Source organism: Kitasatospora sp. MMS16-BH015 (assembly GCF_002943525.1).
Lineage (GTDB): Bacteria > Actinomycetota > Actinomycetes > Streptomycetales > Streptomycetaceae > Kitasatospora.
On sequence record NZ_CP025394.1, the window covers coordinates 8,540,470 to 8,654,850 of the forward strand.

The following is a 114,381-nucleotide window of genomic DNA, read 5'->3' on the forward strand; positions in this document are numbered from 1 at the left end:
CCGCGCCCCGCCCCGCGAGCGTCAGCTTCCCCCAGTGGGGGCGGCCGCCCAGCGGCAGCAGGGCCCGTTCCACCGCGCCGAGTACCGGAGTGACCGCGGCGAGGTCGGGCTTCCAGGTGAAGTGGAACGCCACCGAGGCGCGGCCGTAGGAGGGGCTGAGCCAGCGGTCGTCGGCGGCGACGGTGCGCACCTCGGAGATGTGCAGGACGGGTGCCAACCGCGGCCCGAGCGCGCGTAGTTCCGCGACGGCCGGCCCGGCCGCCGCGCGGGGGAGCAGGAACTCGGACTGGAGCTCCGCACCGCTGCTGGGGGTGAACTCGGGGCGGAAGTGCGGCAGTCGCTCGTGCCAGGGGCCGGGCGCGCCCAGCTGGGGTGTGCAGTTGACGGTCGGCATGCCCGGCACCGGGTGCTGCGGGCCGTCGGCCGGCCGCGCGCCGGGGACGGCCGTGGCGGGGCTGCCGTCGACGAGCTGCTTGACCCAGACCCGGCCGGTGTCCGAACCCCAGTCGGTGAACAGGCTGACGCTGTAGCCGGCGGCGTGGATCTCGTCCAGGTGGGTCCGGTAGTCGGCGAGCGCGAGGCCGAGATGGACGTACTGCCGGAGGTCGAAGGTGGGCACCACGTCCAGGGTGAGCGCGGTGACGATGCCCAGGGCACCCAGGTGCACCACCGCGCCGGGGTGGGTGTGCGTGCTCGACTCGCCGTCCGCGCCGACGATCTCCAGCGAGCGGACGGCGGCCGAGAGCGAGCCGCGGCCGTCGCCCGAGCCGTGCGTGCCGGTCGCGGTGGCGCCGGCCACCGTGATGTGCGGCAGCGAGGCGAGGTTCTCCAGCGCCAGGCCCGCCGACTGGAGGGCGACCGCCAGCTCCGCGTAGCGGGTGGCGGCGGAGACGGTGACCGTGCGGGCGTCCGGTGCGATGTCGATCCGGGTGGGCAGCGCGTCCAGCAGGACCAGGTCGCCGTCGGTGTCGGCCACCGCGCTGAAGGAGTGGCCGCTGCCCAGGGCCCGGATCCGGTCGCTGCGGCGGACCAGCTCCCGCAACTCGCCGAGGGTGCGGGGCCGGTGGACGGCGCGGGCGCCGAAGGCGAGGTTGCCCGCCCAGTTGGTCGACGGGCCGGTGGTGGTCATCGGTGCACGCCCAGGGGTCGGGTGGAGGTCCTATTCATCATGCCGGGCAACAAATTAGTGTTCTGGGGTCGGTGCGACAAGGGGGGAGGCAGTTGCTCCGAAAGTTTCGACCGAAGGTCAGGCGGAGCGCCTCCGGGAAGGTGCCTTGGCGGATCACGCTTACGTAACCCTCACGTCCGGGGGTTGACCCGCAACATGCCCGCAACCTAGCGTCCGGCGAACAGGGATTTCGACAATCAGATCGAAACTTTCAGGGGATTCTGATGAAGAGAAGCTCTTTCGCTGTTGCCCTCGGCCTGACCGCCGCCATGCTGGGGATGACGGCCTGCAGCAGCGGTTCCTCCGCCGCCGGCGGCGACTCCGGCACGATCCACGTGCTGGTCTACGGGGACGCCAGCAACAAGGTGGAGAAGCAGCTGGTCGAGACCTTCAACAAGACCTCGAAGGTCAAGGCCGTGCTGGACACCATCCCCGGCGCGGACTACCAGGCCAAGCTGAACACCATCATCAACACCGGCCAGGCGCCGGACGTCTTCTTCAACTGGGGCGGCGGCAGCATCCAGCCCTACGTCAAGTCCGGTCTGCTGCTCCCGCTGGACGACATGATCGCCGCCGACCCGGGGTTGAAGAGCAACTTCCTGCCCTCGGTGTTCAACACCGCGGTGATCGACGGCAAGTCCTACGGCATCCCGATGCGCGGCACCCAGCCCGTGCTGCTGTTCGAGAACAAGAAGGTGCTCGCCGCCGCCGGCCTGAGCACTCCGAAGACCTGGGACGACCTGCTGGCCGCCGTCCAGGTGCTCAAGGGCAAGGGCATCACCCCGTTCGCCCTCGGCGGCGGCGACCAGTGGCCGACCCTGATGTGGTACGAGTACGTCTTCGACCGGGTGGCCGGCCCCGAGCTGTTCCAGAAGGCGCTCTCCGGCGACAAGACCGCCTGGGAGAGCCCAGACGCCAAGAAGGCCCTGGGCATGCTCAAGCAGCTGGTCGACGCGGGTGCGTTCGGCTCGAACTTCGACTCCGTCAAGTTCACCGACGGCGGCTCCCCGGCGCTGCTGGCCAAGGGCAAGGCGGCCTTCGAGTTGATGGGCTCCTGGGAGTACGCCACCCAGCAGGACGCCAGCCCCGACTTCGCCAAGAACGACCTCGGGTACGGCGGCTTCCCCGCCGTGGCCGGCGGCAAGGGCGACCCGGCCGACGTGGTCGGCAACACCAACAACTTCTACTCGGTGCTGAAGAAGACCAAGCACCCGGAGGCGGCGGCGGCCTTCCTGAAGCTGATGTACTCCGACGAGTTCGTGAAGGCGCAGCTGGCGATCGGCAACCTGCCGACCACCACCAACACCGAGCCGCTGCTCGCCACCGCGGCCAGCCCCGACTACTCGAAGTACCAGTACGACCTGGTCAAGGCCGCCCCGTCCTTCCAGCTCTCCTGGGACCAGGCGTACCCGCCGGCCGCCAACACGCCGATCCACACCGCCGTCCAGCAGTTCTTCAACGGCAAGCTCGACGCGGACGGCTTCGCCAAGGCCATGCAGGCCCTGCCCACCTCCTGAGACGGATCGCGATGAGTGCCTTCTCCTTCGTGTCCGCATCCGGCCGCCGCTCGCGGGCGACGCGCCCGGGCGGCGTCGGGGTGACCCGCCCGGGCCTGGCCTGGGCGGTGCCCGCGACCGTGTTCTTCCTGCTGTTCGCCCTGGTGCCGCTGGTCCTGGTGGCGGTGCTCTCCTTCACCAGCTGGAACGGTGTCGACGCCCCCCGGTTCAACGGCCTCGCCAACTGGACCAAGCTGCTGCACGACCCGGTGATGACGCAGAGCGTCTGGCTGACCCTGGTGCTGACCGTGGCCGGGGTGGTCGTGCAGACGCCGGTGAGCATCCTGCTGGGCGTGTGGGCGGCCGGCCACCAGCGCAACCGCGCCGTGCTGTCCGCGATCTTCTTCATCCCGCTGCTGCTCTCCGCGACCGCGATCTCGGTGGTCTGGCGTGCCATCCTCGACCCCAACTTCGGGGTGCCCTCCCAGCTGGGCTGGCTGTTCGGCGACGGCAACCTGATGGGCAGTCAGAGCGGCGCCCTGGCGGTGCTGACCTTCGTCGGCCTCTGGCAGTGGACGCCCATGCACGCGCTGCTCTACCAGGGCGGCGCCCGGGCCATCCCGCCGGTGCTCTACCAGGCCGCGTCGATCGACGGCGCGGGCCGGGCGAGGCAGTTCTTCCACATCACCCTGCCGCAGCTGCGCAACACCATGATCACCTCGGTGATCCTGATGCTGGTCGGCGGCCTGACCACCTTCGACACCATCCTCATCCTCACCCAGGGCGGCCCCGGCACCGACACCACCAACAGTGCCTTCTACATGTACCAACAGGCCTTCAAGAGCTTCGACTTCGGCGCGGGCTCGGCCATCGCCCTGGTCCTGGTCGTGGTCGCCACCCTGATCTCGCTGGCCGTCGTGCGCCTGTCCGGCTACGACAAGATGCGCAGCACCACGGAGGGGCTCTGATGCGACGCCGTCCCAACTACCTCGCCGGGCTCGGCTCGCTGGTCTGGCTCGCCCTGGTCGGCTTCCCGCTGTACGTCCTGCTGATCTCGACCTTCCGGACCAGGGCCAACTACTCGACCGAGGGCCCGCTCAGCTTCCCCTCGCGGCTGACCCTGCAGAACTACCTGGACGACTTCTCGGGCGGCTTCGGCCAGGACTTCCTGAACACCCTCCTGGTCACCGTGAGCGTGGTCGCGATCGTCCTGCTGGTGGTGCCGCCGCTCGCCTACGCGATCGTGCGCGCCCGGGGCCGGACCATCAGCACGGTGTTCCGGATCTTCCTGCTGGGGCTGGCGATCCCGGCGCAGGCCGTGATCGTGCCGATGTTCTACGTGATCAGCAAGGCCGGCCTGTACGACAACCTGCTGGGTGTCATCCTGCCCACCGCCGCGTTCTGCCTGCCGGTGTGCACCCTGGTGCTCACCGGCGCCATGCGCGACATCACCGGCGAGCTCTACGAGGCCATGGCGATGGACGGCGCCACCCCGTGGCGAGTGTTCTGGCAGCTGGTGCTGCCGCTCTCCAAGGGGGGTCTGTCCTCCGTCGTGGTCTTCGCCGCGCTCCAGGCGTGGAACGGCTTCCTCTTCCCGCTGATCCTCACTCAGTCGGAGAGCGCCAAGGTGATCACCCTCGGCCTGTACAACTTCCAGACCGAGCACGGCGTGGACGTGCCCGGCCTGCTCAGCGCCGTGGTGCTGTCGATGCTCCCCATCTTCATCGTCTACCTGTTCGCCCGACGCGCCCTGGTCCAGGGGCTGATGGGCGTCGGAGGAAAGTGAGCGCTCACATGCGCAGAGAAGTGAGCGCTCACATGAGCGCTGACGCCCAGGTCGTCCTGCACCCCGGCCCGACCGCCCCCTGGTGCGACCCCACGCTCAGCCCCGAGCAGCGCGCCGACGCGCTGATCGCCGAGATGAGCCTGCCGGAGAAGCTGGGCCAGCTGGTCGGCGTCTGGGTCGGCGCCTCCGAGGAGGGCGGCGACGTGGCCCCCCACCAGCACGACATGGAGGAGCCGCCCGACCTCGACGAGCTGCTGCCCACCGGGCTGGGCCAGCTGACCCGGCCCTTCGGCACGGTGCCGGTCGACCCCGCCCTCGGTGCCCTCTCGCTGGCCCGCAGCCAGCAGCGGATCGCCGCCGCCAACCGGTTCGGCATCCCCGCCCTTGCCCACGAGGAGTGCCTGGCCGGCTTCGCGGCCTGGGGCGCCACCGCCTACCCCGTGCCGCTCTCCTGGGGCGCCACCTTCGACCCGGACCTGATCCGGCGGATGGCCGAGGCCATCGGCCGGGACATGCGCGCGGTCGGCGTCCACCAGGGCCTGGCCCCCGTCCTGGACGTGGTCCGCGACGCCCGCTGGGGCCGGGTGGAGGAGACCATCGGCGAAGACCCCTACCTGGTCGGCACGGTGGCCACCGCCTACGTCCAGGGCCTGGAGTCCGCCGGCATCGTCGCCACGCTCAAGCACTTCGCCGGCTACTCCGCCTCCCGGGCCGGTCGCAACCTCGCCCCGGTCGGCATGGGCGCCCGCGAGCGCGCCGACGTGATCCTGCCGCCCTTCGAGATGGCGGTCCGCGAGGGCCGCCCCCGTTCGGTCATGCACGCCTACACCGACACCGACGGCATCCCGTCGGCCGCCGACGAGGCGCTGCTGACCGGTCTGCTGCGCGGCACCTGGGGCTTCGAAGGCACGCTGGTGGCCGACTACTTCGGCATCGCCTTCCTCAAGCTGCTGCACGGCGTGGCCGGAGACTGGGCCGAGGCCGCGGGCCTCGCGCTGGCGGCCGGCGTGGACGTGGAGCTGCCGACGGTGAAGACCTTCGGCGAGCCCCTGCGCCGAGCCGTGGAGGACGGGACGGTGCCCGAGGCGCTGGTCGACCGCGCGCTGCGCCGAGTCCTGGTGCAGAAGGCCCAGCTCGGCCTGCTGGACCCGGAATGGGAGGCCGTCCCGGCGGCGCTGGCCGGCCGCCCGCTCGACGACCCGCGGGCACTGCGCGGCTCGGTCGACCTGGACCGGCCGGAGAACCGCGCCCTGGCCCGGGAGATCGCCGAGCAGGCCGTGGTGCTGCTGCGCAACGACGGCACCCTGCCGCTGCGCGGCCCCCGCCGGATCGCGCTGATCGGCCCCAACGCCGACACCCCGACCGCGGTGCTCGGCTGCTACTCCTTCCCCGTCCACGTCGGCAGCCAGCACTCGGAGGCGCCGCTCGGCATCGAACTGCCCACGCTGCGGCAGGCGTTGGCGGCCGAGTTCCCCTACAGCGAGATCCGGACCGTCGCCGGGGTGAGCGTGGACGGGCCCGACACCAGCGGCATCGCCGACGCCGTCGAGGTGGCCCGGCAGGCCGATGTGGTGATCGTCGCCCTCGGCGACCGGGCCGGCCTGTTCGGGCGCGGTACCAGCGGTGAGGGCTGCGATGTGGAGTCGCTCGAACTACCCGGGCTGCAGGGCAAGTTGCTCGACGCCCTGCTGGACACCGGCAAGCCGGTGGTCCCGGTGCTGCTGGCCGGCCGGCCCTACGCCCTGGGGCGCGCGGTGACGGAGGCAGCGGCGCTGGTGCAGACCTTCTTCCCCGGCGAGGCCGGGACGGAGGCCGTCGCCGCCGTGCTCAGCGGCCGGATCAACCCCTCGGGCCGGCTGCCCGTCAGCATCCCGGCCCGGCCGGGCGTGCAGCCCTCCACCTACCTCGCCGCCCGGCTGGCCGGCCCGAGTGAGGTGTCCAGCACCGACCCCACCCCCGCGTTCGGCTTCGGCCACGGACTCGGGTACACCACCTTCGCCTGGACCGACCTCGCGGTGGAGCAGCCCGAGGCCGACACCGACGGGGCGGTCGAACTCTCCTTCACCCTGGCCAACACCGGCGAGCGCAGCGGTAGCGAGACCGTCCAGCTCTACCTGCACGACCCCGTAGCGAGCGTGGTCCAGCCGGTGCAGAGGTTGATCGGGTACCGGCGGATCACCCTCGACGCGGGCGAGCGGACCCGCGTCCGGGTCGGCGTCCCGGCCGACCTCGCCTCCTTCACCGGACGCGACGGCCGCCGGATCGTCGAGCCGGGCGAGCTGGAACTGCGCCTCGCCGCCTCCAGCGCAGACCCGCGGCTCACCGCCACCGTCCGACTGACCGGCGCGGTGCGGGTGGTGGACCACACCCGGCGGCTGCACGCGGAGATCCGGCGCGGCTGACGGCCCCGCCTTCCGGAGGGGACGGCGGCCGGGCGAGGCGGGCGAGCCGGAGGGGGTGGTGCCGGTACGAGAGGGGTGAGCCGGAGGGGGTGGTGCCGGGGCGAGGCAGGCCGGCCGGGCCGCAGGCACGACGGGGGTGAGCCGGAAGGGGTGGTGCCGGGGCGAGGCAGGCCGGCCGGCCGGGCCCGCGGGCACGGCGGGGTGCCGGACAGCGCGGGGCGGCCCGGCACCCCCGTCCGGACTGGCCGATCTCTGTCGTCCGGAGCGGTCCCTGCCCTGGGTTGGTCGCGTAGTGTGGTGGGCAGTCGAGGAGGGGGTCGGGTGTGGGTGGCGACAGTGTCGGGGCGGAGCAGCGTCTGCCGGTGATGGCGGATGTGGCGAAGCTGGCGGGGGTGTCGCATCAGACGGTGTCGCGGGTGTTGAACGGTGCTCCGCATGTGCGAGTGGAGACGCGGGAGCGGGTGTTGGCGGCGATCCGGGAGCTGGACTACCGGCCGAATTCGGCGGCTCGTGCGTTGGTGACGCGGCGTTCGCAGACGTTGGGTGTGGTGAGTTTCGACTCGACGTTGTACGGGCCGGCGTCGATGCTGGACGGGATCGAGCGGGCGGCGCGCAGTGCGGGGTACTTCGTGAGTGTGACGAGTCTGCGGTCGCTGGACGGGCGTTCGGTGCAGGAGGCGGTGGACCGGTTGCGTGACCAGGGGGTGGACGGGGTGGTGGTGATCGCGCCGCAGACCTCCGCGGTGAGCGCGGTGGGGCGGCTGTCCACCTCGGTGCCGGTGGTCGCGGTCGGCTCGGGTGACCAGACCCGGGTGCCGATGGTGTCGGTGGGCAATCTGGCCGGCGCGCAGACGGCCACCCGGTACCTGCTCGACCTGGGCCACCGCACCGTCCACCACCTGGCCGGGCCGGCCAACTGGCTGGAGAGCCAGGACCGCGAACAGGGCTGGCGCCAGACCCTGCAAGCGGCCGGCGCACCCGTGCCGGCGGTGGAACGCGGCGACTGGAGCGCCCGCTCCGGCTACCAGGCCGGCCTGCGCATCGCCGAACAGGCCGCCGTCACCGCCGTCTTCTGCGCCAACGACCACATGGCCCTGGGCCTGCTGCGCGCCCTCCACGAGGCCGGCCGCCCCGTCCCCGACGACATCAGCGTCACCGGCTTCGACGACATCCCCGAAGCCGCCTACTTCATCCCACCCCTCACCACAGTCCGCCAGGACTTCCCCGAACTCGGCCGCCGCGCCCTCGAACTCCTCGTCGAACAACTCGAAAACCAACCCACCCCCCACACCCAACTCCACCTCACCCCCGAAATGGTGCTACGCCGTAGTGTGGGACCCGCCAAACGCCCCTGAGCCTGTTGGCGCGTTGACCTGCCGATCAGTTGCCGTGTGGAACCCGGCACCTGTTGACACCGTGCATGTGAGCGCTAACAATACTACTTAGCCTGCCGCTGACATGGTCGACTCTGCCCCAGGAAAACCGTTGGCGGCAGGCCACTTCGCAGGTCATCTCGCGCCAGGACGCACCAGGACGAACTCGCTGATCGGCCAGGGGGCGTTCAAGGGGGATGCGGGGGCGGTGGGTCTGAGTGGAGCCCACCGCCCCCGTTCTCGTTTCGCGGCGACCTGACCGACGCGAATCGGGTAGGCCTGCTCGGGTCCCCAGCCTCAAGATCCGAACCGCACGAGGTGTTCCAGGTAGTTGCCGCCCGTGTGGGAAGCCCGGCAGTGCGCAGTCCGTGGCCGATCCACCGCTGCGCGCCTGACGCCGGGGTCGTCCGGCCCGGGTGGCTCCGCCGTCACGGGCGCGGCGACCGGGCTCGCGGCGGCGGGCCGGGCGGCGGCCGCCCGGCCTGGCGGCTCACCTCCCGAACGGTGGCTCGGCGCTCCCGGCTGGTCAGCCGAGAGCGATCGAGTCGCCGGAGACCGTCACCTTGGTCTCCGGCAGCGGCTCGGTGGCCGGGCCCTTGGCCACGCTGCCGTCGCTGATCTTGAACTTGCTGCCGTGGCACGGGGGCAGTTGATCGTCCCGTCGGCCACCTCCTGGACCGCGCAGCCTCGGTGGGTGCAGAGCGCCGAGAACGCCTTGAACTGGCCCGGGACGGGCTGCGTCACCACGACCTTCTGCTCCTTGAGGACCACACCGCCGCCCACGGGGACGTCCGCGGCCTTGAGCAGGGGGGCTCCGCCGCCGGCCGGTGACTGGCTCGCTGCGGGCGAGTCGCTCGCCGTCGGGGCAGGCTTGGCGGAGGCCGGGGGAGTGCCCCCGCCTGCTGCGGATGCGGAGTCGTCGGCGGCGGGCGCCTTCGCCGCCGACGATCCGCCACCGCTTGAGCAGGCCACCAGGGCGACCGCCAGGCCGGTGCCGCCGGCGATCGCCACTGCCGCGCGGCGGGAGGGGTGTCCTGTCGAGCTGGAGCCTTCAGCCACTGGGTGTTCCTGTTCGGTGCAGAGTGCCGGCGCCACGGGTCCGTGGTCGACCGGGGAGCGCGGTGCCCGCGTCTTACCGGTCGTACGTGCGTCGGCGGCCCTGTGTTCAATGCGGCGGAAGGAATGTGAGCGCTAACTCGCCGCCCCCGGCCGTCAGAGGAAACGCCAGAGGTGGTCGGAGGTGCCGTTGTCGTCCCACAGGACGATCTGGGCGCCCTGGGAGGTGGCGGCTCCGGAGACGCCGAGGACGCGGCCGCTGACGGCGGACTGGATGCGGAAGGTGTCTCCGCCGCCGTGGCGCAGGCGCCACCGGTGGTCCGCGGTGCCGTCGTCCGCCCACTGGACGATCCGGGTGCCGTTGGCCGTGCCGCCGCCCTCGGCGGCGAGGACCTTGCCGCTGTTGGAGTTCCTGAGCCGCAGGTACCCTCCGGCCTCGGCCGTCGCGGTCCACAGGTGGTCCGCGGTGCCGTTGTCGGCCCACTGGATCACCTGGGCCCCGTCGGCGGTGGACATGGTCAGCACGCCGAGCAGCAGCCCGCTGCCCACGTTCTGGATGCGCCGGGTGCCGCTCGGGACGAACCACCACCGGCTGGTCGGCGCACTGGTCTCCGGGGCCTGCACGGCGAAGGCGCCCTGGGCGGTGGAGCCGCCGGCGATGCCCAGGAGTTTGCCGCTGTTGACGTTCTGCAGTCCGTGCGAGCCGTCGGCTGCCTCGACCACCGTCCACCGGTGGTCGGCGGTGCCGTTGTCGGCCCACTGGAGCACGGTGGCGCCGTCGGCGGTGGACATGCCCTGCACGCCCAGGACCTTGCCGCTGTTGCCGTTGCGCAGGCGCAGCGCGGTGCCGTCGACCACCAGCCCCCAGTCGTGGTCGGCCGTGCCGCTGTCGCCCCACTGGAGGGCGGGCCCGCCGTCCGCGGTGGACATGTTCTGGACGCCGAGCACGAGCCCGCTGCCTGCGTTGAGCAGGCGGAATCCGGTCGTGCCCTTGGTGTTCCAGTAGACGGAGTAGTTGAAGCCCTGCGCGTCGTGGAACGGGCCGAGGTTGACGGACGATCCGTTGGCGGTCGCGGTGAAGGCGAGGCCGGTGGTGCCGGTGCGGGTGACCGACGCCGGGTCGAGGACCGGGAGCGAGGACAGGGCGGTGGTGCCGTAGTTGCCGCAGAGGACGACCGGGCCGTAGGTGACCGCGGCGACGTCCGGGTTGTCGTTGGCGGCCCGGAGCGTGATGCGCATGGGCAGTTTGACGGTCACCGTGTCGCCGGAGGCCCAGGCACGGGTGAGGGTGGCGTAACTGCCGGGCGTGGTGGCGATGTTCTGCACCGCGCCGTTGACGCTCACCGTGGCGCCGGAGGTCCAGGCCGGGATGCGGATGCGCATCGACCAGGTGTCGCCCGCGCTGCCGGTGACGGTCAGCGTGGTGGTGTCCTCGGCGGGGTACGCGGTGGTCTGGGTGACCGTCAGGCCGCGCTCGGCCCAGGTGAGGACGGTGGGTACGAAGAGGTTCACGATCAGGGTGGTGCCGTCGCGGAAGTAGACCGAGTCCGCCAGCTTGGTGTTGGACTCCATGCCGGTGCCCTGGCAGCACCAGAAGCTGTCGTAGTCGGTGCTCCAGGTGCCGCCGCCCCAGGCCGGTCCCACGCCCCGCCGGCCGCCGGCCTTCAGCGGGGTGAAGTAGGTGACGTGCCCGTGCGGGTCGGCCGGGTTCTGCGCGCCGACCACGTGGTTGAGCTGGGCGCGCTCGTAGAAGTCGAAGTACGCGGCGTTGGTGGGGTCCAACTGCCAGAGCTCGCGCGTGAGTTTGAGCATGTTGTACGAGTTGCAGAGCTCGCAGTTGTCGTTGGTCAGCTGGGAGGCGATCGCGTCGGGGGCGCGGAAGTGCTCGGCCTGGCTGTTGCCGCCGATGGCGTAGCTGTGCCTGCCGGTGGTGATCGTCCAGGCGTTGGCGGCGATGTCGTGGTAGCGGGTCGTCCCGGTGGCCCGGTACTCCCGGACGGCGCCGATCCACTTGGGCACCTGGGTATTGGCGTGCAGGCCGTTCAGCTGGTCCTGGCCGGCGGCCAGCGGGTCGAACACCGCGGCGTGGTCGAAGCGTTGGGCCACGGTCAGCCACCGGGCGTCCCCGGTCTGCAGGTGGAGGTCGGCCAGGACCTCGTTCATGCCGCCGAACTCGGTGCCCAGGACCGCTTGCTGCTGGCTCTGGGTGAGCCGGCCGGTCCGCTGGTCGACCCAGCCGGCCAGGGCCAGCAGGACGTCGCGGGCCTGGGTGCTGCCCAGGAGGCGCCACACGTCCAGCAGGCCGGCCATGGTCTTGTGGACGCAGTAGTAGGGGACGTTGCCGTTCTTGAGCGAGCCGGACTCGAGCTGGGCGAAGTCGGACTCCGGGAAGCCCGAGAGGTACCCGGGGGAGAACCCGGGGACGGCGTTGTTGGCCTGGCACTTGGCCAGCTCCGCCACCAGGTAGACGGCCTTGTCACGGCAGACGGTGTCGCCCGTTGCGGCGTAGGCCTGCGCCCAGGCGCTGAGGAAGTGCCCCTGCACGTGGGTGCGGAACGGGAACGACGGGGCGTCCCAACCGCCGGTCGCGGTGGCGGCGTTGGTGGAGAGGCGGTGGTTCGCGCGGAAGTTGTACAGCAGACGGTCCGCGTCGACGAAGCGCAGGTACGCCACGGTGCGGTCCTGGTTGTCGCGCAGTCGGCCGGCGGTGAGCCGGACCTGGCCGAGATCGAACGGCTGGGTCGATGAGCCGACGGCTCCGACCGCTCCGGCGGCACCGACTGCTTCGGCGGCCGCCGGAGCTAGGCCGATTCCGACGGCGGGTGCGAGGGCGAGCACGCCGGTCGCCTTGAGCAGACCGCGGCGGTTCAGGGCAGGGGAGGGCATCGCGGGATCTGGTCCTTCCGGGTGGGGGAGGAATCACAGCCGTGTTAGCGCTAACAAGACTGGTCGGACGAATGCGAGCCGACGGGTGGGTGGTGATGCCACGTTTATAGCCCCGGCATCCGAACCCCGTCCAGAGGGACGGCGGGGTGACGGAACAACAGGGCGGCGCTGCCGGTGCGGTCGGCGCGACGGGTGCGCGGGCGACTCCGCGAAAGTCGGTGCAGGCGTCTTGACGTGCCAGGTCTGCCAGGTATTGACTCCGCTCACACCCGGAAGCTCGACCTCCCCGCAGGAGGCGCCGCCCTCGAGGCGGATTGTTAACGCTAACATCGCCGACCCCGGGTGACCACCCACCCCATCCCGAGGAGATCCTCATGCTCGAACGACGTCTCGGCCGCAGGCCGCTGTCCGTGGTGCTCACCGCCGCGGCCGCGGCGGCGGTGGCAGTCGCGCCGATGCTCGTCGCCGCCCCGGCGCAGGCCGCCAGCACCGGCGCCCTGCGCGGCACGGGTTCGGGCCGGTGTCTCGACGTGCCCAACGCCGCTCAGACCGACGGCACCTTCCTGCAGATCTGGGACTGCTCGGGCGGGACCAACCAGCAGTGGACCGCGACGGACAGCGGCCAGCTGACCGTCTACGGCAACAAGTGCCTGGACGTCCCGGGCCATGCCACCACGGCCGGGACCAAGGTGGAGATCTGGTCCTGCACCGGCGGCGCCAACCAGCAGTGGAAGGTGAACGCCGACGGCACGGTCACCGGCGTGGAGTCCGGGCTCTGCCTGGACGTATCGGGCGCCGGCACGGCCAACGGCACGGCGGTGCAGCTCTGGAACTGCACCGGCGCGTCCAACCAGAAGTGGACCGGCCTCTCCGCCGGCAGCGGCGGCTCCTGCGCGCTGCCGTCGACCTACCGGTGGAGCTCGACGGGCGCCCTGGCGCAGCCGGCCAACGGTTGGGCCGCGCTGAAGGACTTCACCGACACCGTCTACAACGGCAAGCACGTGGTCTACGCGACCTACTCGGACGGCTCGTCCTGGCACTCGATGGGGTTCTCGCCCTTCTCGAACTGGTCGGACATGGGCTCGGCCGCCCAGATCGCCATGCCCTCGTCCGCGGTCGCGCCCCAACTGTTCTACTTCGCACCCAAGAACACCTGGGTGCTGGCCTCGCTCGGGTGGGGCACCGCCTGGCCCTTCACCTACCGCACCTCCAGCGACCCGACGAACCCCAACGGCTGGTCCGCCCCGCAGGCGCTGTTCACCGGCAGTCTCCCCAGCGGCACCGGCTCCCCGATCGACCCGACCCTCATCGCCGACGACCAGAACATGTACCTGTTCTTCGCCGGCGACAACGGCAGTATCTACAAGTCGACCATCCCGATCGGCAACTTCCCGGGCAGCTTCGGCTCCTCCTACACCACCGTCATGACCGACACCGTCAAGAACCTCTTCGAGGCCCCGCAGGTCTACAAGGTCCAGGGCCAGAACCAGTACCTCATGATCGTCGAGGCGCGCGGAGCGAGTGAGAACCGCTACTTCCGCTCCTTCACCGCCTCCAGCCTCAACGGTCCGTGGACCGCGCAGGCCGCCACCGAGGCCAACCCCTTCGCCGGCAAGGCCAACAGCGGCGCCACCTGGACCAACGACATCAGCCATGGCGACCTCGTCCGCAACAACCCCGACCAGACCATGACCGTCGATGCCTGCAACCTGCAGATGCTCTACCAGGGCCTGTCGCCCAACGTCCCGTCAGGCACCTCGTACATCCAGCTGCCGTACCGGCCGGGGCTGCTCACCCTGCAGCACTGACCCACCGCCGGGAGACCGGTGAACAGGTGCCGGTGACGGGGGACACGTACGCCCCGGGCGCCGAGGCTGAGCCCGGCGCCCGGGGCGAGCGCGTTGCACCGGGGCAAGCCGGTCCACCCCTGCCGGGCGCCTGCCACGGCTGCGGGCGCGGAGGGCACGGAGGACGCGGACGGTACCGACCGACTGGCGCCTTCGCCGTACGCCTTCGCCGTATGCGGACGCAGCGGCCGACCGGCGCTCGGGCGCTCGGGCGCTGCCGAGTTCGTGGCCGGTGACCGCGCGGGAGCGGTCACGCTGGGTGGCGCGGGCCTCGGCCCTCCGGCGTACGGAGAGGTGTTCCGTACGCCGGAGGGCCGAGAGGAGGAGTGGCTGACCGGTCAGCGGGCGCCGAGGAGGTGCTCCAGGGCGAGCTGGTCGAGCTGTTCGAAGGCCATGCCGCGGCGGGCGGCGGCTTCGACGTCGTACTCCTCGAAGGCGGTGCGGTCGGCGAGCAGGCCGGCCAGGCCGTCCTCGGCGGTGGGGAGGGCGAGGTCGGGCAGGCGGGAGGCGGCGAGGGCGGCCTGCACCTCGGGGTCGGACCGGAAGGCGCGGGCGCGCTCGGCGAGCAGCAGGTAGTTGCGCATGCAGCCGGCGGCCGAGGCCCAGACCCCGTCGAAGTCCTCGGTGCGCGGCGGCTTGAAGTCGAAGTGCTTGGGGCCCTGGTAGCCGGCCGACTCGAGGAGGTCGACCAGCCAGAACGCCTGGCGCAGGTCGCCCGCGCCGAAGCGCAGGTCCTGGTCGTACTTGATGCCGGACTGGCCGTTGAGGTCGATGTGGAAGAGCTTGTCGTGCCAGAGCGCCTGGGCGATGCCGTGCGGGAAGTTGAGCCCGGCCATCTGCTCGTGGCCGACCTCGGGGTTGAGGCCGACCCGGTCGGGGCGCTCCAGCTCGTTGATGAAGGCGAGTGCGTGGCCGACGGTGGGGAGCAGGATGTCGCCGCGCGGCTCGTTCGGCTTGGGCTCGATGGCGAAGCGCAGGTCGTAGCCCTGCTGCTCGACGTACTCGCCGAGCAGGTCGAAGGCCTCCTTGAGCCGGTCGAGTGCGGTGCGCACGTCCTTGGCCGCGCCGGACTCGGCGCCCTCGCGCCCGCCCCAGGCGACGTAGACCTGGGCGCCGAGCTCGGCGGCGAGGTCGATGTTGCGGATGGTCTTGCGGAGCGCGTAGCGGCGGACGTCCCGGTCGTTGGCGGTGAAGGCGCCGTCCTTGAAGACCGGGTGGGTGAACAGGTTGGTGGTGGCCATCGGGACCTTCAGCCCGGCGGCGTCCAGCGCGGTGCGGAAGCGCTTGACGGCCTGCTCACGGGTGGTGTCGGCCGCCCCGAAGGGGATCAGGTCGTCATCGTGGAAGGTCACGCCGTAGGCGCCGAGCTCGGCCAGGCGCTGCACGGCGTCGACCGCGTCGAGGGCGGGGCGGGTGGCGTCGCCGAAGGGGTCCCGCCCCTGCCAACCGACGGTCCACAGACCGAAGGTGAACTTGTCGGCCGGGGTGGGGGAGAGGGTGTCGTCGGGCATGGTGCGGCTCCGAATCGGTCCGAGGGGCGTCTGCGTGGCGGATGAGCGCAAACATGGTTTGTAATGGCGAACAACAAATTAGTATGCCGGAACGCCAGAAGGAACCCCATGGGAGGCAACACATGCCGGAGCAACGCGTCGTGATCGGCGTGGACAGCTCGACGCAGTCCACCAAGGCCCTCGCCGTCGACCTCGACACCGGCGCCGTGCTGGGCCGGGGCCGGGCCCCGCACACCGTCAGCGGTGGCGCCGGCCGGGAGAGCGACCCCGGGCAGTGGTGGGCCGCGTTCGGGCAGGCCGTGGCCGCCACCGGCTGGGCCGACCGCGCCGCCGCCGTCTCGATCGGCGGCCAGCAGCACGGGCTGGTCACGCTCGACGCCGCCGGTGCGCCGGTGCGCCCCGCCCTGCTGTGGAACGACGTCCGGTCCGCCCCGCAGGCCGCCGAGCTGCGGGCCGAGTTCGGCGCCGAGGAGCTGGCCCGGCGCACCGGCAGCGTCCCGACCGCCGCCTTCACCGCCGCCAAGTGGGCCTGGCTGCGCGCCAACGAGCCCGCCGCGGCCGAGCGGACCGCCGCTGTCCGGCTCCCGCACGACTTCCTGACCGAGCGGCTGACAGGCGAGGCCGTCACCGACCGGGGCGACGCCTCCGGCACGGGCTGGTGGGGCCCGGCGGGCTACGACCACGCCGTCCTCGACCGGATCGGGCTCGACCCGGCCGTGCTGCCGCAGGTGCTCGCGCCCGGCGCGCGGGCCGGGACGGTCCGGGAGGGGCTGCCGCTGCGCGCGGGCGCCCTGGTGGCCACCGGCACCGGCGACAACATGGCCGCCGCCCTGGGCCTCGGCCTGCTCCCCGGGCAGCCGGTGCTCAGCCTCGGCACCTCCGGCACGGTCTACGCCGTCGGCCGCACCCGGCCCACCGACCCGAGCGGCACCGTGGCCGGCTTCGCCGACGCGCTCGGCGACTGGCTCCCGCTGGCCTGCACGCTCAACTGCACCCTGGCGGTGGACCGTTTCGCCGCCCTCCTCGGCCGCGACCGGGAGGAGGTCGAGGCCGGCGGCAGCGCCGTGGTCCTGCCCTACCTGGACGGCGAGCGCACCCCGGACCGGCCGGCCGCCTCCGGTCTGGTGCACGGCCTGCGCCAGGACACCACCCCCGGCCAAGTCCTCCAAGCGGCCTACGACGGCGCCGCCCACGCCCTGCTCGCCGCGCTGGACGGTGTGCTGCGCGCGGGCGGCGCGGACCCGGCGGGCGAGGAGCCGCTGCTGCTGATCGGTGGCGGCGCCCGGGGCCGGGCCTGGCAGCAGACCGTCCTGCGGCTCTCGGGCCGGGCCGTCCAGGTGCCCGAGGCGGAGGAGTTGGTGGCCCTCGGCGCCGCCGCCCAGGCCGCCGCGCTGCTCACCGGTGAGCCGGCCGACACGGTCGCGCGCCGCTGGCGGACGGCGGAGGGGCCGGTGCTCGAGGCGGTGAAGCGGGACGAGGAGGCGCTGGAGCGGATCGGGGATACGCTGCGTCGGGCCGGGGCCTTGCAGGGAGACCCCGAGCAGTAGCGGACAGGGGTAGTGGTGGGCAGCAGCGGTGCGACGGGCGGGCCGGCCTCGCAGCAGGACATGCGGCGGCAGAACCTCGCGGTCGTGCTCGGCGCGGTGGCCCGGCACGCCCCGCTGTCGCGGGCGGACGTGGCCGGGCGGGTCGGGCTCACCAGGGCGGCCGTCTCCTCGCTGGTGGACGAGCTGATCGCCCGTGGGGCGCTGACCGAGGCGGCGGCCACGGCCACCGGGCGGGTGGGGCGGCCCGGGCGTGCGCTGGCGGTGAGCGGGCACGGGCCGGCCGGGCTCGGGCTGGAGATCGGGGTCACGCACCTCGGTGCGTGCGTGGTGGACCTGCGCGGTGAGCCCCGGGTCTGGCTCCGGGTGGAGCAGGCCAACGCGGGCCGCCCCGCCGGGCAGGTGCTCGCCGAGGCCGCCGCGCTGGCCGCCGAGGCGCAGGCCGAGGCCGAGGCGCTCGGCCTGCGGATCGAGGGCCGGGTGCTGGCCGTGCCCGGGGTGGTGCCCAACGGGGTGGGCGGGCTGGTGGAGCGTGCGCCCAACCTCGGCTGGCGCGGCGTCAGGATCGCCGAGCACTGGCCCGACCCGGCCGCCGCTCCCGAACCGGAGAACGAGGCCAATCTCGGCGCGCTGGCCGAGTTCTGGCACGCCGAACCGGTGGAGACCTTCGTGCACGTCTCCGCCGAGGCCGGCATCGGCGCCGCCCTGGTGATCGAAGGGCGGCTGTTCCGGGGTGCCCGGGGCTTCGCCGGTGAGCTCGGGCACGTCCCCGTCCACCCGGACGGCCCCGACTGCGCCTGCGGGGCCCGGGGCTGCCTGGAGCAGTACGCGGGCGAGCAGGCCGTGCTGCGCGAGGCCGGCCTGGCGCAGCACGGTACGGGCGACCCGGTCGCGCTGCTGGCCGAGCGGGCGGGCGCCGGGCACGAGCCCACCCTGCGGGCCCTGGCACGCGCGGGCCACGCGCTCGGCCTCGCCCTCGCCTCCGCCGTGGAGCTGATCGACCCGGACGGCCTCGTGCTCGGCGGCGCCTACGCCGAACTCGCCGACTGGCTGCTGCCGTCCGTCCGCGCCGAACTGGCCGCCCGGGTCACCGTCCGGCCCTGGGCCCCGGAGGCGCTGCGCCCGTCCGAGCTCGGCCGGCGCGGCCCGCTGCTCGGCGCGGCACTGACCACGGTGCGGCGGATCATCGCCGACCCCACCCTGCTGGCCGCCGACTGACCGTCAGCGGGGCGAGGTCGGTGCGACCGCGCTGTCGCCGACGGTGCGTCAGGCCGGTCGTGGTCGAGGACCAGCATCCCGGGGAGCCATGGGATGAATGCAGTGGAGATGGGCGCCGCCGTTCCGGGTGTTTGTGAAGACAGGGACCAAATCCCTTGTGAAGGCTACCGGTTCGCCTGTGGGGTGTGGTTGGCTTTGCCGGGTGATCCCATGTCTAGGGAGCGGTCTGGCCGAACAGGCGGCGCTGGATCTCCCGTCGGTAGTCCTCCAGGGTCCGGTCGAGGTGGACGGCCGTGGCGGCCGCCGCCTCGTCCGGGCGGCCGTCGCGGATGGCCCGGAAGATCGCCTCGTGCTCCTCGACGGCGGCCTGGGCGCCCTCGCCGAGCATGTCGTGGATGCCGATGGCGCTGGACTGGCGCTGGAGCCGGCGGGCGTCGCGCACGGCGCTGAGCAGGAAGGTGTTGTGCGAGGCGGTGGCCACGGCGGTGTGGAAGTCCTCGTCGCCCTGGTTGAACACCTCGACCTGGCCGTGCACCACTCCGTGCCGGCACTGCTGCATGGCGAGCTCGATGGTGCGCAGCTCCGCCGGGGTGGCCCGGGTGGCCGCCAGGCTGGCTGCGGCCGTCTCCTGGACCTTGCGGAAGTCGAACAGCATCAGGACGTGGTCGAGGTCGACCGGTCGGAAGAAGCCGCCCCAGCGGCTGGTGATCAGCATGCCCTCGTCGTCGGCGACGAACAGGCCGCGCCCCTTGTGCGCCCGGACCCGGCCGAGTGCGGAGAGGATCTTGACGGCCTCCCGCACCACCGCCCGGCTGGTGTCGAGCGTCTTGGCCAGGTCGACCTCGGTGGGCAGCCGGTCGCCCGGGGCCAGGCGGGCCGCGGCGATGTACTCGAGGATCTGCTCCGACACGATCTCGTACCCGGGGCGGTAGTCCTTCCGTTCCCCGCCCGTGGTGGCCTGCACGGGTAGGGCCGGTCCGGCCGCGGGTGTGTCGTTCATCTGTCCTGCCTCCGGGATGCCTGGCGGGTGGGGTCGCTGGTCGCTGTGGAGCCGGCTCATCGTAGCGCAGGGGTTGATGAGTCGTACTCATTCCGGGTCGGCTTGCCAAGCAGACTTGGAGAACAAAAAGGAACAGAGTGCAGGATTTGCCGTGAAACAAGGGGGATTGAGTCTGCGCAGACCCTTGACGACCGTGTCGATAGGGCGGCTAATTTATCCCCGAAGGCGGCAACGGAACGGCCGCATCCCCCACCTCCCGACCAGTTCGGGCCTCTGTAGTGGAGTCGCTCATGAGCGTCGACAAGAGACGACCGGTGCTGTTGGCCGCCTGCGCGGCCGCCCTGGCCATGACCGTGGCCGCCTGCGGCAGTGGTGCTCCGGCCAAGGCGGGCGGGGCGCTGACGGTCTGGGTGGACGCGACCCGGGTGGCCGCCGCGAAGCAGTACCAGGCGCTGCACCCGGAGGTGAAGCTGGACATCGTCAGCTACGACGGCGACGCCAACGGGTCGAACTACCTCCAGACCAAGGTCCAGCTCTTCAACCGCACCGGCAAGGGCTGGCCCGACGTGGTCTTCAGCTCGCAGAACAACGAGGCCACCTGGGCGGTGGACGCCGGCTTCGCGGCCCCGCTCGACAAGGGCCTGGTCCCGGCCGACACCCTGGCCGGGTTCGCCAAGGGCGCCAACGACGTCTGCACCGTGGACGGCACCCTCTACTGCCTGCGCAACGACCTCTCGCAGGCGGTGCTCTGGTACAACGAGCCGCTGATGAAGCAGTTCGGCTACACCGTCCCGAAGACCTGGGAGGAGTACCAGAAGCTCGGGGAGAAGGTGGCCGCCGAGCACCCCGGCTACCTGGTGGGCGACGCCGGTGACTCCTACACTCCCGAGATCTACCTCTGGGCGAGCAAGTGCGAGGCCAACCACATCACCGGCCCCAAGGCCGTCACGGTGAACACCGGCGGCGAGGGCTGCACCAGGATGGCCGCCCTCATGGACGGGCTGATCAAGAACAGGTCGATGTCCGTCAGCGGCGTCTTCAGCACCGACTTCGGCAAGAACCAGGCCGCCAAGGTGCTGCTCATGCCCGGCCCGGCCTGGTACGGCGGGGCGGTGTTCCGGGACACCCTCAAGACCGCGCCGAAGACGATCGGCGTCGCTCCGATACCCCAGTGGCAGGGCGACACCGCGCCCGCCACCGGCAACGTCGGCGGCGGCACCTGGCTGCTCTCCAAGCACTCCGCCCACCAGAAGGCCGCCACCGACTTCCTGACCTGGGTCACCACTGACAACGCGTACCAGGGCGAGAAGGCCCCCGGCTTCCCGGCCTACGCGCCCGCCGCCGAGAACTGGCTGAAGGCGCAGGCCGCCGCCGGCTACCTGGTGGGCGACCTCGGCGCCCTCAAGGACGCCTCCTCGCAGGTGTGGCCCGGCTGGGGCTCGGGCCAGTTCAGCCAGGAGAGCGTCTGGGCCGCCACCGTCAAGCCCGGCCTGACGCAGGGCCAGAGCATCGCCTCCCTGCTGCCCGCCTGGCAGGACTCGATCGTCAAGCACGCCGAGTCGTTCGGCTACAAGGTCTCCTCGTGACCGCGACCGCCTCCCCGGTCGACCCCGGCCGGCGCCGCGGTGGCGCTGGCCGGAGCCGGGCCGGCCTGGCCTTCGTGGCCGCCTACACGCTGCTGCTGGTCGCCTTCGGCGCCGTGCCGACCTGCTACGCGATCTGGTTCGCCTTCACCGACGCGGGCGGCGGCTTCACCGGCTTCGCCAACTTCGTCACCACGGCACGGGACTTCCGGTTCGCCGACTCGGTCGGCCACGTGGCCCTCTACCTGGTGTGCTGGCTGCTCTCGCTGGTGGTGTTCGTGGTGGGCCTGGCCCTGATGCTGCACCGCCTCTCCTCGGGGCCGGTCAGCCGGACACTGCGCTTCCTCTACTACATCCCCGGGGCGCTGGCCGGCGCCGCGAGCGTGCTGGTCTGGCTGTTCATGCTCGACCCGACGGTGAGCCCGGTCAGTGCGCTGCTCGGGGCCCTCGGCTTCGACACCTTCGGCCAGGTCATCGCCCCGGGCAACCTGCCGGTGCTGTTCACCGCCATCGCGTTCTGGACGGGCGCGGGCGGCTGGATCGTGGTGATGTACGGCGCGCTCGACAACATCCCGCAGGACGTCATGGAGGCCGCGCGGATCGACGGCGCGGGCGCCTGGCAGACCGCCTGGCACGTGCAGATCCCGATGCTGCGCAAGTGGATCGTCTACATGGTGATCCTGGCCTTCGCGGGCGGCGCCCAGCTCTTCGTCGAGCCGCAGCTGCTCTCGCTCGCCAGCGTGGGCGTGGCCGGGCGCGACTACTCGCTCAACCAGCTGACCTACGACTTCGCCTTCCAGCTGAACAACGTCAACGGCGCGGCCGCGGTCTCCATGGAGCTCCTGGTGGTCAGCCTGTCGGCCGCCGGTCTCTTCGTCGCACGGTCGGGGTTCTTCGATGCCGATTGAGACTCTCGCCCGCCGGGCGCCCCAGCGGCTGCTGACCGGCGCCGTCCTCGCCGCCTTCGCGGTGTTCTTCGTGCTGCCGGTGCTCTGGCTCGTCCTCGCGGCGACCAAGACCGACCAGCAGCTGGTGCACGACCAGCCGCTCTCCTTCGGCTCCTGGCAGGCGCTGGCGGACAACTGGCACGCGCTGACCGCCTTCCAGGACGGTGCGATCCTGCAGTGGCTCGGCAACTCGGCCGTCTACGCGGCGATCTCGCTGGTCATCACCCTCTGCGTGTCGGTCCCGGCCGGCTACGCGCTGGCGATGACCGAGTTCCGCGGCCGGCGGGCCCTGCTGGTCGCCACCCTGGTGGTGATGCTGATGCCGAGCGCCACGCTGGTGGTGCCGCTGTTCCTGGAGCTCAACGCGGCGAGCCTGATCGGCACCATGTGGTCGATCATCCTGCCGTACGCGTTCTACCCGTTCGGGGTGTACCTCACGTACATCTACTTCAGCACCGCCGTGCCCAAGGACCTGCTGGCGGCGGCGCGGATGGACGGCTGCTCCGAGTTCGGTGTGTTCCGCCACCTCGCCCTGCCGCTGGCCACCCCGGTCGTCGCGCTGGTCGGCTTCTTCAGCTTCGTCGCCAACTGGACCAACTACTTCCTGCCCTACGTGATGCTCCCCGAGAGCGACCAACTGCCCGTCCAGGTGGGTGTCGGCAACCTGCTCAGCAGCGTGCCGCAGTTCAACCCGGCCGCCGGCGACCTCGCGGTCGAGCGCCCGCAGCTCGCCCTCGCCACGCTCGTGGCCATCACCCCGGTGCTGGTCGTCTTCCTCTTCGCCCAGCGCTTCCTGGTCAGCGGGATGCTCGCCGGCGCCACCAAGGAATGACGCCCCCTCGATTGGAGACCCGCCGCATGACCACCAGCCCCACCGACCCCGTACCGCCCGAGATCCGGGCCGGGGTGCCGCTGCTCGAACCGCCCGGCTGGGCGGTGGCGCAGCGGGCGCTGTTCGACCTGCTCGACCACGGCTGGCGCAGGTTCGCCCGGGACTTCACCGGCCCCGACGGCCGGCTGAACTACACCGGCCGGCTGACCACCCGGGACGGTGTGGACGACTTCTACGAGGTGTTCTTCAACTGGCCCCAGCTCTACCTGCTCGGCGGCGCCGACGACCTGCTGGCCGCCAGTGCGAAGCACTGGGAGGGCGTGACCGAACACCTCACCGAGCTGGGCATGCTCAAGGACGAGTACGAGCGCGGCTACGACTGGTTCCACCAGGGCGAGAGCCTGCTGCTGCTCTACTTCCTCTGCATGGCCGACCCCGAGCGCTGGTCGGAGCGCGCCCTGCGGTTCGCCGAGCTGTACGTCGACCCGGCGCACGGCAACTACGACCCCACGGCCCGCATCGTCACCCGCCCGCACAACGGCAGCGACCCCGACCGGCAGGGCCTGTCCGACGGCGAGGTCTACCCGTGGCTGCCGAAGGAGGCGGCGACGTACGGCTACCCGCTCGAATGGCTCCCCGAGGCGCAGGACGGCCCGTACCCGCTGGACTCGGACCCGCGGCTCGGCGCGCAGATGCGCGAGCGGATGGGCGTCGGCGACACCGCGGTCAACCTCGCGGTGGCCGGCCTGGTGCTCAACGCGTGGATCCTCTCCGGCGAGCAGCGCTACCGCGACTGGATCGCCGAGTACGTCGGCGCCTGGCGCGAGCGCACCGAGGCGAACGGCGGCGTCCTCCCGGACAACGTGGGCCCGGACGGCGTGGTCGGCAGCCGGCTCGAAGGCCGCTGGTACGGCGGCCACTACGGCTGGTCCTGGCCGCACGGCTGGCACAGCGTGGGCCACGCGGCCTGCGTGGCGGCCCTCGCCGCGGCGGTCTCCACCGGGGAGGACGACTACCTCTCGATGGTCGGGACCACGCTCGACGAGATGATCTCCCGGGCCAAGGTGATGCCGCATGCCGAGGCGGACTCCAGCCTGCCGTCCAAGTGGGCGGTCGAACTCGCCGGGGACTTCGACAAGCCGACGCTGCACCTGCCGTTCCGGCACGACGACTCGGGCTGGTTCGACTACAACCCCGTCACCCTGCCGGTGCCGATCGCGCTCTGGCACCACAGCGCCTCCGAGCAGGACCGCGCCCGGATCGAGAGGCTGCGCGAGGCGGACCCGCTCGACTGGAGCACCGTGCGCCCGTTCCGGGCCAAGGAGGAGTCCGGGCACGAGAAGGCCTGGTTCGCCTTCCTGGCCGGCGACGACCCCGGCTACCCCGAGCGGATCCTCGCCGCCGCGCAGGCGCAGGTGCGCCACCGGCTGCGGCGGATCGACCGCTACCGCGACCTGGACGTGGCCGAGGCCGACATCCACGTGTGGCAGCAGTGCAACCCGGTGGCCACCGAGGCCCTGGTCCAGCTGACCTGGGGCGGCCCCCAGGTGCTCTACAACGGCAGCATCCAGCAGGCCCGGCTGCGCTACCACGACGCCCAGGCCCGCCGTGCGGGGCTGCCGCAGGACGTGGCGGCCCTGGTCACCTCCATCGACCCCGAGGCGACCACCGTCGAACTGGTCAACCTCTCGCCCTCGGCGGAGCGCACGGTGATCGTCCAGGCGGGCGCCCTGGCCGAGCACACCATCACCTCCGTCCGGTACACGACCTGTACGGACGAGGGCTGGATCGGTGACATGTACGACTACGGTCACACCGAGCCGGTGGTCGGGGAGGCGGAAGCGGCCTACGAGGGCGCCTTCCTGACGGTCCGTCTGCCCGCGTCCACCCGGATCCGGCTGACGCTGCGGCTCGAACTCCGCACCCGCACGCCCAGTTACCGCTCGCCCTTCGGCGGCCTGAACGAGGAGTCGGCATGAAGCGCTTCGCCCAGAGCATCAGGCTGCGACCCGAGCACCGCGAGAAGTACCTCGAACTCCACTCCGCCGTCTGGCCGGGGGTCGAGGCGGCCCTGCACCGGGCGCGGATCCGCAACTACAGCATCTACCTCCACGGTGACGTGCTCTTCGCCTACTTCGAGTACCACGGCGAGGACTTCGAGGCCGACCTGGCCGTGCTGGAGGCCGACCCCGAGACCCAGGAGTGGTGGACGCACACCGACCCCTGCCAGGAGCCCTGGCCCGACCGGGGCGACTCCCGCCAGTGGACGGAGCTCACCGAGGTCTGGCACCTCGGCGAGCCCGGGGGCGGCGCGTGAGCGCCGCCGGGCTGATCGACGCCCACCACCACCTGTGGGACCTCGAGCAGCGCCCGCAGGCCTGGCTCGAGGAGCCCGGCCTGGCACCGATCCACCGCACCTTCACCCCGGACGACCTGCGCGCCACCGCCACCCAGGAGGTGGCGGGCCGCCGGCTGCACGGCACGGTGGTCGTGCAGTGCATCCCGGACGTGCCCGAGACCGAGGACCTGCTCGCGCTCGCCGCACGGGAGCCGCTGATCGCCGCCGTGGTCGGCTGGGCGGACCTCACCGACCCCGCGGTCGGTGAGGTGCTCGACCGGCTGCTCGCCTGGCCGGGCGGCGGGTACCTGCGCGCGGTGCGCCACCTGGTGCAGGGCGAGTCGGACCCCGCATGGCTGCAACACCCGGAGGTGGAACGGGGGTTGGCGGCGCTGCAGCAGCGCGGTCTGGGCTACGACGTGCTCATCCGCGAGCACCAGCTCGACCAGGCCGTGCGGCTCGCCGAGCGCTTCCCCGGCCTGCCCCAGGTGCTCGACCACGCGGGCAAGCCGGACATCGCCGGCGGCGCCCTGGGGGAGTGGGAGAGCGGGCTGCGCCGACTGGCCGGGCACCCCCAGGTGGTCTGCAAGGTCTCCGGGCTGATCACCGAGGCCGACCACCGGAGCTGGACCACCGCCGACCTCCGGCCCGTCTGGGACGTCCTGCTGAGCGCCTTCGGCCCCGAGCGCCTGATGTTCGGCTCGGACTGGCCGGTGGCGAACCTCGCGGGCGGCTGGAACCGCTGGGCCGCCACCGTGGACGAACTGCTCGCCGGGCTCTCCGCCGACGAGACCTCGGCGATCCTCGCGGGCACCGCGACCGCCTTCTACCGCCTCACCCGTGCCGAAGAGACCCTGGAGTCACGATGACGCTCGCTGTTCGTTACACAGCCGCCCGGACGCTGGACACGGCCCCGGCCGTGACGGTGGAGCCCGGCCCGGGGGAGGTGCTGCTGGCCCCCGCGTACGTGGGGATCTGCGGTACCGACCTGCACATCTTCCACGGTGACATGGACGCCCGGGTGAGCGTGCCGGCGGTGCTCGGCCACGAGATGTCCGGCCGGGTGCTGAAGGTCGGCGCCGGGGTGACCGACTGGCGGGCCGGGGACGCGGTGACGGTGATGCCGCTGCACTGGGACGGCACCTGCCCGGCCTGCCTGGCGGGGCATCAGCACATCTGCCGGCAGCTGGACTTCATCGGCATCGACTCGCCGGGCGCGATGCAGCAGCGCTGGACGGTGCCCGCCGACACGCTGGTGCGCCTGCCGCAGTCGCTGGCGTTGGACAGGGCGGCGCTGGTGGAGCCCACCGCGGTGGCCGTGCACGACGTCGGGCGGGCCGGGGTGCGGGCGGGTGAGCGGGTGGTCGTGGTGGGCGGCGGCCCGGTCGGCGTGCTGATCGCGCTGGTGGCGCGGGCAGCCGGGGCCGAGGTGCGGGTGGTGGAGCTGAGCGCCCACCGGCGCAAGCTGGCCGAGGAGTTGGGGCTCACCACGTGGGATCCGGCGGCGGGTGACGTCGTCGAGGCCGTGCAGGAGTGGTCCGGGGGCGCGGGCGCGGAGGTCGCCTTCGAGGTCTCCGGTGCGGCGGGCGGGGTGGAGACCGCGGTGGAGGTGCTGGGGGCGCGGGGGAGGCTGTGCCTGGTGGCGATCCACTCCCGGCCGCGGGAGGTGAACCTGCACCGCTTCTTCTGGCGTGAACTCACCCTGGTGGGGGCCCGGTTGTACGACCGCGCCGACTTCGAGCGGGCGGTGGAGCTGGTCGCCGACGGTACCGTCCCGGCCGAGCGGCTGATCAGCAGGGTCGTGCCGCTGGCCGAGGCGCCGGCGGCGTTCGCGGCCCTGGAGGGCGGCGGCGACGTGATGAAGATCCTGCTCGACTGCACCGACGGCACCGAGGGGGCGGCCGCGTGAACGCCTTCGACCTGACCGGACGGCTCGCCGTCGTCACCGGTGCCCGGCGCGGCATCGGCCGGGCCATGGCCCGCGCCCTCGCCGAGGCCGGGGCGGACGTCATTGGTGTGAGCGCTCACATAGAGGCCGGCAGCGAGGTCGAGAAGGACGTCCTCGCCGCCGGCCGCAGCTTCGAGGCGATCCGCGCCGACTTCGCCGACCCCGAGGCCGTACGCGCCCTGGGGGCGGACCTGGCGGGGCGGGAGCGGCCGGTGGACATCCTGGTCAACAACGCCGGCACCATCCGCCGCGCGCCGGCCGCCGAACACTCCGACGACGACTGGGACTTGGTGCTCCAGGTCAACCTGAGCGCGCAGTTCGCGCTGGCCCGGGCGGTGGGCGGCGCGATGGTGGCGCGCGGCCAGGGCAAGATCATCTTCACGGCCTCGCTGCTCAGCTTCCAGGGCGGCATCACCGTCCCCGGCTACACCGCCGCCAAGCACGGCGTCGCCGGGCTGACCAAGGCGCTGGCCAACGAGTGGGCCGGCCGCGGCGTCAACGTCAACGCCATCGCGCCCGGCTACATCGCCACCGACAACACCCAGGCCCTGCAGGCCGATCCGGTGCGCAGCCGGGCGATCCTGGACCGGATCCCGGCCGGCCGCTGGGGGCGGGCAGACGACCTGGCCGGGGCCACGGTCTTCCTGGCCTCGGCCGCCGCCGCGTACGTCCACGGCACCGTCCTGCCCGTCGACGGCGGATGGCTGGGCCGGTGACCGGCGCACTGGCCGCCGTACTGGGCGGCACCCGGGTGGTACCGGTGCTGGCCGTGCACGACCCGGCCACCGCCGCACCGCTGGCCGAGGCGCTCAGCGCGGGCGGCGCCAGGTGTGCCGAGGTCACCTTCCGCACCCCGGGTGCCGAGTCGGCGCTCAAGGCGATGGCGGCCCACGGCGGCCTCGCCGTCGGCGCCGGCACCGTCCTCACCCCCGAGCAGGCGCGGCGCGCGGTCGCGGCCGGGGCCCGCTTCGTGGTCTCACCCGGCTACGACGAGGAAGTCGTCGCCACGTGCCGGGAGTTGGGGGTGCCCGTGGTGCCCGGCATCGCCACCCCCACCGAACTGATGCGGGCCCTGCGCGCCGGGCTCGACACCGTCAAGCTCTTCCCCGCCGAACCGCTCGGCGGAATCCCGGTGCTGCGCGCCCTCGCCGCGCCCTTCCCCGCGGTGCGCTTCGTGCCGACCGGCGGGATCGGCGTCGACCAGCTGCCCGGCTACCTCGCCGAGCCCGCCGTACTCGCCGTGGGCGGCAGCTGGCTGGCGACCCCCGGGCACCTGGCCGAGGGCGACTACCCGGCCATCCGCCGGCTGACGGCCGAGGCCGTGGCAGTGGGTGCGCCATGACCGAGGTGGTGGCCCTCGGCGAGGTCATGCTCCGCTTCGACCCGGGCGAGGGCAGGATCAGCACCGCCCGCACCTTCCAGGTCTGGGAGGGCGGCGGCGAGTACAACGTCGCCCGGGCGCTGCGTCGCTGCTTCGGGCGGCGGACGGCCGTCGTCACCGCGCTCGCCGACAACCCGGTGGGCCGGCTGGTCGAGGACCTCGTGCTGCAGGGCGGGGTCGACACCTCGCTGATCCGCTGGGTGCCCGACGACGGCGCCGGCCGCGCCGCGCGCAACGGCCTCAACTTCGTCGAGCGCGGCTTCGGCAGCCGCGGCGCCCTCGGCGTCAGCGACCGCGCCCACACGGCGGCCTCCCAGCTGCGCGAGGGCGAGGTCGACTGGGACGCGGTCTTCTCCCCGGGGGTGCGCTGGTTCCACACCGGCGGCGTCTTCGCGGGCCTGTCCGACACCACCGCCGGCCTCGCCGAGGAGGCCATGACGGCCGCCCGCCGCCACGGACTCACCGTCTCCTACGACCCCAACTACCGCCCCAGCCTCTGGGCCGGCCGGGGCGGACCGGAGCGGGCCCGGGAGACCGACCTGCGCCTGGCCCGGCACGCCGACGTCATCGTCGGCGCACTCGGCCTGGCGGGCCGCCACCCAGGCGTCGAGCGGCTCGGGGCGGAGGAGGTGCCGGACGCCCTGGCGGCGGTGGCCGCCCTGCTGCCCGGGGCGCGGGTGCTGGCGACCACCCTGCGCGAGGTCCCCTCCGCCGGCGTCAACGACTGGGGCTCGGCCGCCTGGTCGGCGAAGACCGGCTACCTGGCCGGTCCGTCGATGCCCGGCCTGCATGTCCTGGACCGGATCGGCTCCGGTGACGCCTTCGCCGCCGGACTGATCCACGGCCTGCTCGCCGCGACCTCGCTGGAGGGCGCCCTCGCCTACGGCACCGCCCTCGGCGCCCTCACGATGACCACGCCCGGTGACAGCGCCACGGCCTCGCCGGCCGAGATCGAGGCGCTGATCGCGGGCGCCACCGCGGCGGTCAGACGCTGACCGCCACGCACCGGCGGGTCTCCGGCGCCGACGGAAGCAGCCCGCGCCGCGGGATGCGGAAGACGGCGAACAGGCCTCCTGCGGCCTCGACTTCGACGGTCAGGAAGCCGCAGGTCCATCCGATGTCTTGAAGGGGAGTCCCCATGAAATTGCTTCGGGTCGGAGCGCCGGGCGCAGAGGCCCCGGCGGTCCTCGGTGCGGACGGGCGGCTGTTCGGCCTCTCGGAGCTGACCGCCGACATCGACGGGGCGTTCCTCGCCGAGGGCGGGATCGAGCGGGCCCGGGAGGCGCTGGCCGCCGGCCGGCTGCCCGAGCTCGACCCGCGTGATCTGCGGGTGGGGGCGCCGGTCGCCCGTCCGGGCAAGGTGGTCTGCGTCGGCCTCAACTACCGCGACCACGCGCAGGAGACCGGCGCGGCCGTCCCGGGCCGCCCGGTGATCTTCATGAAGGACCCGGCCACCGTGGTCGGCCCGTACGACGAGGTGCTGATCCCGCGCGGCTCGGTCAAGACGGACTGGGAGGTGGAGCTCGCGGTCGTGATCGGCCGCCGGGCGCGCTACCTGGCCGACCCGGCCGAGGCGGCCGGGTGCATCGCGGGCTTCGCGATCAGCAACGACGTCTCGGAGCGGGAGTTCCAGCTCGAGTACTCCCCGCAGTGGGACCTCGGCAAGTCCTGCGAGACCTTCAACCCGCTCGGGCCCTGGCTGGTCACCCCGGACGAGGCGGGCGACCCGCAGGCCCTCGGCCTGCGACTGGCCGTCAACGGCGAGCTCCGCCAGAACGGCCACACCAAGAACATGATCTTCCAGGTCGGGTACCTCGTCCACTACCTCAGCCAGTACCTGGTGCTCAACCCGGGCGACGTCGTCAACACCGGCACACCCGCCGGTGTGGCCCTCGGGCTGCCCGGCACCCCGTACCTGCGCGCGGGCGACACCGTCACCCTGTCCATCGACGGCCTGGGCACCCAGCGCCAGCGCTTCGTGGACGCGTGAGGAGCACCACGATGACCGAACTCGAAGGGCTGGCAGCGCTGGTCACCGGCGGCGGCTCCGGCATCGGCCTGGCCACCGCCACCCTGCTGGCCGACCGCGGCGCACGGGTGGCCGTGCTGGACCTGGATCCGGCCGCCGTGAAGGAGCCGCTGCTCGGCTTCACCGCCGACGTCGGCGACGACGCCTCCGTCCGGTCCGCCGTCGAGGCGGCGGCCGAGGCGCTCGGCGGGATCGACCTGGTGGTCAACTGCGCGGGCATCGGCGCCGTCGGGACGGTGGCGGACAACCCGGACGAGCAGTGGCAGCGTGTACTGGAGGTCAACCTGCTCGGCGTGGTCCGCACCACCCGGGCCGCCCTGCCGCACCTGCGCCGGTCCGCGCACGCCTCGGTGGTCAACACCGGCTCGATCGTCGTCACCACCGGCCTGCCGCAGCGCGCGCTGTACGCGGCGAGCAAGGGGGCCGTCCACGCCCTCACCCTGGCGATGGCCGCCGACCACGTCCGCGAGGGCATCCGGGTCAACTGCGTCAACCCCGGCACCGTCGACACCCCGTGGGTCGGACGGCTGCTGGCCGCCGCCGAGGACCCGGCGGCCGAGCGCGCCGCGCTCGACGGTCGCCAGCCGCACGGCCGCCTGGTCACCGCCGAGGAGGTGGCCGCCGCCATCGTCTACCTGTCCTCTCCGGCCGCGGCCTCCGTCACCGGCACCGCCCTCGCGGTGGACGGCGGGACGGCCGGCCTCCGACTGCGTTCCGACCAGAGGAAGTGACGATGCGCCGGCACACCCTCGGCCCCGGGCCGGTACGCGTCAGTGAACTCGCCTTCGGGGCGGCCGGGATCGGCAACCTGTTCACGCCGGTGGGCGAGGAGCAGGCCGAGCAGGCGGTGGCCGCGGCCTGGGAGAGCGGCGTGCGGTACTTCGACACGGCGCCGCACTACGGCCTCGGGCTCTCCGAACGCCGGCTCGGCGCCGCGCTGCGGTCCTGGCCGCGCAGCTCGTACGTGCTGTCCACCAAGGTCGGCCGGCTCCTGGAGCCGGTGCCGTGCGTCGGTGACGACCTCGCCGACGGCTTCGCCGTCCCCGCCACCCACCGGCGCCGGTGGGATTTCAGTGCCGAGGGCGTGCGCCGCTCGCTGGCGGGCAGTCTGGAGCGCCTGGGCGTGGACCGGATCGACATCGCCTACCTGCACGATCCGGACGACCACGCCGAGTGGGCCCTCGGCGAGGCCTACCCCGAGCTCGAACGCCTGCGCGCCGAAGGGGTGCTGGGGGCGATCGGGGTCGGCATGAACCAGGCCGAGCTGCCCAGCCGGTTCGTCCGCGAGACGGACATCGACGTGGTCCTGCTGGCCGGCCGCTACAGCCTGCTCGACCAGCGCGGCCTCGCCGAGCTGCTGCCGCTGGCCGCCGAGCACGGCGTCGGCGTCGTCATCGGCGGGGTCTTCAACTCGGGCCTGCTCGCCGACCCGCGCCCCGGCGCCACCTTCGACTACGCCGCCGCTCCGCCCGAAGTACTCGGCCGGGCAATGGAGTTGAAGGAGGTCTGCGAGCGCCACGGGGTGCCGCTGCGGGCCGCCGCGCTGCGCTTCCCGTTCGGCCACCCGGCGGTGGCGAGCGTCCTGGTCGGCACCCGCAGTGCCGAGGAGGCCCGGGACGCCGCCGCCCTGCTGCAGTGCCCGGTCCCGGCGGCGTTGTGGGCGGAGCTGGGCGAGCGCGGGCTGCTGCCGCCCGGCGTCCCGACCCCGGCGGAGGTGGGCTGACGGATGTCGCCCCGGATGGTTCGTGTCACTCTCCTGGCGACTCTCGCAGTTGTCATCGGATGGATGACATGTTAGAACGGATTCAGGTGAAGCGCACTGGCACCCACAGTCCTGGAGGTGTTTCGCATGCTGATGCGCACTGACCCGTTCCGCGAGCTGGACCGTCTGACCCAGCAGTTCCTGGGTGCGAACGGCACTTGGTCCCGGCCCGCCCCGATGGCGCTGGACGCCTGCCGTGTCGGGGACGAGTACGTGATCTGCTTCGACCTGCCGGGTGTGGATCCGGGGGCGATCGACATCGACGTCGAGCGGAACATGCTGACCGTCAAGGCCGAGCGCCGTCCCCGCCACCAGGGCGAGGATGTGAAGTGGGAGCTGTCCGAGCGCCCGCTCGGCGTGTTCTCCCGGCAGGTCATGCTCTCCGACACCCTCGACCCGGAGGGGATCAGCGCCGACTATGACGCCGGCGTGCTGACCCTGAAGATCCCGGTCGCCGAGAAGGCCAAGCCGCGCAAGATCGCGATCAGCCACCCCGGCGAGCGCAAGCAGATCCGGGCCTGACCCCTCCCGACCGGGCCGCCCCGCGCAGCCTCCTCCCCCTCCGGAGGTCGCGCGGGGCAGCCCCACCGGAGACCTGGATCTCATCGAAGAGGGACCTGACCCTGTGCGACCCCAACGCTTCGAGCGACTGCTCCTGGACGCCGCCACCTCGATCCCCGGCGTCACGGCCCAGACGCTCGCCGCCGCCGGCCACACCGCCCATCCGTACGGCATCGCCGTCCAAGCGGCAGGCCGCACCACGCGATGGCAGATCGTCGCCGCGCACCAGGGCGACGACTACGCCCGCCCCGAACCCGCCCCCACCCTGGGCGAACGCCTGCCCGAACCGCCGCTCGCGGCCGTCACCACCGATCCGGCGACCGTCGAACAGGCCCTGGTCGCCGCGGTCCTGCGCGGTGACCAGGGCGAGATCCGCGCCGTCGCCCCGTACTCGCAGCGTCCGGACCCACCCGCGGTGGCCTACGGAGCCACCTTCGACCTGTACTCCGGAGCCCGGATCTACCTCAACGCGATCAGCTGAGCTCCGGGGGCGCCCGCGGCCGTCCCTCCGCTCCGGACTCCGGACGGTCGACGCCGGCTCCGGTGCCGGTGGCTACGTCTCGACCTCGGAAGTCGGGAGCGCTCCCTCGGCCAGGCGGTCCCGCAGCCACCGCTCGGTGGTGTTGATGTGCATCAGGGCTGCGGCCTGGGCGAGGCTCGGGTCGCGGGCGGCGAGGGCCTCGTAGATCGCCTCGTGCTCGGCTATGGTCCGCCCGGCCGCGTCCTGCTCGAGCAGTCCGCGCCACACCCTGGCCCGCAGGGTCCGCCCGGAGATGTGCTCCAGCAGCGTGGTCAGCGTCTCGTTGCCGGTGGCGGACACCACCGCACGGTGGAAAGCCGCGTCGTGCACCGTCAGCAGCTCCATGTCGTCGCGCGCGGCCCGCATCGCCGACAGGTGGTGCTCGACCTGGGCGAGGCTCTCGGCGGTGACCCGGGTGGCGGCGAGAGCGGTGGCGGCAGGTTCGAAGAGCCTGCGCACCTCGGTGAGTTCCAACGCGGTGTCCCCCTGCAGGAGTTCGACCGCACCGCCGAGCCCTTCCAGCAGCAGGCTGGGGGCAAGGCTGGTCACATAGGTGCCGTCTCCGCGCCGGATCTCCAGCACCCGGGCGACCGCCAGCGACTTGACCGCCTCGCGCATCAGGTTCCGTGACAGCCCGAGCTCGGCCGCGAGCTGCTGCTCGGGGGGCAGCTTGGAGCCGGGGGGCAGCTCGCCCTCGCGGACCATCTGACGGATGCGGGCGATGGCTCTGTCGGTCAGGGACACGCCGTCAACCTACCAGGCTATCCCATGTCCAGGAAGGATCCCGGCCGGCCGGCTCGCACGTCCTCCCATTCCGCGGCCGATTCCACGCACGCCGTCTCACGGATTCCCGTCAGATAGATCCCATGTATCGAATGGCCTGACGACCCGAGGTGTCCGAATCTTTCGACTACCATTCCGACCAGAGCCAGCAGCTGTACCCCTCCCCCTCCCGGCCGCGTTCTCCGGCGGGCTAGCATCCATGTCCGTACGGTGCGGGCCCCATCCCCACCGCACGACCGTCAACGCCCGGCAGCGGCAGCGCAGGAGGACTTCGTGACCAGAGCGGCGACACTCGCCGAGATCGCTCAGGAGGCGGGAGTCTCCGCGCCGACTGTTTCGAAGGTCCTGAACGGGCGTGCCGACGTGGCTCCCGCCACCCGGGAGCGGGTGGAGGAGCTGCTCCACCGCCACGGCTACCGGCGGCGCGGCGGCCGCCAGGCGAGCCCCCTGCTGGAGCTGGTCTTCCACCAGTTGGAGAGCGCCTGGGCGATGGAGGTGATCCGCGGCGTCGAGAACGCGGTGCGGGAGGAGGGGTTGAGCATCGTGCTCTCCGAATCCGCCGGCCGTCTCAGCCCCGGCCAGTCCTGGGTGGACGGCGTGCTCGCGCGCCGCCCGACCGGTGTGGTGCTGGTGCTGTCCGATCCGGACCCCACCGTGGGCGAGCAGCTGACCCGCCGGGACATCCCCTTCGTGGTGCTGGACCCGGCCGGCGACCCGGGCCGGGGGGTGCCGGCCGTGGGCACCACCAACTGGGACGGCGGCCTGGCCGCCACCCGCCACCTGCTCGACCTCGGCCACCGCCGGATCGGCCTGATCGGCGGCCCGGCCCGGATGATGTGCAGCCGGGCCCGGGCCGACGGCTACCGCGCGGCGCTCGACATGGCGGGCATCCCGTACCTGGACGAACTGGTCAGGGAGGGCGACTTCCACCACGAGTCCGGCCGGCGGCTCGGCCTGGAGCTGCTCGGCCTGGCCGACCGGCCGACCGCCGTGTTCGCCGGCAACGACCTGCAGGCGTTCGGGCTGTACGAGGCCGCCCGTGAGCTCGGCCTGCGCATCCCGGAGGACCTCAGCGTGGTGGGCTTCGACGACCTCCCGCCGGCCCGCTGGGTCGGGCCACCGCTGACCACCGTCCGTCAGCCCCTCACCGAGATGGCCGAGGTGGCGACCCGTATGGTGATCGACCTCGCCCGGGGGACGCAGCCGGGGGCCCTGCGCGTCGACCTCGCCACCAGCCTGGTCGAGCGCGGCAGCACCGCCCGTCCCACCGGGAGCTGACGGAGCCCCGTCCGGCCGCGGGCGGGTGCCGCCGAACCGCCCCGGGCATAGCGTGGCGACGGCACCCGCGACCGGCGCGGTGCCGAGACCGCGACCCGGTTCCCTGGAGGTCCGACATGCGAGCGGTGACCTACGACTCCTACGCCTCGGACAACTCCGGGCTGCGCTACCACGAGGTGCCCGATCCGAAGGTGGGCCCGGGCCAGGTGCTGATCCAGGTGCGGGCCGCCTCGGTCAACCCGGTCGACTGGAAGGTCATGGCCGGTGGTCTGGACGCCATGATGGACACCGTCTTCCCCGTCGTGCCGGGCTGGGACGTCGCGGGCGTGGTCGTCCGGACCGGCCCCGACACACCGGAGTTCTCGCCGGGCGACGAGGTGATGGCGTACGCCCGCAAGGACGTGGTGCAGGCCGGCACCTTCGCCGAGTACGTCGCGGTGGCCGCCCCGGCGGTGGCGCACAAGCCCGCCGCGCTCGACTGGGCGCAGGCGGCCGGGCTGCCGCTCGCCGGTCTCACCGCCCTGCGCTGCCTGGACCAGCTCGCCGTCGGCCCGGCCGACGTGGTCCTGGTGCACGGTGCGGCCGGCGGTGTGGGCAGCCTGGCGGTACAGCTCGGCCGCGACCGCGGGGCCCGGGTGATCGGCACCGCCTCCGAGCGCAACCACGCGTACCTCCGCGACCTGGGCGCCGAGCCGGTGACCTACGGGGACGGCCTGGCCGAGCGGGTCCGGGCACTGGCACCCGACGGCGTGTCGGCCGTCGCGGACTTCGTCGGCGGCCAACTGGAGACGACGCTCGCGGTCCTGGCGGAAGGCGGCCGCCACGTCTCCGTCGCCGACCCGACGGTGTCCGGGCACGGCGGCCACTGGATCTGGGTCCGCCCGGACGGCGGCAAGCTCGCCGAGCTCGCCGCGGCAGCCGACCGCGGAGCCCTCACCGTGGAGATCGCCCGCACCTTCCCGCTGGAACAGACCGGCGAGGCGTTCGACGCCAGCCGCACCGGTCACACCCGCGGCAAACTCGTCATCGTGCCCTGACGGGCTCCCCGTGGCGGGTGGGGGGTTGGTCTCTGTCGCTCCGCTCGCTGTCACTCCGGTCTCTGTCGCTCCGGTCTCTGTCACTCCGGGTGGTATCCGGTGGGTCTTGGTCGCGTAGTGTGGTGGGCAGTCGAGGAGGGGGTCGGGTGTGGGTGGCGACAGTGTCGGGGCGGAGCAGCGTCTGCCGGTGATGGCGGATGTGGCGAAGCTGGCGGGGGTGTCGCATCAGACGGTGTCGCGGGTGTTGAACGGTGCTCCGCATGTGCGGTCGCAGACGCGGGAGCGGGTGTTGGCGGCGATCCGGGAGTTGGACTACCGGCCGAATTCGGCGGCTCGTGCGTTGGTGACGCGGCGTTCGCAGACGTTGGGTGTGGTGAGTTTCGACTCGACGTTGTACGGGCCGGCGTCGATGCTGGACGGGATCGAGCGGGCGGCGCGCAGTGCCGGGTATTTCGTGAGTGTGACGAGTCTGCGGTCGCTGGACGGGCGTTCGGTGCAGGAGGCGGTGGACCGGTTGCGTGACCAGGGGGTGGACGGGGTGGTGGTGATCGCGCCGCAGACCTCCGCGGTGAGCGCGGTGGGGCGGCTGTCCACCTCGGTGCCGGTGGTCGCGGTCGGCTCGGGTGACCAGACCCGGGTGCCGATGGTGTCGGTGGGCAACCGGGCCGGCGCGCAGACGGCCACCCGGCACCTGCTCGACCTGGGCCACCGCACCGTCCACCACCTGGCCGGGCCGGCCAACTGGCTGGAGAGCCAGGACCGCGAACAGGGCTGGCGCCAGACCCTGCAAGCGGCCGGCGCACCCGTGCCGGCGGTGGAACGCGGCGACTGGAGCGCCCGCTCCGGCTACCAGGCCGGCCTGCGCATCGCCGAACAGGCCGCCGTCACCGCCGTCTTCTGCGCCAACGACCACATGGCCCTGGGCCTGCTGCGCGCCCTCCACGAGGCCGGCCGCCCCGTCCCCGACGACATCAGCGTCACCGGCTTCGACGACATCCCCGAAGCCGCCTACTTCATCCCACCCCTCACCACAGTCCGCCAGGACTTCCCCGAACTCGGCCGCCGCGCCCTCGAACTCCTCGTCGAACAACTCGAAAACCAACCCACCCCCCACACCCAACTCCACCTCACCCCCGAAATCGTGCTACGCCGTAGTGTGGGACCCGCCAAACGCCCCTGAGACGTGTGCTGGTGCGGGGTCAGCTGGTGAGCGTCCCGATCAGGATCGAGGTCCACCAGGCGACCTGCGACACGACTGCTGCTGCGGAGGCCCGCCACAGGTACGACGCGGGCAGGTCCCGCCAGGTGCTCGCCGCGGTCGTGGCGGGAAGCGTGGTGCGCAGCCGGTGGGCGAAGACGCCGTTGAGCGCTGCGACCAGAGCCGCAGTCAGGTTGACCGCCGTCCAGCGGTCGCCGAAGTCCGGCCGCAGGGCGGTGCCGGAGACGGCGAGGCCGAGGAAGCCGCTCCAGATCAGCCACTCCGCACGGGCGGAGAAGGCGAGCAGGGTCGCCAGCCTGGCGCGACCCGCCAAAACCGCGAGGCCCATCCCGTCGACGGCGAGCACCGCGCCGAAGCCCACCGCGAGGCTCAGCAGGTGGACGCCGAGCGCCGCCGTTCGAACATCCGGGCCGGGATGCGCCTGCTGGGACACGAGGATGACGGCGTACCAGCCGATGCAGACGGCGGCGACCCGCCGGACGGTTCTGTGCAGGTCGTGGGTGCCGCAGTAGTGGTGATGGGGAGTGTGAGCGTTCACTCCGCGATATTAGCTTAGCCTTGGCTAAGTGGCCATCGGCCCGGTGGGGAGGGCGATTCGGCCGGGGAGAGCCGGAAGACCTGGCGTCACGCGGAGCCGAGGCCGCCTGCGCCGAGGGGCTCGGATCACGTACCCCGAGCTTCTCCGGGGGCCGGGTTCTCGGCGGTCCGCGCCGAAGGCGATGGTGCGGCAGGGCCCGTCCCGGATCTCGTCTCCACAGCTCAGTGCACACGCCCCCGCGGCCTCAGTGGCACGGTCGGCAGCTCCGGTGCGTGCAGCCACGCACCGTCGTACCCGTGCACCTCGCCGAACCGGGGCCCCTGCTGCTCCCACTCCTCGCGGGCCTGGGCGATCTCCTCGGTGGATCGGCCGAGGAAGTTCCACCACATGACGATCCGTTCCTCGAACGGCGGGCCGCCGAGCAGGATCAGGCGGGTGGGGATGGTGCCGGGGTTGGTGAGGGTGAGGGTGGTGGGGCCGGGGGCGAGGTAGCCGAGGTCGGCGGGCTTGAGTGGGGTGGCTGCCATGGTGACCTCGCCCTGGTCGACGAGGAGGCCGTGCTCGAAGGTGGGGTCGATCGCGAGGGTGGTGGCGGCGCCGGGGTGGAGGGTGAGCTCGGCGCCGAGCAGCGGGGTGAAGGTGGGGACGGGGGAGGTGTCGCCGGCCAGGGTGCCGAGGAAGACCCGGGCCTCGCCGCCGTCCAGTGCGACGGGCGCCGGGACGTGGTGGTGGAAGTCGCGCGTGGTGTGGCGGTGCTCGTCCGGCAGCGCCACCCAGAGCTGTACGCCGTGCAGCACGGTGGTCTCGGGGGTGGAGACCTCGGAGTGGCAGATGCCGTGCCCACTGGTCATCAGGTTCACCTCGCCCGGGCGGACGAAGGCGTGCACGCCGAGGCTGTCGCGGTGCTCGATCTCGCCGCTGAACAGCCAACTCACGGTCTGCAGGCCGATGTGCGGGTGCGGGGCGACGTCCATCCCGCCGGTGGCGGCCACGTCGTCCGGGCCGTAGTGGTCGACGAAGCACCAGGCGCCGATCAGGGTGCGGGCCCGCTGCGGCAGGGTGCGGCGCACCGTCATCGCGCGGGGGCCGCCGAGCGGCACGTCCCGGGCGGAGAGGACCTCCACCGGTGGCTGGGTCTCGTTGCTGCTCATGGTGGTGCACGCTCCCGCTCTGCCGGCACGCCGGGGTGGTTCCGTATTCAACTACCATGGTACGGCGAAGTGAGAGCGTGAGCGACGGGCCGGAGGTTCCCAGGTGAGTGCAGTGAGTGCAGTGACCAGCGAGGCGGCAGTGGCCTCGGCGCACCCGCGGGTGTACGTCGACAAGCAGAGCCCGCAGGCGTACCGGGCGCTACTCGGGACGGCCGAGGCGGTCCGCACGGTGGCCGCCGAGGCGGGCCTCGACCGCCGGCTGGTGGAGCTGGTCAACCTGCGGGTCTCCCAGCTCAACGGCTGCGCCTTCTGCCTGGACGCCCACACCAAGGCCGCCGTGAAGGCCGGGGAGACCGTGCAGCGGCTCGGCGTGCTCGCGGCCTGGCGCGACACCGAGGTGTTCACCCCGCAGGAGCGGGCGGCCCTCGCCCTGGCCGAGGCCACCACCCACCCGGCGGACGCCACCGCCCAGGAGTCCGCCTACGCCGTGGCCCGGGCGACCCTGACGGAGGACCAGATCTCGGCCGTGATCTGGGTGGCCGTCACCATCAACGCCTTCAACCGGGTCTCCATCCTCAGCAAGCACCCGGTCCGGCCGGCCGCGCTGCCCCGCTGAGCCCTCGGGTACGTTCCGCCGTTCGCCCCCTCGGGGAGGGCCTTTCCTGAAACGATCCGGCCAGAGCCGGGCCGGGGGCGCGGCGGCGGGATCGGGCATGTGGCGGAAGGGGCTGACGGTGTACCGAGGCGAGGTGCTGGGTGGCAAGTATCTGCTGGAGGCGCTGATCGGCCGGGGCGGCATGGGCGAGGTGTGGTCGGCGCACGACCGGGAGCTGGACCGGCCGGTCGCCGTGAAGATCGTGGACGCGGACCCCGGGTTGACCGCTCGGCTGCGCCGGGAGGCCCGGACGGGTGCCCGGTTGCAGCACGTCGGCATCACCGTCGTGTACGACATCGGAGAGCACCGGGGGCGCCCGTTCTTCGTGATGGAGCTGCTGGCCGGCATCGACTTCCAGGCGCTGATCGAGGCGAGCCCGACCGGTCTGCCGGTCGCACGCGTGGTGGAGCTGACCGCGCCGGTGGCGGACGCGCTGCATCACGCGCACCGGCACGGGGTCGTGCACCGCGACATCAAGCCGGCCAACCTGATGGAGCTGGTCGGCGGCGGCGTGAAGATCTGTGACTTCGGGATAGCCCGCCACGCCGATGCCACCGCAGGCCTCACCGCGCCCGGCACCGTGCTCGGCACGGCCGCCTACATGGCACCCGAGCAGTACGAGGGCAAGGACACCGGACCGGCCGGCGACCTGTACTCCTTCGGCGCCACCCTGCACGCGCTGCTCGTCGGCGGCCCGCCCTTCCCGGGCCCGTCGCTGCCCGCCTTCATGCGCCAGCACCTCACCCAGCCCCCGGCCCGCCTCACCGAACTCCGGCCCGGCATCCCCGCCGAGCTCGAACGGCTGGTCCTGGCGCTGCTCGCGAAGGACCCGGCCGACCGGCCCGTATCCGCCGCCGAGGCGAGCGACACGCTCAGGGCGGTCGCCGAGGGCCTGCGCCGGTCGGCGCTCTCGCCCGCGCCCCCGCCTTCGACGGACCGGGCCCGGCTCCTGCCGCTGCCACCGGCGCGGGAGGAGGCGCTCCGTTCCACGGCCGGTGACGTCTCCACCGAGGTCGAGTTCGTCAACCGGCGCAGCGAGACCGTACGGATCCACTGGCTCGACTACCAAGGCTCCCGCATCTTCTACCTGCAACTGGAGCCGGGCCAGTCCTACGTCCAGCAGACCTACGTCTCACATCCCTGGATCGTCACGGACACGGCGGCGACCCCGCTCGCGATCTTCCTGCCGACCGCAACGCCGAGCCGGGCCACCGTCTACTGACCGGGTCGGGCCGGTGGGTGGTATGCCGTCGAGTGGCTGGTCTGTCCCGGTTTCGGAAATTCGCATGCTGATTCCGGTTACGAAAGATCTGTTGACGACCCTGTGGGCCGGGACAAGACCGTGTCGCGGTCCCGCTCGATGCGAGGGGTGGCCCACTTGCCCTTCCCGCCGCGCTGACCGTGCACGCCTTCCACGCCTTCCACGCCGGGCAGTGGGAGCGCCAGCGTGACCTTCTTCGCGCCCCTGTGGGAGCCCACCGGGTTGCCGCTCTCGGGGGCCATCACCAGGCTGTTCCACGGCAATGACGAGCACACCCCGGTCGGCGTGCACAAGGACCGTTTCGCGACCTTCATGTTCGCGCTGGAGGGCCGCAAGCGGATGCGGTTCTGGCGGCAGCGGCCGTGGACCGAGCCGGTCACCACCGTGCTTGACTACCAGCCGTACCTGGAGAGCTCGTTCACCGCCGAGCCCGAGCCCGGCGACCTGTTGTACTGGCCCTGCGCCTACCACCACGTGGGCGAGAGTGTGGGCGGCGGCTCCGCGACCAGCGTCAACGTCGGCGTGCCGCGGGAGGCGCACCGCGCCGTGTACGACGTGGACGACCTGCTGCTCGGCCGGACGGCGGACGCGATGGTGGATCCGGACGCGGGCCTGGTGCGGCCGCCCGCCGTCACCGCCCCGCTCTCGGTGCCCCAGCCGTCGGCGGATGGCGCGCTGTCCGAGAGAGTTTCCGGGCGCTGCGCCGGGAGGGGTGACCGAGCATGCGAGGTGCCCACGGACGGTGGTCCGTGGGCACCTCGCATGCGTCAGCCGGTCACCGCCGCTCGCGCGAGCGACGGTTGAGGGCGTACCGCCAGGCCCGGTCGGAGGCCGTCCCGGTCGCCAGCGCGGCGGGGCCGGCCACGTACCAGGGCAGGCCGAGCCAGAGGCAGGGGCCGAGGGCTGCGGCGAGGGCCAGCAGGTTCAGCCACCAGGGTGTGCGGACGGGCATGGCGGGGCTCCTCGGGACGGGCCTAGCGGCAGTTCTTGTCGCTGACCTTGGTCAGCTTGCCGTTGCGGGGGCTGAGCCTGGTCTGGTAGCAGCCGTTGGGGGAGAGGTTCCAGTAGGCGATCTCCTTGAGCCACTTGACCAGGTTGGTCCAGGCGTTGACCCCGACCGCGCCGCAGATCATCTTGCCCAGGCCGAGGATCTTGGCGGGCAGCTTGGCCGCGGTGCAGCCGTACAGCCAGCCGCCCCAGCCGGCCGAGACCGCCGCCATGCCCCAGGCCTTCCACTCCACGCCACGGGCGTTGAAGTAGATGCCCATGCCGAAGGAGAAGCGCGGGTCGGCGACCACCGGGAAGGCGGTGCCGGCGTCGAACTCGACCACCTGGACGAGCTTGTTGCCCTCCACCCGGTAGGAGGTGGGCACCGCCTTGCCGTTGGCGTCCCGGGCCCAGGGGGCGTCGATCACGCCGTGGGTGACGGGGGCCTCGTCCGTGCCGGAGGTGATGGCGACGGTGCCGCTCTCGGAGGGGGTGAGCACGGCGCCCGGCGGCAGCTGCACCGTGGAGGTGAACTGGTGCGGCGCACTGGCGTTCTTGATCACCTGGAAGGTGCGGGCACCGCCGTCCAGGGTCGGCTGGGCGACCGTGTCCACCGGTCCTGCGGGGTCGGCGTACACCACGTTGCCGTTGAGCGCGACGCCGCGCGGCTGGGCGGTGGGCAGGCCCATCGCCATGCTGCCGCTGCCGGTGGAGCTGACGCTGATCGCGTCAGCGGTGCCCCACGGAACGCCGACGGTGTTGGTGCCGTTGGCGGCGATTGCCGCGTACTTGGCGTCGCTGGTGGTGGCCGGGGTGATGTCGGCCGCGTCCAGCGCGGAGTTGACGGCCGCCAGGGTGCGCAGCTCGGGGGTGAGCTGCAGGCCGGTGTCCACGGTGAAGGTGACGGGCTCGGACCAGCCGTTGGCCCAGTGGGTGCCGTCCTGGGTGGTGGTGCGGAAGGTGTAGGACTTCCCGTCGGCCAGCTTGCCCGCCGGGACGACCAGCTTGGAGGTCTCGCCGGTCGGCACCGGCGGGGCCGTGAGGGTGGTGACCACGGCGCCGGTGGCGGCGTCGGAGATCTCGTAGGTGCCGGTGACCTGGTCGTCGTGGTTGGCGTCCTCCGGGGTGAACCGCAGGGTGGGCGTGGTGGTGTTCACCTTGAACACGCCGCCCTGGGCGAAGTACGGCGGGCCGGCCTGGAGGTTGCTGCCGTTGCGCGGGCGGTAGTTGTAGCTGACGGTCAGCTGCGGGATCTGCTCGGCGGTGGACTCCGAGGAGTAGAAGCGCTTCCAGCCGTAGGTGTCGTTCTCGTCGGCGGCCTTGATCGCGATGCTGCCGGTCTGCGCCTTGGCGCTGGACCAGGTCTGGGCCAGGCGGGTCAGGTCGGCGGTGACCCAGCCCGGGCCCTTGGCGCAGTTCGGGCCGCGGGTCTCGGTGGAGGTGGTCGCCTTCTCCAGCAGGGCCGGCTGGTTGGTCCACCGGGTGTTGGTGTCACCGCCGTTCGCGGCCCAGACCTCCCAGGGCCGGCTCTCGCAGGACCAGGAGTGGTAGTTGAACAGCGACAGCTGCGCCTTGCTGACCAGCGCGTCGGCGAAGACCGAGGTGTCCCAGGTCAGGAAGGAGCGGGCGACGCGCTTGCGCTTCTTCGCGGTGTCCGCCCAGTCGCCCGGCCAGCCGAGCTTGAGGTCGGTGTTGGCCGACTGGTCGGTGGTGTCGCCCTCCTGCACGAAGGTGTCGAAGAGCGAGCCCAGCGCGTCGGTGGCCGGGTCGACGGTGACCGGGTACTGCGTGGCCGGGTCGGCGAGGAAGGCGCTGTCCGGGGTGAGGGTGAGCTCGACGGTGTCGCCGTCCTGGCGCAGCGTCATCGGCACCGGCACCGAGCGGGTGCGCTCGCCCGAGCGGGGGTCGACCGTGGCGTCCCACATCACGGGGGCGGGCATGGTGGCGACCTGCTCGCCGGAGGCGCGGTCGGTGAAGGCCACCGAACCGTCCGGCTGCTGTTCGGCCTTGAGACCGGGCAGCGAGAGTGGGACGGTCCAGGGCGCCTTGGCCTCGGCGGGGCGCTCCTTGAGCACCAGGTACTGCTCGAAGCCGGTGCGGGTGGCGTCCACCACCAGGTCGGCCCCGGGGACGGCCTGCGGGTAGGTGGCCCGGTGGCCGTCGAGGACGGGCGCCGGCAGGCCGCCCTTCCACTGCACGGCCATCCGGCGCTCGCCGACGCCCAGGGTGATCAGGTCGCGGTTCTCGCTGCGGGGCGCGGCGGCCGCGGCGGCCACCGAGCGGGCCTTGGCCCCGCCGGAGCCGGCCAGCTTCAGCTCGCCCGGGTGGGCCTCGGCGGCCACCGTGCCGTCGGCCTGACGGTGCAGGGTGGCGTCGACGTTCACCCACGCGCCGTCGCGCAGCATCCGGATCGGGCCGGAGCTGAAGGTGGTGGTCAGCTTGCCGTCCGGCTCCGCCCAGGTGGTGGAGGTCTCGGTGCGGCGCTCCAGCACCTCGACCCGGCGCTGCCCGGCGGCCGCGGCGGCCAGCGCCGCCTCGGCCGAGTGCGCCTCGGTGACGAGGCCGGGGCGCGGGCCGGGGGCGGAGGTGGTGTTCGCCATGCTCTCCCCGGCCATGGCGGACGTGGGCGCGGGCGCCGGAGCGGCCAGCGCGGGGACGGCCGACCCGAGCAGGGCCAGCGAGGTCAGCGCGGCGAGGCCGCCGTAGGCGAGCAACTTGCCGGGCCGGCCTGGGGTGTGACGGCCACGCGGGGCGGGCGTGGGTGGTGCGTGGTGCATGGACGAAGGGATCCGATCTGGTGCGGAAGCGGACACAACTGCCAAGACCGTAGCCCGGCCGTAGCTCCGGGTAATCGGCTGGTATCGGTACGGAGACGGCAAATCGCCCATAAGGGCACAGTGTATTGCGTCACATATACGTTCACTTTGCTCTTGCTTTACCTGATGAAAATGAATCAGGTATTCGCTCGACTTCGGGAGTAGCCTGGCGCGATGGCTGAGAGCGATGTGTACCGCGAGACGGGTGAGGCGGCCTGGGCCTGGGTGCTCGGGCAGGTGCGGGAGGAGGACGGGCCCTGGCTGGCCGAGCGGGTGGTCGAGGGCGAGCCGCAGGCGGAGCCGGCCGCCGACCGGGACTGCCTGTACGCCGGGATCGGCGGGCTCGCGCCGGTGCTCGCCGAGATCGCCCGGTGCCGGCCCCTGGAGCCGGCGGAGCGGGAGCTCGCGGCGGGGATCGTGGCCCGGCTCTCCCGGACGGCGGCCACCCGCACCGAGCCCTCCCTCTACGACGGGCTGGCCGGGGACGCGACGGCGCTGCGGCTGCTCGCCCCCGGCACCGAGGCGATCGCGCTGCGCCGCCTCACCGAGCTGATGACCCCGGACGGTTGGGACACCACCCTCGACCTGGAACCCGGCTACCGGGGGCCGGTGCTCGACCTGGTCGCCGGGACGGCCGGGGTGATGCTGGCGGCGCTGTGGACCGGCGGCGAGCAGGCCCGGGCCGTGCTGGAGACGGGCGGCGAATCGCTGCTGCGCACGGCCGACCGCACCGAGGGCGGGCTGGACTGGGGCATGATCCCGGGCGCGCCGTCCAGGTGCCCGAACTACGCCCACGGCACCGCCGGGATTGCCACCGCGCTGGCCCTGGCCGGAGCCGAGCTCGGCCGGCCCGAGTTCGTGGAGGCCGCCGTGCTGGGCGCCCGGCACCTGCTGGCCGTCGGCTCCACCGCCGACGGCGGCTTCGTCGTGCCGCACACCATCCCGCCCTCCACCCGCGAGGTGGAGCCGGTGACGTACACCTGGTGCCACGGGCCCGCCGGCACCTCGCACCTGTTCGCGGCGCTGGCCCGGGCCGGGGTACAGGAGGTCGGCGGCTTCGGCACCGAGGAGCTGCGGCGCAGATGCCTGCACTCGGTGCTCGCCTCCGGCCTGCCGGAGCGGCTGCGGCCGGGGTTCTGGGACAACGACGGCCGGTGCTGCGGCACGGCCGGCGTCGGCGACATCCTGCTGGACGCCGCCCAGGCGGCCTGGGCCGACGGGCAGGAGGCGAGGGCCGCCCTGCTGCTGCGCGGGGCGCACACCATGGGCGAGGCGCTGCTCGAACGGGCCGTCCGCGACCAGGGCGGTGCCCGCTGGCAGTTCCTGGAGCACCGTCAGGACCCGCCGCTGCTGCCGCCCAACACCTCCTGGATGCAGGGCGCGGCCGGCATCGCGGCCTACCTGCTCCGGCTGGCCCGGGTCACCGCCGAGGGCCTCACCGCCCCCGTGGTGGACCGTCCGGACCAGTGGTGGGCCGTGCCCGCCGGCCTGCGGACCGTCCGCACCGGCTGAGCGGGCCCGGAGCCGCCGTCGGCGACGGATGAAACGGGATCCCCCGGTCGACTCGTCTAGGAAGGAGACGAACGACTGTCCGAAACAGTGGGGGACGCATGCCAGCCAGCACCCGTGACCGCGCAGCGCGGCGGAGCCCGGGCCGTACCGGCCTCCGCCGCCTGCTGCCCTCCCGTCGATGGCTGCCCTCCTGGCGCCGCCTGCTGCTGACGGTGCTGGTCGGCCTGGCCGGGCTGGCCGGGGTCACCTTCCACGCCTACCGGGCCACGGAGATCCCCGTCGACCTCAAGGCCTTCGCCACGCAGCAGAACAACGTCTACTACTGGGCCGACGGCACCGAGATGGCCCGCACCGGCGAGGTCAACCGGGAGGACGTGCCGCTGAGCCGGGTGCCCGAGGGCGTCCAGGCGGCGGTGGTGGCGGCCGAGAACGAGAGCTTCTACACGGACCAGGGGGTCGACCCCAAGGGCCTGCTGCGGGCGGTGTACGCCATCGCCACCGGCGGCGAGACCCAGGGCGGCTCCACCATCACCCAGCAGTACGTGAAGAACGCCTACCTGAACCAGAAGCAGACGATCGGCCGCAAGGTCACCGAGATGTTCATGGCGGTGAAGCTCGACGGGAGGCTGAGCAAGCAGCAGATCCTGGAGGGCTACCTCAACACCAGCTGGTTCGGCCGGGGCGGCTACGGCATCGAGCGGGCGGCCCAGGCGTACTACGGCAAGGACGTCTCCCAGCTCGACCCCAGCCAGGGTGCCTTCCTGGCCTCGCTGCTCAAGGGCGCCGGGCTGTTCGACCCGGCGGTGAGCCCGGAGAACCACCAGCGAGCGGTGGAGCGCTGGAGCTGGATCCTGGACCGGATGGTCAAGACCGGCAAGCTCTCCGCCGCCGAGCGGGCCCGCTACACCACCTTCCCCGAACCCCAGGCACCCCCGGCCGCGGCCGGCCTGCGAGGCCAGACCGGCTACCTGGTCGACCTGGCCCGCAAGTACGTGACCTCGCACACCGGCATCACCGACGCCCAGCTCGACCTCGGCGGCTACCAGATCCGCACCACCTTCGAGCGCCCGGCCGAGACCGCCCTGACCGGCGCCGTGCAGGAGGCCACCGGCCGGCTGAAGGCCGACGCGGGGCTCCGGGTGGGGGCCGCCTCGGTGGCCGCCGACGGCCGGGTGCTCGCCGTCTACGGTGGCCCGGACTACCTCAAGCAGGGCTACGACAACGCCAATTCGGCCCTGGTGCCGGCGGGCACCGCCTTCACCCCCTTCGTCTACGCCGCCGCCCTCGCCCAGGGCACCCAGCGTCAGCCGGACGCGGCCCGGCGCACCACCGTCTCCCCGGGCACCACCTACGAGGGCGAGGACCGGGCCGCGATGCAGACCGCCGTCGGCCCGTACTGGGACCGCAACGGGAAGATCGTCAAGGGCCTCAACGACGGCGGCCGGTCCTTCGGGAAGATCACCCTGCAGGAGGCGGTGGCGCAGTCGGCCAACAGCGCGCTGGAGCAACTCGGCCTGGACGTCGGCCTGGAGCGGGTCCGCAAGACCGCCACCGCGCTGGGCCTGCTGCCCGACAGCCTGGGCCCGCAGGTGCCGGAGTTCGCCCTCGGCAACTCCACGCCGAGCGCCCTGCGGATGGCCGCCGCCTACGGCACCTTCGCCGCCGGGGGCCTGCACGCCGACCCGTACACGGTGCAGCGGATCACCCGCAACGGCACCGACCTCCCGCTCGCCAAGCCGGCCCCGGCCCGGGCGCTGAGCCCGGAGGTGGCCGGCCAGGTCGACGCGGCCCTGACCGAGGCCGTCCGGCACGGCACCGCCACGGGCGCCCAGCTGCCGGGCCGCCCGGCCGCCGGGAAGACCGGCACCACCCACGAGAACACCGCCGGCTGGTTCGTCGGCTACAGCGGCGGGCGGTCCACCGCCGTCGCGGTGTTCCGCCTGGACGCGCACAGCGTCCAGGCCCTGCCGCTGGACGGGCAGGGCGACCCGGCCAAGTCCCCGGCGGCGAACTCCCTGCCGGTGGACGTCTGGAGCAGCTACGAGAAGGCCCTGCCGGCCGCCGTCAGCCCTTGACGAAGGAGGCCCAGTCCGGCTCCTGGCCAGGATCCAGCGTGCGCAACTTGGCCAGGACGGACGGGTCCTGGACGTCCATCCAGTCGGCGAGCTCCTTGAACGAGACGCAGCGCACGTCCGGCTTGGTGCAGACGGTGCGCATCACGTCCTCGACGGCCTTCATGTAGATCCCGTCGTTCCAGGTCTCGAAGTGGTTGCCGATGAACAGCGGTGCCCGGCTGCCGTGGTAGACCCGCTCGAAGCCGTTGAGGTAGCCGTCCTGGGCCTCCTGCTGCCAGCTGCGGAACTTCGAGGTGTCGTGCGAGAGGTTGCCGTTCGACTGGTTGGCCAGGAAGTTGAAGTCCATCGAGAGGACCTGGAAGTCCTGGTCCGGGTAGGGGAGTTGCTGGAGCGGGAAGTTCCAGACCCCGCCGCTCTTGGCGGGCCAGATCTGGAAGTCGCCCGGTGAGCTGGCGTCGTAGCGCCAGCCCAGCTGCTTCTCCACCGGGAGCAGGTTCTGCCGGCCCTCCAGGCAGGGCGCCCGGCCGCCGACCAGCTCCTTGCGGTAGTCGAAGGGCAGGGGCGGGAGGTCCTGGTACCCGGTGTTGGTCTTCCAGTTCTCCACGAAGGAGTAGGCCTGCCGGGTCTCCTCCTGCCAGTCCGCGCTGCTCCAGTCCTTGCCGCTGCCCGGGGTGGGCGCGCAGAAGTGCCCGTTGAAGTGGGTGCCGATCTCGTCGCCGTCCGCCCAGGCCCGGCGCAGCTGGGCGAGGGTGTCCTTGATGTGCTGGTCCGTCGGGAAGTCGATGGCCGAGCTGCCCGCCCCGTGCTGCGGCGGGTGGTAGAGCGTGCGCTTGGACTTGGGCAGCAGGTACAGCCCGGTCAGGAAGAAGGTCATCTGGGCGTTGCTCTGCTCCGCCACGTCGAGGAAGTGCGAGAACAGGTGGTCGTCGCCCTCCAGCGCGCCATCCCAGGAGAAGACCACGAACTGCGGCGGCTGCTCACCGGGCTTCAGCTTCTGCGGCACCGGCTGCTTGGGCGCCGGGCCGGTGTCGGCGGTGGAGCCGTCGCCGATCACGTGCACCTGGCCGTCCCAGGTCGGGGTCGGTGTCGGGGTCGGCGATGGCGATGGCGGCGGGCTGGGGCTCGGTGGCGTGCCCGGGGGCGTGGCGCGGGCGGCCACCGGCCGGGTGGCCGGCTCCGGGCCGGCGGGGACCAGCGCGAAGGCGAGCGCCGTCGCTATGCCGCCGGTCAACAGCAGGGTGGTTCGCCGAGTGGTTCGCACCGTCACAACCTCGTTCCTGGAAGGGATACCCCGTTCCGGAGAGACGACGTGGGGTGCCCGATCCGTGGCAGCGGAGGGGCAGTGACGATCATCACTAGGCCTGGGAAGATCGAGTTCTGCCAGGTTTTGCAACACTCCGACCTCCCCACTGCGTTCCTAGGACCGTGAAACCAACCGTGATCCCCGATCAGGCCCCACCCGGGCCACCGGCCTTCCCGGACTTCGTCGCGGCCCGCGGCAGCCACCTGCTGAAGACCGCCTACCTGCTGACCCGCGGGGACAGCCACCTGGCCGAGGACCTCGTGCAGGAGACGCTCAGCCGCCTCTACGTCCGCTGGGGCCGGATATCCGGCCTGGAGAACCCGGCCAGCTACGCCCAGACCGTGCTGGCCAACACCTTCCTGACCTACCGCCGGCGGCGCAGCAGCACCGAGCGGGCCACCCACGAGTTCCCCGACATGGCGGTCAGCGACGTCGACCCGACCCTGCGGGTGGCCCTGCTGCGGGCCCTCGCCGAGGCCCCGCCCAAGGACCGCGCCGTGCTGGTGCTCCGCTTCTGGGAGGACCGCACCGTGGCGCAGACCGCCGCCGCGCTGGACATGAGCGAGGCCGCCGTGCGCTCGCGCAGCCACCGGGCGCTCGGGCGGATGCGCGAGCTGCTCGGCAGCAGCCTGACCGACCAGGACGCCGACCTCGCCAGAGCCGCGGCACCTGCGGCACCCGCTGCACCCGCCGCCCCTGCGGCAGCCCGGACCGCCAAGCCGGCGGCAGCCACGACCACGAAGGCGGTACTCGGCCATGCCCACTGACGACCGGACGGACGACTTCCTCGAGGCCAGCTTCGCCGAGGTGCTGCGCCTGGCTGCTGACGGCGCCCCCGCCCTGGGCAGCGAGGCGATGACCTTCGGTGCGACCGTGCGCGGCCGGCGCCGTCAGCGCCGCCGCCGCGCCGCCGCCGTGGGGGCCGCCGCCCTGGCGGTCCTGCTGGTCAGCGGCGGAGCGGCGCTGGCCTGGCAGCCGGCCGGCGCCACCCGGGCCACGGTGGTCGCCCCCGGCGACGCCCCGTCGGCCGGCCCCCGCCCCAGCCGCACTGCCTCGGCCACACCGACCGTGCCGGCCGTGCCGGCCACCGACGTGCAGCTGCTCGACCGGCTGCGTTCGCTGCTGCCCTCCTGGACGCTCAGCGAGCCCACCGGGCACGGCACCGTGCCCACGGCGGACTCCCCGGACACCTTCGCCTCCTACGTCCTCGACGACGGCCACGGCAAGGCCTGGCTCAGGCTGAGCCTGCGCCACAACACCCTCCCGGTGAAGCCGGACGCCCTCGGCTCCTGCCCCGACCCCGTCTCCTCGCCGTACGCCGTCTGCCACCGCACCACGCTCCAGGACGGCTCGACGCTGGTGCTGCTCCAGGACTGGTACTTCCCTGCCCGCGAGCTCGGGGCCAAGCGCTGGTCGGCCGAACTGGACCGGCCCGACGGGACCTCGCTCAAGCTCACCGAGACCAACACCCCGGGGCAGAAGCTGGTCGAGACCACCCGCACCGACCCGCCGCTGACGCCGGCCCAGCTCCAGGGCATCGTCACCGACCCGGGCTGGCGGCCCGCCCTGGCCGCGATCCCCGCCGTGCCGGCGGTCTCCCCGGCCGACATCGCCCGGAAGAGCTTCAACTTCCCGCCGAGCGCGAAGATCCTGGAGGCGATCGCCCCGCTGCTCCCGGACCACCTGGTGGCCTCGGACGCCGGCGGCAGCGACGACTCGGGGGCGCACTTCACGGTGGACGACGGCCGGGGCAAGAGCCTGGTGGAGATCGGGGTCCAGGACTGGAGCGTCTACAAGCCCGGGGTCAGCACCTGGTCCGACGTCACCGAGAGCTTCCAGAACGCCCCGGTCCTGCCGGACGGCACCCGGGTGCTCCGCTCCAGCGACCGCGACTACGCCGGCCAACCGGGCCTGGTCCGCAACGGCATCGACATCCTCCGCCCGGACCACCTCCGCGTCACGATCTGGTCTTACAACACCCCCGCCCAGCCCCAGGCCCCGACCCGCAGCCGGCCGGTCCTCTCGGTCGACCAGCTGCAGGCCCTGGCCACCAACCCGGTCTGGGAGACCGTGAAGGGGTGACGCCCGGCAGCCGGCGGATCGTTCCCGGGGTTCGTTCCTGACCTCTTGACAGGTCTGGACCACTTGGAGTTGAGTGCGCGGCGGGTCCCCCTGCCCTGCCCGTCCTTACCCCCACGAGGAGTGGCACATGAACAAGCGGAACATCGCCGCGCTGCTGTCCGGCGTGCTCGCCGCGGCCGGCCTGGCCGTCGCGGTCCCCGCGACCTCGACGGCGGCCGCGGCCTGCGCGGCACCGTACTCGGCCGCGCAGGTCTACACCGGCGGCACGACCGCCTCGTACAACGGCCACAACTGGGGCGCCAAGTGGTGGACCCAGGGCGAGGCCCCGAGCACCGGCGGCTCCGGGGTCTGGGCCGACCAGGGCGCCTGCGGCGGCAGCGGCCCCTCGCCCAGCCCGAGCGGCACGGCGCCGAGCTGCGACCACCCGGTCTGGGTGGCCGGCACCCAGTACGCCACCGGCGCCGTGGTCAGGTACGCGCCCAACGGCCAGTACTACATCGCCACCCACGACAACCCCGGCTACGACCCGACGATCTCCACCTGGTACTGGAGCCCGTACACCTGCACCGGCGGCGGCACCCCCAGCCCGAGCCCGACCTCGACCGTGCCGAACCCGGGCGGATTCGTGGTCTCCGAGGCGCAGTTCAACCAGCTGTTCCCGAGCCGGAACTCCTTCTACACCTACGCCGGCCTGGTCGCGGCGCTCAGCTCCTACCCGGCCTTCGCCGCCACCGGCTCGGACACGGTGCGGAAGCAGGAGGCCGCGGCCTTCCTGGCCAACGTCAGCCACGAGACCGGCGGCCTGGTGTACATCGTGGAGCAGAACACCGCCAACTACCCCCACTACTGCGACAGTTCGCAGCCGTACGGCTGCCCGGCCGGCCAGGCCGCGTACTACGGCCGCGGCCCGATCCAGCTCAGCTGGAACTTCAACTACAAGGCGGCCGGGGACGCGCTCGGCATCGACCTGCTGGACAACCCCAACCTGGTGCAGACCGACCCGGCCGTCGCCTGGAAGACCGGCCTCTGGTACTGGATGACCCAGAACGGCCCGGGCACCATGACCCCGCACAACGCGATGGTGAATGGCGCGGGCTTCGGCGAGACCATCCGCTCCATCAACGGCTCGCTCGAGTGCAACGGCGGCAACCCCGCCCAGGTGCAGTCCCGGGTCAACGCCTACACCTCATTCGCGGCCGTCCTCGGCGTGCCCACGGGAGGCAACCTGAGCTGCTGACCGGCCGGACGCCGGCGGCAGGGGCACGGCGTCGAGGCGGTGGAGCCGGACGCCGGAGCGCTCCTCGGCGACGGCGACACCGGCTGTGTGAGCGTCGCAGCCGGCCGGCCGGATCGTCAGGCCGCTCGCCAGCGCGCCTTCCGGGTTCGCCCCTCGCAAACCGGCACCGCCGATGGCCATCGGATCCTGGAGCAGGACCGAACCCGGGGGGCCTCCCCGGTCACAGCACTAGGCGCCCAGGCTGAGGGGGAGGCGGAGGTGGAGCTCGAAGCCGCCGGCCGTGGTGGGGGCGGTGGTGAGGGTGCCGCCGAGGAGGGCGGCGCGTTCGCGCAGGCCGGTGAGGCCGTGGCCGCCGGTGGGGAGGTCGGGGTGGGGGAGGCCTGCGGGTGGGGCGGTGTTGTGGACGGTGAGGAGGAGGTGGCCGTCGGCGAGGCGGAGGCGGACGGTGGTGGCGGCGCCGGGGGCGTGCTTGCGGACGTTGGTCAGGGCCTCCTGGACGGTGCGGTAGGCCGTCCGTTCGAGGTGGTCGGGGAGGCGGTGCGGCAGCTCGGCGTCGAGGGTGACGGGCAGGCCGGCGGAGTCCACCAGGGTGGGCAGGTCGGCCAGGGTGGGGCCGTGGTCGCCGACGGCCCGGTACGCCAGGACCAGCTCGCGGAGGTCGTCGAGGGTGGCGACGGCCAGGGTCCGCAGGGTGCCGGCGGCCGCCCTGACGTTCGAGTCCTCGGCCGTGACCTCGAGGGCACCGGCCTGGACGGCGATCAGGCTGGCCTGGTGGGCGACCACGTCGTGCATCTCGCGGGCGATCCGGGCCCGCTCCTGGGCGATGACGGTCTGCTGGTGGAGGGCCCGCTCCTGGTCGCGTAGCACGGCCAACTCCGTTACTCGATCGGAGAGTTCCGTCCTGGTTCGGACGAGCAGCCCGAGCGCGGCCGGGCCGGCGCCGAGGAGGGTGGAGTAGATGAGCTGTTCGGTGAGGTGGTCGACCGAGGTTTGGGCCAGGAGGGCGAGCGGCCAGGGCAGGAAGACGGTGCCGATCACCAGCGAGGTGCCGAGCAGCTTCTGCCAGGTCGGGACGAGGCTGCGGGCGAGGGTGTAGCTGAGCACGGCGGCCGAGACGAAGGCGTCGCCGGTCAGGATGCCGGGGAGCCCGGCCAGCAGGGCCGCGCGCGGGAGGCGTCGGCGGGCGAGCAGCACCGCTGCGGTCAGCAGCGAGAGCCCGAAGGCCGGCCCCGCCGGGCCCGGCGGGAAGCTCAGCACGGTGTCGGTCACGGAGAGCGCGGTCAGCGCGGCGTCGACGGCCAGTCGTCGGCTGGGGGAGCAGTCGGCCCAGGGCAGCAGCCCGGGCGAGGGGGCCGGGGCGGTGGCCGGGGCAGTGGCCTGCGGCGATGGGGTCGCGGCGGTGGGCCGTGGCGTCACAGCTGCTCGGCCTCGGCCAGCAGGCCGGCCCGGTCGGCCAGTACGGCGGCCTGGATCCGGTTCGTCACCCCGAGCTTGGCGACCACGGTGCTGACGTGGTCCTTCACCGTGGTGAGGCGGATGTTCAGCCGTGCCCCGATCTCCGGGTTGGAGAGCCCCTGGGCGAGGAAGGTGAGCACCTCGCGCTCGCGCGGCGACAGCACCTCGTCCAGCTGCCCGGACCGGGCCGCCGCCCGCGGTCGGCCCCCGGCCGCCAGCCGTCTGGCCATCGCGGGGGAGAGGCAGCCCGCGCCCGTGGCCAACGCCCGGACGGCCCGGACCAGTTCGGTCGGCGGCGTGGCCTTGAGGAGGAAGCCGCTCGCGCCGCCGCGGACGGCCTCGGCGAGGTGCTCGTCGGAGTCGAAGGTGGTCAGCACGCCCACCTGGGGCGGGGCGGGCAGCGCCGTCAGCCGGCGGAGCACCGCGAAGCCGTCCATCCCGGGCATCCGGATGTCCAGCAGGACCACGTCGGGGCGCAGGCGGCGGACGATGTCGAGGGCCTCGATGCCGTGGCAGGCCGCCACGACCTCCAGATCGGGGGCGGCACCGAGGATCAGGGCCATGCCGGACCGGACGAGGGCTTCGTCGTCGACCACGAGCACCCGCACCCGGCGGTCGGGAGAGAGCTGTGGCATGTGACATTTTCCCTAGGGTGCAGTGCCGTCCGGGATGCGAACGCCGTGACGTTACCCCAGGTGGGGAAGGTCGCGGAAGCCCCGATCGGCGGGAACAGGGCCGACGAAGGCACCGCCCCCTTCGATGGACCCCCGCCGATCGGCGGGATTTTCCACCGGAATCCCGGAAGGGCAGAGCCCGTATTCGCGCGCGTGCTTCCTTTAAGAAGCCGATCCCCCCACCGACGGGATCCACCGGCGGTGCCGATTCGGCGCCGGCCGTGGAGCGGGCCGGTCGTCTTGTACGTTCTTCCACAGCGCGGTGGCCGGGGGGTGCTGCGACGGGGTTTCTCACTCCTGTCGGGGGATTTCCTTCCGGTTTGTCATGACGCCGTGTCCGGCGCTGATGCGCCGAAGGTCAACAGTCAGAAGGAGAGAAACATGCGCAACAACAAGCTGGTCGCCGGTGCGCTCGCGTCGGCCCTCGCCGCCGGTGCGGTCGTGGGTGTGACGGGTGGCCCGGCCTCGGCGGAGGCCCTGCCGAAGCAGGCGGTGGCCGCCAAGACCTCGCTCGCCTCGGCGACGGTGCTCGACAACGGCGCGAAGCCGCAGTTCTTCCACGCCATCGTCAGTGAGGCCACCAAGGCCGCTGCCGTGGTGAACGCGGCGGCCGCCACCGCGAAGGCGACCGCGAAGGTGGTCAAGGTGACGAGCAAGTTCGTGAAGTCCTCCTCGGAGTCCTCGTCCTCCTCCTCGGAGTCCTCGTCCTCCTCCAGCGGCGGCCCGGTGACGGCCGTGCCGTCCCTGCACGGGGTCATCGCGGGCGACGCCCAGTTCGACTACTGAGCCGAGCCGATCCGGTAAGTCCGCGCCCGGCGGCGGCCAATGCCGCCGGGCGCGGTCACGAGTCCCAGTGAGTGAGCCACCCGAACATGAGCGAATCCCTCGAACCGGCCCGTGAAGGGGACATGGTAGCCAGTGGGCCACCCGTGCCCGCGCGGGTGCGTGCCCTGATCCTCCTCGCCCTGGTACCGGTGGTGCTGTACACCGCCGCCTGCGCCGTCTACAACGCCCCGCCCTCGCCGGCCCGCAACCGGGTGCTCGGGCCGGTGACCCGGGTGATGGAGCCGTACTTCTGGCAGGACTGGCAGCTGTTCGGCCCCACGCCGGGCAACAGCAACTCGATGATCTACCTGGAGGCCCGGCTGAAGCTGGCCTCCGGCCAGGTGGTGGAGACCTCACCGGTCGAGATCGAGCAGGCCATCGACCGGGCGCCGCTGGAATTCCGGGTCAATCCGACCAAAATCCCCGGCGTACTGCTCGCATTCAACGAAACCGCCCAGAAGTACGCGGAACGGGCGACGAACATCAAGAAGCTCCCCGAAGACCAGCGGGCCGCCGCGCAGACGGACCTGGACCAGGATTTCGCCAACAACTTCCTCGAAATGCGGCGATTCTTCTCGGCCCGGGCCGCCTCGCTCTACCCCGGAGACCAGATCATGGCCGTGAAGGCGACGTTCAAGCACCAGGCCATCGTGCCGTTCTCGGCCCGCTACGCGAGCCCGCAGCCGGTGGAGCCGGTGGAGGCCCAGCTGGAGACCTCCTGGCTGGACTACGTCCCGGGGGTGGCCCGGTGAAGCGACCGACCCGGCGACCGACCCGGCGACTGACCCAGCGACTGACCCGGCGCCTGGACCGGGCCCTGCTCCGCCTGGCGCTCCGCGAACACCGCCTGGTCGGGCTCGCGCTGCTGCGCATCGTGATCGGCGTCGCGACCGTGCTGTACTGCCTGGCCGACTACGACCGGCGGCAGTTCCTCTGGGGGCCCGATTCGTTCCACTCGGCCGAGGTGGCGAGCAAGGCGCTGCCGGAGTGGGGGTTCTCGCTCTTCCTGGTGAGCCACTCGCAGCTCTGGTTCGAGCTGCTCTTCCACCTGGTGATCCTGGTCTCGGTCGCCTTCGCGGTCTTCGGCGGACGGGCCCTGACGGTGGCCCAGGCCGTGCTGATGTGGTCGCTGCACTACCGCAACCAGGACGTCCTGGAGGGCGGCGACAACCTCGCCCAGATCCTGATCATCTTCCTGGCGTTCACCGTGAGCAACGGCTACTTCGCCCCGGGCGCCAAGGCCCGCCGCGCACGGCTGCGGGAGCAGGCCAGGCCCACCGTCGGCACGGCCGTGCACAACCTGGCCGCCTACCTCGTGGTCTTCCAGACCTCGGTGCTCTACCTGATGGCCGGGTACTGGAAGGTCACCGGCGCGGTGTGGCAGGACGGCGCGGCCATGTACTACATCAGCCGGATCTCGGGCTTCCAGATGTCCGACACCTACGCCCAGCTGATGGGCAGCGCCTTCCTGGGCACGGCCGTCTGCTACTTCACCGTCTTCACCGAGCTGGCCTTCCCGTTCGCCGTGCTCTCCTCCCGGGCGTGGATCCGCAAGGCCAACACCCTGGCGATCGAGGCGATGCACCTGGGCATCATGGCCTTCATGGGCCTGGTCTGCTTCGGCCTGCTGATGATCGGCGCGGACTGCGCCTGCCTGCGCGACGAGGACTACCGGGCGATGTACCGGCGCGCTGTCCGGTTCAAGGAACGGTGGTCGGCCCGGCCGGCCCCGGTGGCGGGCTCGGCCCGGCCGGCGGCGGGTGCGGCTCGGGTGGGGGAGGAGCAGCATGCCCACGCCTGACGGAAGCGGCGGGCCCGTGCCCGACCGGAGCGGCGTGCCCACGCCTGACGGAAGCGGCGGGCCCGTGCCCGACCGGAGCGGCGTGCCCACGCCTGACGGAAGCGGCGGGCCCGTGCCCGACCGGAGCAGCGTGCCCACGCCTGACGGAAGCGGCGGGCCCACGCCCGACCGGGCCGCGCAGGCCGCCGCCCTGCGCGACTTCCTGGCAGCCGGGCCCGAGCGGTGGCCGGAGCTCGCACCGGCTCCGATCGCCGCGGTGGGCGCGGAGCGGCTGCGCGCCATCGTCGAGGCCACCGCGGCCCGGGTCGGCGGCGTGCAGGACGTGGTGGACGACCCCGGCGGCCTGGCCGTGCTCGGCCCGGCGGGCCGGGTGCTCGCCTGGGCACGGCTGGACGCCGAGGGGCGGCTCGCCGACCTGCGGATCGCCCCGGCCCGCAGTGGCCGCCGGGAGATGCCGGCCGGCTGGCAGATCCAGCTGGCCCGGGTCTTCTGGCTGCTGCTCGTGGGCTGGCTGGCCGCCGCCTGCTGGGGCGTCGGCCAGCTGACCTCCTGGGGCGGCGCGGTGCTCTCCCTCGGCTTCGGCCTGCTGCTCTTCGAGGGGTGGAACGCCCCGGCCGCCGAGCCCTGGTGGAGCCGCCGCCCGGTGGAGGCGGTGGCGCTGCTCGGCCTCGCCTCGGCCTGGCGCCTGCCCCGCCTCCCGGTCGGCGACAGCTGGACCGAACTCGCGGTCGGGGCCGGCTTGTTGGGCGTGGCCGTGATAGGGCTGGCCCGAGCCCGCCGGCACCGGTGGGGTGCACCGGCGGGGGAGTACCACTTCCCGCTGCGCGGCAGCTGGTACATCGTCCAGGGTGGTGGTCGCAGCCTCAACCACCACGCCGGGCACCCCGAACAGCGGGGCGCGCTCGACCTGGTGCGGACCGGCTCCGGCGGCCCGCGCCGCGAGCCGGAGCACTACCCGGCGTACGGGGAGCAGGTGTTCGCCCCCTGCGCCGGAGTGGTGGTCGCGGCCGTGGACGGCATCGAGGACCAGCGCCCCGGCACCCTGCGGTACGCCCCGGCCTACGGGAACCACGTCTTCATCGAGACGGCCGACGGGGTGCTGGTGAAGCTCGCCCACCTGCGGCCCGGCTCGGTGCGGGTGACGGCGGGCCAGGCGGTGGCAGCGGGTGAGCTGCTCGGCGAGGTCGGCAACTCCGGCAACAGCACCGAACCCCACCTGCACCTGCACGCGGAGCGGGCCGGGCTCGGCCTGGACCTGCGCTTCACCGGGATCACCGGCGGCCTGCACCGCGGCCGTACCGTGCACGGCCGCACCGTAGGCGGCCACACCGTGCGCGGCTGACCTCCAACCCCAGAAAGCTCTCCCTGTGACGACTCGTCGGACCACCCTGCCCTCGCTCACCGCCGCCGCCCTGGCCGGCACCCTCGTGGTGGCGGCGGCGGGCGCCGCCCGGGCCGAGGACGGCCGCACCGCGCTGGCCGGCTCGCAGCCCGCCTACGCCACCGCCGACAACGACCTCGGTGCCGTACCCGGGCAGCAGACTCTCACCGCCCGGCTCTACCTCGGCCCCCGCGACCCGGCCGCGCTGACCGCCTTCCTGCGCGAGGTCACCGACCCGCGCAGCCGCAGCTACGGCCGCTTCCTCACCCCGGAGCAGTACCGGCAGCGCTTCGCCCTGACCCCGGGTCAAGTGCGCGCACTCACCCGCTGGCTGACCGGCGCCGGGCTGACCGTCACCGCCACCACCCCGCACTACCTGCAGGTCAGCGGCCCGGCCACCGCGCTCGGCCGGGCACTGGGGACCACCGTGCACCGGTACCGCACCGCCTGGGGCCCGGCCCAGGCCCCGGCGCAGGCGGCGAGCGTGCCCGCCGCCCTGGCCGGCCAGGTGATCGCCCTCGACGGGCTCACCGCCCCGGCCGCCGCCGACCCGGCCTCGCACCGCAGCGTGGTGCTCGCCGACCCGGCGGCCGCCCCCGGCCCCGCCGCCCACTGCTCGGCCGCCTTCGGACAGCTGCCCGCCACCGGTCTGCCGCCCGCCCACGGGCACCCGGTCGCGTACACCACCTGCCCGTACACCCCCGCCCAACTGCGCAAGGCCTACGGCGCGGCACCGGCGGGCGCCACCGGCAAGGGGCGCACCGTGGCGATCGTGGGCGCCTACGGATCACCGGTGATGGCGGCGGACGCCGAGCGGTTCGCCCGGGCCGTGGGCGACCGCCCGCTGCGGCCCGGCCAGTACCGGGAGACGGTCGACCAGAGCTCCTGGAAGGTGAGCCCGGCCTGCGCGCCGCCGGCCTCCTGGGCGGGCGAGCAGGCCCTGGACGTGGAGATGGTGCACGCATACGCGCCCGACGCGGACATCCACTACGTCGGCGCGGCCTCCTGCGAGGACGCCGACCTGATGGCCGCCGAGGCCGGGGTCGTGGACACCCGCTCGGCCGACCTGATCTCCAACTCCTGGGCCGAGATCGTGCACTCCTCGCCCGGCCACCTCACCCCGGGTCTGGTCGCCGCCTGGGACATGCTCTTCCAGCAGGCCGCCGCCGAGGGCATCGGCGTGTACTTCGCCTCCGGCGACTGCGGGGACTCCTCCCCGGCCGCCGCCGAGACCGGCATCAACTGCGACCCGAAGACCACGGCCGCCCAGGCCGACTTCCCGAGCGGCGACCCGTGGGTCACCTCGGTGGGCGCCACCACGCTGGCCACCGACCCCAAGGGCGGGTACGTCTGGGAGACCAGCATGGGTGACGCGGTGTCGGTGCGGCCCGGCGGCGCGGGAGACTGGGCGCCGCTGCCCGGCGTGTTCGCCTTCGGCGGGGGCGGTGGCCCCAGCGACTTCCCGCAGCCCTGGTACCAGCGGGGCCGGGTGCCCGGCGCGCTCGCGCACGGCCACCGGGCCACCCCCGACGTGGCGCTCAGCGGCGACGCGGCCCTGCCGGTGCTGGTCGGCTACACCTTCGGCGGCGCCTTCCACCTGGTCGGCTTCGGCGGCACCTCCGCCGCCGCCCCGGGCTTCGCGGCGTTGCAGGCCGACGCCGAGCAGGCCGCCGGCCGCACCCTCGGCTTCGCCAACCCGCTGCTGTACTCGCTGGCCGGGACGGGCGCCTTCCACGACGTCACCGAGCAGCCCGCCGCGGCCGGAGCGGCGCCGCTGACCGTCGTGCAGGACACCGGCGCCGCCGACCCCGAGCTGCACGACCTGCTCTACACCCTCGGCCAGGACATCGGGCTGCCCGCCGCGCGCGGCTACGACCTGGCCACCGGCCTCGGCTCGCCCGGGCCCGAGTACCTGCGCCGGGTCGTGTCCCGTGGCTGAGGCCGTGGTGGTCGGGGCCGGGCCGAACGGGCTGGCCGCCGCCGTGGCGCTGGCCCGGGAGGGGGTGGCCGTCACCGTGCTCGAACAGGCGGCCACCATCGGCGGCGGCACCCGCAGCGGCGAGCTGACGCTGCCCGGCCTGTTGCACGACCACTGCGCCGCCGTGCATCCGATGGCGCTCGCCTCGCCGTTCCTGCGCTCGCTCGACCTGGAGCGGCACGGGCTGCGCTGGCGCCGGCCCGAGGTGGACCTCGCCCACCCGCTCAACCAGGGCGAGCCGGGCGTGCTGCACCAATCGATCGAGCGCACGGTGGCAGGTCTGGGAGCGGACGGAGCGGCCTGGCGGCGGGTGTTCGGGCCGCTGGCCGCCGAGTTCGACGCGCTGGCCGAGGAGGTCATGCGCCCGCCCCTGCACCTGCCCGCGCACCCCGGGCCGCTGCTGCGCCTCGCCCTGCGGGCGGCGCCGCCCGCCGCCGCCCTGGCCCGGGCCGCCTGGCGCACCCCGCAGGCCCGCGCGCTCTTCGCGGGCACGGCCGCGCACGCCGTCCGGCCGCTGGGAGCCCTCGGGAGCGGTGCGATCGGCCTGCTGCTGCTCGCGGCCGGGCACCGGCACGGCTGGCCGGTCGCGCAGGGCGGTTCGCAGGCCGTGGCCGAGGCGCTGGCCGCCCGGCTGCGGGAGCTCGGCGGGCGGGTGGAGACGGGGGTACGGGTCCGCTCCCTGACCGAACTGCCGCCCGGCGCAGCGGTGTTGCTCGATCTGGCGCCGCGGGAGGCGCACGCGGTCTGCGGCAGCCGACTGCCCGCGCGGACGGCCCGGGCGTACGCCCGGTGGCAGCACGGCCCGGGCGCGTTCAAGCTCGACCTCGCGATGGAGGGCGGCATCCCGTGGCGGGACGAGGCCTGCCGCCGGGCCGGCACCGTGCACCTCGGCGGCACGCTCGCGGAGATCGGGCACGCCGAGCGGGCCATCGCGCAGGGGCGGATGCCGGAGCGGCCGTTCGTGCTGGTGTCGCAGCAGTACCTGGCCGACCCCGGCCGGTCGGCGGGCTCGGTGCACCCGGTCTGGGCCTACGCGCACGTGCCGAGCGGCTGGCGCGGCGACGCGACCGAGGCGGTGCTCGCCCAGTTGGAGCGGTTCGCCCCGGGCACCCGGGAGCGGATCCTCGCGCAGACGGTCAGCGGACCGGCCCAACTGGCCGCCGACAACCCGAACTTCGTCGGCGGCGACATCCTCACCGGCGCCAACACCGCCCGCCAACTGCTGCTGCGCCCCAGGGCCGCCCTCGACCCGTACGCCACCGGCATCCCCGGGGTCTACCTCTGCTCGGCGGCCACCCCGCCGGGGCCGGGGGTGCACGGCATGTGCGGCTACGGCGCCGCCCGCTCGGCGCTCCGGCACCTGGCGGTCCGGGGCTGAGCCCGGTACGAGGCCGCTGACGCGCCGCCGAACGGCCCGGACGGCGAGGTCGGCCGTTGTCCGCTCGACCGCAGACGTGCTCAGCGGGCCTCGGCGTACTGGGCGCGGTAGAGGCGGGCGTACGCCCCGTCGGCGGCCAACAGGGCCTGGTGGGTGCCGGATTCGACCACCTCGCCGGCGTCGAGGAGGAGGATCCGGTCCGCGGTGCGGACGGTGGCCAGGCGGTGGGCGATGACCAGGGCGGTGCGGCCGCGGAGGGCCTCGGTGAGGGCCTCCTGGACGGCGGCCTCGGCGTGGGCGTACCCGGGTGCCGGTGTACTCGCCGATCCTCGGCCGGTTCCACCGCGACGAGGACGCTCTGGTCGCGCTGCTCGGGCTGCACCTGGTCACCCCGGTCCGGTTCGACACCGCGGTGAGCCGCCTTCACCGCCGAGGTGATGCGCAGCGGCTGGGTCGGCGACTCCGCCTTCGCCCGTCTGCGCGCCTGCCTGAAGGCTTGTCAGATAGTTGAACTCGCGAGGCCCGGCCACCGTGGCGCAGGTCGGCCCCGTTCAAGCCGACGGCCGACCCGGGGTGAGGGCCCCGCCGCCTCCCGCGCGCGTTCGATCCGTGCACTCTCCGCGCACGATCACGCAGACTCCTGCGCCGAGGGCGAGCTGGATCCACGCGCCGGCCGGTGCCGGCTTGGGGCCGGCCCTCCCGTGGGATGTGGGCCGGCCCCTCTTGTCGGATGGTGGCCGGTCAGCTCGTGGCGTCGGGCCGAGGGGTGGTGAGGCCGTAGCGGCGCTGGAAGCGTTCGACGCGGCCGGCGGTGTCGAGGACGCGGGCGTTGCCGGTGTAGAAGGGGTGGCTGGCGGAGGAGATCTCGACGTCGATCACGGGGTAGGTGTTGCCGTCCTCCCACTCCACGGTCTTCTCGCTGGTGGCGGTGGACCGGGTGAGGAAGGCGAGGTCGCCGGCCTTGTCGCGGAAGACGACGGGGCGGTAGGCGGGGTGGATGCCGGGCTTCATGGTGCCTCCTGGAGGGGTGCGGGGCTGGTCAGCGCTCTTCGCGGAAGTCGACGTGTGCGCGGGCTGCGGGGTCGTACTTGCGCAGCACCAGCCGGTCGGGGTCGTTGCGGCGGTTCTTGCGGGTCGCGTAGGTGTAGCCGGTGCCGGCGGTGGAGCGGAGCTTGATGATCGGGCGCAGGTCGTTGCGGGCCATCGGTGTCCTCCCTGGTGTGGTCGGTGTGGGTCGGCCTCACCATAGCGTAATGGTTTTCGTTTTCATCTAGTGTACTGTCAGGCCCAACGCCGACGGCCGACGCGGCATTCCCGTCCGCCGCCCGCCCGCATCCCTCCTGACTCGGAGCCGCCATGTCCGCCCACTGCCAACTCACCGGCCGAAAGCCCGGGTTCGGCAACGCGATCTCGCACTCGCACCGCCGCACCAGGCGCCGGTTCGACCCGAACGTCCAGCGCAAGCGCTACTGGCTGGCGAGCGAGGGCCGCCACGTGCGGCTGACGCTCAGCGCCAAGGGCCTGAAGACCGTCGACCTGATCGGCGTCGAGGCGGCGGTCGCCCGGATCCGCGCCCGTGGGGAGAAGGTCTGATGGCCAAGCGCAGCAAGATCGCCAAGAACGAACAGCGCCGGGTCGTCGTGGCCCGCTACGCCGCGCGCCGGGCGGTGCTGAAGAGGCTCATCGCCTCAACCACCGCCGACCCGGCGGAGCGCCTCGCCGCGCAGGCGGAGTTGCAGCGCCAGCCGCGCGACGCCAGCGCCACCCGGGTGCGCAACCGCGACTCCGTCGACGGCCGCCCGCGCGGCTACCTGCGCGCCTTCGGCCTCTCCCGGATCGGGGTTCGACAGCAGGCGCACGCCGGGTACCTGCCGGGTGTCCGCAAGGCCAGCTGGTAGCCCCCCGGGCCTGTCCGGCCGATCACGCCGGGCGGGCGCCGCCGGGGCACGCGCCCTCCTTGCCCGGCATCGGGCAGGAGGGGCCCTTCGACGGCTTCTCGTCGGTCGCCGATGCTCCGCATGGACTCCCTCCTCGGCGCCGCCGATGCACGCGCCCTCCTTGCCCGCCAACGGGCAGGAGGGGCCCTCCAACGACGCCCGCTGATCCGACGTGATCGGCCGGACAGGCCCTGAGCCGGTCGTGCCCCGGGCCGCACCACTCTCCCGGTCCGTGCGGTCCGGGGCACGACCTCCCCGAACCTCGAGAAAGGAAGAACGGTGCCCGAATCCAGTCTGCTGCCGGTGGTGGTCGTGGGCGGCCTGCACGAGGCCGCGCGCCGCCAGGCCGTCCAGGAACTGCTGGACGGCTGCGAGGGCGCGGTGCTCCTGCGCCACGACCTGACGGCGGCCGACGAGGGCCGCGTGCACCGGCTGGTCCGGGACGGCTCGGGCCTGCTCGGCCAGGCCCACGTGCCGCTCACCAACGACTGCCCGTGCTGCGCCCTGCGCGAGGACCTGCTGCCCGAACTGCTGCTGATCGCCGAGGCGGGCCGACACCGCCTGGCGGTGGTGGAGCTGTGGGGCGGCACCGACCCGCACCCGATGGTCGAGGTCATCGCGGAGGGCGAGGCGGGCGGCCGCCGGATGGACGAGGTGCTGGAGGTGGTCGGCGTCGTCACCGCCGTCGACCCGCTGCGCGTCGTGCCCGAGCTCTCCGTCTCGGACCAGCTCTCCGACCACCGCCTGCACACCTGCGCCGACGACGAGCGCACCCTCGCCGAGGCCCTGGCCTGCCAGATCGAGTACGCCGACCTGCTGGCCGTCGCACCCTCGCCGGAGGCCGCCGGGAGCGCCGAGCTGCACGCCGGCCTGGCCATGCTGCGCCAGCTCCATCCGACGGCACGCTTCGTCCGGCTCGGCCGCCGCGCGCTGGCCGGCGCGGCGCGCGCCGGATTCGAGGTGGCCGCCGCCCGTGACCGGGTCAACCCGGCGCTGGCCCTGCTGCCGCAGGCCGCCGACGAGGCAGGGGTGGCCACCCTGGTGTGGGAGCGCCGCCGGCCACTGCACCCCGAGCGGCTCTACGAGGCGCTCGACCAGCTCGTGCCCGCCGCCCAGCGCAGCCGGGGCAGGTTCTGGCTCGCCAACCGCCCCGATCTGCTGCTCGCCTGGGACGCGGCGGGGGCCAACCTGGCCGTGGCGGAGTGCGGCCCGTGGCTGGTGACACTGCCCGACGCGGCCTGGGAGCTCTATCCGCCCGTGCGGCGGGCCGCAGCGGCGCTCGACTGGGATGCCGTGCACGGCGACCGCGTGCAGCAACTGAGCTTCACCGCCGAGGGGTTGGACGCGGACGGGATCGTCGAGCTGCTCGACTCCTGCCTGCTCACCGACGCCGAACTCGCCGCCGGGGAGACCGGTTGGAAGGCCCTGCCGGACGCCTTCGAGGAACTGTTGGATCCCGTCGCCTGATCAACCGTCAGACCTACCTGGAAACAAGGGAATGATGACCAGAATCGCCCCTGCCCGCCGCGACCGCAAGCCGCGCCCCAACCCCCTGCACGAAGCACGGATCACGTACATCGACTACAAGGACACCAACCTCCTGCGGAAGTTCATCTCCGACCGCGACAAGATCCTCCCCCAGCCTTCGGCCGGGAGGTGCCCCCTTCGCCGCGTCACCCGGCTCACCGTCCAGCAGCAGCGCGCGATGGCCCGCGCCATCAAGAACGCGCGCGAGATGGCGCTGCTGCCCTACGCGTCCGGCGGCTCGAAGGCCGGCGGGTGAGCGGCCGCCTTCCGGTCACGGTCCTCTCCGGGTTCCTCGGGGCGGGCAAGACCACACTGCTCAACCACCTGCTGAACAACCGCGACGGCCTGCGGGTGGCGGTCATCGTCAACGACATGAGCGAGGTCAACATCGACGCCGCGCTGGTGCGCGAGGGCGGGGGAGCCCTGTCGCGGACCGAGGAGCGGCTGGTCGAGATGACCAACGGCTGCATCTGCTGCACGCTGCGGGACGACCTGCTGGAGGAGGTGGACCGCCTCGCCCGGGCGGGGCGCTTCGACTACCTGCTGATCGAGTCCAGCGGCATCTCCGAGCCGATGCCGGTCGCCGCCACCTTCGCCTTCGCCCGCGACGACGGTGCGACCCTCGGCGAGGTGGCCCGCCTGGACACCATGGTCACCGTGGTGGACGCCGCCAACTTCCTGCCCGAGCTGCGGGCCGGGGACGAGCTGACGGCCCGTGGGCTCGACCAGTACGAGGACGACGAACGCACCGTCAGCGATCTCCTGATGGACCAGGTCGAGTTCGCCGACGTGCTGGTGCTGAACAAGACCGACCTGGTCAGCGCCGCCGAGGCGGACCGGCTCGTGGCAGCGCTCAGCCGGCTCAACCCGGGGGCCCGGATCGTCCGGGCGGTCGGTGGGCGGGTGCCGCCGCCCGAGTTGCTGGGCACGGGGCTGTTCGATCTGGCGAAGGCGCAGGAGGCCCCGGGCTGGGTGGCCGAGCTCAACGGCGACCATGTGCCGGAGACGGAGGAGTACGGCATCGGCAGCCTGGTCTTCCGGGCCGAGCGGCCGTTCCACCCGGGCCGGCTCTGGGAGTTGGTGAGCGAGCGACTCGACGCGGGGGAGTTCGGCACGGTGCTGCGCTCGAAGGGGTTCTGCCGGCTGGCGTCGCGGCCGGCGGTGACCGCGCTGTGGTCCCAGGCCGGTTCGGTGGCCCGGTTCGAGCCCTCCGGCGTGCGCGCCGCGCCGGGCGGCGCGGCCGGTCTCGCCGACGCCACGGCCCTGAGCGGCCTCGACGACGAACAGCCCCAGCACGGGCAGGAGTTGGTGTTCATCGGCACTGCCCTGCGCATGGACGAGCTGAGCGCCGCGCTCGCCGCCTGCCTGCTCACCGATGCCGAAGCGGCGGGCGGTCCGGCCCTGTGGCGCCTGCTCGACGATCCGTTCCCGGCCTGGGACGCGTACGACGCTCACGCGCACGCGTAACAACAACCACTCACGAGGAGAACCGCCATGGCCGTACCCAAGCGCAAGACGTCCCGAAGCAACACGCGGCACCGCCGGGCGCAGTGGAAGGCGAGCGCGCCGCAGCTGGTGCCGATCACCGTGGAGGGCCGGGAGCACCTGGTGCCGCGCAACCTCGTCCGCGCGTACGAGCGCGGGTTGCTGACCGTCAAACCCTGAGGTCAACGGCGGATCGGGGCGGATCGGCGGCTCCACCCGAGGGCCCTGGGGTCAAGGATTGGCAATGATTTTCACCTCAGCCTCGAAGTATCTGGTTTTGAAAATCATTACCGACTGGCGTGATGGTCATCACCCCAAAGGGGCCTGTCCCCAGGCCCGAAGGGCAGCTGAGGAGCACCTGCCATGCGCGCCGCCCCGTCCCGCCCCGCCCGCAGACACCCCGTCCGCCTCGTGCTGGGAGCCGCTGGCGTCATAGCCCTCACGGCCACCAGCGCCTGCTCCACCTCGTCCAAGGCCGCGCCGTCCACGGCCGGTTCGAGCGGCGGGAGTTCGAAGGTGATCCAGGTCGCCGTGGCGGAGAACTTCTGGGGCAGCATCGCCACCCAGCTCGGCGGCGACCACGTGAAGGTCACCAGCATCATCACCAACCCGGACACCGACCCGCACTCCTACGAGCCCACCGCCGCCGACAGCCGGACGGTGGCGGGCGCCGACTACGCGATCACCAACGGCATCGGCTACGACGCCTGGTCGGACAAGCTGCTCGCCGCCAACCCGGCCGCCGGTCGTACGGCGCTGAAGGTCGCCGACCTGCTCGGCAAGAAGGAGGGCGACAACCCGCACCAGTGGTACTCGGCCGAGAGCGTCGAGAAGGTGATCGACCGGATCACCGAGGACTACAAGAAGCTGGACCCGGCCGACATCGCCTACTTCGACACCCAGCAGCAGGCCTTCCGTACCAAGGCGCTGGCCAAGTACAACCAGCTCGAAGCCGACATCAAGGCCAGGTACGCGGGCACCCCGATCGGCGCCTCGGAGTCGATCGTCACCCCGCTCGCCGAGAGCCTCGGGCTGAAGATGCTGACTCCGGAGACCTTCCTGGACGCGATGAGCGAGGGCACCGACCCGACCGCCGCCGACAAGGCGGCCATCGACCAGCAGATCGGCGGCAAGCAGATCAAGGTCTACGTCTACAACTCCCAGAACTCCACGCCGGACATCGCCGCCCAGGTCGAGGCGGCCAAGAAGCAGGGCATCCCGGTCGCCACCGTGACCGAGACCCTCACCCCGGCGAACGCCACCTTCCAGGACTGGCAGGCCCAGCAGCTGCAGGGCATCGCCGACGCGCTGAAGGCGGCGACGGGCAAGTGAGCATCCACCCGACCGAGAAGGTCCGAGCCGTCATGGGCCGTCACGAGCCGCCGTCGGGGGGCGGCGAGCCGGTGCTCGCACTGCGGGGGGCCGCCGTCAGGGTCGGCGGGCGGACACTCTGGTCGGGTGTCGATCTGACCGTCGGGGCAGGCGAGTTCACCGCCGTGCTCGGCCCCAACGGGGTAGGGAAGTCCACCCTGGTGAAGGTGCTGCTCGGGCTGTTGCCCGCTTCGGCAGGCGAGGTGCGGGTGCTGGGCGGGGAGCCCGGCGCGCACAGCACCGCCGTGGGGTACCTGCCGCAGCGGCACAGCTTCGACGCGAGCGTGCGCATTCGCGGGGTGGATGTGGTGGGCCTGGGCCTGGACGGGGATCTGTGGGGGATCCCCGTCCCAGGCCTGGGACGCGCCAAGCGCAAGGCGGCGCGCGAACGAGTCGCCGAGGTCGTGGAGTTGGTCGGTGCGAGTGCCTACGCGCACCGGCCGATCGGGCAGTGCTCGGGCGGGGAGCAGCAGCGGCTGCTGATCGCCCAGCAGGGCAAAGGTCCGCTCGATGACGTGGCGAAGCTTGCCGAGGCCGCGAATGTCGGGCTCGCCTCGGCGAGAGATGACGGGCAGGATCCGGCGCATCAGGAGGTTCGCGGCGGACATTCCCATCCACGGGTGGCTGCGCCGCATGTAGTGACACCGGCGGGCGTGCGCTTGGTGGCGGCGTCTCCATCGCGGTTATGTCACTGCGTGGCTGCGGTCCGGAGAATAGTGGTGGGGTCCAGCTGCCGGCAGACGGCGAATCTCGGCCGGCGTGAGGTCCACGAGGTCGGGCGTCTTCGAGGAAGCGGCGGAAGTGGGAATCCTGACCGTAGGCGGAGCCGGCCGTTACCCAGGCGATGGGCAGGGGCGAGGCCGGCGCACGCGTGATCATGGTGCGGGCCAGGTCGCCCTTCGTCGCGAAGGCGCGCTCGTCCGGCACGCGGGCGGCCTGGCATCGTTCGCGGTCGTCGGTCCAGGACTTGGGCAGGTAGAGCTCGCGGCCGACCAGGGCGTGGCCGCGGCTGGTGGCGTAGGCGGCGAAGACGCCGATCTGGCAGTTCTCGGTGCGCCCGGCAGTTCCCGAGTATTGGCGCGGGTCGCGAGCCGCAGGGCAGTGCCGCCGCCGGTCACCGACACCACCGCACCGGGACGTAGTCCGCGGTCGGGGCGGATGGGGGCCAGGTGACTGGACCGGGTCGGGGCGGAGGCGCGATCCCGACCCGGTCCGGGGCGGAGGTGGTGCGTCAGCGGACGTCGAAGCGGTCGACGACGAGCCAGCTGCCCCCGGTCTTGGTCAGGGTGAGGGCGTGCCGTCCGATCGGCAGGCCGCTCACGGTGTAGACGGTCTGCTGGGCCTGGCGGGTGGTGGAGAAGGCGTTGACGGTGCCCTGCGGGGCGCCGTCGAGGGCGACCACGGTGGTGCCTTCGTCGGAGTTGGTCTCGGTGACCAGGCTGATGCCGGTCCCGGTGAAGGTGATGGTGGCCGAGTCGCCGTTCGCCGTGGTGGCGTGGACGTCGTTCTGGTAGTCGCCGAGGCCGCGGTTGGCGGAGGAGATCCAGGAGCTGCCGGTGTAGGTGATGGAGGGGGCGGTGTCGTTGGCCACGCTGGTGACCTCGAAGCCGTCCAGGGTGGCCCAGGTGCCGCTGCGCTTGACGAACTGGATGGTGTGGCTGCCCGCGCTCAGCCCGCTGGTGCGGTAGACGACCGCCTGGGCCTGGCGGGTGGTGGCGCTGGTGTCGATCAGGCCCTTGGAGGCGCCGTCGAGGAAGACCTCGACCTGGCCCTGGTCGGTGTTCTTCTCGCCGATGACGGAGATGCCGGTGCCGGTGAACGTCAGCGAGGCGGTGTCACCGTTGGTCCCCGTGGCGTGCACGGCGTCGTCGTAGTCGCCGACGCCGCGGTTGCCGTTCGCCGTCCAGGCGCCGGTGTAGGAGATCGCGGTGGAGTCGTCGTCGATCCGGCCGGTCAGTGGCTGGTGGGCGGCGTCGGGGCCGGCGGCGGCAATGACGGCCTGGGCGGCGGTGGGCCAGGCACCGCCGGAGACGATCGTGGCCTGGTTGAAGGTGACGTCGGTGCCGTGAATGGAGTTGGTGGCGGAGTCGGAGTAGTTGTCGTGGACGTTGATGTCGTGGATGGTCGGCGTCCACATGCCGATCCAGTAGAGAGGGTTGATGCGGATGACGTTGTCGTGGGTGTTCCAGTACGAGCTGCCCTCGTCCTGGTACAGCATGACGTTGGTGTGGTTGCCGACCTCGACCAGGTTGCCCGCGAGCACCGAGGTGGTCGAACCTCCCCCAGCCCCCGGGGGCTGGGAGGTGCCCCCTCCGTTGCCCTGGCCGCCGTTGGTGTAGATGGGGCCGCCGTCGTGGAGGACGTTCATCACGTCGTGCACGTGGTTGTTCAGGATCTGGTTGCCGCCGGCGTAGATGGTGCCGTGGGCGCAGGTGCGCAGGCCCTGGGCGGACTGCATGGAGCACGGTGAGGCGTAGCCCCAGCCCCAGCCGACCGACATGCCGGAGTAGGGGGTGTGGCCGATGTCGTTGTGCGAGATCGTCAGGGTGCGGGTGTAGCCGGCCCAGATGCCGACCGCGTCGGAGTAGTCCTGGCCGACGTGGTCGATCCAGTTCTGCGAGACGGTGTCGCCGGTGGTCATCCGGCCGGTGTCGGTGAGGTAGTAGTCGTCCACCTCGCCGACGGAGACGCCGCCGCCGGAGGTGTCGTGGATGTAGCCGGCGGTGATGGTGGAGTTCTGGGTGCCGTCGGCGAGGTCGATGCCGGTGCCGCCGGTGTGGGCGATCTCGTCGCCGGTGAAGGTGATGTTCGAGCCGCGGTGGACCTGGACGGCGGCGGGGATCCGGACGGGCGCGTTGTTGTTGCTGGGATCCCAGAGCACGGCGGCCTGGTTGTCGATGTAGCCGGCCGTGGAGGGCAGCATCCAGGTGCTGTAGGCGAAGGTCAGGCCCTGGAAGGTGATGTCGTGCGCGGGCGTGATCGTGTCCGGCACCACGGTGAAGCCGTCGAGGAGCATGCTCGTCCCGCCGGTCTTGACCAGTTTGACGGTGTGCCGGCCCTTCGTCAGGCCGCTGACGGAGGCGACGACCTGCTGGGCGAGCCGGGAGGAGCCGGCGGCCGAGAGGCTCTGCGTCTTCGTGCCGTCGACGTAGACGTCGAAGCCGCCCTCGTCGCTGTTGGTCTCCGAGAGCACATCGATCCCGGTACCGGTGAAGGTGTAGCTCACCGAGTCGCCGTTGACGGCGGCGCTGTGCACGTCGTTGTAGAGGTCGCCCAGGTTACGGCCACCGGAGTAGCTCCAGGAGCCGGTGTAGGTGAGGTACGCGTCCGTGTCGTTGACCGGAGTGAGGTGGCCGGGGGTGCCGCTGACGTTCAACAGCGTCTCGGTGGTGGGCAGTTCCACGTCGGCGGTGCTGAGGTTCTCACCGCTGCGCGGAGCGTAGTAGAGGAGGCCCGCCGCGGTGTCGAGGTAGAACTCGCCGGGGGTGTCGAGCAGTTGGTAGGCGTTCTCCAGGTAGCTGATCGTGGTCAGCTTCGGCAGCCCAGCGCCGTTGAAGGGGAAGCCCCGGTTGGGTACCGAGGTGTTGTTGTCGGTGAAGCAGGCCGGGTCGACGTTGAGGCTGGAGCCGCCACCGCTGGGTGTCGTGATGCTCGCCAGCGGGCAGCGCATCTGCTTCCAGGCGTTGTTGTTCACGATCTCCACCGAGGAGGCGTTGGTGAACGAGGCGTACGAGGGGTCGGCGGTGGTGAAGCTGGAGCCTGAAAGGGTGAGGCCGGACGGGTTCAGCGGGCCGCGGGCGCGCTGGGCCCGCACGCCGTTGACGAACAGCTGGCGGCTCTGCGTGCCGACGGGCACGGCGGCTCGGTAGATGTTCTTCGCGCTGTCGAAGAGCGAGAACCCGGTGACCTGGGCCGCGCCACTCAGCACGGGGACCTCACCGGGGTAGCCGATCCAGGCGACCTTGTGGCCGTTCTGCCCGGAGTCGGCCGGCCCGAGGCTTAAGGCCTGGGAGAGCCGGTAGGTGCCGCCGCGCAGGTACACGTCGATGTCGGCGGCCATACCGGAGGTCAGGGTCTCGACCTTGCCCTTGGCGCCGTCCAGGCTGCACGGTGCGCTCAGCGAGCAGGTGCTGCCGGACCCGGTGGGTGAGGCGTACAGAACGGTCGGCGTGGTGGCGGCCGCCGGGCCAGCCACGGATATCGCGGCGCACATGAGCGCGCCGACCGCTCCCAGCCCACCGTAAGAACCGATGGCTTTGCGGCGAAACAGCGACATTGATGCTCCTTCAGGAGTGGCCGGGACACTCGGCGGACGCGGGCCGGCCGTCCTGACGACGGTGACCGCCTGCCCGCCATGACGCGGTCCACGGGTAGGGGAGGAGGTGATCCGATGAATTAAGAACTACTGGTTGCGAGTGGGCTAGAGGGCCAGGGTTGGGCCCTCTTCCCGCATCATTCATCGGATGTATCACTCTGCTGGGAGAGAGTACGGTGGCGTCCCGCCCCGGGCAATAGGCAGGAGCCCGGGAATCCTTCGTGCCCCTCGGCGGCGTAGTCGCCCCCCACCCCGACCGTGAGCTGCCCTCGACGCCGTGCTGCAGAACCGTCCTCCGGTTCCGCGCCGGCGCTTGTGCAGGTCCTCGGCCGCGTGGGCCAGGCGTTTGGCGCGGGCGGCCTCTGGTGTTTTGGCGGCCAGTCGTTAACATGAGTGATCCTCATGTTTCGAAGGAGTCTGGGCATGGTGAAGCGACTTGAGCTGCCGGTGGGGTTCCGGTGGGGGGTTTCGACGGCCTCGTACCAGGTCGAGGGCGCGGTGGCGGAGGACGGGCGCGGGCGCTCGATCTGGGACGAGTTCGTGGTGCGGCCCGGGGCGGTGAAGGACGGGCACACCGGGGCGGTGGCCTGTGACCACTACCACCGGTACCGCGAAGACGTGGCGCTGATGCGGGAGTTGGGGCTGGACGGGTACCGGTTCTCGGTGGCCTGGCCCCGGGTGGTGCCGGGTGGGAGCGGGGCGGTGAACTCGGCCGGGCTGGACTTCTACGAGCGGTTGGTGGACGAGTTGCTGGCGGCGGGGATCACGCCGCTGCCGACGCTGTTCCACTGGGATCTGCCCCAGGAGCTGGAGGAGGGCGGCGGGTGGCTGGCACGGGACACGGCGTACCGGTTCGCGGAGTACACCGAGGCAGTGGTCGGTCGGCTGGGGGATCGGGTGCCGGCCTGGATCACGCTGAACGAGCCCTTCGTGCACATGGTGTACGGGTACGCGCTGGGGATCCACGCGCCGGGGCGGGCGATGATGCTCGACGCGCTGCCCGCCGCCCACCACCAGCTGCTGGGGCACGGGTTGGCGGCCGAGGTGCTGCGGGGGCACGGGCGGCAGGTGCTGATCGCGAACAATCTGACGCCGGTGCGGCCTTCGAGTCAGGACCCGGCGGATGTCGCGGCGGCGGAGGCGTACGACGCCCTGCACAACCGGCTGTTCCTGGACCCGCTGCTGCTGGGGCGGTACCCGGATCTGGGGGCGTTCGGGGTGGAGACGGAGGGGTTCGTGCGGGAGGGGGATCTGGCGGTGATCTCGGGGTCGGGGTTGGACGGTCTTGGGGTCAACTACTACAACCCGACGCTGATTTCGGCTCCGGTGGACGAGGGGCTGCCGTTCACGGACGTGCCGATCGAGGGCGTGGAGCGGACGGCCTTCGGGTGGCCGGTGGTGCCGGACGGGCTGCGCGAGCTTCTGGTGGGTCTGCGGGAGCGGTACGGCGCGGCGCTGCCGCCGGTGACGATCACGGAGAATGGCTGCTCGGTGGCCGACGAGGTCGGCCCGGACGGCGCGGTGGACGACCGGTTCCGGATCGACTACCTGGCCGGGCACGTGGAGGCGGTGGCGCGGGCGGTGGCCGAGGGGGTGGACGTGCGCGGGTACTACACCTGGTCGTTGATGGACAACTTCGAGTGGGCGGAGGGCTACCACCAGCGGTTCGGGTTGGTGCACGTGGACTTCGAGACGCAGCGGCGGACGCCGAAGGCGTCCTACGCCTGGTACCGCGAGCTGATTTCCGCTCACCGAGCCTGCTGAGAAGAGAAGTCGACCTCCTGCGGAGGCCGGCCGGACGGCCTTTCGGCGACGACCGAGAGACCGTCCGGACGGCGCGGACCGCAGCAGTTGCTACCCGTTCAGGGGGCGGGGAACGCGGGGAAGGCGCAGGTGGGTGCGGTGCCCGTGCTGGACCCCCGGATGACGGTGACCCCGGGGCCGCTCGGGGTCAGGTTGCTGCCCGCGACGGTGATCCTGGCGTGTGCCGAGGTGGCGGCGGTGATGTCCAGGTTGACGCGCCTGAGGGTGAGTTCGAGCGGGTGGGCGTCGTCCAGGCCGGCCAGGGTGGACTTGGCGCCGCTCGGGGAGTGGGTGGCGGTGACTCCGTCGACGGTGATGCCGGTGAACCAGGGGGCGTTGGAGCCGCTGCCGCCGGAGTAGTGGGTGTCGAGGACGAGCGGGGCACGGACGGCGTCCAGGCAGGTGTTCAGGTAGCCGACGTCACTGACCTTGCCGCCGTTGGCGGGGGAGCTCTTGATCCGGAGGCCGGTGCTGGAGCCGCTGGCGTTGCCGAGGGCGTCGGTGCCGGTGAGGGTGTTGTCGCGGAAGAGCACGTTGGTCACGCCACTGGTGGTCTCGCTGCCGATGGAGATGCCGTGGGTGCCGTAGAAGTGGTTGCCGGCGACGGTGATGTTGCTGCTGGGCCTGCTGCCGGCCTTGATGGCTATGCCGTCGTCGCCGTCCATGATGAAGGAGTCGGTGATGGTGACGTTGGTGGCGCCCGCCGGGTCGATGCCGTCGGTGTTCCGGGCGGTGGCCGGGGTCTTGATCCGGACGCCCCAGGCGGTGAAGCCGTTGCCGCCGTTGTAGACCACGTGGAAGTTGGCCGAGTTGAGCAGGTCGACGTGGTAAAGCGTGAAGTTGTCGGAGTTGTCGGCCTGGATCAGCCTGGGGTTGTTCTGGTTGGATCCGGCCTTCTGGGCGTCGGTGGCGAGCTGCCACCAGCTGGTGCCGGTCCCCAGCATGCTCTGGTCGCCCCGGCCGTCGATCCGGCCCTGGCTGCCGTCGGCGGCGCGGACCGCCTCGATGCCGGCGTTGGCCCCGGCGACGCTGATCAGCGGTCGGCAGCCCCCGCTCGACGAGGCGAGGGTGCCGCAGGCCGGCTTGCCGGAGAGCTGGTAGTCGGCGGGCTTGCGTGATCCGAACAGGGTGACGCCGCTGTCCAGCACCAGCACCTCGCCCTGGTGCACCGTCAGCGGACCGGACAGGAAAGCGTTGTGCGTGGTGTCCGAGGCGTGGAGGCGGACCGCGACCGTACCGCTGCCGCTCCGGGCGCAGCCGTCCAGGGCCTGCTGGATCCGTGCGGTGTCCGGCGGGGTGGTCTCGGCGGCCGGGTCTGCCGTGCGGCCGGGCATCGACAGGTGCGCCGGGACGTCGGCGCAGGTGGTGGCGGGCAGGACGGGCTCGGTGACGTGCCGGGTGTCGCCGGTCGCCATGCCGGCGGGCACCGGAACCGGCACCGGCGCTGGGGAGCCGGAGCCCGACTCTGATCCGGAGCCGCCGGAGGGAGCCTGACCGACCGGGTTCCAGCCGTCGCTGCCCGCCAGGTAGGCGCGGGCGGTGAACTCGGCCGCCTGCGCCTGGCTCAGCTGGGGGCTGTCGGCGCCGGTCGCGGCGCCAGGGCCGGTGTTGGCGTACGAGTCCAGGCGGGCCGAGCGCCAGGCGTACCCGTCCATGTCGCTCCACGGCGTGGACGCCCGGACCGCGGCCGGCAGCTCGGTGGTGCGGACCACCACCTGCGCGCGGGAGGAGGCCGTCGGATGCCAGGGCCGGCCGAGGAAGTAGGTGCCGGCCTTGGCGGTGGAGCGCACGGTGCTGTCGGTGATCAGCAGACCGTACTTGTGCGAGGCCTCGGTGTTGGCGGCGGTGAGGGCGCCGTTGACCCCGCCGGCCGGTGCGCCGTCGTCCTCCGCCTCGATGACGGCGTGGTCGAGCACGGCGGTGGCGTTGCCGAAGACGATGTCCACGTCGCCGCGGACGTAGTCGTCGACGAAGTACTGGCGGGTCTGCGCGGTGGCGGACGGGGACCAGGTGAGCAGGGTGTCCTGGTGGCCGAGGATGCGGTCGTTGCGGAAGACCTGCCGGTCGCCCTCGGCCGCCAGGGCCACGGCCTGGGTGCCGGACTGCCCGTGCGCGAGGGCGGCAGCGCGGTCGAAGGTGTTCTCCACCGTCAGGTTCTCCACCGTCAGCCCGGTGGCGGCGAAGGTGGCGGTGGCGCTGGCCTCGGTGCCGAGCGGGCCGCCGCCGGGCCCGGCCGTCCGCGCCGAGTTCCCGTAGCTGATGACGACGTCCTCGGGGTGGCCGGTGGCGCCGGTGACGGTCAAATCGCTCTTCCCCGCCGGTACCTTCACCACCTCGTGGTAGGTGCCCTTGGCGATCCGGATCCGGTCGCCGGGGTGCGCGGCGTCGACGGCGGCCTGCACCGTGCGGTAGCGGGCGCTGCCGTCGGCGGCCACGGTCAGCGTGCGGGGCTTCGGCGTCAGCGTGGCCTGGGCGACCAGCGGCACCGCGGCGCCCACGACGGCGAGCACCGCGGCGGCGACCAGCGTGCGGCGGAGGTTCCGGCGGCGGCGGTGGGAGGGGTGCTTCTCGTCCGGCAAGGGGCTGTTCCTTCCTGGGGCGGGAGCTGCGGGAGCAGACCCGTTCGCTTCCCGGTTGCCGCCGACCGGCGGAAGGTTGCCGCGGCGAGGGGATCTGGGCCAGGCCGATCGGTACGTTCAGCCAGCAGATCCAGTGCCGGTAGAACCGTGGAGCCGGGCGACTTCTTCGCCGCGGCCGAGGCGCCGTCGTGCCGCTCTACAGCCAGGGCAAGGATGTTCAGGGCTCTCCTGCTCGGGTGACGGACTGGGTCACCGCTGCGAGGTGGTGCGAGGTGCCCCAGGCCCGCCAGTCGCGCGGGCCCCCCGGACGGGAGGTGGCGCCGGTTGCTCGCTGGTGGATCTGGGCGTCGCCCCAAGGTGGTTCGGTGTCGAGCCGGCTGTTCCAATGCCGGGAGCCGGTGAGTTGCCGGCACAGTCGGAGGGCGTCGGTCCGGGTTCTGGTCGCGGCGCGGACGACGTACCAGTCGTTGCCGGCGGTGTAGCGGAGATTCGGCTGCCCGGGCCAGCCGCGGTTGGGCGGCACGGGGTGGGTGATGCCGTAGTCGCCGAAGTCCGGGATCCGGTGACCCGTCCGGCGTCGGACGACCCGGTGCCACAGGTCCGCCTCGTGGCGGTGCACCGGTGCGACCAGGTGCGGTGGAAGGTGCCGCAGCGAAGCCGGGAAGCCGCCGCCCGCGAGGGCGAGGTGGCGCCAGGGCATCGCCCGCGTCCAGTCGAGCACGCCGAGGGCGGGCCCGACCAGGCGGGCCGCAGCCTGCGGGGAGGGGAGGAAGCCGGTGTCGAGGACCAGGTCCACCTGCTCGGGTGGTAGGCCGACGGCATCGAGGGCATCCCGGACGACGGAGGTCAGTGCGGTCGGAGAGTCCGGTAGGTCGCGCAGGTCGATGCGTAGGCAACCCCCTTGCCCGTGCGCCTGCTGTACCTGCCGGATCTCCTCGAGCGAGCCGCTCGGTTCGGTGGTTCGGAAGACGGGGATTATGCGGTGGAGCCACTGCGCCAGGTAGGTGCTGATCCAGCCCATGGCGTGCCCGGGAAACCCGGTGCCGACAGTGCCGTTCTCCCACAACCGGCCGCAGTCGATGGCGACGACCAGGTCCCTGGGCAGGTTCTCGCCCACTTGGCTGGCGAAGGTCTGGACGGTGTCGGGCAGTTCCTCGTCCGGCACGACTTCGAGGACCGGCCGGACAGCCCGCTGCACCTCGGGGCTGATGTTGCGTAACGCGAGCAACTCGCCCGCCTTACCGCGCAGGATCGGTACGTACTTCATCGGCTTCCCCCACACAGAGCCTGAAAGAGCCCGTTGCCTGGAACCGTCGTACGCCGCAAGTGTGCGACAGACCTCGTGGCCGTACCAGAGCCCGCGTTTGCCACCAAGCCGGAGCTGGCGGCCCGTATGATCGGTTGGTTCCTGGACGCTGGCCACCGGTCCCTGTGGGTCGCCGGGGACGAGGTCCACGGCGACAACCCGAAGCCGCGGGCCGTGCTGGAGGAACGCGGCCGCGGCTATGTGCTCGCCGTCGCCCGGACCCACGAAGTCCTCATCCGTTCTGGGAAGTTCCGAGCCGATACTCTGACCAAGAAGCTGCCGAAGCGGGCCTGGCAGAAGCTGCCCGCAGGGGCCCGCGCGAAGGCGAACCGCTTCTACGACTGGGCCGTGATCGACGTCGCCCACTCCGGCCCCGGAAGCCACCAGCTACTGATCCGCCGCAACCGCAGCACGGGCGAACTCGCCTACTGCCGCTGCTACTCGCCCCACCCTGTGCCACTACCGAGCTGCTGAGAGTCGCGAGATCAAGGTGGCGGGTGGAGGTGTTCTTCCAGTCCGCCAAGGGCCTGGCCGGACTGGAAGAACACCAGGTCCGCCGCTTCGTGTCCCGGTCCCGCTGGGTCACCCTCGCCATGCTCGCCCAGGCATTCCTCGCCGTCGTCCGTGCGGACGAACACGCCCGTCAGGCCGCATCCGATGTCCTCATACTGCTCACCTGCAACGAGATCCAGTGCTTGTTCACCACGATTGTCATCCGGTCGGTCCACGAGGTGGCCCACCGGCTCGGCTGGTCCCACTGGAGACGCCGCCACCAAGCCCGAGCCCAGGTCAGTCATTACCGCCGACAAGCCGTGAATCAGGCATGAAGATCATGATCTACGGCTGGAGTATCAGATGGTTGATCCGCCGCCGGAGGTGTTGCTCCACCAGGCGCTGTAGGCGTTCAGCGAATACCGCTTCTGCACGCCGCTGGTGGAGGTGATCTCGATGCCGAACTGCATCGTGTCGAAGGTGGTGTTGTGCAGGAGGTGCAGCGACGCGGCCCAGCGCCAGACCGCCGAGGCGTCGACGGTGCCGGTGTTGGTCTGCCGGGCGGGGATGAGCTGCAGGACGTTCCAGCCGGGACTGGCCTGCCAGACCGAGGCGTAGAGGACACCGCCGATGGTCACGTTGGACGCGATCTTCGTTCCCCAGCCGCCGGCTGTCGCGCCGGACCAGCTGGTGAAGACCATGATCTCGTCCTGGTTGCCGGTCGACCAGAGATCGCTCGTCCAGTCCCACCAGTCACCGCCGGCGACGGGAGCCGACGACGTGTCGTACCAGAAGCCCGCCGAGTTCAACTGCGACAGGGGCGTCTGGGGCCGGACCCCGGTGTTCGGGTAGGACTTGACCCCGCCGCCGGAGTGGTCGGCATCGACGTACCAGGACTTGATGCTGTTCACGGTCAGGCACTGCGGGCCGTGGTTCTGGCCCCAGATGTCGTTGTAGACCGTCCAGGTGCCCTGGGTGTACTGACCCCACTGGTCGCAGGTGGAGTACACCTGGGCCTGCGCCGGAGTCGCGAAACTCAGGAACCCGGCGATCACGGCGGCGATCAGGGCGGGCCGACCGAACCGGGCCGGCTTGCCGATGATGGATTCAAGGGTTTGCCATCTCATGTGTCCCTCCAAGGACGGCGATGGATTTGTCACGGCCCCGGTCTGGTGGTGGGACCGGGTTGCCGAATTCCAGGGTGCGCGGTGTCGGAGCGCTTGGCTGGACGGTAATGACGGGGCGTCTGATCAGCAAGGCTCTGTACAGGGAGACACATTTCTTTCATGGCATCACTGTCGAAAGCGCGTCGAATGGCATCGATGCCCGCCATGGCCTTTACGGGGCAACTTACGGCCCTGGTGGATGTGGGTGCCGACAGCGGGAATTGACGTTGCGACAGGTGGAGAACCCCTGGATTCGTGGGGTCGGGAGAAGTCGGACGGTGGGCGATGGCCGCCAGCCACACGCGCGGAGTGGGTGATGCGCATTGCTGCGAGAAGGGTTGACAGTGTGCTCAGGGTGCTGGAAGCTCCCCCTTGGCCAACACTGGGGGCATTCACTCCGGTGATCTTTTTTACCCCTGATTGTTAGCGCTAACAATCAGGGTTGCACCGGAGGGTCGACGTGCAGTGCCCCAACTGCATGCTTGTCATGCCCACGAAGAACCTCCACCACCCCACCCACCAGGAGGCGACCACGATGCTCCACGCGAACCTGCGCAGGACGCTTGCCTGCGTCCTCTCGGCCCTGCTCCTGTCCTTGGCGATTCCGCTGCTCTCCGTGGTCGCCGCCCCGCCGGCCGCCGCGCTGGGCAACAACCTGGCGCTCACGCCGCCGATGGGTTTCAACGACTGGAACGCCTACGGCTGCAACGTCTCCGAGCCGCTGATCAAGAGCACGGCGCTGGCCATGCACAACAACGGCATGCAGGGCGCCGGGTACCAGTACGTCAACATCGACGACTGCTGGATGACCCATGCCCGGGGCTCCGACGGGCGCCTGGTGCCTGACGCGAGCAAGTTCCCGGACGGGATCAAGGGCACCGCCGACTACGTCCACTCGCTGGGGCTGAAGCTGGGCATCTACGAGGACGCCGGGCTGCAGACCTGCGCCGGCTTCCCGGGCAGCCTGGGCCACGAGACCACGGACGCGCAGAGCTTCGCCGACTGGGGCGTGGACTACCTGAAGTACGACAACTGCTACGCGGGGCCGGGCTGTGCGCAGAACACCTGCTCCAACGGCAGCAAGGTGCCCGCGCAGACCCGGTACACCACGATGCGCGACGCCCTGGCCGCGACCGGCCGGCCCATCCTGTTCAGCCTGTGCAGCTGGGGCGAGGACAGCGTGTGGACCTGGGGCGCCGACATCGGCAACAGCTGGCGCACCACCGGCGACATCAACGCGAGCTACGGCAGCATGCTCTCGATCTTCCACAGCAACGTGAACCTGGCGGCCTACGCCGGGCCCGGCCACTGGAACGACCCGGACATGCTCGAGGTCGGCAACAGCCCGCTCACCGACACCGAGGCCCGCTCGGAGTTCAGCCTGTGGGCGGAGATGGCGGCCCCGCTGATCGCCGGCACCAACGTCGCCTCGGCCTCCGCGGCCACCCTGGCCACGCTCACCAACTCCCGGGTGATCGCGGTGGACCAGGACTCGCTCGGCAAGCAGGGCACCCTGGTCTCCTCCGCCGGCGGTCTCGACGTGCTGGCCAAGCCGCTGGCGAACGGCGACGTCTCGGTGGCCCTGTTCAACGAGACCGGCTCGACCGCGACCATCACCACCTCCGCCGCCGCGATCGGGAAGACCGGGGCATCCAGCTACGGCCTCACCGACCTGTGGTCCGGCGCGACGTCGACCACCACCGGCACCATCAGCGCCTCCGTCCCGGCACACGGCACCACCATGGTCCGCGTCGCGGGCGGCACCAGCGGCGGCGGCAACCAGACCGGCCCGGTGCGCGCGGTCGGCGCGAACAAGTGCCTGGACGTGCCGAACTCGACCACCACCCCGGGCACCCAGGTGCAGATCTGGGATTGCAACAGCCAGCCGAACCAGACCTGGACCCGTACCGCCTCCGGCCAGCTGACCGTCGTCTCGGGCGGCACCCAGCTGTGCCTGGACGCCTACAACGGCCAGACCTCGCCCGGTACCAAGGTCGAGATCTGGAGCTGCAACGGCCAGGCCAACCAGCAGTGGAAGGTGAACGCGGACGGCACCATCACCGGCGTCCAGTCCGGGCTCTGCCTCGACGTCACCGCCAAGTCCACCGCCAACGGCGCCCTGATCGACCTGTGGACCTGCAACGGCCAGACCAACCAGCAGTGGGCCGTCTGACGCCCCGTTCGCCCGACACGACGGAAGGAGCATCAGATGCACGACAGTCAAGGCCCGGCAGGACGGCCGGGGCTAGTGGCTCCACCGCACCAGCGGCTCGGCAGGCTGACCTGCGTGGCCGCCACCATCTTGCTGATTGTGAGCGTTCTCACCGGTGCGGGATCCTTCGCCGGCAGTGCGCAGGCCGCCACCGCGGGCCCGTGTGACCTCTACGCGGCAGGCGGGACCCCCTGTGTGGCCGCACACTCCACGACCCGTGCGCTCTACGCCGCGTACGGCGGAGCGCTCTACCAAGTCCGGCGGAGCTCGGACGGCAGGACACAGAACGTCGGTGTGGCCAGTGCCGGCGGCGTCGCCGACGCGGCCGGCCAGGACGCCTTCTGCGCGGGCACCTCCTGCGTGATCACGGTGGTCTTCGACCAGTCCGGCCACGGCAACGACCTCGCCTACCAGGGCCCCGGAGGAGCCGGCGGGAGCGACACCCCGGCCAGCGCGACCAGCGAGGCCCTCACCGTCGGCGGCGCCAAGGCGTACTCGCTCTACATCAACCCCGGGAACAGCTACTGGCACGACGGGCACGCCTCCGGGATGCCGCTCGGCAGCGCCCCGCAGGGCGCGTACATGGTGACCAGCGGCACCCACGTCAACGGCGGCTGCTGCTTCGACTACGGCAACAGCGAGACGGACCGCAAGGCGGACGGTGCGGGCGCCATGAACGCCATCTACTTCGGCACCAGCTGCTGGTTCGGCGGCTGCTCGGGGACCGGCCCGTGGGTGCAGGCCGACCTGGAGTACGGCCTGTACTCCGGCGGCAGCCAGTCGTGGAACCAGAACCAGCGGGCCTTCACCAGCCGTTACGTCACCGCGATGCTGAAGAACAACGGCACCTCCCAGTTCGCGCTCAAGGGCGGTGACGCGCAGTCCGGAGGCCTCACGACGCTCTGGAACGGCGCGCTCCCGCCCGGCTACAGCCCGATGAAGCAGCAGGGCGCCGTCATCCTGGGCAGCGGCGGCGACTGCTGCGCCACCAACACCAACCAGAGCCTCGGCACCTTCTACGAGGGCGCCGTCGTGAGCGGCTACCCGTCCGACGCCACCGACAACGCCGTCCAGGCCGACATCGCGGCGGCCGGCTACAGCCCCGGCTCCGGCGGCGCCGGCAGCGGACCGCTGCACGCCATCGGCGCCGGGAAGTGTCTGGACGTGCCCAACTCCAGTACCGGCAACGGCAGTCAGGTGCAGATCTACTCCTGCTCCGGCGCCGCGAACCAGACCTGGACGGCCACCTCCTCGGGCCAGCTGACGGTGTACTCCGGCAGCAGCCGGCTCTGCCTGGACGCCAGCGGCAAGGGCACCGCCAACGGCACCAAGGCGATCACCTGGCCCTGCAACGGACAGCCCAACCAGGAGTGGAGCCGGAACGCCGACGGCACCGTCACCGGCGTCCAGTCCGGGCTCTGCCTCGACGTCGGCGGAGCGTCGACGGCGAACGGCGCGCCGGTCCAGCTGTGGGCCTGCAACGGGCAGAGCAACCAGCAGTGGAAACTCGGCTGACCACCGCACCTCCTCACCGGACCCTGTCCTGCCCGGCCGGCGGCTGCCCCGGGCAGGACAGGAACCGGGGGCCGCGTACGGGGCGTCCCAGGTGGCGGCGTCGCTACGACCCCGGGCCCGGGGCAGTCCTCGGTCGCCGGCCGAGCGCTTGAGCACAGATCGACAGGAGAGCCGGACCGTGGCCGACCGAATCCGCCCGGCCCTGCACCGCGCGCTGACGGCGGTGGCCCTCTGCGGTCTGCTCGCCGCGGGAGCGAGCGGATGCTCGGCGTCCGACGGCGAGGACACCGCCGTGCCGGACCGGTCGGCCGCGGCCAGGACGAGCGCGAAGGCCGGTGGTGCGGGCTCGCCGGTGCTGCCCGAGCCCGGCATCTCCTTCGACTACCAGATCGGCGGCGCCTACCCGCCGCCTCCCGGGGTGCGGGCGGTCTCCCGTGACCGTGCCGCGCAGCCCGCGCCCGGCCTGTACAACATCTGTTACGTGAACGCGTTCCAAGCCCAGCCGGACGCCACCGACTGGTGGCAGGCCCACCACCCCGACCTGCTGCTCCGCTCCGGTGACGCACTGGTCCTGGACCAGGGCTGGCACGAGGCCCTGTTCGACGTCTCCACGGCCGCCAAGCGCGAACGGCTGGCCGGGATCGTGGGGGAGTGGATCGACGGCTGCGCCGCGGCCGGGTTCCAGGCGGTCGAGGCCGACAACCTCGACTCCCACGAGCGGTCGGACGGGCACCTGAGCGCCGAAGACGACCTGGCGTTCGGCACGTTGCTCGTCGACCGGGCGCACGCGCACGGTCTGGCGATCGGTCAGAAGAACGCCGCGGGTCTGGCGCGGCAGGGGCGCGGCCTCGGCTTCGACTTCGCGGTCGCGGAGGAGTGCGGGCAGTACGAGGAGTGCGGCGCCTACGCCGAGGCGTACGAGGACCGGGTGTTCGTCATCGAGTACCAGGCCGAGGGGCTCGCCGCCGCGTGCGAGGCGTGGGGCAAGCGCCTGTCGGTGGTCCTGCGGGACCGCGACGTCGTCCCGGCCGGGGACGGCGGGTACCGGCGCCGCGCCTGCTGAGTCCACCTGCGCCCGGGCGGAGTCGAGCGTGCGGCGCACCTCGGCACCCTGCTGCCCGGCCGGGCCCGGCTCATTCGAGCGTTGCGCACGAAGGGTCGGCGCGAGGGGTTGGCGGGCCTCACCGTAGGCCGTATGTTGTCGCACACAACAAATGGGACCGGTTGCTTCCCCGCCGCATGCCCACGCCCTTCCCCACCCTTCGTCAGCCGCACGTCCGGCGCTGGTCGGACACGCCTCGAAAGGACCCTGCCCATGCGCAAGGGACTCCTGTTCGCCACCGCTGCCGTGTCAGCGGCCCTGCTCTCCACCACCGTCACCGCCTGCGGTTCCTCGGGCTCCGCGGCCGGCCCGGCGGGCGGCAAGAAGCCGAAGATCGGGGTGATCCTGCCGGACAGCAAGTCGTCCGTCCGCTGGGAGACCGCGGACCGGCCGTACCTCGCCGCGGCCTTCAAGGCGGCCGGCGTGGACTACGACATCCAGAACGCCGAGGGCGACAAGCAGGCGTTCCAGACCATCGCCGACCAGATGATCACCAGCGGGGTGAACGTGCTGGTCATCGTCAACCTGGACAGCGGCACCGGCAAGGCCGTCCTCGACAAGGCCAAGGCCCAGGGCGTGGCCACCATCGACTACGACCGGCTCACCCTCGGCGGCTCCGCCCAGTACTACGTCAGCTTCGACAACACCCAGGTCGGCAAGCTCCAGGGCGAGGGCCTGGCGAAGTGCCTGACCGAGAAGGGTGCGAAGAACCCCGTCGTCGCCGAACTCAACGGCTCCCCGACGGACAACAACGCCACCCTGTTCGCCGCCGGCTACAACGGCGTGCTGGACCCGAAGTACGCCGCCGGGGAGTACACCAAGGGCCCCGACCAGTCGGTGCCCGACTGGGACAACGGCCAGGCCCAGACCATCTTCGAGCAGATGTACACCAGCCGGCCCGACGTCGCCGGAGTGCTCGCGGCCAACGACGGGCTGGCGAACGCGGCCATCGCCGTGCTGCGCAAGAACCACCGCAACGGGCAGGTGCCGATCACCGGTCAGGACGCCACCGTGCAGGGCCTGCAGAACATCCTGGCGGGCGACCAGTGCATGACCGTCTACAAGGCCGTGAAGAAGGAGGCCGACGCGGCGTCCGCCCTCGCGGTGGAGCTGGCGGGCGGCAAGAAGAGCCAGACCGGCGCCACCGTCAACGACCCGACGGGCAAGCGTGACGTGCCGGCGGTGCTGCTGGCCCCCGAGGCCGTCTTCAAGGACAACATCCAGGACGTCGTCGGCGACGGCTACGTCACCAAGGCGCAGCTGTGCACCGCCGCCTTCGAGGCGCTGTGCACCAAGGCCGGCATCAAGTAGGCACCCGGACCTGGGCCCTGACCGTCGGCGGTCAAGGCCCGCTCCGCTCATCCCCAGGAGCCGCACCCATGACAGAAACACCGACGCTCGAACTCCGCGGGATCGACAAGAGCTTCGGCCCCGTCCAGGTCCTGCACGACGTCGCGCTCAGCGCCCACGCGGGAGAGGTCACGGCACTCGTCGGCGACAACGGCGCGGGCAAGTCGACGCTGGTCAAGTGCATCGGCGGGATCCACCCCATCGACGCGGGGGAGTACCTCTTCGAAGGCCGGCCCGTCCAGGTGCACAGTCCGCGCGACGCCGCCGCGCTCGGCGTGGAGATCGTCTACCAGGACCTCGCGCTCTGCGACAACCTCGACATCGTGCAGAACATGTTCCTGGGGCGGGAGAAGCGCCGCGGGCTGGTGCTCGACGACTCCACCATGGAGGAGATGGCCGCCGCGACCCTCGAAGGGCTCTCCGTGCGGACCGTCAAGTCCGTGCGCCAGAAGGTCTCCAGCCTCTCCGGCGGTCAGCGCCAGACCGTGGCCATCGCCAAGGCGGTGCTGTGGAACAGCAAGCTGGTCGTGCTCGACGAGCCCACCGCGGCACTGGGCGTCGCCCAGACCGCGCAGGTGCTGGAGCTCGTGCGCCGGCTGGCCGACAACGGACTGGCCGTCGTGCTCATCTCGCACAACATGAACGACGTCTTCGCGGTCTCCGACCGGATCGCCGCCCTCTACCTCGGCCGGACGGCCGCCCAGGTCAAGGCCTGTGACGTGACCCACGCCCAGGTCGTCGAACTGATCACCTCGGGCCGCAGCGGCGACCTGGGCGCCCCGACCACCCCCAACGGAGCCACCGCATGACCGCCGCCCTCGCCCCCCGCAAGCCCGAGTCCGACCCCGGGGAGCGCCGGCCGCTCGCCGCCGGCTTGGGAGACGTCGGCCGCGGCTACCTCTACCGGCTGCGCGGGGGCGAGCTCGGCGCCCTCCCCGCCGTCGCCGGCCTGGTCGTGCTGTGCGTGTTCTTCTCCCTGCTGCGCCCGGTCTTCCTGTCCAACCTGAACTTCGCCAACCTGCTCACCCAGAGCGCGGGCAGCATCGCCATCGCCATGGGGCTGGTCTTCGTCCTGCTGCTCGGCGAGATCGACCTGTCCGCCGGTTACGCCAGCGGAGTCTGCGCCGCCGTCCTGGCCATCCTGCTGACCGACCACGGCTGGCCCTGGTACGCCGCGGTGGCCGCCGCCATGCTGACCGGCGCGGTCATCGGCCTGCTCATCGGCACGCTCGTCGCCAAGGTCGGCATCCCCTCCTTCGTGGTGACGCTGGCCGCGTTCCTCGGCTTCCAGGGCGTCGTGCTGATCCTGCTGAAGGAGGGCACCAACGTCTCCGTCAAGGACCCCACCATCCTGGCCATCGCGAACGACAACCTCAGCCCCGCCCTCGGCTGGGCCCTACTGGCCTGCTGCGCCGCCGGGTACGCGGCCCTGCAGCTGCGCCGCAGCCGGGACAGGATCGGCCGGGGCCTGGCCGGCACCCCCGTGGCGCTGCTCGCCCTGCGGACCGGTGCCGTCCTCGTGCTCGGCGGCGCGGCCGTGTACCTGCTCGACCAGGAGCGCAGCCGCAACGTCGTCGTCAGCTCCCTCAAGGGCGTGCCCGTCGTGGTGCCCGTGATCGGGGCGCTGGTCCTGCTCGGCACGTTCACGCTGCAGCGGACCGGTTTCGGCCTGCACCTCTACGCCGTGGGCGGCAGTGCCGAAGCCGCCCGCCGGGCCGGGATCAACGTCGCCTTCATCCGGACCTCCGCCTTCGTCGTCTGCTCCTGCCTGGCCGCCGTCGGCGGCATCATCGCCGCCTCCCGGGGCAACTCCGTGGACCCCAACACCGGTGGCAGCAACGTCCTGCTGCTCGCCGTCGGCAGCGCCGTCATCGGCGGCACCAGCCTGTTCGGCGGTCGCGGGCGCGTCGTCGACGCCGTGCTCGGCGGCCTGGTGGTCGCGGTGATCCAGAACGGCATGGGCCTGATGGGGTACAGCTCGGGCGTCAAGTACGCTGTCACGGGATCGGTACTGCTGGTGGCCGCCGGTGTGGACGCCATGTCCCGCCGCCGCACCGCCCGACGATGAGCCCGTTCCGACGATGAGAGTCAGCCGCGATGAAAGCCGGTCCTTCCCAGGAGGAGGTCCGCCAGCAGAACCTGGGGGCCCTGCTGCGCCTGGTCCACTTCGACGGGCCGACCTCGCGAGCCGCGCTGACGACCCGGCTCGGCCTCAACCGCAGCACCATCCTGGGCCTGGTCGGCGATCTGACGGCCGCCGGCCTGGTCCGCGAGGAGCTGCCGCAGGAGACCGGCCGGGCCGGGCGGCCCTCGCTGGTCGTCCGACCCGAGTCCACCCGGGTGCACGTCCTGGCGGTGGACCTGGGCGTGGAGCGGCTGGCGGTGGCCCTGATCGGACTCGGCGGCGTGTTCCTGGACCGGCGCGAGTGCCGCCAGGCCGACGGGCAGCCGCAGGACCCGGCACAGGTGGCCGACGTGCTCGCCGGGTTCGCCCACGAGCTGCTGGCCGGCGCGCCGCCCGGCAGCTCGTGCGTCGGCGTCGCCGTGGCGGTCCGCGGCATCGTCCGCCACCCCGACGGGCTGGTCGGCCTCACCCCCAACACGGGCTGGAAGGGCGTCGACTTCGCCGGTGCCTTCGCCGAGCGGCTCCGGCTGGACGTCCCGGTCCTGGTGGCGAACGAGGCCAATCTCGGTGCGCTCGCCGAGCACCGGCGCGGCATCGGCCGCGGCAGTCAGAACCTGGTCTACCTGCACGGCGAGACCGGCATCGGCGCCGGAGTGATCATCGAGGGTGAACTCCTGCGCGGCGAACGCGGATACGCCGGCGAGGTCGGCCACATGACCGTCAATCCGTTCCGGGGCCGGCCGTGCGGCTGCGGTGCCCGCGGCTGTCTGGAGGCCGAGGCGGGTGAGCGCGCCCTCCTGGAGGCCGCCGGCCGGGACGGCCGCGTCACCGGGGTCGAGGCCGTGCGGTCGGTGGTGGACGCCGCCGACCGCGGAGACGTCCTCGCACGGGAGGCCCTGCGCCGCGTCGGGGACTGGCTCGGGATCGGCATCGCGAACGTGGTCAACCTCTTCGACCCGGACCTGGTCATCCTCGGCGGCACCCTCCGGGACGTCTTCCTCGGATCCGCCGCGCAGGTGCGCAGCCAGATCAACACCAACGCCCTGGCGGCGGTGCGGGAGAGGCTCCGGCTGCGGGTCAGCGAACTCGGCGCCGACACCGTCCTGATCGGCGCCGCCGAGCTGGCGTTCGCCGAGCTGCTCACCCGGCCGCTGGAGACGCTCGCCCGCACCTGACGACCTCGGCGCCGGGCTGCTCCGGCCCGCGCGTTGTCCCCGAACGCCAGTGCCGGGCCCTGGCGTTGGCCGTCCTGGACATGGCCCGTGACCGCCTGTCGGCCCAGACTTGACGCGACCTGGACCGAACGAGGGGAGCGTACGATGCCCGCACGCCGGATGGGCGCACGTCTGCTGCACGGCTCGGTCGCGCTGGCGACCCTGGCCGGCGCCCTGGTGGCGAGCGCCACCGCGCACGCCGGTACGGCCGACCTACGCGGCGTGGTACTGGTCGGCAACAGCCAGTCCGGCACCGTCTCCTTCCTGGACTCCCGGACCTTCGCCGTGCTCGGCACCTTCGACGTGATCCCGGACCTGCAGCAGCGGCTCGCCGAGATGGACCTGATCCAGCGGGCCGGCTACGCGGCCGTCAAGCAGCAGGAGGGCGGCGACCGGTTCGTGGACGACGTCGCGCTGTCTCCTGACGGCCGGATCCTCTACGTGTCGCGCGGCAACCTGGACGACACCGCCGCCTTCGACCTGACGTCCCGTCAGGAGCTGTGGCACACCCGGTTGGCCGGCTTCCACGCCGACCACGCCGCGCTGTCCCCGGACGGCACCCGCTGGGTGGTGTCGGCCACCACCGCCAACGAGGCCCAGGTGTTCGACACGGCCACCGGCGCGGTGGTGGGCAGCTTCCCGACCGGCACGTACCCGCACCAGAACGACTTCACCCCGGACGGCAGGTACATCTACAACTCCAGCATCGGCGTGATCATGTTCCCGCAGGCGCTGGAGTGGATGAAGGGAGGCTTCCAGCTGACCAAGGTGGACGCCCGAAGCCTGAACGTGGTGCAGACCTGGTCGTTCCCGCACGGCATCCGGCCCAACGTGCTGGCCGCCGACGGCACCACCTTCTACGCCCAGCAGTCCTACTTCAACGGCTTCGTCAAGTACGACCTGAACAGCTCGAAGATCACCGACACCGTGCCGATGCCGTTCAGTCCCGCCGGCCGCGCCCTGAGCCCGGACAACTACCCGAAGAACTCCGCGCACCACGGCCTGGCACTCTCCGGAGACCAGAGCCGGCTCTGCGACGTCGGCACCATCGACGACTACACCGCGCTGGTCGAGACCACCGGTCTCACCACGGTGGGCCGCGTCGACTACCCGGCCGGCAGTCTGCCGTACTGGGCGGTGAGCGCCGGGCCGGCCAACCGCTACTGCTTCGTCTCGCTCAGCCAGGCCGGTCAGGTCTCGGTGGTGGACTACGCGAGTGGACAGGAGCTGGCCCGGGTACCGGTGGGAGTGTTCCCGCAACGCGAGCGGGCCGCCCAACTGGCCGGGGACGCGCTGACCGCGCTGTCCCGGTAGGGCCGGCGCTGAGACCGAAGGGGTGACGGGAGGATTGGGCGAGGGGGCCGGTCGGTCGGCGCTGCGACGGGTGGTCGAGGGGATGCGGGCCGACCCCGAGGTGCTGGCGGAGGTCGTCGCCGCCGCCCGGACCGCCTCGGACCCGGTGGCCGCGCTGCCCGAGCCGGAGGTCCGACGCCACATCGCCGCGCTGCTCGGGGTGGTGTCCGCCGCGTTCGTCGACGGCTCCGGACTCTCCCGGCAGCACGCCGAGTTGGTCGCCCGGCTGGCCACTGACCGGGCGGCGCAAGGGGTTTCGCTGGGCGCGCTGCTCGACGGCTTCCTGGCCGGGCGGACCGCCGCGCTGCGGATCATCGCGGCCCGGCTGGATCTCGCCGACGTGACGTCGACGGTGCTCTTCGAGTCACTGATCGAACTCGACGCCTACGTCGGCGAGTTGCAGAACCAGCTGGTCGCCGCCTACCGGGAGGCGGCCGCCAGTCTGGCCGGCAGCCGCTCCGCACGGCTGCTGGCCCTGCGCGCCGTGCTGGTGCACGGCGCGGTCGAGCAGTTGGCTGCGGCCGGGCTCGCCGCGGACGGCGTGTACCACTGTGCGGTCGCCGAGTCGGGCGATCCGGTGCAGGTGCGCCGGGCCGCCGCCGAGCTGACTCCGCGCGGCGGCGTGTCGGGGCTGGTGGAGGGCCGGCTGTGCGTGGTGGCGCCGCGCGGTGTGGTGGCGCCGCGCGGTGTGGTGGCGCCGCGCGGCCGGCCGGCGGGCGACCTGGCGGCGGACGTGCTGCTGGTGACCGCTCCGGCCGTCCCCGCCGGTCGCCTGCCCGCCGCCTACCGGCTCTGCCGGGCCGCGCTGGATGCCGGTCGGCGGCGTGGACGCACCGGCCGGGCCGGGCTCGCCGAGCTGGCCGTGGTGGTCGCCGTGGACGCCGTGCCGGGGATGGGTGAGCTCCTTGCCGTCGAGCTGCTGGCCGCGCTGGACCCGGGGAACGCCACCCACCGCCTGCTCGCCGAGACCGCCGCGGCCCACCTCGACCACGGTGGCCGGCTCGCGTCGACCGCCCGGGCCCTCCACGTGCACCCGAACACCGTCAAGCACCGGCTGCGGCGATTCGCCGAGGCCACCGGCTGCGATCCCGCCCGTTTCGGTGCCGGCCCAGGCCGGTTCGCCGACACCGCCTGCTGGCGCTGGGCGTTGGAGCACTGGCTCGGCTGACCTGTCACCACCGGGCGCACCGGTCGCGGGTCCGCCGTGCGGCCGTGCAGCCGTGCGGCCGTGCGGTCTACTTCGCTTCGACCCGTCCGATCGGGCTGGGGTCGGCGCCGAGCGCCTCGCACGCGGTCTGCCAGGCCGGGTCGCCGGGGTGGAGCCGGCTGCGGAGGTAGGCGGCGGTGAGCCGCCCGAGGGCGGCGACCCGTTCGGGGTTCTCGTCGGTGGTCTCGGCGGCGTCGTATCCGGCGATGCCGCCGAGACCGTGCTCCGCCTCGAAGAGGGTGAGCAGGGACTTCGGGCCGGGGGCGAGGGTGTAGGGGTCGGCGTGCCAGTCCGGGCCCAGGTCGGTGAAGTGCCGGGGGTCGTCCTTCTCGCCCGCGACGACCAGGGCGGGCGTGGTCATGGTGGAGAAGTCGACGGCTCCGATGATCGGCCAGAGCCGGGCCACGGGCCCGTTGAAGGCGTCACCGCCCCTGCCGGGCGCGGCGAGCAGCACGCCCGCCTTGATCCGCGGCTCGCGCAGGTGCACCACCTTCCCGGTGGCGGGGTCGTCGAGGCCGGCGCCCAGCAGGAGGGCCGCGGTGAAGCCGCCGAGGGAGTGTCCGGCGAGGGCGGTCTTGGTGTGGTCGATCCGTCCGGCGAGCCCCGGCACGGTGCGCTCGATCACGTCGAGCCGGTCGAGGAGGTGGCTCATGTCCTCGGCGCGGGAGCGCCAGAAGTCCGGTGCGCCGGGGGCGTCGGCGACCAGGTGGCTCAGGCTCCGGGAGGTGAGGTGGGTGGGTTGGAGGACGACGAATCCCTGGGCCGCCCAGGAGTCGGCGAGCGGTGCGTAGCCGTTCAGCGAGGAGAGGTGGTGCGAGGGGCCGTGGCCGTGGGAGAGCAGGATGACGGGCAGACCGGTGCCGGACACGGGAGCGGTGACGCGGACCTGCAGGTCCACGGGGCGTCCGGGTACGGGCAGGACCACCGGGCTGTAGGACAGGACGGGTGCGGTGTGGGCGGATGCGCTCATGGCGAGCAGTTCTCCCTACTGGGGTGGGTGCCGCGGCCGGCCCCGATCGGGGGGCGGCGGGCAAGGGACAGCTGCGCCCCGCTTCGACTAAGCTGAAGCGGAACGCTGTCCCGTTTACTATCCGGAACAACGTTCCGTTTTGCCAACGGGTATCGGAGGGAGAGCCGTGTCCAGTGAGAGCCCCGCGGGGAAGGCGTCGGCCCGAAGCAGGCGGGTCGACGCGGTCCGCAATGAGCAGGCGCTGCTCGCGGCCGCCGCCGAGGTGTTCGTGGCCTCCGGCGTCGACGCGCCGATCCGCCAGATCGCGGCCAAGGCGGGGGTGGGGACGGGAACGATCTACCGGCACTTCCCGACCCGGGCCGATCTCGTCACGGCCGTCTACCGCCACCAGATCGAGGAGTGCGCGGAGGCGGGGCCGGAGCTGCTGGCCGGCGCCGCCTCCCCGTTCATCGCGCTGCGCCAGTGGATCGACCTCTTCGCCGACTTCCTGGTCACCAAGCACGGACTGGCCGATGCGATGCAGTCGGACAGCAACGGCTTCGCCGCGCTGCACGGCTACTTCCTCGACCGGCTGCTGCCGGTCTGCGGGCGGCTGCTCGACGCCGCGGTCGATGCCGGTGAGATCAGGGCCGGCATCCAGCCCTACGAACTGATGCGCGGCATCGGCAACCTGTGCATCGGCGGCGGAGACCCGCAGTACGAGCCACGGCGCCTGATCGACCTGCTCCTCTGCGGACTGCAGCGCCGCCCGTCGGAGTGACGTCGGCGGCTCGGCTCCACGCTCCGGAGGTGCATGGAGCGACAGGTCGGTCTGTTCCTGAGCACCTGACGGGGTCGGGGATCCTGGCGACGGCGTTCGGCCATGCCCTGGACATCTCGGTATCCGAGATCCCCGACCTCGTCACTCGCGATCAGCTCTGCGTCTCCTCGGGGCGTCCGACGGGGGCCGCACCGGGTACGAGGAGCAGCTTGCCGGTGGTGCGCCGGGCCTCCAGATCGCTGTGGGCCCGGGCGGCCTCGGACAGTGCGTAGCGGCCCGTCACGGTGACCTCGAGCGCCTTGGAGCGCACCCACTCGAACACATCGGCGGCCCGTCGGAGCAGCTCGGACCGGTCGGCGATGAAGTCCCCGAGGCTGGGCCGGATCAGGGTCAGCGAACCGCCGTGGGCGAGCCGCATCGGATCGAACGGCGGCACGGCACCGCTCGCCGCGCCGAAGAGCACGAGATGGCCGCGGGCCCGCAGGCTGGCCAGGCTCGCATCGAAGGTGTGCGCGCCGACGCCGTCGAAGACCACCGGCAGCCCCTGACCGCCGTTGAGCCGCCTCACCTCGGCCGCGAGATCCTCGACCGCGGAGGAGAGGATCACCTCGGCAGCCCCGGCACGCTTCGCCAGCTCGGCCTTCGCCGTGGTCGAGGTCGTGCCGATCACCCTGCCGCCGAGACGGGTGACGAGCTGGGTCAGCAGCAGGCCCATGCCACCGGCGGCCGCATGGACGAGCACCGTGTCACCCGCCTGCACCGGGTAGGCGTCCTTGACGAGATAGTGCGCGGTCATGCCCTGGAGGAGTACGGCGGCGGCCGTCTCGAAGTCGATGTCCTCGGGTAGCGGCACCAGCCGGGAGGAGTCCACGACGGCCCGCTCGGCATACGTGCCGGGAATCTCCACCCAACCGACCCGGTCCCCGACGGCGACCTCGGTGACGCCGGGTCCGACCTCGACGACCGTGCCGGCGCCCTCGGCGCCCGGGGTGAAGGGCAGCGGGCGGCTGTACCGGCCTTCGCGGTGGTAGACGTCGAGGAAGTTGACCCCGGATGCGGTGACCTCCACGACCGCCTCGCCCGCCCCCGGCCGGGGCTGGTCCACCTCGGCCTCCCGCAGCACCTCGGGACCGCCCACTTCGTACACCTGAATCGCTCGCATGACCCCTCCAATGACGTTTCGTCCCCCAGCAACCCCGTCTACGGTGATCCAATTCCCGGCCGGCCGACCAGCCCGCCGCCCCCGCGAGGCCGTCACGGGACGCATCGGCCGGCCGACAGGCCTGCCCGCATCGACGCGGGGGAGCCGGCGCATGGGAAGATCGCTTCCCAGACGCCGTCCGCACCAGAGCGGTCGGCGACGCCGTCCGCATCGTCACCGAGGAGCAGCTGTGACCGAGCAGCCCGGCCCGCAGCAGCGGATCGCCGATGCCATCCGACCAGCCATGCTGGACGGTCTGCAGGATGCCGAACTGATCGGTGCACCGGGTGCCGTGCGCATCAACCAGTGGGTCGACTGGATCGCGGCTGTCGTCGCCGGGCACGTGGTGGGGCCGATCGCCGCCGAACGCGATGCCTTCGCGGACCGGGTGGACACGCTCACGGAGGTCGCCAGGCGGCACAAGGAGGGGTACCGGGAGGCGGCCCGGGACGTGCAGCTGCTCGAGGCCCGTGTCGCGGAGCTGGAGGCGGAGGTGGCGCGGTTGCGTGAGCCCGGCGGGCCGGCCGGCGACCAGGAGGTGCAGCCCGAGGTGCCGCCGGTGGGCGAGGACACGCCGGCCCAGTCGCTCCGGGACCGGCTGCTCGCCAGGTACCCCGCCACGGCGGAGGCCTTGGACCGCCGGGCGAGCGGGAACGCGGAGGGCTGACCGCCCGGCTGGGGCGTCGGCGGTAGGCGTACGGCGCCCCGTACGCCTACCGCAGCAGCGCGCACCCGTCCGCGATCGGTGCCGACCCGGCTGGCGACGGCTCAGGCGTGGTCGAGTACCCCGAGTCGGTGCAGGCGGTCGACCAGGGTGACCGCCCGGTCGACGGTGAGGTGGCGGCTCCAGAGCCGGACCAGCTCGGCCGGGCGGCGGGGGTCGACCAGCAGGTCGATCAGAGGGGCCAGTTCGATTCCGTCCAGGTAGGCGACCGGGCGGGGGAGGTTGGGGTGGGTCAGGGCTCGGCGTAGCTCCACTCGGTCGCCCACGGCGCAGGGGAGCGCGGTGAGGATGGCGCTCGGTACGAGCCGGAGGTGGCGGTCCGGGGAGAGCTGGGAGGACGGGACGGCCGGGGGCTCGGGGGGTACGCGGGCGCGGTGCTGCCAGAACGGGCGGGACCGGTGGAGTCGGTGCTCGTGGTAGTGGTGCGCCGCCCAGTCGGCGTGCTGCCGGACCGCCTGCTGCTGGCTCCGGAGGTAGAAGTCCATGGCGATGTACGGGTCCTGACGGGAAGTCAGGAGGGTGTGGACGGTGATGGCGGCCGCCATCGCGGTCTGCAGGGCCTTGTCCACGCCGGAGGAGGAGAGCGGGTCGATGGCGAAAGCCGCCTCCCCGATCTTGATGCTGTCGGTCGTGACGGGGGCCGGATCGGCGTAGCTGGAGGCGTCGCAGACGGAGACGCCGCCGACCGGGTGGGCGGCGGGGAGACCGGCCAACAGGCCGGAGTCCGCGATCAGTCCGCGATAGAGGTGCTCCAGGGCGGCGCGGCCCGAGCGGCGGAGGGTGGCCGGATCGGTGAAGGCCATCGCCCGGAAGTCGCCGTCGGGCAGCAGGGCACCCCAGCACCAGGCGTCCGGCCCCGCCGCCACCCGGCCGGCCGGGCCCTGCTCGGGCACGCCTTGCCAGCGGCCGTGCAGGGCCAGTAGCCGGGGCCCGCTCGGCTGCTTGACCCCGCCGAGGGCGAAGCCGCGCCCGCTCGCGTCCACCAGGAACCGGGCCCGGAGGGTGGCCTGGGCACCGCCCGCGCGCAGCGGCACCTCCCAGCCGGCGGCCGTGCGGCGCGGCCTGCGCGCGGTCGCCGGCTGGAGCACCAGCGCGCCCGCCGACCGGGCCGCCGCCAGCAGGAGCTGGTCGAAGCGGGCCCGGCACACCGTCAGGCCGGGCGCGCCCGGCGGCAGCCGGACCGTGCGGGGGCGGCGGTCGACCCAGCTCACCTGCGTCTCGGTGACGGCACGGAAGCCGGCCGTCCGCACGGCGGCCTGCACGGCCGCCCGGACCCCGAGCACCTCGAGCAGCGGCCAGCTCGCCGGGGTGAGCGCCTCGCCGACGTGCGCGCGGGGGAAGCTGAGCCGCTCCACCACCAGGACCTGGTGGCCGAGCTCGGCCAGCCGCTTGGCGCAGACGGACCCGGCCGGACCGGCGCCGATGACGCAGACCTCCGTCTCCAGCGCGGAGGGGAGCGCCGCCGCGGGGTTCAGCGCTCCACCCGGGCGGCGGGCACGGGGGAGAACCAGTCGGGGCGCCGGGCCAGCAGACGGCTGTAGGCGCCCAGGCTGTAGTGCAGCCAGCCCCGGATGTAGTCGCAGGCCGGCCGGCCGCGGCTGATCACCTCGTGGTGGCAGCCGCCGCCGCACAGGTAGCGGGCCCAGCACCCCTGGCAGGGGGACTGCCGGTGCACGTGGCGCTCGCTCAGCCAGGCCAGCTGCCGCTTCGGATCCACCCCGCGGGCGAGGTCGCCCATGGCGCCCTCCCGGTCGCCGACGAAGCGGTGGCAGGCGGCCAGCTCGCCGTCGGCGGAGACGCCCAGGTAGCCGGCGCCCGCGCCGCACGGGTACGGCCGGTGGGTGCCCTGGTGGATCTCGCGCAGCGCGTTGACCAGGTTGGCGAACGGGTAGCGCCGGCCCGCGACGACCTGGCGCTCGAACTCCTCGCCGCAGGCCGTCATCTCCCCGAGCATCACCTCCAGCTCCGGCAGCGACAGCTCCTCCCGCCCGGTCGGCGAGTTGAGCAGCGGGGAGAAGCCGACGCTGTGGAAGCCGAGCCCGACGAAGGCGTCCAGGGTCTCCCGCAGCCGGAGGTTCCTCGGCGTCACTGTCACCCGGGCGGAGACCTGCATCCGGCGCTGCGCCGCCAACAGCGGCTGCACCTTGGCCAGCACCGTCTCATAGCTGCCCCGGCCGCCCCGGTACGGGCGCAGCAGGTCGTGCTGCGCCGGCCCGCCGTCCAGGCTGACCGTCACCGCGAAGGCGTGCTGCTCGAAGAACTCGCTGTCCTCGGGGGTGACCAGGGTGCCGTTGGTGGTCAGTGAGAAGGTGACCGGCACCCCGGTGTCGGCGGAGAGGCGGACTGCCCGCTCGGTGGCGGTGCGGATCACCTGACGGTTGATCAACGGCTCGCCGCCGAGGAAGGAGAGGTTCACCCGCTCGCCCGGCGCGGCGCTCCGGAAGAGCAGGTCGACGGCGGCCAGCGCGGCGTCCGCCGGCATGCTCTTGTCGGGGCCGCCGAAGTTGCCCTGCTGGGCGTAGCAGTAGGTGCAGCCGAGGTTGCACTTCTGCGCGACCGAGAGCGAGAGTGCCCGGACGGGCGGTGGCGGGAGCGGGGTGTCGTCGATCAACGGAGGGGTGCCCAGGCCCAGGCCGTCCAGCAGCCGGGTGAGGACGGTGGGGTCGACGCCGTGCCGGGCGTCGTCGAGGGCGCGGTAGGTCGGCTCGTCCACGTCGAAGACCCGGCTGCCGTTCACCGTCAGCAGGTGGTGGCCGACCTCGGTCCGCAGCAGGTGGAGGTCGGGGGAGGCGGGCGCGGAGAGCCGGAACAGCTCCCGGGCGGTGGCCGCGGCGAGGGGCTGGTCCATGGTCACTCCTGCTCCGGCCCGGGCTCCGAGGCGTCGTCCGGGATGTGGTCGCGGCCGTCGATGACGAAGCCCAACTTCCCCTGCCAGTCGCGGAAGAGGTCGTCGTAGGAGAGCAGCCGCGAGTCGGTGCGGTCGTCGAGCACGTACTCCCTGGGCTCGCGCTCTTTGGCCAGCCAGCTGTTGCCGACGCTGGTGCCCTGGTCGTCGGTCTCGACGTTGACGAAGTCGGGTCGGCTGGCGGCCCAGTAGTAGCAGGCGCATTCGCGGTAGTCGTTCTGCCAGGGGGAGCAGAGGCCCCAGGTCAGCTCGCCCGGGCGGACCATGTGTTCGTCCAGTACCGGGCTGGGCCCGCCGCCGGGCCCGCCGCCGTCAAGCGCGCCGCTGCGGGCGAACAGCGGGTCGACCAGCAGCTCGACCGCCTCCAGCCCGTCCTTCTCCGTCGGGATCGGCACCGGGGTGGGGGCCGCGGTCCTGGTGAACTCGCAGAGCACCTTGCGGCCGACGTGCTCCTTGATCCGGATCAGCGCCAGCAGGGCCGAATCCCGCGAGTGGACCCCCAGGATCAGCAGCTCGGCGGCCTTGGCGTCGGGCACGTTGCCCGAATCCTGCCCGCGCTCGCCCCGGGTGTAGCCGCGCCCCCACTCGTCCCAGGAGGCCTGGTACGGCAGGGTCGCGGCCTGGAACGCGGTGTCCGGGATCCGCTCCTTGTCGGCCAGGATCGCGGCCAGCCGGCGGTAGAGCGCACCGACCTGGTTGACGTCCTGCCCGGCGGCGCAGCCGGCCTGTTGCTTGATCCGCTCCGCCTCCGGGCCGCTCCAGTCGGCGGGGCTCTCGGCGCAGACGTAGGTGGCCAGCGAAGCCTGCGTCAGGCGCCGCAGGGTGAAAGGGAACGGGTAGAACTCGGTGCCCCAGGGGTAGTCCTCGCGGTCGAGGTTGAGCGGCGCGCCGAGGGAGGCGAGCAGGTTCTGCACCGTCAGGAAGTGGCCCATCTCCTCCTTGGCGATGCCGAGGACGATCTCCTGCCACTTGCGGACCTTGGCCTGGTGCTCCAGCGGCACCTGCGGACCGCCGAGCGAGTACGCGGCGAACAGGTACTGCACCATCAGGGAGTGTTCGATCTCCGCGGAGATGTGCAGCAGCATCACCGTGTAGTCGCGCCAGTTGAACTCCGGCGGCGGGGCACCCGGCTCCGCCACCTCGTCGGCCGCGACCCCCGCCGGCACGCCCACCAGCAGTATCGGCAGGACGGAGTCCAGGTGCCTGGTGATCCTCGACCGCATGGCTGCCCCTCCGCCGGATCCACGTCACTCACGGTGCTCTCGGGCTCCAGCCTCACCCGCCACTCGCGCCCCTGTCGACCCTCACCACCCACCTGGCCGAGTACACGAACGACCCGGTGATCCCAGGGCGCACGCCCGGCGTGCGGCCACCGTTCGCATGCGCCCCGTTCTGCCCTAAGGCATCTCGTATGCCAATTGATCCGTCCGGGGTGTCTTCGCCTGCTGACGGACCGCCGTCGGCCTTGCGCGGATGGCTTGGTGCGTGAACGCCCTTTCGGGTGGCACCAGTTCAGGAGGAGTACGCCATGCGCAGGCTTTCCCTCGTCGTGGTCGCGGTCGCCGGGGCCGTCGGCCTGGTCTTCGGGAGCACCGCCGTCGCGGCGCCGTCGGGGCCGCGGCTGGCCCAGCGGTACCTGAATCTGCATCAGTGCGTCTACTACGGCAGCGGCGGCCACTACACGAACGTGCTGCCGAACACGGCGGACGCCCACTTCAACACCGGCACCAACGTCTCGAACGCGCCGGACACCTCGCTCTCCTGCGGGCCGGGGGACGGGGCGTGGCGGCAGGCGCTCGCCAACTCCGCGGTGAAGGCATTCGACCTCACCGCCGGCCGGTACCTGAACCTGCACCAGTGCGTCTACTTCTCCGGCGGGCAGCACTACACCGCCGTCCTGCCGAACACCCCGAACGTCAACTTCAACGCCGGCACCAATGTCTCCGACACGCCCGACACCAAGCTGAACTGCGCCCCCGGCGGCGGCGGTTGGAACCTGGTACTGGCCAACTCCGCCGTCAGGTCCTTCGACCTGGCCACCCACCGGTACCTCAACCTGCACCAGTGCGTGTGGACTTCGGCCGGCATGTACTACATGGGTCTGCTGCCCAACACCCCGAACGTCAATTTCAACGCCGGCAGCAACGAGTCCGACACCGCCGACACCGCCCTGAGCTGCCACCCGGGGGGTGGTGGCTGGTCGCTTGACGGAGCCGCCTCGGCGGTCCGCGCCCTCGGGTAGCCGGCCGTGAGGGAGCCCAGGGCCGTGGACGGCGGCCCTGGGCTGGGGGGAGAGGCGGCTACTTGACGGAGCCGGCGGTGAGGCCGGCGACCACGTGGCGTTCGATGGCGGCGAAGAGGATGACGACGGGGACGATGGCGACCAGGGAGGCGGCGAACATGTAGTTCCACTGCGGGTGGTAGGCGCCGATCATGGCGTCGATGCCGACGGTGAGGGGCTGCTTGGAGGGGGAGTTGACCAGGATCAGGCCCATCACGAACTCGTTCCAGGCCGTGATGAAGGTGAAGATCACGCAGGTCACCACGCCCGGGAGGGCGAGCGGGAGGGTCACCTTGAAGAGGGCGCCGACCCGGCCGGTGCCGTCGATCATCGCGGCCTCCTCCAGCTCGGCCGGGATGGAGGAGATGTAGGCGGAGAGGATCCAGACCGCGAAGGCCAGGCTGAAGGCGGAGTTGGCCAGGATCAGGGTGAGGTCGGAGTCCATCATGTCCAGCGAGCTGAACTCCCTGGCCAGGCCGACCTGGAGGGCGGTGGGCTGGAACATCTGGGTGACCAGGACCAGCAGCAGGTACGCGGTGCGGCCGCGGAACTTCATTCGGGCGGTGTAGTACGCGGCGGGCAGCGCGACCAGCAGGGTCAGCAGGGTGGAGCCGCCGGCCACCAGCAGGGAGACCTTGAGGTTGGTGCCGATGGTGGTGTCGGTCCAGACCGCGACGAAGTTGTGCCAGGCGAAGTGCCGGGGCAGGTAGCCGTTGTCGCGCAGCTCGTCCGCCGGGCGGACCGCGGTGATCACCATCTCCAGGTACGGGGCGAGGAAGAGCGCGGCGAGCAGCCAGGCCAGCGCGGTGACGAGGTACTTCTTCGGGGCTGCGGGCATCGGTCAGCTCTCTTCGTTCCAGCGGCTGACCTTGAGGAAGAGCAGCACCATGACGATTACGACGGCGAAGTTGACCACCGACATCGCGGCGGACTCGCCGACGTCGGTCTGGCCGAGGATGTACATGAACACCGTGGAGGTGGAGGTGTCGGTGTTCGGCCCGCCCTGGGTCATGCCCCAGATCACCGGGAAGGAGTTGAAGACGTTGATCAGGTTGATCACCAGGGCGACCAGGAAGGACGGCCGCAGCAGCGGCAGGGTGACCCGCCGGTAGGTCTGCCACCTGCCCGCCCCGTCGACCTTGGCGGCCTCGTACACCTCGCCGGGCACGGTCTGCAGGCCGGCCAGCAGGGTGTAGGTGGTGAAGGGGAGGGAGACGAAGACGGCGACCAGGATCAGCCAGGGCTTGGCGTGCGCGGCGTTGCCGGTCCAGCTCTCCGGGGAGTCGATCAGGCCGAGGTCGAGCAGCAGGCGGTTGAACACGCCGGCCACCTCGTCCAGCATCCAGCGGAACCCGATCGAGGTGACGATCACCGAGGAGGCCCAGGGGATGATCAGGGCCCAGCGGGTGAACTTGCGGCCGAAGAACTTCTGGTTGTACAGCTGCGCCAGGGCCAGCGAGATCACCATGGTGAAGGTGACCACCAGCACGGTCCAGACGCCGGTCCAGAGCAGCACCGGGCCGAGCCGGGCGTCGGCGAAGAGCTTGTGGTAGCGGCCGGTGCCGTCGTAGCCGAAGTCGATGCCCAGGCCGCTGATCTTGTGGGTCGAGGTGATCACCATCTCGACCACCGGCCAGACCACGACCAGCAGGATCAGGACGACGCTCGGGCCGAGCCAGGGCCACGGCCCGAGCCGGGCCAGGGAGTTGCGGGCCCCGGCGGCGGAGGCCCGGACGGCCGGGGCCGGGGCGGCCGGCGGTGGGGCCGGCTGCGGGGCGCGGGTGGTGGTCTGCTCGGGCACGGCGACGTTCTCCTAGCGGGTTCGGGGCGTGGAGGGAGAGGGGCGGCGGCAGGCCCCCACGGCCAGGGGGCGGCGGCAGGCCCCACGGCCAGGGGGCGGCGGCAGGGCCCCCACGGCCTGCCGCCGCCTCCGGTCACTGCCCGGCCTGGGCGGCGGCCTTCTGGAGGGTGCCGAGCACACCCTTCGGGTCCTTGAGCGCGCCGCCGATCTGGGTCTTGACCTGGGCGTTCAGGGTGTCCCAGGCCGGGTTGGAGACCGGGACGAACTGGGCGGCGGGGAGGGCGTTCAGGAAGGGCACCAGGGCCGGGGCGTCGGTCTGCACCTGGGCGACGGCCGACTTGGTGACGGGGAGCAGGTTGTACTCCTCGTCGAACTTGACCTGGTTGGCCTTCTGGTAGACGAAGGTCAGGAAGGACTTGATCTGCGCGGCGTGGCCGCCCGGCTTGAAGCCGTAGATCCAGTCGCCCACGCCCATGGTCTGCGAGGTCTGGCCGGCCTGGGCGGTGGGCAGGGGGGCCCAGGTGACCGCGAGGTTGTTCTTCTTGATGTCGTCGAGCTGGGTGGGCATGCCGTTGAGCATGCCGACCTTGCCGGAGGCGAAGTCGGCGTAGAGGTCGGTGCGCTTGACCGAGCCCGGGTCCTTCTCGGTCAGGCCGGCGTCCACCCACTTGCCGAGCTGCTCGAAGGTGGCCACGTTGGCGGCGGAGTCGACGGCCCACTTGCCGGCGGAGTCCACGTACCCGCCGCCGTTGTTGATCGCCCACATGAAGGACTCGGCCTGGGCCTCCTCCGAGCCGAGCGGCAGGCCCAGCGGCACCGGCACCCCGGCCGCCTTGAGCTTGCCGGCGGCCGTCTCGACCTCGGCCCAGGTCTTGGGGGCCACGGCTTGGCTGCCGTTCATCGGCAGGCCGGCCTTCTGCCAGAGCGCGTTGTTGATCAGGAAGGACCGGGAGGAGGAGACGAACGGGATGCCGTAGGCGGTGCCGCCCTGCTCGCCGGCCTTGGCCAGGGCGGGGACGAGATCGGCCTTGACCGCCGGGTCCAGTACGTCGTCGGCGCCGTAGAGCAGGCCGTTCTGGGCGAAGCTCGCGTAGCCCGGGCCCTCGACGATGTCCGGGTACTGCTTGTTCTGGACCATGGTGGCGAGCTTGGCGCTGATGTCGTTCCAGTTGATCACCTGGACGTCGACCTTGACGTTCGGGTTGGCCTGCTCGAAGGCCTGGGCCAGGCCGTCCCAGTACGCCTGGCTCGGGTTCTGGCCGTTGGAGCCGTAGTCCGCGGCGACGAGCTTGATCGTGGTGGTGCCCCCGGCGGAGCCGGAGCTGCTGCCGCCTCCGCTGCCGCAGGCGGTGAGGACCAGCGCGGCGCCGGCCGCCGTGGCGGTGGCGATCCAGAGACGCTTGTTCATGACTCGCTCCTTGGACCCGGCTCCGCTCGACGGGCGGTCGAGCTCCGGGACGTTTCGTTCGCTGAGGGTGGTGTTGCAGTGATGCTAGAGACCCGAGTGCTCGGATGGACAGGGTCTCGTGCTCGAAGTTGCATAACTTCTTGATTAAGCGAGCAGAAATGCGCAGTCTGCCGCACGAGGCGGCACGGTCAGTAACCGGCCTTCAGCACCTGGAGCAGACGGCCGACCTCCAGGGCGGTGGCCGTGCGGGCCGGGCCGAGGTAGCGGCGGGGGTCCACCAGGCGCTCGTCCTCGGCGAGCGCCGCGCGGACGATGCCGGTGAAGACGCCGTTGAGGTGGGTGGCGATGTTGACCTTGGTCATGCCGCGTTCGACCGCCGTGGTCAGGTGCGGGTCGGAGACCCCCGAGGAGCCGTGCAGCACCAGCGGGACGGGCACGGCCACGCGCAGCTCGGCGATCAGCTCGAAGTCGAGGGCCGCGTCGCGGGTGAGCATGGCGTGCGAGGTGCCCACGGCCACCGCGAGCGCGTCCACGCCGGTGGCGGCGACGAAGGCCGCCGCCTCGGCCGGCACGGTCCGCGCCCCCGGCGCGTGCACGCCGTCCTTGCCGCCCACCTCGCCCAGCTCGGCCTCCACCCAGCAGCCGGCCGCGTGGCAGCGGGCGACCACCTCGGCGGTGGCCTTCACGTTCTCCTCGTAGGGCAGGGTCGAGGCGTCGAACATCACCGAACCGAAGCCCAGCGCGACCGCCTCGGCCACCAGCGCGGGATCGGTGGCGTGGTCCAGGTGGACGGCCACCGGCACGGTGGCGGCCTCGGCCACGGTGAGGGCGGCCCGCCCTATCGCGGCCAGCCCGCCGTGGTAGCGCACGGCGTTCTCGCTGATCTGGAGGATCACCGGGGCGTTCGCCGCCTGCGCCCCGATGGCGATGGCCTGGGCGTGTTCCAGCTGGATGACGTTGAAGGCGCCGACGCCGCGGCCCTGCGCGGCGGCGGGCGCGACGATCTCGGAGGTCGGGGTCAGGGGCATGGCGGGAGTCCTTCGGTCGGGGTGGCGCCGTGCGGGGCGGGGCGGTGTGGGGCGGGGCGGTGTGGGGTCGGGTCGTGCGGGGCGAGGGGATCGGGTTCGGTGAGCGGGGTGACGGACACCTGCTCACGCAGGGACCGGTAGAGGGCGGCGTCGTAGCTGCCGGCGAGCGGGGCCGCGACGGCGGCGGCCGACAGGGCCACCGCGCGCGCCAGCACCTCCGGCCAGGGGGAGCCGCTGGTGAGGCCGACGGCCAGGGCGGCCACCGCCGCGTCGCCGGCGCCGGTCGGGTTGCCGGCCACCGGGTGCGGGGGCGCGGCGCGCCAGCGGCCCTCGGGGGAGACGGCGAGCAGCCCGTCCGGACCGAGCGAGGCGACCACGGCGCGGGCGCCGGCGGTGCGGAGCTGGGCGATGGCCTCCAGCGGATCCGAGCAGCCGGTGGTGGCGGTCAGCTCGTGGGCGTTGGGCTTGATCAGGGCGGGCCGCTCCCGCAGGGCCGCCAGCAGCGGCTCGCCCTCGGTGTCGAGCACGGCCGGCACCCCGGCGAGGCGGGCGTGGTAGAGCAGGAGGGCGTAGGCGTCCGCCGGCAGGCCGCGCGGCAGGCTGCCGGAGAGCACCACGGTCTTCGCCCGGGCCAGGCGGGCCCGGTAGCTGCCGGTGAAGGCACGCCACTCGGCCGTGGACACCTCGGGGCCGGGTTCGAGCAGGATCGAGGTCTCCCCGGCCCGCTCGTCCACCACGGCGACGGTGCGGCGGCTCTCCCGGGCGACGGGCACCAGGAAATCCGCCAGCCCGGAGCGGGCCAGGTCGGCCCGCAGGGCCCGGCCGGTCAGGCCGCCGGCCAGGCCGGTGACCTCGGTGGCGACGCCCAGGGTGCGCAGCACCCGGGAGACGTTGACGCCCTTGCCGCCGGCCCGTTCGGCGACGGTGCGCACGCGGGTGCTGCCGCCGGGCTGGAGCTCGGCCACCTGGTAGGTGACGTCCAGCGCGGCGTTGAGCGTGACGGTGAGGATCATCGGGCGGCGCCGGAGGGCAGAGTGGCGCGAGCCGTCAGGCCGGGCTGGTCCGCGAGCAGCGCGCCGCGGGCCGTCGGCAGCAGGCCGTGGTCGGCCAGCAGGTCGAGGGCGAGCAGGCCGGCGCCGAGGCTGCCGGCGCGGTGGCCGAGTCGGGCCAGGGTGAGCTCCGGGAGGGTCTGGAAGGCCAGGCGGGCCGCCAGGGCCTTGCGGAGGGGGTCGAGCAGGGCGGCGCCCGCCCGGGAGAGGCCGCCGCCGATCACGATCCGCTCGGGGTCGAAGAGGGTGACGGTGGCGGCCAGGCCGTCGGCGAGGGCGGCCACCGCCTCGTCCCAGACCTGCGCCGCGAGGGCGTCACCGGACTGGGCCCGCTGGAGTACCTGCTCGGCCGGGACCCTTTGGTCCGGCGGCAGCCCGGCGAGCAGGCGGTAGCGGCGGGCCACGGCCGAGGCGGAGGCGATCGTCTCCACGCAGCCGGAGCCGCCGCACGGGCAGCTCGGGCCGTCGGGGCGCACCGCGAGGTGGCCCACCTCCCCGGCGCCGCCGTTGGCGCCGGTCAGCGCCCGGCCGTCGAGCACCAGGGCCCCGGCGATGCCGGTGCCGACCGGGACGAACAGCAGCGAACGGGCGCCGCGGCCGGCGCCGAGGCGGGCCTCGGCGATCCCCCCGGCCCGGACGTCGTGGCCCACGGCCACCGGCAGGCCCAGGGCCGCCTCGGCCTGCGCCCGCACCGGCACGTCTCGCCAGCCGAGGTTGGCGGCGAACCGGCAGTGGCCGGTCGCCTCGTCCACCACACCCGGGACGGCGATGCCGACCGCCGCCGGCCCGTGGTCGCGGACCAGCGCGCGGGCCAGGTCGAGCACGGTCTCCAGCACGGCCGCCGGGCCCCGGTCGGCCCCGGTGTCGGTGCTGTCGCTGTGCAGCACGGTGCCGTCGGCGGCCAGGACGGCGGTCTTGACGTGCGTGCCGCCCACGTCGAGGGCGACGACCTGCGGCTCGGTGCCGGTGCCGGTGCCGGTGCCGGTGGCGGTGCTGGGCGGGCTCGCGGCGGGCTCGGTGCCGATGCCGCCGTTGCGCGGGCCCGCAGCGGTGATCGGAGGATCGGCGGGGTCGGGGTGGGCCGGCGTCACGGGGTGGCCAGGACTATCGAGCGGGTGAGGTTGCGGGGCTGGTCCGGGTCGAGGCCCTGGGCTTCGGCGATGGCCACGGCGAGGCGCTGGGCGCGGATCAGGTCGGCCAGCGGGTCGATGCCGCCCAGCCAGATCTCGGCGCCGGTGGCGGAGACCTGCTCCAGCAGACCGGCCGGGGCCTCGCCGAAGATCCAGACCACTCGGCCCGGACCGCTGACGCTGATCGGCCCGTGGCGGTACTCCATGGCCGGGTAGGACTCGGTCCAGGCCCCGGCGGCCTCGCGCAGCTTGAGCGCGGCCTCGTGGGCCAGACCGACCGTCCAGCCGGTGCCAAGGAAGGTGAACTGGGTGGCCTCGAGCACCGCCTTCGGCAGCTCGCCGTCGACGGCCAGCTGCGCCTCGGCGGGCAGGGCGGCCGGGGTGAGGCCCAGGTGGGTGCGGAGCACCAGCAGGCCGGTGGTGGCGAAGCGGGTCTGGACCACCGACTGCTCGTCGGCGAAGGAGAGGTCCACCACGGTGTCGGCGGCGCCGGCGATCGGGGTGGCCAGGTCGCCGGTGAGGGCGGTGGTCGGGATGCCGGCGGCCCGGGCCCGGGCCAGCGCGTCGAGCACCTCGGTGGTGGTGCCGGAGCGGGTGATGGCCACCACCCGGTCGTAGCCGCGGTGGGCGGGGTACTCGGAGGCGGCGAAGGCGTCGGTCTCCCCCTCGCCGGCCTGCTCGCGCAGCACGGCGTAGGCCTGGGCCATGTACAGCGAGGTGCCGCAGCCGATGACGGCCACCCGCTCGCCGGTGGTCGGGAGCCCGGCGGGCCGCAGGGACATCGCGGTGTGCCAGCAGTCGGGCTGGCTGGCGATCTCGGTCGTGACGTGGGTCATGGTCGGTCCTCCCGCGTGCCGTGGAGTGGCATCGCTTGATTGAAGTTGCAGCTTTTATAGCTTAAGAGCGCAGAAATGAGCAATGCTGTCCACGGGATGAGCGGAGACGGCGGTAGGCCGCCACCGCGCGGGGGCGGTGACGGCCTACCGGGAGCGAGAGCGGGAGCGGGGTCGGGTCAGGCGGTGGGTGGGGTGTTGTACGGGGCGGCCCAGGTCTGGTTGGTCTGCAGGCCGGTCGGGGCGGCGCCGCAGGAGTACAGGTCGACCGGGGTGCCGGCGGTGGTGGTCGCGCCGCCGTAGACGTCCAGGCACTTGGTGGTGCCGGAGAGCTTCAGGTTGCCGTCCCGGTTGTAGGTCCAGGTCTGGAAGCCGGGAGCCGAGCCGCAGGCGGCCACGCCGACCCACTGGCCGCTCTTGCCGTTGACGACGCCCGTGCTCGTGGTGCTCTGCGCGGTCAGGCAGAGGTTCGAGGCGCCGGACTGGAGCAGCTGGACGGAGCCGTCCGCGTTGCGCTGCCACTGCTGGTTCGAGCCGCCGGTGCAGGGCGCCACGTCCACGGCCGTGCCGGTGGTGCGGGACTGGTAGTTGTCGAGGCAGAGCGAGGCCTTGCTCCAGCTGTCCCGGGAGACGGTGAGCTGGCCGCGCGGGGTGGAGGTGGTGCCGGCCGGCGGGGTGATGCGGAGCATCGCGCTGTCGTGCGAGGCGATGGTCAGCGGCACGGTGCCGGTGGAGCTGCCGGTGGAGTGCGCCCACAGGTCGCGGACGGTGTACGCCGCACCCGTGGTGTCGAAGCCGATCGCCTTGAGGTCGAGGGTGTAGTTCGCCGGGGCGGCGCCCTTGTTGGTGACCACCACCGCCTTGGCGCCGTCGGCGAGGGGCTTGACCACCACGTCGAGACCGCTGGTGGCGGCCGGGGTGCCGTCGGCGTTGGCGCCGCCGCCCGAGACGCGGTAGCCGCCGGCGCCGAGCGCGTCCTGGTCCACCGCGATGACCTCGGTGTTGCCGAGGATGGCCACCGAGGCCTTGAGGTGGGCCGCCTCGGCCGGGTGGGCGCTGAGGTAGGCGGGCTCGAACTTGCGGGCGTCGGTGGAGATGGTGAGCGGCGCGGCCAGGGCCGAGAAGAGCGACATCTGGCTGCGCTCCTCGGCGGTGGTCATGCCGTTGTCGCCGATCAGCAGCATGTCCGGGTTGCTCCAGTTGCCCGGGCCCTGGTAGCGGCTGAGCTCGAGGCTGTTGTCGAAGCTCTGGTAGGCGCCGAAGTTGTAGCCGCTCTGGACGCCGAGCGGCTGGTTCCACGGGTCGGTGGCGCCGTTGTCGTAGTCGTTGTAGATGTCCGGGCCGACCCGCCAGAGCTGGCCGAGCGGGCGCACCCAGTTCATCGAGGCGAACTTGGTGGAGCCGTTGCCGTAGCCGGCCGGGGCGGAGATGTCGAAGGCGACGTTCGGGGTGGCCGAGCCGGCCGCGTTGGCGTTGGTGACGGCGGTGGCCAGGTCGCCGGACATCCGGGTGTCCAGGGTCTGCACCGGCTCGGCGTCGCCGCAGTTGTCGTACTTGAGCTGGTCGACGCCCCAGTAGACGAAGGAGTTGGCGTCGGCCTGCTCGTGGTACTCGCTGCCGTTGGCCAGGTTGGGCGAGGTCGGGGTGGTGGTGGAGCAGGTGTGGGTGCCCGAGGTCTCGTAGATGCCGAACTTGGCGCCCAGGCCGTGCAGGTAGTCGCCGTAGGCGGTCAGCTCGTAGTCGAAGCCGGGCTGCTTGGTGGTGTCGCGGACGTCGGTGTTGGCGCCCCAGTTCACCGCGCCGTGCAGGTAGCCGGAGCTGTTGCGGTACATCCAGCAGTCGTCGACGGTGACCGTCTTGTAGCCGGCCGCGATCAGGCCGGTGTCGGCCAGCGCCTTGGCGTTGTCCTCCATGTACTGCTGGAAGGAGTAGGTGATCCGGGGGGAGCCGTCCAGCGGAGCCTGCGGCGTGCAGGTGGCCCGGGCCCAGTTGTTGAAGCCCATCGGCGGGGTGGCGAGGATCGGCCCGTTGGGGCCGGCCGTGCTCGTGTAATTGGTCGCGGGCTGGGTCACGCCGTCGTTCGCCAGTGCGGGGGAGGCGAGGAGCGGCCCGGCCAGCAGGGCGGCCGCGAGGACCGTGGGGGCGGTCCGGTGCAGGGGGCGCTTGTCCATGGAGGACACCGTCCTTGGGGGTGATTGATTATGACGGTAACTGCCATCTAGCGAGCAGATTTGCTCAGCAATGGGGCCGAGTGTGAAGGCGGTGGACCTCGGCGTCAACCCATGAGGTGCAACTTTTCTGCATCGTAATGCTGTATCAAGGGTGGAAGTGAGCATGAATGTGCATCAAGCCTGGGCGTCCCCGGCGGTGTATCCCTACGATCGCAGCGCGGGGTTGACTGCCGAGGCACCTGGTAGGCGCCAGGGAGGTGCGAGGACGTGTGGACGTCCGCACGAGCGTGCCCTGCGCCTAGCCCAGCCCGAACCGCGCAGTTCCGTCAGGCCCTCCGAGGGACCCAACGGGCTCGGTCACGGCATGCTCTCCCAGTGCCCCAGAGTTGCCCGGCCACCCGATCAGTGACTCCCATTCCCGCCAAAGTGGCTCTCACCTGGGCAGACGGCAGCCTGCATGCCATCCCCGGGGGTGCCATCGGGATACAGCCCGAATGAGGCCGCAAGAACGGCGGGGAGATCGGCTTCGGGGACAGCGGCGCGCAGTTCCTTGAGGACGTCGGGAAAGTCGGCGTCGTCGATGGAGCCGAGATACTCCTGGCGCAAGCGATGGATGACCTCCACCAGTTCGGGCCGCAGCCGCATCCAGGCGCGGGACGTCCGGATCTCCGCCGCGACCTGGTCCATGAACCAGCGCATGACCTCGTACGGGATGTCCAGGTGCCCTCCTCGGGGATCGAAGCACACCGTCGGCTCGCGGGCCGGGTCTTCGTCGGGGATGACCGCCGTCACCACGGCCCGTTGTTCCCGGACGAGATCCAGTTCCAGGTACCAGGCGTCGTCAGCCACGGAGTACATCGCGGTGGTCGCGTAGTCGCGGCTCGAGTGCAGGACCATCGCTCTCAGGCCTTCAGATCGACCGCTGGTGTGGTGTGGACCTCGGCGCCCGGGGCCAGCCGCAGGCCGGCTGTGGTGAGGAACTCGGTGAGGTCGATCCGGCCGCTGTTGGTTCCGTCGTCCCAGCTGGTCCAGATCCTCGACTCTTCGCCGTCCCAGGTGTCGGCGTCCTCGTTCGGATACTGCTCGACAGTCCCCTCACCGTGCCGGTACCGCAGGTACAGGTACTGACCCGTGGTCGTCCAGGCATCCCACTGCGAGGGGAAGCCCCCGCAGGTCTGCACCACCCGCGCGAGGGTCACATCCTCGTGCAGATGGGCCTCGACAGTGCCCAGATGCCGGTCGTGGGCGATGAGGAGGTCGTCCACGAGACCGAGCAGGCGGATGCTGCCGCCGGGGAACTGGAGCGTGAGACCGGCCGTGAAGCCGACACGGCCGTCGTCGTAGTCGATCTGCCGAGCCGACCGGATCGTCTGTCCGAGGAACCGGGTCACCGGGACATCCGGCGAATCATCGGTCACCGAGACGCTTCCGTACTCCTCCATCGAGTACGGGCCGTGCGGCTGCTCGGCTCGCAGAGACACGCCGGTCGAGGGCGTGTGGAACAGCACCGGGCCCAGCCCCTCCAGGTGAAGCCAGAGGTGCACCAGCGACGGCTCGTCATCCGCGTAGTGGTGCCGGGCCGTGGTCACCTTCAGCAGTCGCCTCCCGATCAGGTCGGGGGCAGACAGCTCCTCATCGTCGATCACCCGCCGATGCTCGCACGGCCCCGGCCGGGACACCCGAATTACTGAGCAGCGAGGACCCGATCGGGAGTCCGCCTCAGGATCGGCGACCCCACCACGGCCCGTCGGTGGTCGCTGCGGCGACGGCCGCCGCTTCGGCGGGGCGGCCGTTTCCTGCGCTGCAGCGCCCTGGACGGGCAGTCAGGGGCTAAGGAACGGTCCGGACTCCTGCGGGAGGTGGTGGACGGTGGTCGGGTCAGCCGGCGATGGGCCCGATCACCGTCCGGTTCGGGAGTACACGAGGGCCGGGGTCGGGGTGCACGGAGGGTCGATCAGGCCTGGTCCGCCGCGAGTTGGGACTGGATGAGGTTCATCACCGTCGAGTCCGCGAGGGTGGTGGTGTCGCCGACTTCGCGGCCTTCGGCGATGTCGCGGAGGAGGCGGCGCAGGATCTTGCCGGAGCGGGTCTTGAGGGCGTTGGCGGCTTGGGAGACCTCGTCCTTGAGCTGGGTGTAGGTGATGGAGCGGCTGTCCAGTCCAGGGTCTCGGTGGGCTCGACGGCCCAGGTCAGCCGACGGGCCTGCTCAGCCCAGAAGGCAAGACGGTCTTCGTTGCTCAACTTGCACGCCTGGTCGACTGATCTGCGCGAACATGATTAATCTAGCCTAGCTTAGCGCAGAATCAATCAACAGGATCACATCCTGGGCTGACCCGCGGTCAGCTGCCGCCCCGGATGGCGATCTGCTGCACCTGGTCCAGGGCCTGCGGGTCGTCGAGCAGCCGGCCGGCCCTGGTCTGGATCGCATGGGAGACCGCGCTCCAGCCGGTCAGGTCGGTGGGCATGAAGCGGGCGGTGTTGAGGGCGTCGACGAAGGGGTTCAACTCCGGTCGGTCGGTCCGGAGTTGGTCGAGCGCGTCGATGGTCACCGGGAGCAGGTCGTACTCCGCGCCGAACCGCACCTGCCACTGCTTGCGGTAGGCGAAGGCCAGGAAGGCCTCGATCTGGGCCCGGTGCCCGCCGGCCTTGAAGGCCGAGAGCCAGTCGGCCACGCCGAGGGCCCGGGAGGCCTGGCCGTCCTGGGCGGTGGGCAGCGGTGCCCAGGTGACGTCGAGGTGGCCGCTCGCGATGCCGGAGAGCTGGACGGGGGCGCCGTCGAGCATGCCGACCCGGCCCGCCGCGAACTCGGTGAAGAGGGCCGTGCGGTCCACCGAGGCCGGGGCGGGCTCGGTCAGGCCCTCGTCCACCCAGTGCTTGAGTTGGGTCAAGGTGGCCTTGTTCTGGGGGGAGTTCACCGTCCAGGACCCGGTGGAGTCGGTGTAGCCGCCGAGGTTGCCCATCTCCCACATGAAGAGCTCGCCCTGGGCCTCCTCCGGGCCGAGCGGGAGGCCGAGCGGCACCGGGACGCCGGCGGCCTTCATCCGGCGCGCCGCCTCCTCGACCTCCGCCCAGGTCCGGGGGGCCACGGCCTTGCCGCCGGTCATCGGCAGGCCGGCCTGCTGCCAGAGCCGGTCGTTGATCAGGAAGGCCCGGGAGGAGGAGACGAACGGGAGCGCGAAGGAGGTGGTGCCCTCGCCGGTGGCGGCCAGCAGCGAGTGCGGGAGCCGCATCTCCACCGCGCCGTCCCCGCCGATCTGGTCGACGGGGTAGAGCAGGCCCTGCTTCGCCCAACTGTCCACCCGGGGGCCCTCGACGATGTCCGGGTAGGCCTTGGCGGCCACCATCCCGTCGAGTTGGCCGGCGATGTCGTTCCAGCCGTAGGTGCGGACCCGGACGGTGATGCCGGGGTGCTCCTGGTGGAAGGCGGCGGCCAGGGCCTCCCAGTAG

Annotated in this window: 95 protein-coding genes and 5 pseudogenes (2 of these 100 cut by a window edge); 62 read left to right on the forward strand and 38 right to left on the reverse strand. The window is 72.4% G+C overall.

Annotated elements, in window-relative coordinates:
• Window positions 1-1,129: the 5' portion of an FAD-binding protein gene (locus CFP65_RS36755; RefSeq protein ID WP_104820231.1), read on the reverse strand. It extends 119 nt beyond the left edge of the window; the window shows 1,129 of its 1,248 coding nt (coding positions 1-1,129); its start codon is at window positions 1,127-1,129; its stop codon lies off the left edge, out of view.
• 308 nt (window positions 1,130-1,437) lie between these two features.
• On the opposite strand from CFP65_RS36755, the gene CFP65_RS36760 reads away from it, so the two are divergent.
• The 5 genes from CFP65_RS36760 (at window position 1,438) to CFP65_RS36780 (ending at window position 8,207) form a co-directional block, all read left to right on the forward strand.
• Entirely contained in the window at window positions 1,438-2,685 is a 1,248-nt protein-coding gene (locus CFP65_RS36760; RefSeq protein WP_371682562.1) for an ABC transporter substrate-binding protein, read from the forward strand.
• 11 nt (window positions 2,686-2,696) lie between these two features.
• Window positions 2,697-3,632: a carbohydrate ABC transporter permease gene (locus tag CFP65_RS36765; protein WP_168219652.1), complete on the forward strand. Its 936-nt coding sequence runs from the start codon at window positions 2,697-2,699 to the stop codon at window positions 3,630-3,632.
• Window positions 3,632-4,450, forward strand: coding sequence for a carbohydrate ABC transporter permease (locus CFP65_RS36770; protein WP_104820233.1), 819 nt, complete (start codon window positions 3,632-3,634; stop codon window positions 4,448-4,450). The genes CFP65_RS36765 and CFP65_RS36770 overlap by 1 nt, the downstream gene beginning before the upstream one ends.
• Window positions 4,451-4,482: 32 nt before the next feature.
• On the forward strand, window positions 4,483-6,852 hold the full coding sequence (locus CFP65_RS36775) for a glycoside hydrolase family 3 N-terminal domain-containing protein (protein WP_104820234.1): 2,370 nt from the start codon (window positions 4,483-4,485) through the stop codon (window positions 6,850-6,852).
• Between the two features lie 365 nt (window positions 6,853-7,217).
• Window positions 7,218-8,207 carry a LacI family DNA-binding transcriptional regulator gene (locus CFP65_RS36780; RefSeq protein WP_104821392.1) on the forward strand — a complete coding sequence of 330 codons (990 nt, stop codon included), beginning with the start codon at window positions 7,218-7,220 and terminating at the stop codon, window positions 8,205-8,207.
• A 544-nt stretch (window positions 8,208-8,751) separates the two neighbouring features.
• Here CFP65_RS36780 and CFP65_RS36785 read toward each other — a convergent pair.
• Both CFP65_RS36785 and CFP65_RS36790 read right to left on the reverse strand, forming a co-directional pair.
• Window positions 8,752-9,284: pseudogene (locus tag CFP65_RS36785) on the reverse strand (Rieske (2Fe-2S) protein).
• A 153-nt stretch (window positions 9,285-9,437) separates the two neighbouring features.
• Window positions 9,438-12,167 (reverse strand): beta-L-arabinofuranosidase domain-containing protein, encoded by a 2,730-nt coding sequence (locus tag CFP65_RS36790; RefSeq protein WP_104820235.1) that lies wholly within the window; start codon window positions 12,165-12,167, stop codon window positions 9,438-9,440.
• A gap of 374 nt (window positions 12,168-12,541) precedes the next feature.
• Between CFP65_RS36790 and CFP65_RS36795 the strand changes: the two genes are divergently transcribed.
• The gene (locus CFP65_RS36795; protein WP_104820236.1) at window positions 12,542-13,975 is read left to right on the forward strand and encodes a non-reducing end alpha-L-arabinofuranosidase family hydrolase; all 1,434 of its coding nucleotides are present in this window, start codon (window positions 12,542-12,544) and stop codon (window positions 13,973-13,975) included.
• A 377-nt stretch (window positions 13,976-14,352) separates the two neighbouring features.
• Here the strand turns inward: CFP65_RS36795 and xylA are convergent, their stop codons facing one another.
• Window positions 14,353-15,525, reverse strand: a complete 1,173-nt coding sequence (gene xylA, locus CFP65_RS36800) for a xylose isomerase (protein ID WP_104820237.1) — start codon at window positions 15,523-15,525, stop codon at window positions 14,353-14,355.
• Between the two features lie 122 nt (window positions 15,526-15,647).
• Here xylA and xylB point away from each other — a divergent pair, with 122 nt between their 5' ends.
• Window positions 15,648-17,072 (forward strand): xylulokinase, encoded by a 1,425-nt coding sequence (gene xylB / locus CFP65_RS36805; protein WP_104820238.1) that lies wholly within the window; start codon window positions 15,648-15,650, stop codon window positions 17,070-17,072.
• Window positions 17,073-17,132: 60 nt separating this feature from the next.
• Complete coding sequence (locus CFP65_RS36810; RefSeq protein ID WP_104821393.1) at window positions 17,133-18,287, forward strand: ROK family transcriptional regulator; 1,155 nt, start codon at window positions 17,133-17,135, stop codon at window positions 18,285-18,287.
• Window positions 18,288-18,501: 214 nt separating this feature from the next.
• Here the strand turns inward: CFP65_RS36810 and CFP65_RS36815 are convergent, their stop codons facing one another.
• On the reverse strand, window positions 18,502-19,287 hold the full coding sequence (locus CFP65_RS36815) for a FadR/GntR family transcriptional regulator (protein WP_104820239.1): 786 nt from the start codon (window positions 19,285-19,287) through the stop codon (window positions 18,502-18,504).
• Between the two features lie 290 nt (window positions 19,288-19,577).
• Here CFP65_RS36815 and CFP65_RS36820 point away from each other — a divergent pair, with 290 nt between their 5' ends.
• From CFP65_RS36820 to CFP65_RS36890, 15 genes are all read left to right on the forward strand, one after another.
• A complete protein-coding gene (locus CFP65_RS36820) occupies window positions 19,578-20,873 on the forward strand; it encodes an ABC transporter substrate-binding protein (RefSeq protein ID WP_104820240.1) in 1,296 nt (431 codons plus the stop codon).
• Complete coding sequence (locus CFP65_RS36825; protein WP_104820241.1) at window positions 20,870-21,778, forward strand: carbohydrate ABC transporter permease; 909 nt, start codon at window positions 20,870-20,872, stop codon at window positions 21,776-21,778. The genes CFP65_RS36820 and CFP65_RS36825 overlap by 4 nt, the downstream gene beginning before the upstream one ends.
• Window positions 21,768-22,649 carry a carbohydrate ABC transporter permease gene (locus CFP65_RS36830; protein WP_104820242.1) on the forward strand — a complete coding sequence of 294 codons (882 nt, stop codon included), beginning with the start codon at window positions 21,768-21,770 and terminating at the stop codon, window positions 22,647-22,649. The genes CFP65_RS36825 and CFP65_RS36830 overlap by 11 nt, the downstream gene beginning before the upstream one ends.
• 26 nt (window positions 22,650-22,675) lie before the next feature.
• Complete coding sequence (locus CFP65_RS36835; RefSeq protein WP_104820243.1) at window positions 22,676-24,628, forward strand: hypothetical protein; 1,953 nt, start codon at window positions 22,676-22,678, stop codon at window positions 24,626-24,628.
• Window positions 24,625-24,966: an L-rhamnose mutarotase gene (locus CFP65_RS36840; RefSeq protein WP_104820244.1), complete on the forward strand. Its 342-nt coding sequence runs from the start codon at window positions 24,625-24,627 to the stop codon at window positions 24,964-24,966. Before CFP65_RS36835 ends, CFP65_RS36840 begins: the two co-directional genes overlap by 4 nt.
• Window positions 24,963-25,856 (forward strand): amidohydrolase, encoded by an 894-nt coding sequence (locus tag CFP65_RS36845; RefSeq protein WP_104820245.1) that lies wholly within the window; start codon window positions 24,963-24,965, stop codon window positions 25,854-25,856. The genes CFP65_RS36840 and CFP65_RS36845 overlap by 4 nt, the downstream gene beginning before the upstream one ends.
• Complete coding sequence (locus CFP65_RS36850) at window positions 25,853-26,896, forward strand: zinc-binding dehydrogenase (RefSeq protein ID WP_104820246.1); 1,044 nt, start codon at window positions 25,853-25,855, stop codon at window positions 26,894-26,896. The genes CFP65_RS36845 and CFP65_RS36850 overlap by 4 nt, the downstream gene beginning before the upstream one ends.
• Window positions 26,893-27,651 (forward strand): SDR family oxidoreductase, encoded by a 759-nt coding sequence (locus CFP65_RS36855; protein WP_104820247.1) that lies wholly within the window; start codon window positions 26,893-26,895, stop codon window positions 27,649-27,651. The genes CFP65_RS36850 and CFP65_RS36855 overlap by 4 nt, the downstream gene beginning before the upstream one ends.
• Window positions 27,648-28,277, forward strand: coding sequence for a bifunctional 4-hydroxy-2-oxoglutarate aldolase/2-dehydro-3-deoxy-phosphogluconate aldolase (locus CFP65_RS36860; RefSeq protein WP_254552760.1), 630 nt, complete (start codon window positions 27,648-27,650; stop codon window positions 28,275-28,277). The genes CFP65_RS36855 and CFP65_RS36860 overlap by 4 nt, the downstream gene beginning before the upstream one ends.
• On the forward strand, window positions 28,274-29,311 hold the full coding sequence (locus CFP65_RS36865) for a sugar kinase (protein ID WP_104820249.1): 1,038 nt from the start codon (window positions 28,274-28,276) through the stop codon (window positions 29,309-29,311). Before CFP65_RS36860 ends, CFP65_RS36865 begins: the two co-directional genes overlap by 4 nt.
• A gap of 143 nt (window positions 29,312-29,454) precedes the next feature.
• Window positions 29,455-30,306 carry a fumarylacetoacetate hydrolase family protein gene (locus CFP65_RS36870; protein WP_104820250.1) on the forward strand — a complete coding sequence of 284 codons (852 nt, stop codon included), beginning with the start codon at window positions 29,455-29,457 and terminating at the stop codon, window positions 30,304-30,306.
• Window positions 30,307-30,317: 11 nt separating this feature from the next.
• Window positions 30,318-31,076, forward strand: coding sequence for an SDR family NAD(P)-dependent oxidoreductase (locus CFP65_RS36875; protein WP_104820251.1), 759 nt, complete (start codon window positions 30,318-30,320; stop codon window positions 31,074-31,076).
• Between the two features lie 2 nt (window positions 31,077-31,078).
• On the forward strand, window positions 31,079-32,068 hold the full coding sequence (locus tag CFP65_RS36880) for an aldo/keto reductase (RefSeq protein ID WP_104820252.1): 990 nt from the start codon (window positions 31,079-31,081) through the stop codon (window positions 32,066-32,068).
• 126 nt (window positions 32,069-32,194) lie between these two features.
• Window positions 32,195-32,629, forward strand: coding sequence for an Hsp20/alpha crystallin family protein (locus tag CFP65_RS36885; protein WP_104820253.1), 435 nt, complete (start codon window positions 32,195-32,197; stop codon window positions 32,627-32,629).
• Between the two features lie 103 nt (window positions 32,630-32,732).
• Window positions 32,733-33,149 (forward strand): hypothetical protein, encoded by a 417-nt coding sequence (locus CFP65_RS36890; RefSeq protein ID WP_104820254.1) that lies wholly within the window; start codon window positions 32,733-32,735, stop codon window positions 33,147-33,149.
• A 72-nt stretch (window positions 33,150-33,221) separates the two neighbouring features.
• On the opposite strand, the gene CFP65_RS36895 is transcribed toward CFP65_RS36890, so the two are convergent.
• Window positions 33,222-33,932, reverse strand: a complete 711-nt coding sequence (locus tag CFP65_RS36895; protein ID WP_104820255.1) for a FadR/GntR family transcriptional regulator — start codon at window positions 33,930-33,932, stop codon at window positions 33,222-33,224.
• A 312-nt stretch (window positions 33,933-34,244) separates the two neighbouring features.
• Here CFP65_RS36895 and CFP65_RS36900 point away from each other — a divergent pair, with 312 nt between their 5' ends.
• The 3 genes from CFP65_RS36900 (at window position 34,245) to CFP65_RS36910 (ending at window position 37,466) form a co-directional block, all read left to right on the forward strand.
• Window positions 34,245-35,249, forward strand: a complete 1,005-nt coding sequence (locus CFP65_RS36900; RefSeq protein ID WP_254552761.1) for a LacI family DNA-binding transcriptional regulator — start codon at window positions 34,245-34,247, stop codon at window positions 35,247-35,249.
• Window positions 35,250-35,365: 116 nt separating this feature from the next.
• Entirely contained in the window at window positions 35,366-36,286 is a 921-nt protein-coding gene (locus CFP65_RS36905) for an NADP-dependent oxidoreductase (protein WP_104820257.1), read from the forward strand.
• Between the two features lie 190 nt (window positions 36,287-36,476).
• Window positions 36,477-37,466 carry a LacI family DNA-binding transcriptional regulator gene (locus CFP65_RS36910; protein ID WP_104821394.1) on the forward strand — a complete coding sequence of 330 codons (990 nt, stop codon included), beginning with the start codon at window positions 36,477-36,479 and terminating at the stop codon, window positions 37,464-37,466.
• A gap of 19 nt (window positions 37,467-37,485) precedes the next feature.
• On the opposite strand, the gene CFP65_RS36915 is transcribed toward CFP65_RS36910, so the two are convergent.
• Window positions 37,486-38,043, reverse strand: a complete 558-nt coding sequence (locus CFP65_RS36915) for a hypothetical protein (RefSeq protein WP_104820258.1) — start codon at window positions 38,041-38,043, stop codon at window positions 37,486-37,488.
• Window positions 38,044-38,264: 221 nt separating this feature from the next.
• The gene (locus CFP65_RS36920) at window positions 38,265-39,194 is read right to left on the reverse strand and encodes a pirin family protein (RefSeq protein ID WP_104820259.1); all 930 of its coding nucleotides are present in this window, start codon (window positions 39,192-39,194) and stop codon (window positions 38,265-38,267) included.
• A 112-nt stretch (window positions 39,195-39,306) separates the two neighbouring features.
• On the opposite strand from CFP65_RS36920, the gene CFP65_RS36925 reads away from it, so the two are divergent.
• The 3 genes from CFP65_RS36925 to CFP65_RS36935 all read left to right on the forward strand — a co-directional run bounded on the left by CFP65_RS36925 (window position 39,307) and on the right by CFP65_RS36935 (window position 41,914).
• Window positions 39,307-39,810 (forward strand): carboxymuconolactone decarboxylase family protein, encoded by a 504-nt coding sequence (locus CFP65_RS36925; RefSeq protein WP_371682502.1) that lies wholly within the window; start codon window positions 39,307-39,309, stop codon window positions 39,808-39,810.
• Window positions 39,811-39,928: 118 nt separating this feature from the next.
• The gene (locus tag CFP65_RS36930; protein WP_158702554.1) at window positions 39,929-41,071 is read left to right on the forward strand and encodes a protein kinase; all 1,143 of its coding nucleotides are present in this window, start codon (window positions 39,929-39,931) and stop codon (window positions 41,069-41,071) included.
• A 225-nt stretch (window positions 41,072-41,296) separates the two neighbouring features.
• Complete coding sequence (locus CFP65_RS36935; protein WP_104820261.1) at window positions 41,297-41,914, forward strand: JmjC domain-containing protein; 618 nt, start codon at window positions 41,297-41,299, stop codon at window positions 41,912-41,914.
• Here CFP65_RS36935 and CFP65_RS39510 read toward each other — a convergent pair.
• Together CFP65_RS39510 and CFP65_RS36940 are read right to left on the reverse strand one after the other, a co-directional pair.
• On the reverse strand, window positions 41,886-42,062 hold the full coding sequence (locus CFP65_RS39510; RefSeq protein WP_158702555.1) for a hypothetical protein: 177 nt from the start codon (window positions 42,060-42,062) through the stop codon (window positions 41,886-41,888). The two genes, CFP65_RS36935 and CFP65_RS39510, sit on opposite strands and share 29 nt — an antisense overlap.
• A gap of 22 nt (window positions 42,063-42,084) precedes the next feature.
• Window positions 42,085-44,874 carry a DNRLRE domain-containing protein gene (locus CFP65_RS36940; RefSeq protein ID WP_158702556.1) on the reverse strand — a complete coding sequence of 930 codons (2,790 nt, stop codon included), beginning with the start codon at window positions 44,872-44,874 and terminating at the stop codon, window positions 42,085-42,087.
• A gap of 213 nt (window positions 44,875-45,087) precedes the next feature.
• Here CFP65_RS36940 and CFP65_RS36945 point away from each other — a divergent pair, with 213 nt between their 5' ends.
• Together CFP65_RS36945 and CFP65_RS36950 are read left to right on the forward strand one after the other, a co-directional pair.
• Complete coding sequence (locus CFP65_RS36945) at window positions 45,088-46,425, forward strand: lanthionine synthetase LanC family protein (RefSeq protein WP_104820263.1); 1,338 nt, start codon at window positions 45,088-45,090, stop codon at window positions 46,423-46,425.
• Between the two features lie 98 nt (window positions 46,426-46,523).
• A complete protein-coding gene (locus CFP65_RS36950) occupies window positions 46,524-48,500 on the forward strand; it encodes a transglycosylase domain-containing protein (protein WP_104820264.1) in 1,977 nt (658 codons plus the stop codon).
• Here the strand turns inward: CFP65_RS36950 and CFP65_RS36955 are convergent.
• Complete coding sequence (locus tag CFP65_RS36955; protein ID WP_371682503.1) at window positions 48,490-49,767, reverse strand: hypothetical protein; 1,278 nt, start codon at window positions 49,765-49,767, stop codon at window positions 48,490-48,492. The two genes, CFP65_RS36950 and CFP65_RS36955, sit on opposite strands and share 11 nt — an antisense overlap.
• Window positions 49,768-49,940: 173 nt before the next feature.
• Between CFP65_RS36955 and CFP65_RS36960 the strand changes: the two genes are divergently transcribed.
• The 3 genes from CFP65_RS36960 (at window position 49,941) to CFP65_RS36970 (ending at window position 53,122) form a co-directional block, all read left to right on the forward strand.
• Window positions 49,941-50,570, forward strand: a complete 630-nt coding sequence (locus CFP65_RS36960) for a SigE family RNA polymerase sigma factor (RefSeq protein WP_104821397.1) — start codon at window positions 49,941-49,943, stop codon at window positions 50,568-50,570.
• Window positions 50,560-51,885 (forward strand): hypothetical protein, encoded by a 1,326-nt coding sequence (locus CFP65_RS36965; RefSeq protein WP_104820265.1) that lies wholly within the window; start codon window positions 50,560-50,562, stop codon window positions 51,883-51,885. Before CFP65_RS36960 ends, CFP65_RS36965 begins: the two co-directional genes overlap by 11 nt.
• 127 nt (window positions 51,886-52,012) lie before the next feature.
• Window positions 52,013-53,122, forward strand: coding sequence for a glycoside hydrolase family 19 protein (locus tag CFP65_RS36970; RefSeq protein ID WP_104820266.1), 1,110 nt, complete (start codon window positions 52,013-52,015; stop codon window positions 53,120-53,122).
• A 228-nt stretch (window positions 53,123-53,350) separates the two neighbouring features.
• On the opposite strand, the gene CFP65_RS36975 is transcribed toward CFP65_RS36970, so the two are convergent.
• Entirely contained in the window at window positions 53,351-54,538 is a 1,188-nt protein-coding gene (locus CFP65_RS36975) for a sensor histidine kinase (protein WP_104820267.1), read from the reverse strand.
• Window positions 54,535-55,212: a response regulator transcription factor gene (locus CFP65_RS36980; protein WP_104820268.1), complete on the reverse strand. Its 678-nt coding sequence runs from the start codon at window positions 55,210-55,212 to the stop codon at window positions 54,535-54,537. Before CFP65_RS36980 ends, CFP65_RS36975 begins: the two co-directional genes overlap by 4 nt.
• Window positions 55,213-55,632: 420 nt before the next feature.
• On the opposite strand from CFP65_RS36980, the gene CFP65_RS36985 reads away from it, so the two are divergent.
• From CFP65_RS36985 to CFP65_RS37010, 6 genes are all read left to right on the forward strand, one after another.
• Window positions 55,633-56,037, forward strand: a complete 405-nt coding sequence (locus CFP65_RS36985) for a hypothetical protein (protein WP_104820269.1) — start codon at window positions 55,633-55,635, stop codon at window positions 56,035-56,037.
• Window positions 56,038-56,192: 155 nt separating this feature from the next.
• Window positions 56,193-56,828, forward strand: coding sequence for a DUF5819 family protein (locus tag CFP65_RS36990; RefSeq protein WP_158702557.1), 636 nt, complete (start codon window positions 56,193-56,195; stop codon window positions 56,826-56,828).
• A complete protein-coding gene (locus CFP65_RS36995) occupies window positions 56,825-57,877 on the forward strand; it encodes a hypothetical protein (RefSeq protein WP_104820271.1) in 1,053 nt (350 codons plus the stop codon). Before CFP65_RS36990 ends, CFP65_RS36995 begins: the two co-directional genes overlap by 4 nt.
• 130 nt (window positions 57,878-58,007) lie before the next feature.
• On the forward strand, window positions 58,008-59,219 hold the full coding sequence (locus CFP65_RS37000; protein ID WP_158702558.1) for a M23 family metallopeptidase: 1,212 nt from the start codon (window positions 58,008-58,010) through the stop codon (window positions 59,217-59,219).
• A 25-nt stretch (window positions 59,220-59,244) separates the two neighbouring features.
• Entirely contained in the window at window positions 59,245-61,197 is a 1,953-nt protein-coding gene (locus tag CFP65_RS37005; protein ID WP_104820273.1) for a protease pro-enzyme activation domain-containing protein, read from the forward strand.
• A complete protein-coding gene (locus CFP65_RS37010) occupies window positions 61,190-62,614 on the forward strand; it encodes an NAD(P)/FAD-dependent oxidoreductase (protein ID WP_104820274.1) in 1,425 nt (474 codons plus the stop codon). The genes CFP65_RS37005 and CFP65_RS37010 overlap by 8 nt, the downstream gene beginning before the upstream one ends.
• Window positions 62,615-62,694: 80 nt before the next feature.
• Here CFP65_RS37010 and CFP65_RS42290 read toward each other — a convergent pair.
• The 3 genes and pseudogenes from CFP65_RS42290 to rpmG all read right to left on the reverse strand — a co-directional run.
• Window positions 62,695-62,907, reverse strand: a pseudogene (locus tag CFP65_RS42290) (ABC transporter ATP-binding protein); the annotation flags it as partial.
• A gap of 448 nt (window positions 62,908-63,355) precedes the next feature.
• Entirely contained in the window at window positions 63,356-63,625 is a 270-nt protein-coding gene (locus CFP65_RS37020) for a type B 50S ribosomal protein L31 (protein ID WP_104820275.1), read from the reverse strand.
• Window positions 63,626-63,653: 28 nt separating this feature from the next.
• Window positions 63,654-63,818 carry a 50S ribosomal protein L33 gene (gene rpmG / locus CFP65_RS37025; protein WP_104820276.1) on the reverse strand — a complete coding sequence of 55 codons (165 nt, stop codon included), beginning with the start codon at window positions 63,816-63,818 and terminating at the stop codon, window positions 63,654-63,656.
• A gap of 152 nt (window positions 63,819-63,970) precedes the next feature.
• On the opposite strand from rpmG, the gene rpmB reads away from it, so the two are divergent.
• The 8 genes from rpmB to CFP65_RS41620 all read left to right on the forward strand — a co-directional run bounded on the left by rpmB (window position 63,971) and on the right by CFP65_RS41620 (window position 69,809).
• Window positions 63,971-64,207 carry a 50S ribosomal protein L28 gene (gene rpmB / locus CFP65_RS37030; RefSeq protein WP_104820277.1) on the forward strand — a complete coding sequence of 79 codons (237 nt, stop codon included), beginning with the start codon at window positions 63,971-63,973 and terminating at the stop codon, window positions 64,205-64,207.
• Complete coding sequence (gene rpsN, locus CFP65_RS37035; RefSeq protein ID WP_104820278.1) at window positions 64,207-64,512, forward strand: 30S ribosomal protein S14; 306 nt, start codon at window positions 64,207-64,209, stop codon at window positions 64,510-64,512. Before rpmB ends, rpsN begins: the two co-directional genes overlap by 1 nt.
• Window positions 64,513-64,830: 318 nt before the next feature.
• On the forward strand, window positions 64,831-66,018 hold the full coding sequence (locus CFP65_RS37040) for a GTP-binding protein (protein ID WP_104820279.1): 1,188 nt from the start codon (window positions 64,831-64,833) through the stop codon (window positions 66,016-66,018).
• 34 nt (window positions 66,019-66,052) lie between these two features.
• Window positions 66,053-66,334, forward strand: a complete 282-nt coding sequence (gene rpsR / locus CFP65_RS37045) for a 30S ribosomal protein S18 (protein WP_104821398.1) — start codon at window positions 66,053-66,055, stop codon at window positions 66,332-66,334.
• A complete protein-coding gene (locus CFP65_RS37050; RefSeq protein ID WP_104820280.1) occupies window positions 66,331-67,545 on the forward strand; it encodes a GTP-binding protein in 1,215 nt (404 codons plus the stop codon). The genes rpsR and CFP65_RS37050 overlap by 4 nt, the downstream gene beginning before the upstream one ends.
• A 27-nt stretch (window positions 67,546-67,572) precedes the next feature.
• A complete protein-coding gene (gene rpmF, locus CFP65_RS37055; protein ID WP_104820281.1) occupies window positions 67,573-67,743 on the forward strand; it encodes a 50S ribosomal protein L32 in 171 nt (56 codons plus the stop codon).
• Between the two features lie 183 nt (window positions 67,744-67,926).
• Window positions 67,927-68,895, forward strand: coding sequence for a metal ABC transporter solute-binding protein, Zn/Mn family (locus CFP65_RS37060; protein ID WP_104820282.1), 969 nt, complete (start codon window positions 67,927-67,929; stop codon window positions 68,893-68,895).
• On the forward strand, window positions 68,892-69,809 hold the full coding sequence (locus CFP65_RS41620) for a metal ABC transporter ATP-binding protein (RefSeq protein WP_254552763.1): 918 nt from the start codon (window positions 68,892-68,894) through the stop codon (window positions 69,807-69,809). Before CFP65_RS37060 ends, CFP65_RS41620 begins: the two co-directional genes overlap by 4 nt.
• Here the strand turns inward: CFP65_RS41620 and CFP65_RS37070 are convergent.
• Both CFP65_RS37070 and CFP65_RS37075 read right to left on the reverse strand, forming a co-directional pair.
• A pseudogene (locus CFP65_RS37070) lies at window positions 69,715-70,014 on the reverse strand (transposase); the annotation flags it as partial. The gene CFP65_RS41620 and the pseudogene CFP65_RS37070 overlap by 95 nt on opposite strands.
• A 151-nt stretch (window positions 70,015-70,165) precedes the next feature.
• Window positions 70,166-73,147 (reverse strand): hypothetical protein, encoded by a 2,982-nt coding sequence (locus tag CFP65_RS37075; protein ID WP_158702559.1) that lies wholly within the window; start codon window positions 73,145-73,147, stop codon window positions 70,166-70,168.
• A gap of 525 nt (window positions 73,148-73,672) precedes the next feature.
• Here CFP65_RS37075 and CFP65_RS37080 point away from each other — a divergent pair.
• A complete protein-coding gene (locus CFP65_RS37080; protein ID WP_104820284.1) occupies window positions 73,673-75,013 on the forward strand; it encodes a GH1 family beta-glucosidase in 1,341 nt (446 codons plus the stop codon).
• A gap of 98 nt (window positions 75,014-75,111) precedes the next feature.
• Here CFP65_RS37080 and CFP65_RS37085 read toward each other — a convergent pair whose 3' ends face one another.
• Both CFP65_RS37085 and CFP65_RS37090 read right to left on the reverse strand, forming a co-directional pair.
• A complete protein-coding gene (locus CFP65_RS37085; RefSeq protein ID WP_104820285.1) occupies window positions 75,112-77,631 on the reverse strand; it encodes a pectinesterase family protein in 2,520 nt (839 codons plus the stop codon).
• Window positions 77,632-77,848: 217 nt separating this feature from the next.
• A complete protein-coding gene (locus tag CFP65_RS37090) occupies window positions 77,849-78,898 on the reverse strand; it encodes a beta family protein (RefSeq protein ID WP_104820286.1) in 1,050 nt (349 codons plus the stop codon).
• A gap of 96 nt (window positions 78,899-78,994) precedes the next feature.
• Here CFP65_RS37090 and CFP65_RS41625 point away from each other — a divergent pair.
• A pseudogene (locus CFP65_RS41625) lies at window positions 78,995-79,764 on the forward strand (IS701 family transposase); the annotation flags it as partial.
• 24 nt (window positions 79,765-79,788) lie between these two features.
• Here the strand turns inward: CFP65_RS41625 and CFP65_RS37100 are convergent.
• Window positions 79,789-80,556 (reverse strand): hypothetical protein, encoded by a 768-nt coding sequence (locus tag CFP65_RS37100; RefSeq protein ID WP_104820287.1) that lies wholly within the window; start codon window positions 80,554-80,556, stop codon window positions 79,789-79,791.
• A gap of 574 nt (window positions 80,557-81,130) precedes the next feature.
• Here CFP65_RS37100 and CFP65_RS37105 point away from each other — a divergent pair.
• The 9 genes from CFP65_RS37105 to CFP65_RS37145 all read left to right on the forward strand — a co-directional run bounded on the left by CFP65_RS37105 (window position 81,131) and on the right by CFP65_RS37145 (window position 92,634).
• Window positions 81,131-82,768, forward strand: a complete 1,638-nt coding sequence (locus CFP65_RS37105; RefSeq protein ID WP_104821399.1) for a ricin-type beta-trefoil lectin domain protein — start codon at window positions 81,131-81,133, stop codon at window positions 82,766-82,768.
• A 36-nt stretch (window positions 82,769-82,804) separates the two neighbouring features.
• The gene (locus CFP65_RS37110; RefSeq protein ID WP_104820288.1) at window positions 82,805-84,322 is read left to right on the forward strand and encodes an arabinofuranosidase catalytic domain-containing protein; all 1,518 of its coding nucleotides are present in this window, start codon (window positions 82,805-82,807) and stop codon (window positions 84,320-84,322) included.
• A 178-nt stretch (window positions 84,323-84,500) separates the two neighbouring features.
• Window positions 84,501-85,385, forward strand: a complete 885-nt coding sequence (locus CFP65_RS37115; RefSeq protein WP_254552765.1) for an endo alpha-1,4 polygalactosaminidase — start codon at window positions 84,501-84,503, stop codon at window positions 85,383-85,385.
• A gap of 252 nt (window positions 85,386-85,637) precedes the next feature.
• Complete coding sequence (locus CFP65_RS37120; protein ID WP_104820289.1) at window positions 85,638-86,735, forward strand: sugar ABC transporter substrate-binding protein; 1,098 nt, start codon at window positions 85,638-85,640, stop codon at window positions 86,733-86,735.
• Window positions 86,736-86,803: 68 nt separating this feature from the next.
• Window positions 86,804-87,583: an ATP-binding cassette domain-containing protein gene (locus CFP65_RS37125; protein ID WP_104820290.1), complete on the forward strand. Its 780-nt coding sequence runs from the start codon at window positions 86,804-86,806 to the stop codon at window positions 87,581-87,583.
• On the forward strand, window positions 87,580-88,842 hold the full coding sequence (locus tag CFP65_RS37130) for a sugar ABC transporter permease (RefSeq protein ID WP_104820291.1): 1,263 nt from the start codon (window positions 87,580-87,582) through the stop codon (window positions 88,840-88,842). The genes CFP65_RS37125 and CFP65_RS37130 overlap by 4 nt, the downstream gene beginning before the upstream one ends.
• 29 nt (window positions 88,843-88,871) lie before the next feature.
• Window positions 88,872-90,074, forward strand: coding sequence for an ROK family protein (locus tag CFP65_RS37135; protein WP_104820292.1), 1,203 nt, complete (start codon window positions 88,872-88,874; stop codon window positions 90,072-90,074).
• 159 nt (window positions 90,075-90,233) lie between these two features.
• Window positions 90,234-91,427 carry a YncE family protein gene (locus tag CFP65_RS37140; RefSeq protein ID WP_217368227.1) on the forward strand — a complete coding sequence of 398 codons (1,194 nt, stop codon included), beginning with the start codon at window positions 90,234-90,236 and terminating at the stop codon, window positions 91,425-91,427.
• A gap of 22 nt (window positions 91,428-91,449) precedes the next feature.
• A complete protein-coding gene (locus tag CFP65_RS37145; RefSeq protein WP_158702560.1) occupies window positions 91,450-92,634 on the forward strand; it encodes a helix-turn-helix domain-containing protein in 1,185 nt (394 codons plus the stop codon).
• Window positions 92,635-92,701: 67 nt separating this feature from the next.
• Here the strand turns inward: CFP65_RS37145 and CFP65_RS37150 are convergent, their stop codons facing one another.
• Window positions 92,702-93,643 carry a chlorophyllase gene (locus CFP65_RS37150; protein WP_104820295.1) on the reverse strand — a complete coding sequence of 314 codons (942 nt, stop codon included), beginning with the start codon at window positions 93,641-93,643 and terminating at the stop codon, window positions 92,702-92,704.
• A gap of 166 nt (window positions 93,644-93,809) precedes the next feature.
• Between CFP65_RS37150 and CFP65_RS37155 the strand changes: the two genes are divergently transcribed.
• Entirely contained in the window at window positions 93,810-94,403 is a 594-nt protein-coding gene (locus CFP65_RS37155) for a TetR/AcrR family transcriptional regulator (protein ID WP_104820296.1), read from the forward strand.
• 151 nt (window positions 94,404-94,554) lie between these two features.
• Here CFP65_RS37155 and CFP65_RS37160 read toward each other — a convergent pair whose 3' ends face one another.
• Window positions 94,555-95,565, reverse strand: a complete 1,011-nt coding sequence (locus tag CFP65_RS37160) for a quinone oxidoreductase (RefSeq protein ID WP_104820297.1) — start codon at window positions 95,563-95,565, stop codon at window positions 94,555-94,557.
• Window positions 95,566-95,794: 229 nt separating this feature from the next.
• On the opposite strand from CFP65_RS37160, the gene CFP65_RS37165 reads away from it, so the two are divergent.
• On the forward strand, window positions 95,795-96,271 hold the full coding sequence (locus CFP65_RS37165; RefSeq protein WP_104820298.1) for a hypothetical protein: 477 nt from the start codon (window positions 95,795-95,797) through the stop codon (window positions 96,269-96,271).
• Between the two features lie 101 nt (window positions 96,272-96,372).
• Here CFP65_RS37165 and CFP65_RS37170 read toward each other — a convergent pair whose 3' ends face one another.
• From CFP65_RS37170 to CFP65_RS37180, 3 genes are read right to left on the reverse strand one after another with little or no spacing between them, the layout of a single operon-like run.
• Entirely contained in the window at window positions 96,373-97,911 is a 1,539-nt protein-coding gene (locus CFP65_RS37170) for an NAD(P)/FAD-dependent oxidoreductase (protein ID WP_254553257.1), read from the reverse strand.
• On the reverse strand, window positions 97,800-99,176 hold the full coding sequence (locus CFP65_RS41630) for a radical SAM/SPASM domain-containing protein (protein ID WP_104820300.1): 1,377 nt from the start codon (window positions 99,174-99,176) through the stop codon (window positions 97,800-97,802). Before CFP65_RS41630 ends, CFP65_RS37170 begins: the two co-directional genes overlap by 112 nt.
• A 2-nt stretch (window positions 99,177-99,178) precedes the next feature.
• Entirely contained in the window at window positions 99,179-100,456 is a 1,278-nt protein-coding gene (locus CFP65_RS37180; protein ID WP_104820301.1) for a ferritin-like domain-containing protein, read from the reverse strand.
• Window positions 100,457-100,761: 305 nt separating this feature from the next.
• Between CFP65_RS37180 and CFP65_RS37185 the strand changes: the two genes are divergently transcribed.
• Window positions 100,762-101,475, forward strand: a complete 714-nt coding sequence (locus CFP65_RS37185; RefSeq protein WP_104820302.1) for a hypothetical protein — start codon at window positions 100,762-100,764, stop codon at window positions 101,473-101,475.
• Window positions 101,476-101,533: 58 nt separating this feature from the next.
• On the opposite strand, the gene CFP65_RS37190 is transcribed toward CFP65_RS37185, so the two are convergent.
• From CFP65_RS37190 to CFP65_RS37250, 12 genes and pseudogenes are all read right to left on the reverse strand, one after another.
• Entirely contained in the window at window positions 101,534-102,352 is an 819-nt protein-coding gene (locus CFP65_RS37190; protein WP_104820303.1) for a carbohydrate ABC transporter permease, read from the reverse strand.
• A gap of 3 nt (window positions 102,353-102,355) precedes the next feature.
• Entirely contained in the window at window positions 102,356-103,315 is a 960-nt protein-coding gene (locus tag CFP65_RS37195; protein WP_371682504.1) for a carbohydrate ABC transporter permease, read from the reverse strand.
• A 133-nt stretch (window positions 103,316-103,448) separates the two neighbouring features.
• Window positions 103,449-104,723, reverse strand: coding sequence for an extracellular solute-binding protein (locus CFP65_RS37200; RefSeq protein WP_104820304.1), 1,275 nt, complete (start codon window positions 104,721-104,723; stop codon window positions 103,449-103,451).
• Between the two features lie 188 nt (window positions 104,724-104,911).
• Complete coding sequence (locus CFP65_RS37205; RefSeq protein ID WP_104820305.1) at window positions 104,912-105,751, reverse strand: class II fructose-bisphosphate aldolase; 840 nt, start codon at window positions 105,749-105,751, stop codon at window positions 104,912-104,914.
• On the reverse strand, window positions 105,742-106,764 hold the full coding sequence (locus tag CFP65_RS37210; RefSeq protein WP_104820306.1) for a 1-phosphofructokinase family hexose kinase: 1,023 nt from the start codon (window positions 106,762-106,764) through the stop codon (window positions 105,742-105,744). The genes CFP65_RS37205 and CFP65_RS37210 overlap by 10 nt, the downstream gene beginning before the upstream one ends.
• Window positions 106,761-107,891, reverse strand: a complete 1,131-nt coding sequence (locus CFP65_RS37215) for an ROK family protein (protein WP_371682505.1) — start codon at window positions 107,889-107,891, stop codon at window positions 106,761-106,763. The genes CFP65_RS37210 and CFP65_RS37215 overlap by 4 nt, the downstream gene beginning before the upstream one ends.
• Entirely contained in the window at window positions 107,888-108,766 is an 879-nt protein-coding gene (locus CFP65_RS37220; RefSeq protein WP_104820307.1) for an SIS domain-containing protein, read from the reverse strand. Before CFP65_RS37220 ends, CFP65_RS37215 begins: the two co-directional genes overlap by 4 nt.
• 176 nt (window positions 108,767-108,942) lie before the next feature.
• Window positions 108,943-110,934, reverse strand: a complete 1,992-nt coding sequence (locus CFP65_RS37225; RefSeq protein ID WP_158702561.1) for a ricin-type beta-trefoil lectin domain protein — start codon at window positions 110,932-110,934, stop codon at window positions 108,943-108,945.
• Between the two features lie 402 nt (window positions 110,935-111,336).
• The gene (locus tag CFP65_RS37230; RefSeq protein WP_104820309.1) at window positions 111,337-111,831 is read right to left on the reverse strand and encodes a hypothetical protein; all 495 of its coding nucleotides are present in this window, start codon (window positions 111,829-111,831) and stop codon (window positions 111,337-111,339) included.
• A gap of 5 nt (window positions 111,832-111,836) precedes the next feature.
• Entirely contained in the window at window positions 111,837-112,580 is a 744-nt protein-coding gene (locus tag CFP65_RS41635; protein WP_254552766.1) for a hypothetical protein, read from the reverse strand.
• Window positions 112,581-113,085: 505 nt separating this feature from the next.
• Window positions 113,086-113,175 (reverse strand): annotated as a pseudogene (locus CFP65_RS42695) (acetyl-coenzyme A synthetase N-terminal domain-containing protein); the annotation flags it as partial.
• 98 nt (window positions 113,176-113,273) lie between these two features.
• Window positions 113,274-114,381, reverse strand: partial view of an extracellular solute-binding protein gene (locus CFP65_RS37250; RefSeq protein WP_104820311.1) — the 3' portion only. Its footprint extends 161 nt past the window's final position; 1,108 of the gene's 1,269 nt are visible here — the last part of the coding sequence; its start codon lies off the right edge, out of view; the stop codon is at window positions 113,274-113,276.

What these genes read in the sequence shown, in the direction of transcription:
- CFP65_RS36815 (WP_104820239.1), bottom strand. Translation starts at nt 19,287, where the DNA reads ATGAACGACACACCCGCGGCCGGACCGGCCCTACCCGTGCAGGCCACC.
- CFP65_RS37230 (WP_104820309.1), bottom strand. Translation starts at nt 111,831, where the DNA reads ATGGTCCTGCACTCGAGCCGCGACTACGCGACCACCGCGATGTACTCC.
- CFP65_RS37210 (WP_104820306.1), bottom strand. Translation starts at nt 106,764, where the DNA reads ATGATCCTCACCGTCACGCTCAACGCCGCGCTGGACGTCACCTACCAG.
- rpmG (WP_104820276.1), bottom strand. Translation starts at nt 63,818, where the DNA reads ATGGCCCGCAACGACCTGCGCCCGATCATCAAGCTCCGCTCCACCGCC.
- CFP65_RS36830 (WP_104820242.1), top strand. Translation starts at nt 21,768, where the DNA reads ATGCCGATTGAGACTCTCGCCCGCCGGGCGCCCCAGCGGCTGCTGACC.
- rpmF (WP_104820281.1), top strand. Translation starts at nt 67,573, where the DNA reads ATGGCCGTACCCAAGCGCAAGACGTCCCGAAGCAACACGCGGCACCGC.
- CFP65_RS36865 (WP_104820249.1), top strand. Translation starts at nt 28,274, where the DNA reads ATGACCGAGGTGGTGGCCCTCGGCGAGGTCATGCTCCGCTTCGACCCG.
- CFP65_RS37140 (WP_217368227.1), top strand. Translation starts at nt 90,234, where the DNA reads ATGGGCGCACGTCTGCTGCACGGCTCGGTCGCGCTGGCGACCCTGGCC.
- CFP65_RS36770 (WP_104820233.1), top strand. Translation starts at nt 3,632, where the DNA reads ATGCGACGCCGTCCCAACTACCTCGCCGGGCTCGGCTCGCTGGTCTGG.
- CFP65_RS36850 (WP_104820246.1), top strand. Translation starts at nt 25,853, where the DNA reads ATGACGCTCGCTGTTCGTTACACAGCCGCCCGGACGCTGGACACGGCC.
- CFP65_RS37110 (WP_104820288.1), top strand. Translation starts at nt 82,805, where the DNA reads ATGCACGACAGTCAAGGCCCGGCAGGACGGCCGGGGCTAGTGGCTCCA.
- CFP65_RS37220 (WP_104820307.1), bottom strand. Translation starts at nt 108,766, where the DNA reads ATGACCCACGTCACGACCGAGATCGCCAGCCAGCCCGACTGCTGGCAC.
- rpsN (WP_104820278.1), top strand. Translation starts at nt 64,207, where the DNA reads ATGGCCAAGCGCAGCAAGATCGCCAAGAACGAACAGCGCCGGGTCGTC.
- CFP65_RS37020 (WP_104820275.1), bottom strand. Translation starts at nt 63,625, where the DNA reads ATGAAGCCCGGCATCCACCCCGCCTACCGCCCCGTCGTCTTCCGCGAC.
- CFP65_RS36980 (WP_104820268.1), bottom strand. Translation starts at nt 55,212, where the DNA reads ATGCCACAGCTCTCTCCCGACCGCCGGGTGCGGGTGCTCGTGGTCGAC.
- CFP65_RS36905 (WP_104820257.1), top strand. Translation starts at nt 35,366, where the DNA reads ATGCGAGCGGTGACCTACGACTCCTACGCCTCGGACAACTCCGGGCTG.
- CFP65_RS37075 (WP_158702559.1), bottom strand. Translation starts at nt 73,147, where the DNA reads ATGTGCGCCGCGATATCCGTGGCTGGCCCGGCGGCCGCCACCACGCCG.
- CFP65_RS36820 (WP_104820240.1), top strand. Translation starts at nt 19,578, where the DNA reads ATGAGCGTCGACAAGAGACGACCGGTGCTGTTGGCCGCCTGCGCGGCC.
- CFP65_RS37205 (WP_104820305.1), bottom strand. Translation starts at nt 105,751, where the DNA reads ATGCCCCTGACCCCGACCTCCGAGATCGTCGCGCCCGCCGCCGCGCAG.
- CFP65_RS37180 (WP_104820301.1), bottom strand. Translation starts at nt 100,456, where the DNA reads ATGCGGTCGAGGATCACCAGGCACCTGGACTCCGTCCTGCCGATACTG.
- CFP65_RS36950 (WP_104820264.1), top strand. Translation starts at nt 46,524, where the DNA reads ATGCCAGCCAGCACCCGTGACCGCGCAGCGCGGCGGAGCCCGGGCCGT.
- CFP65_RS36765 (WP_168219652.1), top strand. Translation starts at nt 2,697, where the DNA reads ATGAGTGCCTTCTCCTTCGTGTCCGCATCCGGCCGCCGCTCGCGGGCG.
- CFP65_RS39510 (WP_158702555.1), bottom strand. Translation starts at nt 42,062, where the DNA reads ATGCCCGTCCGCACACCCTGGTGGCTGAACCTGCTGGCCCTCGCCGCA.
- CFP65_RS36775 (WP_104820234.1), top strand. Translation starts at nt 4,483, where the DNA reads ATGAGCGCTGACGCCCAGGTCGTCCTGCACCCCGGCCCGACCGCCCCC.
- CFP65_RS36760 (WP_371682562.1), top strand. Translation starts at nt 1,438, where the DNA reads ATGCTGGGGATGACGGCCTGCAGCAGCGGTTCCTCCGCCGCCGGCGGC.
- CFP65_RS41630 (WP_104820300.1), bottom strand. Translation starts at nt 99,176, where the DNA reads ATGGACCAGCCCCTCGCCGCGGCCACCGCCCGGGAGCTGTTCCGGCTC.
- CFP65_RS36970 (WP_104820266.1), top strand. Translation starts at nt 52,013, where the DNA reads ATGAACAAGCGGAACATCGCCGCGCTGCTGTCCGGCGTGCTCGCCGCG.
- xylB (WP_104820238.1), top strand. Translation starts at nt 15,648, where the DNA reads ATGCCGGAGCAACGCGTCGTGATCGGCGTGGACAGCTCGACGCAGTCC.
- CFP65_RS36810 (WP_104821393.1), top strand. Translation starts at nt 17,133, where the DNA reads ATGCGGCGGCAGAACCTCGCGGTCGTGCTCGGCGCGGTGGCCCGGCAC.
- CFP65_RS37150 (WP_104820295.1), bottom strand. Translation starts at nt 93,643, where the DNA reads ATGAGCGCATCCGCCCACACCGCACCCGTCCTGTCCTACAGCCCGGTG.
- CFP65_RS37190 (WP_104820303.1), bottom strand. Translation starts at nt 102,352, where the DNA reads ATGCCCGCAGCCCCGAAGAAGTACCTCGTCACCGCGCTGGCCTGGCTG.
- CFP65_RS36835 (WP_104820243.1), top strand. Translation starts at nt 22,676, where the DNA reads ATGACCACCAGCCCCACCGACCCCGTACCGCCCGAGATCCGGGCCGGG.
- CFP65_RS37120 (WP_104820289.1), top strand. Translation starts at nt 85,638, where the DNA reads ATGCGCAAGGGACTCCTGTTCGCCACCGCTGCCGTGTCAGCGGCCCTG.
- CFP65_RS37135 (WP_104820292.1), top strand. Translation starts at nt 88,872, where the DNA reads ATGAAAGCCGGTCCTTCCCAGGAGGAGGTCCGCCAGCAGAACCTGGGG.
- CFP65_RS37200 (WP_104820304.1), bottom strand. Translation starts at nt 104,723, where the DNA reads ATGAACAAGCGTCTCTGGATCGCCACCGCCACGGCGGCCGGCGCCGCG.
- CFP65_RS36965 (WP_104820265.1), top strand. Translation starts at nt 50,560, where the DNA reads ATGCCCACTGACGACCGGACGGACGACTTCCTCGAGGCCAGCTTCGCC.
- CFP65_RS37225 (WP_158702561.1), bottom strand. Translation starts at nt 110,934, where the DNA reads ATGGACAAGCGCCCCCTGCACCGGACCGCCCCCACGGTCCTCGCGGCC.
- CFP65_RS36870 (WP_104820250.1), top strand. Translation starts at nt 29,455, where the DNA reads ATGAAATTGCTTCGGGTCGGAGCGCCGGGCGCAGAGGCCCCGGCGGTC.
- CFP65_RS36985 (WP_104820269.1), top strand. Translation starts at nt 55,633, where the DNA reads ATGCGCAACAACAAGCTGGTCGCCGGTGCGCTCGCGTCGGCCCTCGCC.
- CFP65_RS36780 (WP_104821392.1), top strand. Translation starts at nt 7,218, where the DNA reads ATGGCGGATGTGGCGAAGCTGGCGGGGGTGTCGCATCAGACGGTGTCG.
- CFP65_RS36840 (WP_104820244.1), top strand. Translation starts at nt 24,625, where the DNA reads ATGAAGCGCTTCGCCCAGAGCATCAGGCTGCGACCCGAGCACCGCGAG.
- xylA (WP_104820237.1), bottom strand. Translation starts at nt 15,525, where the DNA reads ATGCCCGACGACACCCTCTCCCCCACCCCGGCCGACAAGTTCACCTTC.
- CFP65_RS37060 (WP_104820282.1), top strand. Translation starts at nt 67,927, where the DNA reads ATGCGCGCCGCCCCGTCCCGCCCCGCCCGCAGACACCCCGTCCGCCTC.
- CFP65_RS37130 (WP_104820291.1), top strand. Translation starts at nt 87,580, where the DNA reads ATGACCGCCGCCCTCGCCCCCCGCAAGCCCGAGTCCGACCCCGGGGAG.
- CFP65_RS36910 (WP_104821394.1), top strand. Translation starts at nt 36,477, where the DNA reads ATGGCGGATGTGGCGAAGCTGGCGGGGGTGTCGCATCAGACGGTGTCG.
- CFP65_RS36885 (WP_104820253.1), top strand. Translation starts at nt 32,195, where the DNA reads ATGCTGATGCGCACTGACCCGTTCCGCGAGCTGGACCGTCTGACCCAG.
- CFP65_RS37100 (WP_104820287.1), bottom strand. Translation starts at nt 80,556, where the DNA reads ATGAGATGGCAAACCCTTGAATCCATCATCGGCAAGCCGGCCCGGTTC.
- CFP65_RS37185 (WP_104820302.1), top strand. Translation starts at nt 100,762, where the DNA reads ATGCGCAGGCTTTCCCTCGTCGTGGTCGCGGTCGCCGGGGCCGTCGGC.
- CFP65_RS36795 (WP_104820236.1), top strand. Translation starts at nt 12,542, where the DNA reads ATGCTCGAACGACGTCTCGGCCGCAGGCCGCTGTCCGTGGTGCTCACC.
- CFP65_RS37160 (WP_104820297.1), bottom strand. Translation starts at nt 95,565, where the DNA reads ATGCGAGCGATTCAGGTGTACGAAGTGGGCGGTCCCGAGGTGCTGCGG.
- rpsR (WP_104821398.1), top strand. Translation starts at nt 66,053, where the DNA reads ATGACCAGAATCGCCCCTGCCCGCCGCGACCGCAAGCCGCGCCCCAAC.
- CFP65_RS36945 (WP_104820263.1), top strand. Translation starts at nt 45,088, where the DNA reads ATGGCTGAGAGCGATGTGTACCGCGAGACGGGTGAGGCGGCCTGGGCC.
- CFP65_RS37125 (WP_104820290.1), top strand. Translation starts at nt 86,804, where the DNA reads ATGACAGAAACACCGACGCTCGAACTCCGCGGGATCGACAAGAGCTTC.
- CFP65_RS36875 (WP_104820251.1), top strand. Translation starts at nt 30,318, where the DNA reads ATGACCGAACTCGAAGGGCTGGCAGCGCTGGTCACCGGCGGCGGCTCC.
- CFP65_RS36920 (WP_104820259.1), bottom strand. Translation starts at nt 39,194, where the DNA reads ATGAGCAGCAACGAGACCCAGCCACCGGTGGAGGTCCTCTCCGCCCGG.
- CFP65_RS37105 (WP_104821399.1), top strand. Translation starts at nt 81,131, where the DNA reads ATGCTCCACGCGAACCTGCGCAGGACGCTTGCCTGCGTCCTCTCGGCC.
- CFP65_RS37090 (WP_104820286.1), bottom strand. Translation starts at nt 78,898, where the DNA reads ATGAAGTACGTACCGATCCTGCGCGGTAAGGCGGGCGAGTTGCTCGCG.
- CFP65_RS37080 (WP_104820284.1), top strand. Translation starts at nt 73,673, where the DNA reads ATGGTGAAGCGACTTGAGCTGCCGGTGGGGTTCCGGTGGGGGGTTTCG.
- CFP65_RS36790 (WP_104820235.1), bottom strand. Translation starts at nt 12,167, where the DNA reads ATGCCCTCCCCTGCCCTGAACCGCCGCGGTCTGCTCAAGGCGACCGGC.
- rpmB (WP_104820277.1), top strand. Translation starts at nt 63,971, where the DNA reads ATGTCCGCCCACTGCCAACTCACCGGCCGAAAGCCCGGGTTCGGCAAC.
- CFP65_RS36940 (WP_158702556.1), bottom strand. Translation starts at nt 44,874, where the DNA reads ATGCACCACGCACCACCCACGCCCGCCCCGCGTGGCCGTCACACCCCA.
- CFP65_RS36880 (WP_104820252.1), top strand. Translation starts at nt 31,079, where the DNA reads ATGCGCCGGCACACCCTCGGCCCCGGGCCGGTACGCGTCAGTGAACTC.